Raw genomic sequence first — 115343 nt, 5'->3', positions numbered from 1 at the left:
ATCAGGCGGCGGTCGCCGCCGACGCGATGGGCGCGTGGGACTGGCGATACGCGACGGCGCTGCACTGCCGTTCCGTGCCGGGCCGGGGCTGGGTCCTCGACCCGGACGAACCCGGCATGCGCGTCTACGGCCCCGAGGTCCGGCAGCCCCAAATCCCTTCGCACGGACTGGCGTTGCTGTCCCGGCTCCCGGTCCACGAGTGGCGTGCCCTACGGCTCCCGGCGGCGCCCATCGGTATGCCGTTGCGGGTGGCCGGGCGGGCCGCTCCGGTGCTGGCCCGGGATCAGGCCCGGGCCGCCCTGGCCGCCGTGGTGGAAGGCCCGCACGGCCCGTTCACCGTCGTGGCCGTCCATCTCTCGTTCGTGCCGGGGTGGAACATCGGGCAACTGCGCACCGTCCGCCGCCGGATCGCCGATCTTCCCCAACCCCGGGTACTGATGGGCGACTTCAACCTCTTCGGCGCCCTTCCCCGGCTCATCCTGAACGCGACCGCGCCGCGTGGCTGGCGGAGTTCGGCGCGGCGGGCGACCTTTCCGTCACACCGGCCGCTCGTCCAGCTCGACCACATCATGACGACGGGGCTCGGCGCGGACGCCGTAGGGACAGCGCACGCGCCGAGGACGGCGATCTCGGATCACCGGCCGCTCGTGGTGGAACTGGCGCTCTGAGTCAGTTCCAGAGCGGGTAGGTCACGGTGTGCTGGAACTTGTCCGGCCTCGCGCCGGGGTACGTCAGGATGATCTCGGTGTACTGCCGCACCTGCGGGTGCCGCTTCCAGGTCTGCGGGGTGTCGAGCCGGACGGTGACCGGGAACGAGTGGAACTTGCCCACCGCGCAATAGGGCTTGCAGTCGTTCACCACGTTCACGCCCGTGGCCGTCGCGGAGTTGGCGTTCCAGTCCGTCCAACGTAGCGACGTGAGGCGGCTGTTGCCGTCGCCGCAGGCGAGCATGAAGTCCGTGGGGCGCACCTCGGGGTGCCAGAGGCAGTCGACCAGCACGGGGTCCTGGAGCTGGCGGTGGGCGGTCACCGGGACCGTGGTCGGGGCCGCCGACGAGGTGGCGACGGCCGGACCGAGCAGGGCCGCGGCACAGAGCGTGACGATTCCGACCATGGTGTGTTTGTACATGTCCGCTCCCGGCCGTCTGTTCGTCCTCGTCGCCCCGCGCCGGCGGTGGGCCCGCTGCCGGGGCACGGTCGTCGTGTCTCTGTCGACGCTACGACCGTGTCCCAGGATGCACCACTCGTACGGGTCCATGACGCGGTTGGCCGGGAGTGTCGCGGGGTGTGCGGTCAGGGCCGGGAAATGCCCGGCCCCGATCGGATCAGGCGGGCCGTACGGCGCCCCGGATGGCGGCGGCACCGGCGTGGAAGATCGACTCCTCGCGTATCGGCGTACCCGGGCTCGGCGCGTGGATCATCAGGCCGTTGCCGGTGTAGAGGCCGACGTGGTCGATGCTGTCGTAGAAGAAGATCAGGTCGCCCGCGCGGATGTCCGTGAGCGGGACGAGCGCGCCGGCGCCGGACTGTTCCTGGGAGGTGCGCGGGAGGAGGACGCCCGCGGCCTTCCAGGCGGCCTGGGTGAGGCTGGAGCAGTCGTACGCGTCCGGTCCCGCCGCGCCCCACAGGCAGGGCCTGCCGATCTGTGCGCGGGCGAAGGCGAGCGCGGTGCTGGTCTTGCTGAGCGTGGTGGGGTCCTGCAGTGCGGCGGGTACGGCCGCGGCGGGCGCCGGGCTGATGGTCGGGGCCGGGGGAAGAATGATCTCCGGGGCCATCGTCGGAGCCGTGGGCAGGGTGAACTCGGGAGCGGCGACCGGGGCCGCGGCGAAGGAGACCTCGGCGGCGGGTGGGGTCGGCTGCCACTCCTGCTGCGGCGGACGCCAGTCCGGTTCAGGCGTGGGGTACGAGGTGCGCTGCTCGGTCACCATGGGCATCTGGCCGGTGGCCCAGGCCTGTTGCTCGGGGACGACGGGCATCTGCCCCGTTTCCCAGGCCTGTTGCTGGGTCACGACCGGCATCTGGCCTGTGGCCCAGGCTTGTTGTTCGGGCACGATGGGCATCTGGCCCGTGGCCCAGCTCTGTTGTTCGGGCATGACGGGCAACTGCCCGGTCGACCACGTCTGCTGTTCGGGGACCATCGGCATCGCCCCGGTCGACCAAGTCGTCTCCGCTGTGGGCCAGTTGGTCTGCGCGGGCGGCCAGGTAGCACTCGCCGGGGCCTGTTCGGCGCGCGGAGCGGCGATGTACGGGAGCAGCTCCAGGTCCGCGGTGAGGGGGTCGAAGACCGGCGCCGGGGCAGCCGCGACGGCGAACTGCTGCGCCTCCATGACGGGCGCGGGCAGCACCTCGATGGACGGCACGGGCGGCAGGTCGAGGACGGTCGCCTGGGGCATCTGGGCCATCTGCTGCATTTGCGGTGCCTGCGCCGCGGCGATCTGAGGCATCTGGGGAGCTTGCGGCGCGGCGGGCGGCAGCGCGGCGACGGGTCCGGCCGTCAACTCGGCGACAGACGCCCTGAGTTGAGGGGCGGCCGGCTCCGGCATGCCGGTCCCCGCGGTCAGTTCGGCCACGGCGCGGCCGGGCTGCGCCTCAAGTGCTCGGGCGCCGCCCTCGGGCTCGGGGCGTCGCTCGGACCGCTCGGGCCGGGCTGCGGCCGGACGGGCGGGAGTCCTGCGGGGCGGCAGGGCCGCCGGTACGGTCGGGCCCAGTTGGGCGCGAGCGCGGTCGAACAACTGCCGGGTGACGGCGTCTTGAGCGGGGTCGGAAGGACGCGACGCGCTGGGGCGGGGCTCGACACGCTGGCGTGGAGCACCGGACATCTTGCGTGTGGCGTTGTAGTTTCCGGTGGCCGTCTCGGCCCTGTCGTAAAGGGAGTTGATCCGCCGCTGCACTTCGTCACGGCTGGGTCGGTCGTCCACGGTGGGGCCACTGCCTCCGGTGCGCGTACTTCGTTCTGCCGGCATGGCAGACGTGCTCCTTCCGTATCGCGCCTACCGGGTTAGCTGTCGGGTTCGGGCGGCCGATCACGGAAGGATTGCCCTACGACCCTTGCCCGGACGGGCGGTTGGGCCGATTCACCCCAAGTCGGTTGGGTCCCCGGTTCCGGCTGTCGCGAGCGACACACCGGATTCGGCGCAAACCGTGCGGCCCGGCGCTGATCGCCGGAGTAGGTCGTACGGTCTGAGCGCCAACTTAGCCAACGTGTGTGCCTCGTGTGAAGGTTGAAGCGCGATATGTCCGATACGTTTTTGTGACCTTTACCTCTCCCAAACGTGTCTCGGGCCGATGAGCCCGCCGGGCCGGGTGATCCATATGAGGTCGCTATGAATTTTTGGGACGGTTGAACACACCGGCATCCTGCTCCGTATTGGAACGGGGGATTTCCATGCCGGGACGATCCGGGCCGACCGATACGTGTAGGAGCAACTTCCTTGGCACGCAACACGCGCAGACGCCCCACGGGCGCACGACGCGCGACGATGGCAGCAGTCGCCCTGATGCTGGGCGGCGGAGGACTGGTGGCGGCGAACGTCTACGCGTCGGCGTCCGAAGGCGGTTGGGGCGGTGATTCCGCCCAACAAGGGTCTCCGGATGCGGCATCGGACGGCGCCACGATCGACTGCCCGGACATCGGCACCCAGTTGACGACGGTCCCCGACGAGGCGAAGACCGAGGTCGACACCCAACTCGCGCTTCTGGACCAGCAGATAACCGAGGCCTACCAGAAACTGAAGGACTCGACGGAGTCCATACGCCAGGACGCCTCCTTCGCCGACAACGCGATCATGAATCCGTTGAAGGAGAAGCGCGCCGCGACCATCGGACGGATCGGCGACGCCATCGCGCGTGTCGGGGACCGCCCGGAAGGCCTCGACGCACTCGCGGGCTGCACCCTGATCGCCCCCACGAACGGGGACCAGAACGGCGATCAGAGCGGCGACCAGGACAGCAGCGGCGACGACCAGGGCGGCCAGGACCAGCAGCAGGGCGACGGCCAGGACCAGCAGGGCAACCAGCAGTCCACCAACGGGCCCGTCGCCTCGGACTACGCGGACATCACCTCCGTACAGCCCAACGTGAACACCCCGCAGGACCAGGCCGACGCCTCCCGCGGCACGTTCGTCACCGCCTGCGGTGTCAACGAGAACGGCCTGTTCAACTCGGACAACGTGATCGTCGCGCCCGGAGTCACCAACGGCGCCCACCACTTCCACGACTACATCGGCAACCAGTCGAACAACGCCTTCGCGAGCGACGACGACCTGGCGAAGGCCGACACGAGTTGTGAGAACCCGGGCGACAAGTCCACTTACTACTGGCCCGTGTTGCGCCTGCAGAACGGCAAGCAGGAGCAGGACGCCGACAAGCCCGGCGGCGGTACCGAGGGCAACTCCGGTCAGATCGTCACCGCGAAGGCGGCCACGCTGACGTTCGTGGGCAACCCGAAGAGCAAGGTCGTCGCGATGCCGCGCCTCCTGCGCATCATCACCGGCGATGCCAAGGCCTTCGTGAACGGCCCGGCCAACGCCAACGCCTCCTGGAGCTGCACCGGGTTCGAGGACCGGCAGCTCAAGGACAAGTACCCGCTGTGCCCGGCGGGCAGCGACGTGGTGCGCACCTTCAAGTTCCAGAGCTGCTGGGACGGCCGCAACATCGACAGCGCCAACCACCGCACCCACGTGGCCTTCGAGGCCGCCGACGGCTCCTGCCCGGCGGGCTTCGAGGCCATTCCGCAGCTGGTGCAGCGGATCGTCTACGACGTGAACGCGCCGAGCCTCCAGGACGGCGGCAAGACGACCCCGCTGTTCGCGGTGGACTCCTTCCCCGAGCAGCAGCACAAGCCCGTCACGGACCACGGCGACTTCATCAACGTCTTCGACGAGGGCCTGATGAAGGACGTGGTCAACTGCATCAACGACGGCAAGAAGTGCGGCGCCGGCACGGACGACGACCCGGGTAACGGTGGCGGTTCGGGCGGCGGCTCGGGTTCGGGCGGCGGTTCGGGTGAGCCGGAGGCGTCCCCGACGGCCACCGACACCGCTACGGCGGCGCCCACGGCCACCGCGTCCGACGAACCCGCCGGGAACGGCGGCAACGAGGGGAACGGCGGCAACGCCGGGAATGGTGACAACGCCGGGAATGGTGACAACGCCGGGAATGGTGACAACGGCGGCAACGGTGACCAGCCCGGCGCGGATCCCGTGACGAGCGCCCCGGACACCGAGACCAACGCCCCCGAGCCCACCGACACCCAGACCACCGACCCCGGTGACCTGACGACCGCGGTCTCGGTCCCCAAGGCCGACACGAAGACCGAAGGGTCCAAGTCGACCGAGACGCAGGGGAGTTCGGACAACGGCTCCGGCGGCCAGGTCGGCAGCCCCACGGCGACACCGCCCGACTCGTCCTCGGGCGGGGAGAGCTACGCAGCCGTAGGCCCCAACCAGCCGCAGGCGCAGGGCGGACTGGCGGAGACCGGCGCGAATCTGTGGCCCGCCGTGGCCGGCGCGCTGCTTCTCGTCGCCGGATTCGTGGTGCTCTACCGAGGTAAGCGCAGTACACGCTGACCCAGCGCACCTCCGTGCACGTCTGTGACAACGACGGCCCGGCCGCCCCGACTTGGGGGTGGCCGGGCCGTCACACGTTCAACACGCGGGGCAGAAGGCCTCAGACAGCCGGTGCGGGATACGTCGGGTACTCGACCCCGGATACGTGCTGGACGACCCGGACGACCTGGCAGGAGTAGCCGAACTCGTTGTCGTACCAGAGGTAGAGGATCGCGTTGTCGCCGTCGACCTTGGTGGCGCCCGCGTCGATGATCGAGGCGTGGCGCGAGCCCATGAAGTCGCTCGACACCGCGTCGGGGGCGGTGGTGAAGTCGATCTGCCGTTTGAGCGGCGAGGTGAGCGAGACGTCGCGGAGGTAGTCCAGAACCTCGGCGCGGGTGGTCTCGCGGCCGAGCCGCAGGCTGAGGATCGCGATCGACACGTCCGGCACCGGGACGCGGATCGAGCTGCCCGTGATCGGCGCCTTGAGGTCCGGCAGCGCCTTGGCGACGGCGGAGGCGGCACCGGTCTCGGTGATCACCATGTTCAGCGGCGCAGAACGGCCGCGACGGTCGGCCTTGTGGTAATTGTCCAGCAGGTTCTGGTCGTTGGTGAACGAGTGGACCGTCTCCACATGGCCGCGCAGCACACCGTACTCGTCGGCCATCGCCTTCAGCGGCGGCACGATCGCGTTGGTGGTGCAGGACGCGCAGGACAGGATCTGCTCGTCCGGCTTGATGGTGTCGTGGTTGACGCCGTGCACGATGTTCGGGACGTCGCCCTTGCCGGGCGCGGTCAGCACGACCTTGTCGATCCCGGGCCGCAGATGCTGCGAAAGTCCTTCCCGGTCACGCCACTTGCCCGTGTTGTCGATGAGGATGGCGTCCTTGATGCCGTACGCCGTGTAGTCGACCTCGGACGGGTCGCCCGCGTAGATCACTTTGATCTCGTTGCCGTTGGCGATGATCGTGTTGCTGGCCTCGTCGACGGTGATCGTGCCCTGGAACTGGCCGTGGATCGAGTCGCGGCGCAGCAGCGAGGCCCGCTTCACGAGATCTTCTTCGGCCCGCCCCCCACTCCGCCGTACGACGATGGCGCGCAGCCGCAGACCGTTGCCCGAGCCGGCCTTCTCGATGAGCAGGCGGGCGACCAGGCGCCCGATGCGGCCGAAGCCGTAGAGGACGACGTCGCGGCCCTCGCGGCTCTCGATCTTGTTGGCGCCGGTGGCACCGGCGACGGCCTCGGCGGTGAACTCCTCGACGGACAGGCCGCGTTCGTCGATGCGGTGGGTCGCGGCGAGCATGCCGATGTCGATCTGCGAGGGGCCCAGGTCGAGCGTGGTGAGCGTCCGCAGGTAGGGCAGGGTCTCGACGACGGAGAGCTCCTCGCCGGCGATCTGGCGGGCGAACCGGTGGGTCTTGAGGATGCTGACCACCGACTTGTTGACCAGGGAGCGGCTGTGCAGCAGGACCGTGACGTCCCGCTCGCGGTGCAGCTTCCCGATCATCGGGATCATCGACTCCGCGATCTCCTCGCGGGTCTTCCAGTTGGTGAACGAGTCCTCGTTGACAGGCACAGATTTCTCTTTCGAGCTAGGCGGCGCTCATATGCTAACCCGCTGTTCATCTGCTCGTTCAGCAGGGGTGCCGCCCGGCCCGTGGCAGGCCCGGAACGCCGAGAGGGCCCTGCCGACGCGCGTCGGCAGGGCCCTCTCGGCTGTACTGGTGTCGCTTCTACACGGTTTCCGACACGTCCTGGGCCGCGCCGCTGCCCAGCAGGGCCGACGCGTTCTCCAGCGGAGTCAGGACGTGCACGGGCACGGCCTCGGGCAGTCCGTGGCAGGTGAAGCCGAGCCGGGTCATGGCCCGGATGACCTCGCCGCTGTTGAAGTCGCGGGGGTCCTGCCGGGTGATGACCTGCCCCACCTGCTTGACGGGGTAGCGGCGCCGCCCGATGGTCACGGACTCACCCGTGACCAGCTCGGGCTTGATGCCCTTCATCGTCTCCAGGACACCCATCTTGGTGAGGTCGAAGGGATACCGGGCGATGACACAGCGCATGTTGCCTCACAGGGAGAAGGGAGGATCGGGGGCCGAACGGGCGCCCGAAGGCGCCGAGTTGGTCCTCAGGCCGCGGGGCCGAAGGACGACCGTCGCTGCCCCCGGCTGCTGCCGCCGGCACTGCCGCCGCTGCCGCCACGCCGAGCCGCACCACCGGTGGACCGGCCCTCGCCGGCCCCGGCCGGACGCCCACGACGGCCCCGGGACGACGACGAGGACGGGCTACGGCGGGTGCGCTCGCGCTCCACGACCGGGGCCTGGATGACGACCGGGACGCCGGACGGGGCCTGGGCGCCCGTGATCCGGGTCAGCTCCTCCTCGCCGGAGCGCACCGCGGTGACCTCCGGGGTGACGCCGGCCGCGGTCATCAGCCGGGTGAAGTCACGGCGCTGGTCGGGGGTGACCAGCGTGACGACGCTGCCGGACTCGCCCGCACGGGCCGTACGGCCGCCGCGGTGCAGATAGTCCTTGGGGTCGGTGGGCGGGTCGACGTTGACGACCAGGTCGAGGTTGTCGACGTGGATGCCGCGCGCCGCGACGTTGGTCGCCACCAGCGCCGTCACATGCCCGTCCTTGAACTGGGCGAGCGTGCGGGTGCGCTGCGGCTGGGACTTGCCGCCGTGCAGACCGGCCGCGCGGACGCCGTTGTTCAGCAGGTGCTTCACCAGCCGGTCCACCGCGTGCTTGGTGTCCAGGAACATGATGACCCGGCCCTCGCGCGCCGCGATCTCGGTGGTCGCGCGCTGCTTGTCCGTGCCGTGCACGTGCAGGACGTGGTGCTCCATCGTCGTGACCGCGCCCGCGGAGGGGTCGACGGAGTGGACGACGGGGTCGGTCAGGTAGCGGCGGACCAGGAGGTCCACGTTGCGGTCCAGGGTGGCCGAGAACAGCATGCGCTGGCCGCCCGTCTGCACCTGGTCGAGCAGCGCGGTGACCTGGGGCATGAAGCCCATGTCGGCCATCTGGTCGGCCTCGTCGAGGACCGTGATGGTCACGCTGTCCAGGCGGCAGTCGCCGCGCTCGATGAGGTCCTTGAGGCGTCCCGGAGTCGCGACCACGACCTCCGCACCGCCGCGCAGCGCACCGGCCTGGCGGCCGATCGACATACCGCCGACGACGGTGGTCATCCGCACGCTGACGGCGCGGGCGTACGGGGTGAGCGCGTCGGTGACCTGCTGGGCCAGCTCGCGGGTCGGGACGAGGACGAGAGCAAGGGGCGCTCGCGGTTCAGCGCGACGGCCCGCCGTACGGGCCAGCATCGCGAGGCCGAAGGCGAGGGTCTTGCCGGAGCCGGTGCGGCCGCGGCCGAGCACGTCACGGCCGGCGAGGGAGTTCGGGAGCGTCGTCGCCTGGATCGGGAACGGGACGGTGACGCCCTCGTGGCCGAGCGCGGCCAACAGCTTGGCCGGCATGTCGAGTTCGGCGAACGACTCCACGGCGGGAAGGCCGGGGGTCACCGTCTTCGGCAGGGCGAACTCGCCCTGCAGAGCGACCGGACGGCCACCGCCGCCGCCCTTGGAGCGGCGCGGCGCGCTGGAGCGGTTGCCGGACGGAGCCGCCGAGCGGTAGCCGCCGCCGCTCTTTCCGGATTCCGGATTTCCATTACGCTTTCGCGAGAAGCGGTCATTCGTACGTGCGCGGTTCAAAATGTGGAACCTTCCTTGATATGGCACGTATCAAGGAATTCCCGCGGTGAATGAACGGCGCAGAGAATCGCAAGAACGAGCCGGTGGCTTCGGCGGAATATCGCCGAAAGCATGGAAAATGCAGCGAGCTGGGGCCCGCACCCCAAGGTGCGGGCCCCAGCTGCGAAGTAAACGTCGTCGTTACGCAGGAACGATGTTCTCGGCCGTCGGGCCCTTCTGGCCCTGCGCGATGTCGAAGGTCACCTTCTGACCCTCCTGCAGCTCGCGGAAGCCCTGGGCGGCGATGTTCGAGTAGTGGGCGAAGACGTCAGCGCCGCCACCGTCCTGCTCGATGAAGCCGAAACCCTTTTCCGCGTTGAACCACTTCACGGTGCCACTGGCCATTTTGTTCTCCTTCGGGGCGGTCAGCGGAGCCCGCAGTGTGCGGACTCCGTGTCGCCGTGATGATCACCCCGCCGGAAAGAAACCGGACACACAAAAAAATGCTCCACCGTCCCGGAGGGCGGTGTGGGCATCTGAAGGGTTTGGCAACCACAACTGCAACTGAGATCAATAGTAGCACGGCGCGATCGGCCGTGTGCGGACGTTAATTTCATTTCTCATGTCGCCGACGTAGATATTGGGTTTCGTGCCGGACTACCCGAGCGCGTCGATCCAGTCACGGACGACTACAGCCGTCGTGACGGCGTCCTCCTCCAGCACGCTGAGATGAGTGCCGGCCGTGTCCGCCGTGTCCCGTACACCCGGCCAGGACGAACGCCATTCCCGCGGCATGCCCGCCAGGGGCTCGGAGGCGCGCACGAGCAAGGTGGGCACCTCGATGGGCTCGGGCTGCCAGCCCCGGAACATTCGGGTGTACGCGCCCAGCGACAGCAGCGTCAGATCGTCCACCATCGTGTCGAAGCTCTCGCCGACCAGTAGTGGAATCCGGGCGGGCAGTGACAGCAGCCACGGCTCGGCCTCGCGTTCCGGGGTGACGTGATACGAGTCGATCAGCACGAGCCCGGCGGGGGGAGCACCGAGGTCCGCCAGCCGGGCGGCGAGCGCATGGGCGGCCGTACCGCCCATGGAATGACCGACCAACACGTAACGCCGGTCACCGAGTTGATGCCGTACGGCCGTGGCGTGCGCCTCGATCAGCGACTCCAGGTCGCGCGCCACCGCGTCGCCGTGGTCGATGCCGGAGTGCCGTACCTCGAAGACGTCCCGCTCGCCCTCGAAGCAGGGGGCGAGCCCCGCGTACCAGGGCCGGCCCAGATTGCTGGCGAAGCCGGGAACACAGACGAGGGCGGGACCCCGGGTACCGGCGGCCAGCCGCAGCGGCGGCAGCGTGTGCCGGGCGGCTTCCTCGGGCCCGAAGGTGGGCGCGCCGATGGACGCGGTCACCAGGAGATGCATGGCCGATACGACGTCACCGGTCTCGCAGACCTTCCGGTACAGGGTCGGCAGCGACCGCCCGGCACCGCGCCCGTCGACCCGGACCGGCACCGGGGCGGTCGTGGCTGCGGGCTCGTCGGGCAGGGTGCCGCGCAGTTCGCCGTACAGGTGCTCGGCGAGCTGCTCCGTGTCCGGCCAGTCGTAGGCCACGGTGACCGCGAGGGGTGTCCCGGTGAGCAGGCTCAACCGGTTGCAGAGCATGACCCGCATCAAGGAGTCGAAGCCCAGTTCCGAGAAGTCCCGGTCGACCGCGTCGGCATCCGTGTGCCCGAGCACACCGGCGACCTCGGTCCGGATCAACGCCCGCAGCGCGGGCAGCCGTTCGGGCACGGGCAGTGGCGCGAGCCGGTCTCGCCAGGACCCATCGGCACCGTCCGTCGGGATGGTGGAAGAGGCCGACTGCCGGTTCGCGCGCAACAGCCCGCGCAGGGGCGGCGGTACGACGGTCCCGGCCGGGTTGGCCTTCGGTGAGCGGTCCAACGGCAGTGGTGCGAGGACCGGTTCACCGCCGCCGAGCGCCGCGTCGAAGAGCGCGAACGCCTGCTCGGGGGAGACCGCGCGCACCGGCCCGCCGTGCACCCGCCCGCTGCGCGCCGCCATACCCTCTTCGTCAGCCCATGCGCCCCAGACCAACGACAGTGCGGGCAGGCCCAGTTCGGCCCGATGGCGGGCGAGCGCGTCCAGGAAGGAGTTCGCCGCCGCGTAGTTGCCCTGACCTGGATTGCCCAACAGCCCGGCTGCCGACGAGAAGAGCACGAACCGCGCCAGTGGCAGATCCTTCGTCAACTCGTGCAACTGCCAAGCCGCGTCGACCTTCGGCCGCATCACCACCGCCAGTCGCTCAGGAGTCATCGACGCCAGCACACCGTCGTCCAGGACCCCGGCCGCGTGCACTACGGCGGTCAGGTCGGGCCCGAACGCCTTGACCGCGGCGGCGAGTTGGACCCGTTCGGCGATGTCGCAGGCCACCAACCCCACCTGTGCGCCCGCCCGCTGGAGATCGTCCCGCAACTCCAGCGCGCCCGGTGCCTGTTCACCACGCCGACTGAGGAGTGCGAGCCGTCGGACTCCGTGCCGGTCGACCAGGTGTCGGGCCAGCATCGCCCCCAGGGATCCGGTGCCGCCGGTGATGAGGACAGTGCCCCCACCGAGGGAACCGTTGGTCGCCGGACCGGGTGCGGTCGCCAGTCGCGGGACGCTCAACATGCCGTCCCTGACGGCGATTTGGGGTTCACCGGTGGCGAGGGCGGCGGACACCTGTCGTAGCGACTCGGGGCGGTCGTCGACGTCCACGAGGGTGAGGCGTCCGGGGTATTCGGACTGCGCGGTCCGCAGCAGGCCCCAGACCGTGGCGGCGGGGAGGTCGGGTGAGGCGTCGGCGGCACCGCGCGTGACCACGGCGAGCCGTCCGGAGCCGGCGAGATGTGTTTGCAGCAACTCCAGCGCCCGTACGGTGAGTTCGCGCGCCGCGGTGGCCGGGTCGGTGCTCGTGCCGCCGGGAGCGGACAAGGATGCCACGAACAATTCCGGCGTCTCCTCGGACCAGGACGACTCGTCGTCGGCGGAGGCGAGGAACGCGGCCAGACCCAGGTCGTCCGTCTCCGACATCGCTACGGCGGGTGCCTCACCGGCGGCCGGAACGCCCGTCCAGCGCAGTCGGTACAGCTCTCCGGCCGGGGTTGGACCCATCTCCGGTGCCGGTCGGGTCGTCATCGACTCCAGCCGGGCCACGGGGGTGCCCGTCGGGGTGGCGAGGTCGAGGGTGATCGAGTCCGGGCCGGTCGTCGTCATCCGGACGCGCAGGGCCGTCGCACCCGTGGCGTGCAGGGTCAACCCCCGCCAGGCGAACGGCAGTCGGGGCGCGCCGGTCGGGGGTTCGGCGAGCAGCCCCGGGTGCAGGGCGGCGTCGAGCAGTGCCGGGTGGAGCATGTGGCGCCGGGTGTCCGCGAGCGGCAGCGGGCCCACCTCGGCGAACAGTTCCTCGTCCCGCCGCCACAACGCCGTGACGCCTTGGAAAGCCGGGCCGTACGCCAGCCCGGCCTCGGCCACCCGCTCGTAGGCACCGGCGAGATCCACCCGCGTAGCACCCGCCGGTGGCCACGCCGCCAGGGAGACAGCGTCGTCCAGGACGCCGGGAACGGCCGGGCCGAGCCGACCGGTCGCATGCTGAGTCCAGGCGCCGAGCGCACCGGACTCCTCGGCCCGCGCGTACACGTCCGCGTTTCGGCGCCCGGAGCCGTCCGGCTCGCCCAGGACCACCTGGAGTTGGATGCCCGCTTCGTCGTCCTCGGGGAGGAACAGCGGGTTCAGCAGGGCGAGTTCCTCCAGTACGGCGAGACCGCACAGGTCGCCCGCGTGCAGCACGAGGTCGGCGAACGCGGCGCCGGGCACGAGGGTGTGGCCGCCCACGACGTGGTCGCGCAGCCACGGCTGGGCCGCGCCGGACAACCGGCCCGTGCACAGCAGGCGTTCGGTGCCCGGCACCGTGAGCGTCTGCGTCAGCAGCGGATGCCCGGAGCCGGCGGTCGCGTCGGTGCCGGTGTCGGGCAGCCAGTAGCGCTGCCGCTGGAAGGGGTAGGTCGGCAGGCCGTCGACCCGCCGGGCGCCGCTGTCCGCGTACACGCGGTGCCAGTCCAACTCCACGCCATGGACATGGAGTTGGCCGAGCGTGTCGAACAGTGTGTGTGGCTCCGATCCGCCCCGGCGGGCCGCCGTGGTGAAGAGGAGTTCCTTGCCGGTCCCGGCAAGGGTCGCCGCGGCCTGGGTGGTGAGGTGGGCGTCCGGGCCGAGCTCGGCGAACGCGGTCACCCGTCCGTCGTGCGCCAGCCAGTGCACGGCGTCCCCGAACCGCACGGCCTCACGGGCATGCCGTACCCAGTACGCGGCCGACCGCAGCTCGTCCCCGGTGGCCGGAAGTCCGGTCAGGCCGGAGATGACCGGGATGACGGGGGAGTGATACGTCAACTCCTCTGCGACACGCCCGAATTCGGCGAGCATCGGCTCCATGAGAGGGGAGTGGAAGGCGTGGCTGACCTGTAGCCGGACGGTACGACGGCCTCGTACGGCGAAACGCTCCGCGAGTGCGAGGACCGGCTTCTCGGCGCCGGAGACGACGACCGCACGGGGTCCGTTCACGGCCGCGATCGCGACCCCGTCGGTCAGCTCGGGGGTCACCTCGGCCTCCGTGGCGTCGAGCGCCACCATGGCACCGCCCTCCGGCAGCTCCCGCATCAACTTCCCGCGTGCCGCGACCAGTTCGACGGCGTCCGGCTCGGACAGCACGCCCGCGCAGTGGGCCGCCGCCAGCTCGCCGACCGAGTGTCCGGCCAGGAACTCCGGCCGTACGCCCCAGGATGCGAGCAACCGGAAGACGGACACCTCGAAGGTGAACAGCGCGGCCTGGGTGAAGTCCGTCCGGTTCAGCAGCGTGTTCGCGTCCGTGTCCCGGAGGACCGAGCGCAACGGACGTTCCAGGTGGGCGTCGAAGCGTGCGCACAAGGCGTCGAAGGTGGTCGCGAACTTCGGGAAGGTGTCGTACAACTTCCGGCCCATGTCCGTCCGTTGGGCTCCCTGGCCGGTGAAGAGCAGGGCCAGACGGGCGGAGGGGTCGGTGGTGTGTGGCGGGGTGGATGTCGTCAGGGCGTCGAGGGCGGTCAGTGCCGCCGTTCGGTCGGTGGTGGGGACGGTGGCTCGGTGGGGGAGTGCGGCTCGGGCGGTGGCGTGGGTGAACGCCAGGTCCGGCACGGCGAGTTCGGGGCGGGTGCGCAGGAAGGCGGCGGTGCGTGCGGCCTGTTCGCGCAGGGCGGTCGGGCTCGCGGCGGAGAGCAGCAGCGGGGGTGTCACCGGGCGGCGGCGGGGCGGTTCGTCGGGTGCGGTCGCCTCGGGCTCCTCCAGGATCACGTGTGCGTTGGTCCCGCCGATGCCGAACGCCGACACCGCCGCTCGTCGCGGGCGCCCGGGCTCGGGTCGCCATTCCTCGTCCTGGGACAGGAGCCTTACGGTGCCCGAGGACCAGTCCACGTGCGGTGACGGTTCGTCGGCGTGGAGGGTGCGGGGGAGTCGGTCGTGGTGCATCGCCAGTACGGTCTTGATGACGCCGCCGACACCGGCCGCGGCCTGGGTGTGCCCGAGGTTGGACTTCAACGAGCCCAGCCACAGCGGGCGTTGGGCGGTGCGGTCCTGACCGTAGGTGGCGAGCAGCGCCTGTGCCTCGATCGGGTCGCCGAGCGCGGTGCCCGTGCCGTGGGCCTCCACGGTGTCGATGTCGGCCGGTGACAGTCCCGCGTCGGCCAGCGCCGAGCGGATCACCCGTTGCTGGGCAGGGCCGTTGGGCGCGGTGAGCCCGTTGGACGCACCGTCGGAGTTGACGGCCGAGCCGCGCAGCACGGCCAGTACGGGATGGCCGTTGCGCCGTGCGTCGGAGAGCCGTTCCAGCAGGACCAGGCCGACACCCTCGCCCCAGGCGGTACCGTCGGCCGCCGCCGAGAAGGGCTTGCAGCGGCCGTCCGGAGCCAGCCCGCGCAGTCTGCTGAACGCGATGAACGGGCCGGGCGAGGCCATGACGGTGACCCCGCCGGCGAGGGCGAGCGAGCACTCCCCCTCGCGCAGGGACCGTACCGCCGAATGCATCGCGACCAGCGACGACGAGCACGCGGTGTCCACCGTCACGGCGGGCCCGCGCAGCCCCAGGGTGTAGGCGATGCGGCCGGAGGCCACGCTGCCCGCCGAACCGAGGGCGAGATGCGCCTCCAACTCGTGCCCGCCGCGGTGCAGTAGACGACTCGCGTAGGTGGCGTGCATGACGCCGACGAAGACGCCGGTGTCGCTGTCCCGCAGACCGGCGGGGTCCATGCCCGCCCGCTCCAGCAACTCCCAGCCGGTCTCCAGGAGCAGTCGCTGCTGGGGGTCGGTGGCGAGAGCCTCGCGGGGCGACATGCTGAAGAAGGCCGCGTCGAAGTCGGCGGCGTGGTCCAGGAATCCGCCCCGGCGGGTGACCGACTTGCCCAGGCGGTCGGGGTCCGGGTCGTAGAGGTCGGACACGTTCCAGCCGCGGTCGGCGGGGAAGTCGGAGGTCGCGTCGGTGCCGTCGGCGACCAACTGCCACAGGTCCTCGGGGGATTCGACTCCGCCCGGGTAGCGGCAGGACATGGCCACGATGGCGATCGGTTCCCCGGGTTCGGCGTTATAGCTGTCCTCGGTTGCACGCGCAGGATTGTCGCCGCGCAGCGCGTCGCGCACCACGGCTGCCACGGCGGCGGGCGTGGGGTGGTCGAACACCAGCGTCGCGGGCAGCGCGAGACCGGTCGCCGTGCCCAGCCGGTCGCGCAGCAGGACAGCGCCGAGCGAGGTCAACCCCTGTGCGTGGAACGGCACTTCGGAGCCCAACTCGCGCACGGGTACGTCGATAGTCCGGGACGTCACTTCGAGAACCAGGTCGAGTACGGCGTCGGACGCGGCCGTGAGTCGCTCGCGCAGCGCGGCCGCGGCGGTCGTACGTTCGGCGGCGAGGCGCTCCGGCAGCTGCTCGGCGAGCACGGCCCGGGCGATCTTGCCGGAGGCGGTACGGGGGAGGGACGCTGTCGGATAGATCTCGTCCGGCACCTTGAACCCGGACAGTCGTTCGCGGCAGGCGGCGAGTGCCCGCTCCGTGTCGATTCCGTCCGGGCCGGGCACGACGAACGCCACCGGTACCTCGCCCAGCACGTCGTGCCGTCTGCCGACCACGGCGGCGTCGGCGATGTCGGGGCGGGCCAGCAACACCCGCTCCACTTCGGCGGGGTTGATGTTCACACCGCCCCGGATGATCAACTCCTTGACCCGGCCGGTGACATGGAGTTGACCGTGCGCGTCGCGCCGACCGAGATCCCCGGTGCGGTACCAGCCGTCGGTGAACGCCTCGGCGGTCGCGCCCGGACGGTTGTGGTAGCCGGTCATCAGCCCGGGGCCGCGTACCCAGATCTCGCCCTCGTGCCCGTCGCCGGCCTCGGCACCGGTGGAGGGTTCGGTGATCCGGAGGTCCAGCACCAGCAGCGGAAAACCACGCGAAGGGTCGTCACGGGGGCCGTCGAGCCGCTCGATCGCGATCTTCCCGCAGGTCTCCGTGGAGCCGTATCCGTCCAACAGGGGTGCGGTGAGGGCCAGTTCGACCTCGGTGCGCAGCTCGGGGGAACAGGGTGCCCCGCCGCTTACACACACCCGCAGCGACGCAGGCACCGATCGCGCCGTCTCCCGAAGCGACTCCAGCAGGAGGCGGTAGGTGGCGGGTACCCCGCCCAGGATGGTGAACGGCTCGGCGGTGAGCGCCTCGGCGACGTTCGCGCCCGGTGCGAGGACGCGCGCGGTCGCACCGACCGAGAGGACGCCCAACAGGCACACGGAGTGACCGAGGGCATGGAACATCGGCAACGGCCAGAGCAGGCAGTCCTGTTGCTCCAGCCCGAACGCGGGAACGTAGGCCGCCGTCACCGACCACAGTCCCGAACGCTGCGTGGAGACAACGCCCTTGCTCTGCCCGGTGGTGCCCGAGGTGTAGTGGATCCAGGCCGGCTCGTCGAGATCGAGGTCATCACGGGGTGCCGTACCCGAATCCGTACCGGCAAGACTCTCGAAGGCGATCGCGCCCTCGGGCGGGTCGTCCTGCCCGACGACGATCACCCGTTGTACGGAAGCGAGTTGGGCGAGCGGTTCCTCGCTCACTACCGCCACGGCGCCGCTGTCGTCGAGGAAGTACGCCAACTCCTCTTCCGAAGCGGCGGGGTTGAGCAGCACGCCGATCGCTCCGGCGCGCAGCACCCCGAGCCAGGTCTCCACCAGCTCCACCCGGTTGCCCAGATGGATCGCGACCCGGTCCCCACGCCGTACGCCGAGCCGAACCAGATGCCCGGCCACTCGGCCGGTGCGCCGCTCCAACTCCCGGTAGGTGGCGCCGCGTCGGTCGTCCCGGTATGCGGTCTTCGCGCCGATCCGAGCCGCGTGCTCCCGCAAGATGTCCGGCAGTGTACGCACCGACTCGCCCCCGTAAATTCCCATTCCCACCCTTTCATTCCCCTGTCGCGGGCGGTCACCGTACGACAGTCGCCGTCAGACGGCTGCATAGGGCACGCTCTACGGCATGGTGATGTGCGAGTACTTCTCGGCCGCGAGTGAGGCTCGAAGGCATCCTCAGCGGCTGCACCTACGACGAAGCGCCCGCCCGCCCCCGGTCCGGGCAACTGCTCTCGGACCCCGAGGCCGAGGCAGCCTTCGTCATCAGCGTCTCCGACACACTCCGGGACGCACTCGCCACGGCGTCCGGTAAGCGGCTGGACCTGGCGGCAGGTCCGTTCGCGGTTGTCGAAGAACTGAGATTCACGCCCACCAAGACGGCGGAACTGCTCCATCGGTTGTCCGGCCCGGCCAGGAGAGCCGCAGCGGAGAACCGACGGCTGTACTGCTGGTGGGGCCCTGCAAGAACCACAACTCGGCAGTCAGGAGCGGCCATTGACCACCCCCGGCGACCCGTCGACACCCGAGCCACTCGGCCCGTCGTCCCTGGCCTGGCGGTACTTCAGCGACTGGCGGGGCATGCTGATCGGGCTCTGGGCCGGGTCGATGCAGAACATGCATCCCGCCCTCGGCGCCGGAGTGGAGGAACACTCACACTTCTTCGAGGAGCGCTGGGAACGCCTGCTCCGCTCGCTCTACCCGATCGCCGGAGTGATCTACGACGGCCCGGACGCGGCCCGTACCGCCCGCGAGGTGCGCGACTATCACGTCGGTATCAAGGGAGTTGACGGCCAGGGGCGGCGCTATCACGCCCTCGATCCGGACACCTTCTTCTGGGCGCACGCGACCTTCGTCATGGTCCCGGTGCTGGTGTGCCAGTACTTCGGTCGGCCGCTGACGGAGGAACAGAAGAAGCGGTTCTACGCCGAGAGCCTTCAGTGGTACCGGCTCTACGGGGTCAGCGACCGGCCCGCTCCCGCCAACTGGGGAGCATTCACCGCGTACTTCGAGCGGATGTGCGCCGACGTTCTGGAAGACAACCGGGCGGCGCGCGCCGTGCTCGACATCCGCCGGATAGGGAAGCCGCCTTTTATGAAGTGGCTGCCGGAGGTGGTGTGGCGGGTGATACGGGGTCCGCTGACCCGGCCCTTCGTCTGGATCACCGTCGGGATGCATCCGCCCGCGGTGCGCGCCAAGTTGGGCTACCGCTGGTCGCGCCGGAGCGCGGTCGGGTTGTGGCTGGTGGGCCGTACCGTCGCGCTCGGCTGGCACCTCGTACCGTTCGAGAGGCGCTACCACCCACGGGCCAGGGCCGCTTGGCGGCGGGCGCGCGGTCTCGCCGTAGGACCGGTCGAGACGCCGCGGCGGAATCTGCCGCCGGTGGAGCGCAGGGGTGACGGCAAGCACTACGCGCCCGATGTGTAGCCGTCGACGAGTGGTTGTGCTCGCGGCGGGGCTCAGCCCAGGACGTCGGGTTCTTCCTCCACCACGAGGTCGGCCAGGAGGTTGAAGTTGTGGCGGGCCATGTTGGCGTTGCTGAACTGCCGGTGGGCCAGGGTGACTTCCTCCTCGGTCATGACGCGGGGCTTGCCCGCGGCGTCGGCGAGGAGCTGCATCTGGCAGGCGCGGTCCATGGTGATGAACCACCACGCGGCCTCCTCGACGGACCGCCCGACCGTCAGCAGGCCGTGGTGACGGAGAATGGCGGCCCGTCGCTCGCCGAGCCGGACGGCGATCCGCTCGCCCTCCGTCCGCTCCAGCACCAGGCCCTTGTACTCGTCGAACAGCACGTGGTCGTCGTAGAAGGCGCAGGACTCCTGCACGATCGGGTCCAGGAGCTTGTCCAGTGACGCGAAGGCCCGGCCGTGGATGGTGTGGGCGTGCGCCACCGCCACGACGTCCGGGCGGGCCTGGTGGATGGAGGAGTGGATCCAGAAGGCGGCCTTGTTGGTCCGGCGCTCGCCCTCGATGACCCGGCCCTCCTCGTCGATGAGGAGCAGGTCGCTGACCCGGATCTTGGAGAAGTGCACCGCGTACGGGTTGACCCAGAACCTGTCGGGGAACTCGGGGTCCCGCGCGGTGATGTGTCCGGCGATGCCCTCGTCGAAGCCGTAGCGGGCGAAGACCCGGAACGCCGCCGCCAACTGCCGCTTGCGGTGGGCGCGTTCGGCCTCGATGGTCTCGCGGCTCTCCGCCAGACGAGGAATGTCCAGTTCCTCGGTGTTCTCGAAGTCGATGTCGTTGCTGCCGGTGGTGATGGACATCGGGACGTCCTTTCCGATGCATGGTGAATTTCTTTCAGGCTGCAACCATCTCCCGTCTGCTGTCAACCTCAGAGGCAAGAAAAGTTGCCCATGAGGCACAAATCTTCCGCCTGCTCAGTCCCCCCTGCGCCATGCGCCCAGCACCATGAGGGTCTTCGTGCCGATCACCGCGCCCGTACGTCGGAGCCGGTCGATGACGTCTCTCAGGTGCTGCACGTTGGTCACCCGGACGCGGACCAGGGCGTCGGGGTCGCCCGCGACGGTGAAGACCTCCAGGGCCTCCGGGACGCTGGTGGCGGCCATCGTGATCGCCTCGACCTTGACGTCACCGGCGAACCGCAGCTCGACGAAGGCCTCGAAACCGGAGCCCAGCTTGCCGTGGTCGAGGGTGACCGTGTAGCCGGCGATGACTCCGACCCGCTCCAGCCGGTCGACCCGGCGTTTGACCGCCGACGGGGAGAGGCTGACGCGATCCGCGATCTCCGTCATGGTCCGGCGGCCGTCCTCGACCAGCAGTTCCAGAATCGCGCGGTCGACGCTGTCGATGAGTGCCGTGTCGGTCATGTGGTCCTCCTCGGGTGCACGTTTTTTGCGGGTGAGTCTGATCTGGCTCGACTTTTTTGCATCACGTGCAAGATACCCGCAACTTAATTGCCACCGCCTGTGTCCCGCCGGTCCACTGACAACGCCTGCAACTGGTCGGCGACCGCCGTTCGAGGGCGTGAGGAAGGGACCCAGCGGTGAAGGTTGAGCGCGAACTACCGCCCGGCGAGGCCCGTGAGCTCTTGGAGCTGACGGTCGAGATCGCGGACAAGGAACTCGCCCCGCGTGCGACCCAGTTCGAGGAGGAGGGCCGCTTTCCTCGTGAGGTGTTCGGCCTCCTCGGCGAAGCGGGGCTCCTGACCCTTCCGTTCGGCGAGGACGTCGGGGGAGGGGGCCAGCCCTACGCCGTCTACCTGCAGGTACTCGAAGAGCTTGCCGCCCGGTGGGCCGCTGTCGCCGTCGGTGTCAGCGTCCACACCCTGTCCTGTCACCCCGTCTCGGTCTTCGGCTCCGCGGCGCAGCGGCAGGCGCTGCTGCCGTGGCAGCTGAGCGGCGCCGCACTCGGCGCCTACTGCCTGTCGGAGGAGCACGCGGGCTCCGACCCGAGTGCCATCCGGGCCGGCGCGGCACGTGACGGCGAGGCGTGGGTGGCCCGGGGCGCCAAGGCCTGGGTCACGCACGGCGGTGAGGCCGACTTCTACACCGCGTTTCTGCGCACGTCCGAGGATCCGCGCAACGGCATCTCCTGCTTCCACGTGGACGCCCGGTCGCCAGGCCTGAGCGCGGGTGCTCCGGAGCGCAAGATGGGGCTGCGGAGTTCGACCACCGCGGTGATGCACTTCGACGACGTGCGGGTCCCGGGCGACCGGCTGATCGGCGAGCCCGGCCAGGGCCTGAAGATCGCGCTGTCCGCACTCGACGCAGGCCGCCTCGGCATCGCCGCGGTCGCCGTCGGGATCGCGCAGGCGGCGCTCAACCACGCGGTCGACTACGCCCGCGAGCGCCGGACATTCGGCCGCCGCATCATCGAGCACCAGGGCGTCGGATTCCTGCTCGCCGACATGGCCGCGCGCACCGAAGCCGCCCGCGCCACCTACCTGGTCGCCGCCCGGCGCAAGGACGCAGGCCAGGCATTCGGCCGACAGGCCAGCATGGCCAAACTCATCGCGACGGACACGGCCATGGCCGTGACGACCGATGCCGTCCAGGTCCTCGGCGGCGCCGGATACGTCCGTGAGCACCCGGTGGAGCGCTATATGCGCGAGGCGAAGATCACCCAGATCTTCGAGGGCACCAACCAGATCCAGCGCATGGTCATCAGCCGCCACCTCGCCGACTCCTGAACTCGGCCTCGTTTCCCACGACTTGCGCATTCCTTACGACTTGCACGTTCCGACGACTTGAAGGAAGGCGGGCACCATGACATCTCGTGATGCTGTTGCCGTCATAGCGGGAGGCGGCTCCGGACTGGGGCGGGCGACCGCGCACCGGCTGCACCGACAGGGCCGTACCGTCGTGCTGTTGGACCTCCCGAACAGCCAAGGGGAGGCCGCGGCCGCCGCGTTGGGGGAGCGCGCGCATTTCGTCGCGGCGGATGTGACCGATGCGGACCAGGTCCGTCAGGCCTTCGCCCACGCGGCAGGTCAGGGGCCGGTGCGCGCGGCGGTCAACTGCGCCGGAATCGCGACACCCGGCCGCATCCTGGGCAAGCGGGGAGTGCTGCCGGCCGAGGACTTCCGACGGGTGATCGAGATCAATCTGCTCGGCACCTTCCATGTGCTCGCCGCCGCTGCCGCCGTCATGGCCGAGAACACGCCGGACAACGGTGATCGGGGCGTCATCGTCTGCACCGCGTCCATCGCCGCCTACGACGGGCAGATCGGCCAGGCCGCCTACGCGGCGAGCAAGGGCGGGGTGGTCTCGCTGACCCTGTCCGCGGCCCGGGACCTCGCCGACTCGGCGATCCGTGTCGTCACGATCGCGCCGGGGCTGTTCGACACCCCGCTCCTCTCGGGCCTGCCGGAGAAGGCACGGACCCAACTGGGCGCGGCCGTACCGCATCCGTCCCGGCTCGGCTCACCGGACGAGTACGCCGGCCTGGTCACCCACATCCTCGACAACCCGATGCTCAACGGCGAGGTCATCCGCCTCGACGGTGCCCTGCGTATGGCCCCGCGCTGAATCCCCGTACCGACAAGGCCTGTTGACCCGCGCTCCCCGTCGAGAGCGTCGCCCGGAAAGAGAACACGCATGGCAAACGCCGTACAAGACCCGCTGTCGGAAGCGTCCTTGGCCGATCCGCCCATCCAACTGCTCGATCCGTCGGGGAAGTTGAGCACGGATGCCCGGCTGCCCCTGGACCTGGCGACCGTGGACCTCCCCGCCCTCTACCGCGACATGGCGCTCGTCCGCCGACTGGACACAGAGGCCATTGCCCTGCAACGGCAAGGGGAGTTGGGCCTGTGGCCGTCGCTTCGCGGCCAGGAGGCGGCACAGGTCGGAGCGGCATACGCGCTCTACGACCGGGACATGGTCTTTCCCACCTACCGCGAGCACGGCGTGGCCTGGTGCCGCGGCCTCGACCCGGTGTCGCTCCTCGGACTCTTCCGGGGCACCACGCTGGGCGGTTGGGACCCCTACGCCCATCACTTCAACCTGTACACGCTGGTCATCGGAGCGCAGACCCTGCACGCCGTGGGCTACGGCATGGGTCTGTACCGGGACGGCAGCACCGGCTCCGGCGACCCGGATCGCGACACGGCCGTGCTGGCGTTCCTCGGCGACGGCGCGCTGAGCGAGGGCGAGACGAACGAGGCGTTCATCTGGGCCGCCGCCCAGAACCTGCCGGTGGTCTTCTTCTGCCAGAACAACCAGTGGGCCATCTCCGCGCCCTACAGCGTGCAGAGCCGGATCCCCGCGGCCCAGCGAGCCGCCGGCTACGGCTTCCCGGGCATCCGCGTCGACGGCAACGACGTACTGGCCTGCCTCGCCGCCACCCGCCAGGCGCTGGACCAGGCGCGATCGGGCGGTGGCCCGACGTTGATCGAGGCGGTCACCTACCGTGTCAACGCCCATACGACGGCCGACGACGCGACGCGTTACCGGGCCGCCGAGGAGACCGAGGACTGGACCGCCCGGGACCCGCTGGAGCGGCTGCGCGCGCATCTTGAGACGACGGGCGCCGTGACCGACGAGTACTTCACCGACCTCGAACAGCGCGAGCGGGACCTGGCCGAACGGCTGCGCGCGGGCTGCCGCGGGCTGGCCGACCCCGACGCGTCCTCTCCCTTCGAGCACACCTACGCGCAGATGCCCGCCGATCTGCGCCAACAGCTGCGCGAGCACCTGGAGTTCGTCTCCACCGGGCCGCAGGACGGAGAGCAGAAATGACCGTCTCCATGGTCAAGGCCCTCAACGACGGCCTGCGCAAAGCCCTGACCGACGATCCCCAAGTCCTGCTCATGGGCGAGGACATCGGCCGCCTCGGCGGTGTGTTCCGGGTGACGGACGGACTGCGGAAGGACTTCGGCGAACTGCGGGTCGTCGACACCCCGTTGGGCGAGGCCGGCATCGTCGGAGCGGCGATCGGACTCGCGATGCGCGGCTACCGGCCCGTCTGCGAGATCCAGTTCGACGGCTTCGTCTACCCGGCCGTGAACCAGATCATCACGCAGCTCGCCAAACTCCGACACCGCTCGGCGGGCCGCATCTCCCTGCCCGTCGTGATCCGTATCCCCTACGGCGGTGGCATCGGCTCGATCGAGCACCACTCGGAGTCGCCGGAGACGTACTTCGCCCACACGGCCGGGCTGAAGGTGGTCACCTGCGCCACCCCGAACGACGCCTTCCACATGATCCAACAGGCCGTTGCCGAGGACGACCCCGTGGTGTTCCTCGAACCCAAACGGCACTACTGGACCAAGGGAGAAGTGGCCCCGGCCACCGAAGTCCCCCTGGAACAGGCCGTCATCCGCCGCGCCGGAACGGACGTGACCCTGATCGCCTACGGCCCGACCGTGCCGGTCGCCCTGGAGGCGGCCGACATCGCGGCGGAGGAGGGGCGCAGCGTGGAGGTCGTGGATCTGCGGAGCCTGTCTCCGTGGGACGTCACGACGGTCCGCGCGTCCGTGCACCGCACCGGGCGGGCCGTCGTCGCCCATGAGGCCGCCTTCTCCCACGGGTTCGGCGCGGAGGTCGCCGCACGGTTGCAGGACGAGGAGTTCCACTTCCTCGAAGCGCCCGTCGTACGGGTGACGGGATACGACACCCCGTACCCGCCGAGCCGGCTGGAGTCGGACTGGCTTCCCGGTGTCGACCGCATCCTCAACGCCATTGACCGCAGCCTGAGTTACTAGGAGGGGCGCCGTCGTGACGAGCCCACAGCAGTTCTTGCTCCCCGACGTCGGCGAGGGTCTGACGGAGGCGGAGATCCTCGCCTGGTCGGTCCGGCCCGGTGACGTCGTCGAGGTCAACCAGATCATCGTCGAGGTGGAGACGGCCAAGGCGGCCGTCGAACTTCCCTCGCCCTACGCCGGTGTGGTCAGCGCCCTCCACGCGGAGGTGGGCGACCTGCTCCCGGTCGGCAAGCCGCTCATCACGATCGACACCGGCGTACCGGGAGAGGCGGCGGGCGGAGAACCGGACGGCGGGGCAGTGCAGGAGCCGGATTCGGAACAGGCCGCACTGCTGGTGGGCTACGGTCCGCAGGGCACCGGCGCCGGTCGTCGCAGAAGGCGTCCCGCGCACCACGCGCAGTCGCAACGCGCCGACAGCGTTGAGGTCAACGTCCCGGAGCCTGCCGCAGCTCGGCCGGCGGCCAAACCGCCGGTCCGTAAACTCGCGAAGGATCTCGGGGTCGACCTCACGACCGTCGCCCCCACCGGTCCCGGGAACACCATCACCCGCGAGGACGTCCACGAGGCCGCCCGAGGCGCGACTCCGCAGGCTGCTCCCGCCCCGTCCCCTCACGCCTGGCAGACCGCCCGGGCCTCCGAAACGCGTATACCGATCCGCGGAGTTCGCAAGCACACGGCGGCCGCCATGGTCGCCTCCGCCTTCACCGCACCGCACGTCACCGAGTTCATCACCGTCGACGTCACCGCGACCATGCGACTTCGTGAACTGGTCGCCGGGCGCCGGGAGTTCCGCGATCTGCGGGTGACCCCGCTGCTGTTCTTCGCCCGGGCCTTCATGATCGCGCTGGCCAAAACCCCTGAGGCGAATAGTAGTTGGGACGAGGCGGCGCAGGAGATCGTCCTGAAGCACTACGTCAACCTCGGCGTCGCGGCGGCGACGGACCGGGGGCTGGTCGTGCCGAACATCAAGGGCGCGGAGCGGATGTCCCTGCTCGAACTGACCCAGGCGCTGGCGGACCTCACCGCGACCGCCCGAGCCGGCCGCACCTCACCTCAGGACATGACCGGCGGCACCGTCACGCTGACCAACGTCGGGGTGTTCGGAGTGGACACAGGTACGCCGATCCTCAACCCGGGAGAGGCCGCCATCCTCGCCGTCGGCGCCGTCCGCCGCATGCCCTGGGTCGTCCGGGACGACGACGGCAACGAACGCATCGAGCCGCGCTGGGGCACCCAACTGGCACTCTCCTTCGACCATCGGCTCATGGACGGCCGACAGGGCTCCGAGCTGCTGGCCAATACCGCGCAGATCCTGCAGGAACCGGGGCTGGCGATGCTGTGACGACTGCCGTGCCGGTCCGCCTGTTGGCCTAAGAGGCAACTTATTTTGCCCATGAGGTTGACTTGGGTGGGGCCGGACCGTGACTCTGTGAGAAGACCGAGGGGTTCTGGAATCTCATGAGGAGCGGGCCATGGCTACGTTCGTACTCGTACACGGTTCATGGGGCGGTGGCTGGGCCTGGGACCGGCTGCGCCCCCTGTTGGAGAGCGCCGGCCACACGGTTCTCACACCCACGTTGACCGGCCTCGCCGAGCGGCACGAGCTCTCCTCGCCGGACGTCGGGCTGGGCGTCCACGCGCGGGAAGTCGCCGAACTCCTGGAATCCGAAGGGGTGGAGGACGCGATCCTGGTCGGGCACAGCTACGGCGGGATGGTGATCACCGGAGTGGCAGCGCTCGCCCCCGATCGTGTCGGGCAGGTGGTGTACGCGGACGCCTTCGCCCCCGTCACCGGGGAGTCGGCGTTCACGATGCTGCCATGGCTGGAGAAGGCGTTCGCCGAGTCGCCCGGGCCCGCCGAGTGGGAGGTGGCGGCACTCGACCCCGGGCTGCTCGGGGCGGACGACGCGGGGGCGGCGTGGCTCGCGAGCAGGATGACACCAATGCCGCGCCTCACCCACGAGGAGCCGCTCGGTCCCGGCAGTGAGGAGGCTCTGGCGGGCAAGGCGGTCACCTACATCTACTGTGCCGATCAGGCCCTCTTCACCGATATCGCGGCTTCGGCGGAGAAACGCGGGTTCCGGGTCGTCGCGCTGAGGGACGTCACCCATGTCGGCCTGCTGACGAGCCCGCACGTCCTTGAGCGGGAACTGCTGAACCTCGTATAGGGGAGCCCGTTTGATGTGCCTCACAGGCCCGGTCTATTGCCTCAGAGGCATGTTATGGTGCGGGAATGTCGATCGAGGACACTGATCTGTGGGTTGCCCAACGCCTCAAGGACATGAGGGGCGAGCGCGGCATCACCCTGACGACACTGGCCGAACAGACCGGCATTTCCTCGGCGCATCTCTCGCGCCTGGAGAAGGGCGTACGCAAGCCGTCCATCGGCAGCCTGTTGCAGATCGCCCGCGTGTACGGCGTATCCATCAGTGAGTTGGTCCAGGAACCCGATCAGGACGACTTCCATCTGGTGCGCGCCGACGCGGCGATGACACGTGACGGGCAGGACGGCCGCTACACCGTACTGAGCGGGTCTCGGGAAACCATGTCCGTCGTCCGGGTCGAATTGGCGGCCGGAAAGAACACCAAGACGGCGCGGCACGTCGGCGAAGAATGGCTGCATGTGCTGTCCGGGGCGATCACTCTCGATATCTCGGGTGTATCGCTTGAGCTCGACACCGGGGATTCGGTGCATTTCGATTCGTCGAAGGAGCACCGTCTCACCAACAAGGACGATGTCGTCGCGACCGTCCTGATCGCATCAACAGCGGCAACTGTTCCGATGCGGCACCCCATTCCGGCGTCATCACGTCGCAACTCGGCGGACTCGCGCTGAGCATTGCGTGAACGCGCAGGGTGCGCATCGGTGATTCCAGGAAAATGAGGGAAGGCTCCCGATGTCGTCATCCGTCGCACTGAATCCTGCCGAACTCCCGCCCCTTACCGGCGTGATCTCCCACGGCCTGGCAATTCCCGACCTCGGACTCGTTTACACGTCCGGGCAGGTCGCGTGGGACGCCAAGGGGGAACTCGTCGGTCGAGACGACCTGGCGGCGCAATTCACCAAGGCCTACGAGAACGTCGACATCGTGCTGGCCGCCGGAGGTTCGAGCCGTAGCAAAATCATCAAGGAGACGATCCACCTTGTCGGGTACAACACCGACAACGCGGAGCAGTTGATCGGGCTCATCGCCGGCTGCCGGGGACCGGGGCAGACGCCGCCCGCGAGTACGTGTGTGGGGGTGGAGACGCTCTTCGCCGAGGGCTATCTGGTCGAGATCGAGGTGGTCGCGACCTTGTGAGCCCCAGCTTCCACCGGTGAGCAGTGGCCCCGGTAGCATTGATCGGTGACCAAGACGCCAGGCGCCGCCACGACCAAGGTCGGCATCACACTCGACCGTGTGGTCGAGGCCGCATTCGTCGTCCTGCAACGGGACGGCATCGCCAAACTCTCCGCTCGCGCGGTGGCAGCCGAACTCAACGTTCGGATGAACACGGTCATGTGGCACATCCGGACCAAGGATCGGCTGCTCGGTCTGATGGCGGAATCCATCATGGGCGAGGTCGACCTGGAGAATCTGCCCGGAGACTGGCGCGAGCAAGTGGCCGAACTGTTGCGGCGGTTGAGGCGAGCGATGCTCGGACACCGGGACGGCGCCCTGCTCGTCGCCGGGACCTTTCCCGTCGAACCGAACACGTTGGCCTTTTCCGAGCGGGTGGTGACAGTCCTCTTCGAAGGCTGCCCCACCCGCAAATCGGCCGCGTGGACGTCCTGGAGCCTTTTCTATTTCACGCTCGGGCTTGTTCAGGAAGAACAGGCGACACCTGCCGAGCTCCACGATCGGCTGCGGGAATCGGTGGACGAGCGGTGTTTCCCCGGCCTCCATTCAGTGCTGGAGGACTACGTCTCGATCGACTACAGCGAGCGCTTCGACTTCGGAATCGAGCAGATCCTCCAGTCGGCCCCGACCACCAAACCGCGACCTCACGCTGCGAGTTGAGGGTGGGTCGGGGTGCAATGGGGTGTCTACGCTGAGAGGTCGTCGCCGTCGGTCTGTTCCACCAGCCGGGTCTCCTCGGCGGCCAGGCGCTCCGCGGGCGGGAGCCGGGTGGATCGGGCGGGCAGGAACCAGGCGAGGGCGGCTGCGAGGGCACAGAAGCCGGCGGAGATCCACAGCACCAGGGTGTAACCACCCACCGTGGGTTGGCCGTTGTCGCCGATGTGAGCGGCCAGGACGGTGGCGGCGAGTGCGCTGCCCAGGGAGAAGCCGGTGAAGCGGACCACCTGGTAGAAGCCCAGGGCGCTGCCGGTCTCCCGGGCGGGGATCGCTTGCACGATCACACCGGGAATCGCGGCGAAGGTGGTGCCCAGTCCCACTCCCAGGACACCTGTCATGACGAAGGCCTGCCACAGGGCGCCGTGGAAGACGGCGAAGAATCCGCAGCCCAGTGCGGATATGAGGCAGCCCAGCGCCAGCACTGCCCGGATCCCTGTGCGGGACACCAGGGTGGGCAGGGCGCGGGAGCTGGTCAGCATGAAGAAGGACAGGGGGATGAGGACGAGGCCGGCCACGACGGCCGATGCGGAGAACCCGAATCCGCCCGAGCGCGGGGACTGTACGAACTCCGTCACCCCCGAAAGCATCATGTACATCGCGACGCCGAGCACCAGGGCGCAGGCATTGGCGGAGAGCACGGAGGGATGGCGCAGCAGGCGCAGCTGCACCAGCGGGTTCTCGGTGCGCAGCTGCTGCACGACCCACACCGTGAAGAGCACTGCCCCGGCGGCCAGTAGGCCGATGATCGTCGGTGAACCCCAGCCCCACTGTGTTCCCTCCGCCACTGCGACCAGTGTGGTGACCAGCGCCGGCGCGAGCAGCACGGCGCCGACCCGGTCGAGCCGGTCAGGGTCGCCGCGTCCCGCGCTCGGCGGTACGACTGCGGCGACACAGATCAATGCCAGGCCCGACACGATCGTGCCGAACCAGTACGCGCCCGCCAGTCCCCATGCCCCGGCGAGCACCCCGCTGATCGGGTATCCGGCACCGAGGCCGGCCCCCGCCGATACCGACAACAGGGCGATCATCGGCGCGACCTTGGCCTGGGGCAGTTCGTCCCGGGCGGTGGCCATCGCCAACGGCGCCAGCCCGAGCCCGACGCCTTGCAGTCCGCGGCCGACGAGCAACATGCCCAGGCCGCCTGCCAGCGCGGCCGCGGCACCGCCCGCCGTGACCACCGCCAGGCCGCCGAGCAGCGTCACGCGCCGCCGCGGGCCGTCGCCGAGCCGGCCCAGGACCGGGGAACTCACCGCGCCGACCAGCAGCGCCACGGTCAGCGACCACTGCGCCGTGCTCAGGGACTCATGAAACTCGCGGGCAACCGTGGGGATCAGCGGAGCACCGAACGAGCTGATGATGCTGGAGACCAGCGTGGCCAGCACCAGCACCGGCCCGATCAGCGCGCTGCGATGCCTCTCGGCCATCACCGTGCCCCCTCGGTCCGCCGCATGCCGGTCAGTCGCTCAACAACCCCGCCCGCGCCGGTCGGTGTCACGAGGCCGGCGTAGCGCGCGATGTCGACTGCGGCGTCGTCCGGCTGCCCGATGATCCGCATGATCCGCAGGGTCGGCAGGCGACCTGTGCCCATGAGAGCCCCCAGGAAGATGCGTGCGATTTGCACGCAACAACATACGCTCGATGCGTGCGTTTCGCACGTATTATTGGTGGATGGCGAACACGGGCTTGGCGCGGGACCTGGAGCAAGCACTGGGACAGTTGCTGCTGCGGCGCAACCGGAGCGCGCTCTACGACGCGATCCTCGACTCGGCACCGGCGGGTGTCGACCGTCAGACCTACCCGGTGCTCAGTGGCCTGGCCCGGCTCGGACCGCAGTCGGCGGCGCGGCTGGCCGACGAGGTCGGTATCGACCGATCCGGCGCAAGCCGCTATGCCGACCGACTCGAAGCCGCGGGCCTGCTCGAGCGCAGTCCCGACCCCCGCGACCGCCGGGCCACCCTGCTCAACTTGACCCCCGAGGGCCGCGCGGCAGTCACCGTGCTCCGCAACGCCTTGACCCGGCACCTCGCGGACCGGATCGCGGACTGGCCCGAGGAGCAGGCGCAAGCGTTGATCGACGGTATCCGCCTGCTCATCGACCTGCCCCCGGACTGACTCCTTGTTCCCGGCGGACGGGTCGGCGGGTCATGGGCGGGACACCTCAACGAGATCGTGTGACGAGCTCATACCGCTTTCCGCACTCTGATCGAGACTGTGCCGTCGCGCCTCAGGAACCGAACGCGGCCTTTGACACCTCGTCCCAGTTCCGCCACTCGTCGAGCCGCGCCTCGTACTCCTTGGTGATCCTTTCCAGCGGGCCGTCACCGAAGAAGATCCGCAGGGGCGGCTGCTGCGCGTCGACCACGGTGAGAATCGCCGCCCGCGTCGCGCTCGGGTCGCCGCGCCGGGAGGAGATGCCCGACATGGCGGCACGGAAGTCGTCGTAGGCCGGAAGGCGTTCGGTCTGCACCGCGGAGGGCCCCGCCCATTCGGTGGCGTACCCGGCCGGCTCGACCAGGGTGACCTTGATGCCGAAGCCCTTCACCTCGGCGGCGAGGCTCGCGGTGAAGCCTTCCAGGGCGAACTTGGAGGCGTGGTAGATGCCGAGTCCGGGCAGCGAGGTGAGGCCGGCGATGGACGACACCTGGATGATGTGGCCGGAGCCGCGGGCGCGGAGGTGGGGGAGCACCGCCTGGGTGACCCAGAGCGCGCCGAACACATTGATCTCGATCTGGTCGCGGGCCTGCTGCTCGGACACCTCCTCGACCATGCCGAACAGGCCGTAGCCCGCGTTGTTGATGACGACGTCAAGCTCGCCGAACGTGTCGATCGCCTGCTGCACGGCCTCGAACGCGGCCGTGCGGTCGGCGACGTCGACGCGCAGCGGCAGCACCGCGTCGCCGTACTTCTCGACCAGGTCGTCGAAGGCGGCCGCGGAACGGCTGGTCGCCGCGACCCGGTCGCCCCGTTCGAGCGCGGCTTCCGCCCACTCCCGGCCGAATCCCTTCGAGGCTCCGGTGATGAACCACGTCTTCGCCATGATGTTCCTCCTGGGCATATGTTCTTGTTCAGTGACCAACATGACCAGTTAACTTGGTCAGTGACCAAGATGTCAACCCGGAATGAATCCCTTGTGCGGTGACCAAGCGGTGCGGTACGGTCCTGGTCGGCGACCAAGGTGAATTTTGTGCGAAAGGATCATTCCCGGAAATGGACGTGAATGTGCGCTATCGGGATTTTTTCCACGGCATGTACGCGTGGATATCCGGCCTGTCCGGCGCCGAGAATCACGGCACCCTCGACGAGATTCACCGATTCTGGGCAGCTGACGCACGCATCGTCACCTGCGGTCAGGTCAAGGCGTCCGGCATCGAGGAGCTGCGGAAGCACTTCGGGATCTATCCCCAGCAATACGAAGAGGTGGAGATCCGGGAGCCGTTCCACACCTACCTGGAGTCGGGAGACGAAGTCGTCATCGAGTACGACATCCTGATCCGCGGGCGACAGCACGAAGGTGCCGCGGACGAGGGAGACGCCCAGCGGCAGGAATTCCGTGTGATCGCGATCTTCTCCGTCACCGACGGCAGGATCTCGGAAATGCGTCAGGTGACCGCCGTCAAGGCGGGGGACGCCTGACCCGTATGCAAAAGTGCCCTGATCCGTTCCCCCGTTCCCCCGTTGCACGGGAGACACGGATCAGGGCATTGGTTCAACGCACCGGACCGGTGCGCCGGTTCAGGACTTCACGGGCTTGCCGCGGCCCCAGGCCCAGGCCAGGCGGTCGGCGCCGGACTGGTTGGTGGTGACCAGCCAGGGGCGGGCCGCGTCGCCGATGAGCTTCTGGATCGAGTACGTGTCGTCGGTGCGCAGACCGGGCCAGTAGACGGAGCCCATGCCGAGTTCACGGAAGACGTCGGTGTCGGCCTGGATGAAGTTGACCGAGTTGTCGGCGGGCGTCGGCACGTTGTAGTTCAGGCCCGTGGTCATCGGGGCGCCGAACTCGTCGGCCACGGTGCGGTTCGCGCAGTCGCCGAGGCGCACCTTGAGGTCGCTCACCCACTGGTCGTAGGTCGCGTAGTCCTTCCAGAAGCCGTAGTGGTGCAGGGAGAGGTACGTGCCCTTCAGACGCGGGTCGGCGCAGACCGTGGTGACGTGGTCGTTGTAGCCGGCGCCGCTGACGAAGACGCGGTTGCGCGGCACCTTGGAGTAGGTGTCCAGCCACTTGGCGGCGAGGTCGGCCCACTCGGCGTCGGTGTAGCCGTGCGGCTCGTTCATCGGCTCGAAGTAGACGCGCTGGTTGTGCTGGTACGCCTTGACCACGGTGTTCCACATGGGCCAGTACGTGGCGGGGTCGTCGATGAAGCCGTCCTTGTTGGCGCCCGTCCCCTCCCAGTACGAGACGATGACCTTGAACCCCTGCGCCGTCGCCGCGTCGATCACCCCGCGGTAGGACTTCCAGTAACTGCCGTTCACCGTGTACGGGTTGATGGGCAGCCGCACCGTGTTGGCACCGAGGTTGGCGCGGAACGCCGCGATCACCCGGGTCGCCTTGGCGTACGTCTGGGCGTAGTTGTCGGAGAGCGACAGGCCGGACAGGACGACCGGGTCGTCGGCGTAATTGTCGCGCGGGTCCGCCCAGTTGACGCCCTTGAACTGGGACGTGTTCGGGCTCGGCGCGGCGGAGGCGGGGCTGCCGGCCAGCGTGGTGCCGGTGACCGCGGCGATCGCGACGGCCACGAAGGTGGCCCGCAGACGGGTTCTGGCGGGGATGGTGCGCATCGACTTGCCCTTTCAGGAATGGCGACTCCGCGCATGGCGAGGCCTGCGCGCGGCTGAGCGGCCGTCGGAACGGATACCGGGCGGGTCGGATGACGTCGGCTCGTCGTCCCAAGTCCCGGTGGGCTCGGTGGTGTTGGGGGAGTACGGGCACGGTGGGCCCTGCTCGCCGGGAGCCTCCAGTTCTCCCTCCTCCACCGGCCGAGACGCGGTGTTTACGTAAACATCCTGCGGCGGAATCGCAGGCCGAATCCCTTGGCCGAGCTGGTCCGTCGATATGTTTACGCAAACATGGCGGCGCCGGAATCGTGGCATCCGGCACCGCCATCGTCAAGGTTTCCCGCACGTAACGTCGCCTGCGTCATGCGACGGGTCTACGGCTTGATGCCCACCCCGGTCCACAGGCTGACCTCGGCGTCCGTGGGCGGCTCCGTCGTGGCGGCGTCCTCGGCGGCGGCATCGGGGCGCCAGCGATGGCCGACGGCGATGCCGGGGTCGAGCAGTTCGAGCCCGGTGAAGAAGCGGGAGACGTCCTTCTGGGAGCGGAACTGCACCGGTGTCCCGGCATTGTTGTAGATCGAGGTCACCTTCTCCCAGGTGGTGGGGTCGAAGTCGGGCGTGCAGTGACTCACGGCCAGGGCGCTGCCCGAAGGGAGAACCGACAGCAGGCGGGCCACGAGCCCGTACGGGTCCTGGGCGTCGGTGACGAAGTGCAGGAGCGCGTTGAGGGACAGTGCGACCGGCTTGTCGAGATCGAGTATCTCGGCCAGTTGGGGCGCGTTGAGCAGCGTCTCGGGGTCGTTGACGTCCGCCTGGACGTACGTGGTGCGGCCCTGCTGGGTGCTGCGCATCAGACGCTCGGCGTACTTGAGGACCAGGGGGTCGTTGTCGGCGTAGACCACCCGGGCCTCGGGCACCACGGACTGGGCGACCTGGTGCAGGTTCGGCTCGGTGGGGATGCCGGTGCCGATGTCGAGCCACTGGCGGATGCCGTGCTCCCGTGCGAGGACACGGGTGGCCCGGTGCATGAACGCGCGGTTCTCGCGGGCGCAGACGAAGATCGCGGGGTAGGCCGCCGCGACCGTCTCCGCTGCCTGCTTGTCGACCTCGAAGTGGTCCTTGCCGCCCAGGTAGTAGTCGTACATGCGGGCGGAGTGCGGCCTGCTGGTGTCGATGTCCCGCGCGGCGTGGGCGTTGGTCATGCTCTCCCTCTCAAGTGGTGTGCATCGGCGTCTCGGGCAGGTCGCAGCCGGGCCGGCTCCAATTCCCCACGCCCTTGGTCTGGTTCAGCCGGCCATCAGATGGTCGGCCAGGCCCCGCTTGACTCCCGCGACGAACGCGGCCATCTCCTGGGGCGTGTAGATCAAAGCGGGTCCGGCGGGATCGGTCGACTGGCGCAACGCGATGCGCCCGTCGGCCAGTTGCTTGGTCTCCACGCACTGACCTCCGTTGGGACCGCTCCAGGGGCATTCCCAGCCCTGCTCGCCGAGGTTCGACGCGGGCATCCCGTTGTAGACCTTGCCGTCCGTGGTGGTCATGAGTACTCCTTGCGCATGCGGTTCAAGAGCGCCTTGCTGTCCGCGGACGAGGTCAGCAGCGACATCCTGTTGTGCGCCTCCAAATGGGCCACGACATCGGACCGTTGGTCCAGATACATGGAGGCGGAGAGGATCTCGCTGTAGACGACGTCGGGCAGCTCCGGTTCCAGGAACCGGAAATAGGTGAAGGGTGCGCACGCCCCGACGTGGGCACCCGCCGAGAACGGGACGATGTCGACACTGACGTGGTCCAGTTCCGAAACCTCGAGGAGCCGGTCTATCTGGTCCCGCATCACCGCGGGCCCGCCCACCACCCGGTGGAGCACGGCTTCTTCCAGCACCGCCCACAGCGTGGGCGAGTCCGGCCTCTCCAGCAGACTCTGGCGGCGCAGACGTAACTGCACCCGCCGTTCAAGGTCCTCGTCGTTGTCGTTCGGGAAGCCGCCGCTCAGCACGCCTCGCGCGTAGTCGTACGTCTGCAGGAGTCCCGTGACGTAGTGCGGCTCATAGGTACGGAGGGTCTTGGCGCCGGTCTCCAGGCTCACGTAGGCGGTGAACCAGCCCGGCAGCACATCGCGGTAGGCGTGCCACCAGCCGGGCTCGTTGGCGCGGTCGGCCAGGGCGACGAACTCCTCTATCTCCTGGCGTTCGGCGCCGTAGGTCTCCAGCAGCTTCTCGACGTAGAGCGGTTTGAGGCCGACCTCGGCCTTCTCCAGACGGCGGATGGTCAGGGAGGTCACCCGCAGGGCCCTGGCGGCGTTCTCCAGGGACACGCCCGCACCCTGTCGCCGCTCCTGCAGCCGCCGGCCGAGGATCATGCGGAGAACAGTGGGGGCACCGGCGCCGGTGCCCGAACGAGCTTCGCTCACGCCCAACCTCCTGAGGGACTGTCACCGGCATTAGTCTGACAGCGACTTGCTGATGTCGCCAGACGGAAACCGACGTTCTGAAATTATCAGGGAGTCGGTTGCAGCTTGAACTGAGCTATGGGCATAGTTACTTGTGTGAGCTACCTCGGCCTCCCGCTGGAACACCCCAACTCCGGCAGGCCGGTTGCTGATGCTGTGCGTCTCCCGCCTGCGCCCGCCCCCGATGGAAGGCGAACCACCGTGTCCCCCCACACGACTCCCTCCCCGCAGCTTTTAGACGTCGCGAGCCCGGACCTGGCGCACTGGCTGGAACTCCCGGCGCACCGCTCCGGCGTCCGGACCGCCCGGCACTCCATGGGTGCGCAACTGGCCAAGTGGGGCCTGCCCGAGGAGGTGCGTGACGACGCGGTGCTGCTCATCTCCGAGTTGGCCACCAACGGGGTGTGCCACACGCCGAGCGCCCGGCTCCTGTGCGGTGTCGGGCTCGTCACCGACCGTAGTCTGCGCGTCGAGGTCCACGATCACGACTACACGGGCAGTGATCTCTCCCGCTGCGAGCCGTGCGTCGACGACGAGAGCGGACGCGGACTGTTCATCGTGCAGGCCATCGCGGACACGTGGGGCGTCGACAGATCGGCGCTCACCGGCGGAAAGGCCGTGTGGGCCACACTGACCACCGGCTACTGACGCCGCACACGCGGAGGGGGGCGAGGGCGCCCGCGGCCTGTTCAGGTGGTCGCGGGCGTCAACTCGGCCAGCAGCAAGGTGCGATCGTCCGCGCCGTGCGTGGCGGAGGGGGCGCGCAGCAACCGCGCGCACAGCGAGGGGAAGCCCTCCGGTCCGTCGGCCGGCGTGGGTTCGGCGGCGGCCGTGTCGAGGGCCCTGGCCAGCGAGGCGATCTCCTGGTCGATGTCGGCGTGCCGCGACTCGACCAACCCGTCGCTGTACAACAGGAGCAGTGCCGGTTCGTCGATGGTCAGCACCGTGGCCTCGTAGTTGCCCGTGCCGAGCCCCAGCGGCAGTCCCGCGCTGGCGAGCGTGACCGGTGCGGCCACTCCGTCCGGGCCGCGCAGCAGCGGCGGCGGGTGGCCCGCGCCGACCAGGGTGCAGGTGTGCGCCCGGGCGTCCCACTCGGCGTAGATGCAGGTCGCGAACGACGCGCCCGGGGTGTCGTACGCCAACTCGTCGAGTCTGCGCATGAGTTCGGCCGGTTCCATGTCGAGCCGGGCCAGGGTGCGCACGGCCGTACGCAACTGGATCATGGCCACGGCGGACTCGGGGCCGTGCCCCATCGCGTCGCCGACCACCAGGCCGACCCGGCCGCCGGGACGGGGCAGGACGTCGAACCAGTCGCCGCCGATGATGTTGCCCTGGCCGGCCGGGAGATAACCGTGCGCGATGCGGCAGCCGTGGAACGCCTGGGCCGGGTCCGGGAGCAGGCTGTTGCGGATGGCCAGCGCGGTGCGGCGCTCGCGTTCGTAGCGGCGCGCGTTGTCCAGGGCGACGCTCGCCCGGGCCGCCAGCGACTCCACGGCCACGGCCTCGCCGGGCAGGAACGGGTCCCGGTCCGGGCCGCGCGTGCAGGCGACGAACCCGACGGTGGCGCCCCGCAGTTGGAGCGGGACCACGAGGAAGGACGCCGTCCCCAGCAGGTCGTCTACGAGCTGCGCGTCCCCGCCCGCGGAGGCCAGCAGCCGCTCGGAGGTGTGCTTGTCCACTCCGTCGAGGACCTGCGAATGACCGCTGGCGAGGGCGCGCGCGTACGGGGTCTCGCGCGGGAAGACGACCACCTCACCGACCGGCAGTACTCCGTCCCAGCTCTCGGGCGCCTCCGTGCCCACCCGCACCGCCAGCCGACGCGCCTCGATCTGCGGCGGATCCACGGCCGGATACGCGTTCTCCTCCAGCACCCACCGCTCCAGCAGATACACCGACGCCGCGTCGCAGAAACCGGGCGTCAGCGCGTGCACGACATGGCTGCCGGTCAGCCGCAGGTCGAGCTCCGAGCCGATCACGTCCGCGGCGGGAGCGAAGACCTGCCTGCGGCGTGGGGGCCCGGCAGAGGGTGCGTCACCGATGTGACTGCGCGGTTCGTTCCGCAGGGTCGTGCCTTTCCGGGTGGGGACCGGCCGCGTGGCGTGGGGGGACAAGCGGTCTGCCGTGCTTTCCTCGGCAACTATATGATGACGCGTCAAGGAACCTGGGGCGAAAGGGAGTTGTGGTGCCGGAGAGCGCAGGTCTGCCGCAGGGGATCGATCCGCACAAGGCGAGTGTCGCCCGCATGTACGACGCGATGCTGGGCGGTGAACACAATTTCGCCATAGACCGCGAGGCGTTGGCCGCGTTCACCGCGATCGACCCCCAGGTCCGCACCCTGGCCCGCGCCAACCGCGACTTCCTCGGCCGTGCCGTGCGCTTCCTAGTGGCCTCCGGCATACGGCAGTTCATCGACCTCGGCTCGGGCATCCCCACCCAGGGCAACGTCCACGAGGTCGCGCAGGCCGCCAGCCCCGGAGCCCGCGTGGTCTACGTGGACAACGACCCGGTGGCCGTCGCGCACAGCACCTCCCTGCTCGCCGACAACCCGGACGCGGACGTCGTCGACGGCGACATCCGCAGACCGGCCGACGTACTGTCCTCCCCGCAGGTACGGAAGTTGATCGACTTCGAGCGGCCCGTCGCCGTCCTGATGATCACGATCCTGCACTTCGTCACACCTGCCGAGAACCCGGCCGGCATCGTCGCCGCCTTCCGCGACGAACTGCCCGACGGCAGCTGGCTGGCCATGAGTCACGCCACGAACGAGGATCGCCCGGACACCGCGGCGGCCGTGGGCAAGTTGTACAGCGCCAGGGCCACTTCGCCGGTCACCGCACGTTCCTACGACGAGATCCTCGGCCTGTTCGACGGCTTCGACCTCGTCGCGCCCGGCCTGACCTACGTCCCCCTGTGGCGCCCGGACCCGGCGGACGAGATCCCCGAAAACCCGTCGGAGTACTGGGTGTACGCGGGCGTCGGCGCCAAGAACGCGTAGACCGCGGGTACTTCGTGGGGTACTTCGATACGTAAAGCGAGGTGCGCGCCCCGGATTTGGCCGGATGAGGGGGAGTGAGTCGCGAGAACCGGGGCAGGGGGCTCTTGTCGACAGTTCCTTCGGACGAATGGGGTGGGCGTTATGGCAGCCGTGACGGCAGCGGAGGCACCGGCCACGGCAGGACGGCGGACCACGGTCGGGGAGGCGCTCCCGATGATCGCCGAGCCGTCGAAGGTGAGCCCGAAGGACGCGCGTGAGCTGTCGCGCCAGTTCTTCGACCGGCTGACCTCGCTCGAGGAGGGCACCCACGAGTTCCAGTACGTGCGCAACACCCTGATCGAGATGAACCTCTCCCTCGTGCGCTACGCGGCCGCGCGCTTCCGCAGCCGCAGCAACAACGAGATGGAGGACATCGTCCAGGTCGGCACGATCGGACTCATCAAGGCGATCGACCGGTTCGAGCTCTCCCGTCAGGTGGAGTTCACCTCGTTCGCCGTCCCCTACATCGTCGGCGAGATCAAGCGCTTCTTCCGCGACACCAGTTGGGCCGTCCACGTGCCGCGCCGCCTTCAGGAGGCCCGCGTCGAGCTGGCCAAGGCGACCGAGGAACTGCGGTCCCGCCTCGGTCGTACGCCGACCACGCGTGAGCTGTCCGAGCTGATGTGCCTGACCGAGGAAGAGGTCATCGAGGCCCGCAAGGCGTCCAACGGCTACACCTCCTCCTCGCTCGACGCCGCGCTCAGCTCCGACGCGGGCGCCGAGGGCGAGACCGTGCTCGCCGACGTCATCGGTTCGGACGACCCGGGGCTCGAACTGGTCGACGACCTCAGCTCGTTGGCCCCGCTGATCGCCGAACTCGACGAGCGTGAGCGGAAGATCATCCACATGCGCTATGTCGAGGAGCGCACCCAGGCCGAGATCGGCGAGGAACTCGGCATCTCCCAGATGCATGTGTCCCGGCTCATCAGCCGGATGCTCCGCCGCCTTCGCGCGGGGCTGCTCGATCCCGCGGTCGCCTGACGGGCGATCCGGCCCAACAATCCGGGCTGTTGGGTGATTTCACCCTCCACGGATGTCCGTTCTGCGGCACTCTCGTACTGTGGCCGGGCCGGCACCTCAGGTGCCCGCCCGGCCGTCGCGGGGTTGCCGGAAGGGGGAGTTGTGGCGTGGCGGAGTGAGGAGTTCGGGGAGTCCCACGAGGGCATCGTGGGGGCGGTCCTCGCCGACGGCAGTGAGCCGAAGTCCGTGTATATCGATGTGGGCAGCGGCAGTTCCATGTTCGAGACCCGTGAGTGGTGGGCCTACAACGGCTGGCTGGGCCGGCCCAAGGCAGCCGGCTGGCGGGCCTCCTGCGCGTGCGGCTGGCGCGGGGACAGTCATCCCATCGACTGGGACCAGGTCGAGGACCACGACCTGGACGACCTGGACACCTCCGACGCGTACGACGAGTGGTGGGAACACATCCACGCCGTCGAACGCCGGACGGTCCCGTTGCCGGAGGAACTCTCCGAGCTGATGGAGCAGTTGGAGGAACGCCTCGACGCGCTCGCGGACACGGCGCCGGTGGCCGCGCTGAAGGCGGTGGCCATGCTGGAGCGCATGGCCGCGCGGGTCGGCAAGGAGGCGGCGTACGGGGCACAGGCCGACGATGTGCCGGGGGAGGCGCTCGGCACGGCGCTCGGGCTGAGCGTGGACAACGCCCAGTCCCGGCTCGACCGGTACCTTCGCGCCTACTACTGAACCTCCGCGTCTACTACTGACCACGGCGGGAGATCGACCGGTGCCCGTGGCGCCGCGCCGCCACGGGGCCGAGGGTGCGTGCCAGACTGGGCGTACCGCTCGCCCCCGCTCCGTAGCTCCCGCACTTCACCGAGGTTGTCCGTGACCAAGCCCCCGGCCCGTGTCCCCCAGCGCAGCAACGCGCGCTCCAACCGGGAACGCATCCTGGCCACGGCCCGCCGGGAGCTCGGCCGGAACCCGGACATCACCCTGGAAGAACTGGCGCGCGCCTCCGGCGTCGTACGGCGCACCCTGTTCGGGCACTTCCCCGGCCGGGAGGCGCTCCTGGAGGCGCTGGCCGAGGAAGCGTCACAGGCCATGCGGGACGCGCTGCCCGCCGACCCGGCACCGTCCGATGCCGGGGCCGAGCCGGCCGAGCGGTCGTACGCGCGCTTCGTGCTGTCGATGTGGACCGTGGGGGACCGCTACCGGCTCCTCCTGGCGCTGGCCCGCCGTGACCTGGGCCAGGAGCGCGTCACCGAGATCCTGGCACCGGCCCGCCGCGCGGCCACCACGATCCTGGACCGCGGACAGCGCGACGGCGTCTTCCACACCCAACTGCCGCCGGCTGTGCTGAGCGCGGGCCTGGAAGCCATGTCGATCGCCCTGCTCGAAGAGGTCAACTCCGGGGAACTGGAGGACGACGGGACCCGTGCGACGGTCGCCTCGCTCATCGCGGCCGGGGTGCCGGAGAAGCAGGCGCGGGTCGTGGTGGACGAGGTCGCCGCGGAAGACTGAGCGTCAGACGTTCCCGTACGACGAGTCGCCCCGCACCGAGTCGTCGCGCTGGGCACTGTCGGACCGGAAGGTGACCGACTCGCCCGACAGACGGGCGATCAGCCCGCTCTGTGTCGCGGTGACGGACCGCAGACGCAGACCCTGAGGGATGTTCCGGAGCTGGATCGGCCGCTCGAAGAGCGTGCCGAGCGCCACTCGTCCCACCTCGGGCAGGAGACCACCGGTGACCTGGAAGTCCCTGAAGGCGATGCGGTTGCCGGACAGCACCGAGACGGTCGTCGCCACGGTGATGGCGTCGCCGGTGGGTAGCAGGACCCGCGCGCGGACCTGGTCGGGACGGGTGCCCCGGGAGATCGCCGGCCCCAGGGCGGCGGACAGGTCCGGGTAGGACAGCACAGCGGTCGCCGTCGCGGAGCGGGCCAGTGCCTCCGTGTCGTCGTCGGACTTCCTCAACTCCTTGAGCCGGAGGGAGAGTTCGCTCACCGGCAGTGGGCCGGTGGCATCGCTCGCCGGTATGTCGTGCGCGGTGATGTCCACGTGCCGCAGGGTGCCGGAGGCCAGCTGCGTCAGCACGGGGAAGCCCCGGACGTGGACCTCCGGCGCCGAGGGAGTGCGCATGCCCTCCTGGAACGCCTCGGCCGTACGGGACTCCACCCGCGCCGCCGCGAAGCGGTCGACGGCGACGGGCACGAGGAGCAGCGCGAGCAGTGCGCCGACGGCGATCACGACCGGCCGCCGGTTCCGCCGGGGCGGGCGCGCGTCACCGGGTTCGTACGCGGTGGACGTGGCGTCGGCGTGGTCGTACGGATGCATGGGTCTCCTTCAACGGGACGGTCGCAGGCGGTGGACCGTGGTGGTCGCGAGGTCGGGGCCGACGCCGGCGGTGATCAGGGCCGCGGTGGCGGCGGCCGTGCCGTCGTCGGTCCAACGGCCGGAGCCCACGCTGTCGAGCAGCGCCAGCACGTGTGCCTCCAGGGCTCTGCTGAGCGGGCCCGGTGGGACGACGGTGTGGAAGACGCCCTGCCGCTGGCCGGCGGCGAGGATCCCGGCGACCGTGTCACGGGCCGGGCCGAGCAGTGCGTCGACCCGGTCGGGGCCCAGGTCGCAGTGGGCGAGGACGATGAGGGTCCGGTAGCGGTCGCCGATCGGCCAGAGCGTGAGGACGAAGTGGGCCAGGGCGGTCACGGGATCCGGCGTCGGAGTGCGGGCGACGGTGGCGCTCGCCCGCCGTACCGCCTCCCCGGCGTCCGCCGCGAGGCCGTGGACGAGCGCGGCCCGTCCGGCGAAGTGCCCGTAGAGGGTGCGTCGCGCCAGGCCCGCGGCCTCCGCGATGTCACCGAGGCTGCTGTCGCGGTCGCGGCGCAGTTCCCGCCGGGCCGCTTCCAGGATGCGGGCGCGGGTGACGTGCGCCTTGGCGCTGCTGCGGTCGGTCACGTCGACACCTCCTGGAGGGGCTGGCCTGTCCCGGCATAGTTGCACATCGATGAGCAATAAAATAACCTGCACATCAGTGAGCAATTAATATCGTCCAGGAGTCTCCGATGCCGCTCTTCGCCACCACACCCGTCGCCAAGATGACCGGGCCGTACGCACGGCGCTGGTCCGCCCTGATCGTGCTCTGTCTGAGCCTGCTGATCGTGGTCATGGCGAACACCTCGCTGATCGTGGCCGCCCCCGACATGACCACGGACCTGGGCCTGAGCAGCAGCGATCTGCAGTGGGTCGTCGACGGCTACACCGTCCCGTACGCCGCGCTGATGCTCGTGCTGGGCGCGATCGGCGACAAGTACAGCCGTCGTGGCGCGCTCGTCACCGGCCTGGTGATCTTCGCCGGCGGATCGGTGATGGGGAGCCTGGTCCACGAGACCGGACTGGTCATCGCGGCCCGCGCGATCATGGGTGTGGGCGCGGCGGTGGTCATGCCGGCCACGCTGTCGCTGCTGGTCGCGATCTTCCCGAAGCGCGAGCGGGCGCGGGCCATCACCGCCTGGACCGCGACCTCGGGCCTCGCCATCGCCGTCGGCCCGCTGGTCGCGGGCTGGCTGCTGGAGGACCACGCCTGGGGCTCCACGTTCCTGATCAACGTGCCCATCGCCGTCGCCGCGGTCGTCGGCGCCCTGGTCCTCGTACCGCCCTCCAAGGCGGACGCGATGGGCCGCATCGACTACGTGGGCGGTCTGCTCTCGATCGTCTCGGTCGGCAGCCTGGTCTACGCGATCATCGAGGGCCCGCACTTCGGCTGGGGCGCGGGTCCGGTCACCGCGGCGGTCGTCGCCGCCCTCGGCCTGCCCGCCTTCGTGGCCTGGGAGTTGCGCCACCCGCACCCCATGCTCGACGTCCGCAGGTTCACGCAGCGCTCGTTCAGCGGCTCGATGATGGCGGTCCTGTTCTTCTTCTTCGGCACCTACGGCGCGATCTACTACGCCACCCAGTTCCTCCAGTTCGTCCTCGGCTACAGCGCGCTGGAGACCGGCGTACGACTGCTGCCGCTGGCCGCTGCCGTGTCCCTCGGCGCCGCGGTCACCGGGCGGCTGACCCCCAAGCTGGGCATGAAGCCGATGGTGGTGACCGGCATGGCGATCGGCACCGCGGGCGTCTTCCTGCTCACGCTCGTCGACAAGACGTCCGGCTACGGCGACTTCCTGCCGATGCTGCTGCTGCTGGGCTTCGCGATCGGGCTGAGCGTCTCCCCGGCCACGGACACGATCATGGGCTCGTTCCCGGAGAACGAGCTGGGCGTCGGCGGCGGCGCCAACGACACCGCGCTGGAACTGGGCGGCTCCCTCGGCATCGCCATCCTCGGCTCGCTGCTGGGCACCACCTACAAGGACAAGCTGACCGACCTGGTCGGCGGCCACCTCCCCGCCGCCGCGCTGGACACCGCCAAGGACTCGGTGGGTGGTGGCCTCGCGGTGGCTCAGGAGATCGCGAAGACCCCCTCCGCCGGGCCGCAGCAGGCGCAGGCCCTGGTCGACGCCGTGCACGAGGCGTTCGCCCACGGTGTCGCGCAGACCAGCCTCGTCGGCGGGATCATCATGGCCGCCGGCACACTGATCGTCCTCGCGGTCCTGCCCGGCCGCCGCGCCGGCGCCGAGCCCGAACCGCAGGCGACGGAGCCGAGCCACGACCAGGAGCACGCCGACTCCGCCTGAACGTGTCGTAGGCGCGGGTCCGGCAGGGCATCGACATCCGGGGGCACCCGCAGGTCGGTCGGACCATCGTGGATAAACTGGAACAGTTCCGCCTCGGCGCCCGTTCCCTCGCCCGCTCGGAGAACACCGTCCCCGCTCTGAGCGGTGCCGGAATCGCCGGCGGCGGTAGCTCACTTCACGAAATCGACGGTCCTGCCTGTGCACGCTCCGGACACCACCGCCACCGAACCCGAACCGGCCGACACGGCCCCGCATCGCACCCGACGCTGGCTGCGCCCGGTGGTGATCGCGGTCCTGCTCGCGCTGTTCACCACCGAACTGGTGCTGGGCTGGCCGTCGTTGGCCGCCGCGCTGTCACAGCTGCGCGCACCCCGGCTGAACTGGTTCGCCGTCGCGCTCGTCGCCGAAGTGGCCGCCATGGGCTGCTACGCGCGCATGCAACGCCGGCTGCTGCGCTCGGCCGGGGTGATCGTGCCGATCCAACGGCACGTCGCCCTCGCCTACGCCGCCCACTCGCTGAGCGTGACCCTGCCCGGCGGCCCGGCCTTCTCCACCCACTTCAACTACCAGCAGATGCGCCGCTTCGGGGCCACGCCCGCCGTCGCCTCCTGGTGCATCGCGCTGTCGGGGCTGCTCTCCGCGGCGGCCCTGGCCGTCGTCACCGCGATCTCCGCGATCGCCTCCGACGGCAGCCTGCAGTGGCACAGCCTCGTCACCCTCGGCCTGGCCGTGCTGCTCCTCACGGTCGGCATCCGGCGCATCACCCGCCACCCCGAGAAGGTCGAACCGGCCACCCGCGCCGCGCTGGCCCGGGTCAACCGGCTGCGGCACCTGCCCGAGACCCAGGGCCTCGACCGCATCCGGGGCTTCGTCGAGCAACTCCGCACCGCCAGACTCGAACCCCGGCACGCCGTCGCCGCCGCCGTCTTCGCCGTCCTCAACTGGCTGCTCGACGCGGGCTGTCTGTGGCTGTGCTTCCACGCCATCAGCGACACGGAGATCAGCAACGCCCAGTTGCTGCTCGCCTTCTGCGCGGGCATGGCCGCCGGGACCCTCACGATCATCCCGGGCGGCCTGGGCCTCATCGACAGCGCGCTGATCCTCGGGCTGGTCACGGGCGGCGTCGCGACCAGCACCGCGATCGCCACGGTGGTGCTCTACCGGATCATCAGCTTCGGGTTCATCATCGGCGTCGGTTGGATAACGTGGCTGGTCATCCGCCGCCACAATCGCCGAGAGGCGGCCGTCTAAAGGTTGTCCCGTAAAGTGATCTTCGAGTTGGTGCGGGCGGGATTAGCTGTTCGTTGCCTGTCCGTCAAGGATGAGGTTGTGTAGACGGGCGATGCCGAGCCTGGCGAGGTGGACGCCGTCGCCTTTGAGGCGGCAGTCGCGCAAGATCTTCCAGCCCTTCATTCGGGCGAAGGTGTGCTCGACGCGGGCGCGAACTCGCTTGTGGGAGCGGTTGTGCTCCTCCTTCCAGGCTGGCAGGTCGCTTCCCTTTTCGCGTCGGTGTGGGATGACCAGGCCGGTCCCCTGGTAGCCGCCGTCGGCGATCGTCATAGTGGTACCGACGGCGGCCTTGGCTCCGGACTCCTCCCACCCGCGGGAGTCGTGCCGATTACCGGGCAAGGGTCGGCCGACCACGACGACCAGGCGGGTGTCGGCGTCGATGACGACCTGGTGGGCCGTGGAGTAGCGATAGTTCTTGGACTGCGCGGCGAGCGTGCGGTCGCGGGTCGGCACCAAGGTTCCGTCCACGATGAGCACAGTGTCCTTACGGAAACGCCTTCGCTGCCGGAGCGCCAGGATCGGACCGAGGTGGTCGATGATCCGGTCTGCGGCCGACTTGGAAATCCCGAACAACGCAGCCAGCTGTCGCATCGTCAAGTTCGTGCGCCAGTATGCCGTGACCAGCAGAACTCGGTCCTCCAGCGGCAGACTCCAGGGACGCCCGCGCTGTTGATCCGCAGCCTGCTCGCGTCGTATCTCGGCTACCAACTTGGCGAAGCAGCGCGGGGTCAGCCCCGTGAAGGGCTCTATCCAGGACGGCACCGACGCCGTAATCACACCAGCCACGCCGTGATGGTTACATCTCCCAACAGCCGTCACGGGGGAAGCCATAGAGTGAGGCCCCGTGCGAAGCCTGGACTGTCTGCCGAAAGCCCATCTCCATCTTCATCTCGAAGGCGCGATGCGTCCTGCCACGCTCGCGGAGCTGGCGGGCGAGCGTGACGAACGGCCGCCGCATTTTGGCGGCTTCACCTCGTTTGAGCACTTCAACGCCTTGCATGGCGCCGCTGCCCGGCTGGTGCGTGAGGGCCCGCGCCGGAACCTCCTGCGGCTGGTACGCGAGGTGGTCGAGGATGCTGCCGCGGACGGAGCGGTATGGATCGAGCCGCACTTCAACCCCCTGACCTACGAGGACGATCCGGACGCCGCGCTCGACCTGCTGGACGAGGTGATTGACCAGGGCCGCCGCACGGGCGTCCGGCTGGGCGTGGGCTTCGGCATTCTGGTGTTCGCCCGGCGCAACGCGGACCCGTCACATGCAGTCGAGACCGCCCGCCTCGCGGCCAGACGATCAGGTGACGGGGTGGTTTCCTTCGGCCTGGCCGGAGACGAGACCCGCCAGACCGCTGAGTCGTTCGCCGAGGCGTTCGCCATCGCCCGCGATGCCGGGCTGATTCCCGCCCCTCATGCAGGGGAACTTGCCGGCCCGGCCAGCGTGCGCGCCGCACTCGACGTACTCGGCGCCCGACGGATCGCCCACGGCGTACGGGCAATCGAAGACCCGGCTCTTCTAGCCCGCCTGGCTGCGGAAGGCGTAGTCCTCGACGTCTGCCCCACCTCCAACGTCGCCCTCGGGGTCGTTGCGTCCCTGTCTGCGCACCCCCTGCCGCTACTGCTGCAAGCAGGCGTCCGGTGCACCCTCAACGCCGACGACCCTCTGCTGTTCGGTCTGGGTGTGCTGCAGGAGTACGAAACAGCCCGCACGGCGTTATCCCTCACCGACCCCCAACTCGCCGCCGTGGCCCGTACCTCGCTCGAAGCTTCCGGCGCCCCGCGCGCCATCGTGGAAGACGCGGTCACCCGCATCGGCGCATGGCTGGACATCCCCGGGCCAGGCAACTGCACCCCCAACCCAGCAGGCATGTCGACCGCCGCACCATAAGGCACCTTCTGAAACGACCAGCCAGAGATTGCGGGACAACCTTTAGCCGAGAAGCGACCGTCTAGCCGAGAGGCGACCGTCCGGCGGATCTTCCGGCCCTCTGCTCTCAGGCCCGTGCGCCGCCGTCCACCCGCAGGACCGTGCCGGTCACGAAGGAGGCGCGGTCGCTGAGCAGCCAGGCCGCCGCTTGGGCGATCTCGTCGGGGTCGGCCATGCGCCCCAGCGGAGTGTGCGTGATGCGGTCCAGGAGACCGGGCGAGTCCGCTTCCCAGGTCCGGATCATCTCGGTCAGCGTGCCGCCGGGGGCGATGGCATTGACGCGGATGCCCTCCGGGCCGTACGTGACGGCGGCCGACTCGGTGAGGCTGTTGACCGCGCGCTTCATCGCGCCGTAGGCGGGCAGTTCGGGGTTGCCCATCAGGCTGCCGACGGAGGAGTTGTTGACGATGGCGCCGGTTCCCGCAGTGGCCCGGATCGCGGCGACCTGGGCGACCATGGCGAGCCAGACGCCCTTGAGGTTCACGTCGTAGACGTGGTCGAAGTCGCGCTCCGGCAACTCGTCCATCGGGCCCGGACGTTGGATCGTCGCGCCGTTGTTGAAGGCCACGTCGAGCCTGCCGTATAGGTCCACGATCCGGTCGACGGCCGCGCGCACGCTGGTCGCGTCGGCCAGGTCGCACACCACGTAGTCCGCGGTGCCGCCCGCCTCCCGGATCTCCTCGGTGACTGTCTTCAGTTGGGCCTCCGTCCGGGCCGCGAGCAGTACGCGGGCGCCTTCGCGGGCGAACAGTCGCGCTGCTGCGGCGCCGATTCCGCGCCCGGCGCCGGTGATGAACGCGACCTTGCCGGTCAGCAGGCCGAGGGAAGAGGAAGTGGTTGTGTTGTCCATGGCAGCGAGCCTGCGCCGGTGCGTGCAGCTGATCCAGGCACCGGCAGTACCTGGCTGGAGTGGCCGACTCCCGTCCACACTGGAGGAGTGGATCGACGAGAACTGGCCGACTTCCTGCGCAGCAGACGCGAGCGGATCACCCCCGCCGACGTGGGGCTGCCCACGGGACCGCGGCGCCGTACCCCGGGGCTGCGCCGTGAGGAGGCGGCCCAGCTGGCGTTCATCTCGACCGAGTACTACACCCGGCTTGAGCAGGCCCGCGGCCCGCATCCCTCGCGCGAGGTACTGGCCGGGCTCGCCCGCGCCCTGCGTCTGACGGACGCCGAGCGCGACCACCTCCACCACCTGGCGGGCGTACCGCCGGGCCCGCCGCCCGGTCCCTCGCGCGAGGTGCGGCAGAGCATCCTCGATCTGTTGCACCGGCTGCCGCAGGCCGCCGCGATCGTGGTCTCCGCGATGCATGAAGTGATCGCCTGGAACGACCTGGCCGCCGCCCTCATGGAGGACTTCTCGGCCGTGCCGCGCCGCGACCGCAACCTGGTGCGCCGGGTCTTCCTCGGGCCGCACCCGGAGGGACGACGGCTGTACGGGGTCTCGGACGCGGACGAGTTCGCGCGCCGCGCGGCCCAGGACCTGCGCGCCACCGCCGCCCGCTACCCCGACGACCCGGAACTGACCCAGCTGGTGGCCGAACTCCTCGCCGGGAGCGAGGAGTTCACCGGGCTGTGGGACTCCCACGACGTGGCCACCGCGCCCACCTTCCGCAAGACCTTCCAGCATCCGTCGGTCGGCCCGGTCACCGTCAACTGCGACGTGCTCGACCTCAGCGACCGGGACCAGCGGGTCGTGATCTACACGGCCACTCCCGGTTCACCGTCCGAGGGAGCCCTGCGGCTGCTGTCGGTCATCGGCACGCAGCGCATGGACACGACCCCCTGACCGGCCGGCCTGGATCAAGTCGTGCTCTCCGCACGCGCGACGAGGTCCAGCGCGATGTCGGTGATCATGTCCTCCTGCCCGCCGACCATCGCCCGCCGCCCGGCCTCGACCAGGATGCTGCGCGTGTCGAGGCCGTAGCGGGCCGCCGCGGTCTCGGCGTGGCGCAGGAAGCTGGAGTACACGCCCGCGTAGCCGAGGCTGAGGGTCTCGCGGTCCACCCGTACCTCGCGGTCCTGGAGCGGTCGTACGAGATCGTCGGCGGCGTCCATGAGGGGGAACAGGTCGCAGCCGTGCTTCCAGCCCATCAGGTCGGCGACCGCGACGAACGCCTCCAGCGGACAGTTGCCCGCACCGGCGCCCTGGCCCGCGAGAGAGGCGTCGACGCGGATCGCGCCGCCCTCGACCGCGACGACCGTGTTGGCCACGCCCAGCGCGAGGTTGTGGTGGGCGTGGATGCCCAACTCGGTCTCCGGGGCGAGGACTTCGCGGTACGCGCGGAAGCGGTCCCGAACCCCGTCCATCGTCAACCGGCCGCCGGAGTCGGTGACATAGACGCAGTGGGCGCCGTAGGACTCCATCAGCTTGGCCTGGCGGGCGAGTTCGATGGGCTCGGCCATGTGGGACATCATCAGGAACCCGGCCACGTCCATACCCAACTCCCGCGCGGCGGCGATGTGTTGGGCGGATATGTCGGCCTCGGTGCAGTGCGTGGCGACCCGGACCGAGCGGATGCCCAGGGCGTGGGCCTGCTTGAGGTCGTGGACGGTCCCGATGCCGGGCAGCAACAGGGTTGTGGGGACGGCCTGTTGTACGACGTCGGTGACGGCCTCGATCCACTCCCAGTCGGTGTGGGCGCCGACGCCGTAGTTGATGCTGGAGCCAGACAGTCCGTCGCCGTGGGCGATCTCGATGGCTCCCACTCCGGCCGCATCCAGAGCGCCGGCGATCGCGCGGGCCTGGTCGACGGTGTAGCGGTGCCGTACGGCGTGCATGCCGTCCCGGAGGGTGACGTCCTGGACGTAGAGGGACGGGGTCACTTGGCTGCCTCCTCGTGGGTGCGGGCGGCCATGCGTTCCGCGGTGCGCAGAGCGGCCGAGGTCATGATGTCGAGGTTTCCGGCGTAGGCGGGGAGGTAGTGGGCGGCGCCCTCGACCTCCAGGAACACCGACACCTTCAGCAGTTCGCCCGCGCCCGGCGCGAGGGTGCGCAGCGGGTCGTCGGCGGCCACCTTGTCGTACTGGACCTGCTGCTTGAGCCGGTAGCCGGGCACGTACGCCTGGACGCGGCCGACCATCTCCTCGACGGACGCGGTGACGGCCTCGGTGGCGCAGTCGGAGACCAGGCAGTGCACGGTGTCCCGCATGATCAGCGGGGGTTCCGCCGGGTTGAGGACGATGATCGCCTTGCCGCGTGCGGCGCCGCCGACCACCTCGATGGCCTGGGAGGTGGTCTCGGTGAACTCGTCGATGTTCGCGCGGGTGCCGGGGCCCGCCGAGCGCGAGGCGATGGACGCGACGATCTCGCCGTAGTGGACCGGGGAGACCGCGCCCACGGCGGCGACGATCGGGATGGTGGCCTGGCCGCCGCAGGTGACCATGTTGACGTTCGGGGCGTCGAGGTGGGCGTCGCCGTTGACCGGCGGGACGACGTACGGGCCGAGGGCGGCCGGGGTGAGGTCGACGAGGGTGCGGCCCAGGGGCCGTAGGACTTCTTCGTGATGGCGGTGGGCGCCGGCCGAGGTCGCGTCGAAGACGATGCCGACGTCGGCGAACTCGTCCAGGGCGACCAGTCCTTCGACGCCCTCGTGGGTCGTGGCGACCTTGAGGCGGCGGGCGCGGGCCAGGCCGTCGGAGTCCGGGTCGATGCCGGCCAGCGCGGCGATCTCCAGGGTCTCCGAGAGGCGCAGGACCTTGATCAGGAGGTCGGTGCCTATGTTGCCGGAGCCGATGATGGCGACCTTCGTGGTCACTTTCCGTCCCCTTCCGAAGCTTCGGTGCCTTGCTCGGCGAAGCGGACCCGTACCGAGCCCAGGTCCGAGATGTGCGCCTCGAAGGCGTCTCCGGGAACGGCCGGGGTCATTGGGCCCAGGGCGCCGGTGAGGACGAGGTCGCCCGCGCGGAGCGGGTCGCCCCGCTGGGCGAGGGCCGAGGCCAGCCAGACCGCCGCGGTGAGGGGGCTGCCGAGGCAGTCGGCGCCGGTGCCCTCGGAGACGGTCTCGCCACCGCGGGTCATGGTCATCGTGACCGTGCGCAGGTCCACGGCGGTCAGCGGTACGGGCGTGGCGCCCAGGACGTACAGACCGCAGGAGGCGTTGTCCGCGACGGTGTCGACGAGGGAGATGTCCCAGTTCCGCACCCGGCTGTCGACGATCTCCAGCGCGGGCAGCGCGAAGTCCACCGCGCGCAGCACGTCCACGATCGTGCACTCGCCCTCCGGCAGGTCCCGGCCGAGGACCAGCGCGACCTCCGCTTCCACCTTCGGCTGGAGCAGTCGGCCCACGGGCACCTCGCCGCCGTCCGGCACCGCCATGTCCGCGAAGAGCGCGCCGAAGTCCGGCTGGTCCACGCCGAGTTGACGCTGTACGGCAGGGGAGGTCAGGCCGATCTTGCGGCCGACGATGCGGCGGCCGCCGTCCACACCGCGCCGGACGTTCAGCTGCTGCACGGCGTAGGCGGTCTCCAGACCGCCACCGTCGAGCAGGTCACGCACCGGCGGACAGACGACCCCGGTACGGGTGGCCTCCGCCAGCAGGTCGGCGGCCTTGACCACGGCCGGTGACACGGCGTCCGCGCGGACGCCGTCGGACTTGGTGGGCACGGGTTACCTCCGGGGAGAGCGGTGCGGGTACACCCTCGGTATAGACAGCATCCCCGTAAAGGGACAATGTTTGTTCCGTGACACGGAACAACGCGAGCGGCAGCATGCTGGAGAAGGCCGCGCTCATCCTCGACTGCTTCAGTCCGAGCGGCGGACCGTACCGCCTGTCGGAACTTTCGGAGCGCACCGGACTGCCCAAGCCGACGGTCCACCGGCTGGCCGCCGACCTCGTCCGGCTGGGCTGGCTGGAGCGCTCGGGCCCGCGCTATCTGCTCGGCGCGAAGCTGTTCGAGCTGGGCTCGCTGGTGCCGCACCGGCGCGATCTGCGCGAGACGGCGCTGCCCTTCCTCCAGGACCTGTTCGAGGCCACCCGCGAGACCATCCACCTCGGCATCCGCGAGGGCATGGAGGTGGTCTACCTCGAACGCATCCACGGCCACGAGGCGCTACGGCTGCCCTCCCGCATCGGCGGCAGCCTCCCGCTGACCTGCACGGCCGTGGGCAAGGCTCTACTGGCCTTCTCCGGCGCCGAGTTGACGGAAGAGGTGCTCTCCCACCCGCTGCCGAGTCTCACCCCGCACTCGATCACCGACCCGGACCGGCTGCGTATGGCCCTGGAGAAGATCCAGGTCTCCGGCCTCTCCTACGAGGAGCAGGAGGCCGCGTCGGAGGTGAGCTGCATCGCGGCCCCGGTGTTCGCCGGTGACACCGCGGTCGCCGCCCTCTCGGTCGCCGTGCCGCGCACCCGCTTCCGGCCCGCCCAACTCGCCCCGGCGGTACGGACGGCGGCGCTCGGACTGTCCCGCGTGCTGCGCGGTCAAGGAGGCGCGCGGATCCCACTGTCCTCGCGGTGAACCCGACCGTACACTGACAAGTCACGGTAACGGGGGCGTTGTTGCGCGGGGGGAGAATCATGTCCGGGGATCAGTACGGCACTTATCAGGGGTTCGCGGTTCCACCCATGCCCTCGTCTCCGCCGCCGGCTCCGCCGGACCGGCTCAGATCCGTGGCGGTGGGTCTGCTCAACCTCAGTGGTCTCGGGCTCGGTTACGCGCTGACGCGCCGCTGGCTGCTGATGGCCGTGTGCTGGGTCGCGACCGTCGTCCTGCTGCTGGTGGCCCTGCCCGCCGACCCGGACGGCGTGTCCGGTGTCCTCGTCACCCTGTACGTCGTGTTCCTCGTACTCGCCGCCGTCCACGGCGCGTTGGTGGGCCTGCGCACCCGCCTGGCCTGGCCCTCGCCCACACCGGTCGCGGTCGTGCTGGGCCTGGTCCTGCTCGCCGTACCGGCCGGGGGAGTCGTCCTCTACGACAACGCCCGCGACGAGGCGACCCAGCAGATGCTCCTCGACCGGCTGGACAAGGCCGACCAACTCGTCGCGGAATCAGGGCAGTCGTCGTTCTCCCTGGGCGAGCCGCACTACCGCCAGGCGCTGAGCGTGTACGACGATCTCAGCAGCGCCCACTCCGGTTCGCGGGCGGCCGCCAAGGTGCCCGACCGGCTGAAGACCTTCTACACGACCGTCGCCGGCGCCTACGCGCAGAAGAACTACTGCAACGCGATACCCGAGCTGAAGTATCTGCGGACCGTCCCCGGCACGATCGGCAAGAAGCAGCTGGGCTCGCTGGCCACCTGGCCGGACGACCGGCTGGCCACCTCGCTGTACGAGTGCGGCTCCACGGGGCTTGCCGCCCAACGCGCGGACTGGTCGACGAGCTTCACTGATCTGCTGGCCACGTTCCCGGAGTCGTCCCAGGCGGGCCAGGTCGAACCGGCCGTCAAGTCGGCCGTCACCAAGGGGGTGCAGGGCGTGAGCGGCAGCCAACCGTGCACTGCCGTCGAGGAGTTGCAGAGTCTCTCGACCCAGATCGACGGCCTCCAGGGCGGAGCGGCGGGTGTGTCCGACGCGCTCAGTGCGGACGGCCAACGGGCGGACAGCCAGGCATCCGCCGGTGCCTACCAGTGCGGTGTCTTCCAGTACAAGGACGGCGACTTCGACTCGGCGCTCAGCACGATGAACGACTTCGTGAAGAACAACACGCACGACAAGAACCGGACCCGGGCCAAGAAGATCGCGATCGCCGCCGAGGTGGCGCAGACGGTCCCGGCCGCGGGCAAGAAGCTGCCGACGACCGCGTCCGGTGGCAGCATCTCCGTCACCGTCATGAACGACAGCCCGGACGACATCACGGTCCTGTACACCGGGCCGGTGACCGGGAGCTTCACGCTGAAGGGCTGCGGGAGCTGCACGTCGTACTCCCTCACCACCACGCTGCTGAAGGGGTTCAAGCCGTGCAGCTCCGGCAAGAGCTACCCGCAGAAGACGATCAGTCTGCCGACCGGTACGACGTACTTCGTGCACCGTCCCGACAGTTCCACCGCGACGCCGGCCTCGGACACGGCGAAGCTCAGGTCGGGCTACATCTACACGGAGTGCGCGTACAGCACGGGCGGCTTCGGCGTCAGCTGAGCCCACCCCTGGCTCACAGCAGCCTCGGCGCGTGGAACGCGCCGAGGCCGGTGGTCAGTTCGCGGTCCAGCCAGTAGCGGCGCGGTTCGGCGAGCATCACGGCGACGCTGACGCCGAGGAGACCGGGGATGCTCGCCAGTTCGTTGTCGACGAACAGCGCCAGGGCGGAGCGGTCGGCGACCAGGCCGGTGGCGAGTACGGACATGTCGCTGGCGACGTGCGCGGCGAGCCGTGTCTGGGGCAACCGGTCGATGCGGCGCATCACTTCGGGGGTCGCGCCCGGCGCCACCCGCAGCCGCAGGATGAACGCGGTCCGGAAGCCCAGCCACTCCGACACGATCTCCAGCCGCGGCTTGACCCACCCCTCGTCCAGGACCCGGCGGACCACGCGGTGCGCGGTGGAGGTGGCCAGGTCGGCGGTCCGGGCGATGCTCGCGGCGGACGCGCGGCCGTCCTGGAGCAGCTGCGCCACGACACCGCGCTCGGCCTCGCTGAGCGGCTTCGCCGGGGGAGTCGCGGTCGCCGTGCCCTCGGGGCGGGTGCCGGTGAGCTTCAGCAGCTCGGCGCGTTCCGTGCCGGTGAGGAACTGCGGGTCCCAGGTGATGCCCCGGCGCAGCGTGCTCAGCGCGGGCAGGGCGTTGACGCGCCGGACACCGGGGACGGAGAACATGCGGTCGATCGCCTCGCTGGTCGCCGCCTCGGACGGGGCGTGCACGACGGCGTAGAGCGGGTAGTCGCCCGAGATCTGCGCCAGCAGCTGGAGATGGGGCAGGTCACGGAGCCGGTGCAGGACCGCGAGCGGACTCTCGCCGGTGATGTCCAGGAAGACGTGGACGGGCATCGCCGTGGAGTGGACGCCCCAGTCGGCCTGCCCGATCACGCGCACCATGCGTGCCTCGTGCAAGCGGTCGTAACGGCGTTTGAGCGTGCTGGCGTCGGCGGCCAGGATCTCGCCGATGTCGTCCCAGGTGGCCCGGGGTGCCAGATGCAGCGCGCCGATGAGGCGCCGGTCGAGCTCGTCGAGGAGAGGACGGGTCATGGGCCTCACTCTAAGGTGCTGTTTAATCCCACTGTTACTTCCAAGATATAGAGAATCTCTCATCAGGATGCCATTGTTCGCAGGAACATCCCCCCATCGCGCCAAGAGGTACCGATGAGTGTCACCTCCGCTCAACCTCAACCCCCGTCCACCGAGCCCCAGTCGAGAGTCCTGCGGACCGCCTTCCGCGGCCTGACGGCGATCGAGAAGGTCGGCAACAAACTCCCCAACCCCTTCTGGCTGTTCTGGATCCTCGCCGGGATCGTCGCCGTCCTCAGCGCCGTCCTGGCGGCGACCGGCCTCAGCGCCGTGCACCCCGGCACGCACGAGACCATCAAGGTGCAGAACCTGCTCAGCAAGGACGGCCTCACCATGGCCGTGGAGGGCGCCGTCGACAACTACGCCGCCTTCCCGCCGCTGGCCACCATCCTCACCGTGATGTTCGGCATCGCCGTGGCCGAGAAGAGCGGACTGTTCTCCGCCCTGCTGCGCCGCATGGTCGCGCGCGTGCCCGGCAAGTACCTCACCTTCGCCCTCTCGATGACGGCCATGGTCAGTCATGTCGCCGGAGACGCCGCCTACGTCACCCTCATCCCGCTCGGCGCACTGGTCTTCCGCGCGGCGGGCCGCAGCCCGGTCCTCGGCTGCGTCGTCGCCTACGTCTCGATCGCCGCCGGGTACGACGCCTCACCGTCGCTCACCACCACGGACGTCCTGCTCTCCGGGATCTCCACGGCCGCCGCCCACACCATCGACGCGCACTACGTCGTCACCCCGGTCGCCAACTACTTCTTCAGCCTCGGCTCGTCGGTCGTGGTGGCGCTGGTGATCACCCTCGTCGTCGACAAGGTCCTCGCCCGCCGCTCCGACCTGGAACCCGACGAGCCCCTCGCCGCGCCCGACGCCGGAGAACTCGCGGAGATCGAGGTCACCGAGCGGCAGCAGCGCGCCCTGCGCGTCACCGGACTGGTCGCCGTCGGCTTCCTCGCGCTCCTCGCGGCGGCCATGATCCCCGCGTCCTCACCCCTGCGCGGCGAGGGCGGCGGCATCGTCGACTCCCCGCTGATCGGCGGCATGGCACTCGTCCTCGGCGTGTTCTTCGCCGTGCTCGGCACCGTCTACGGCCGACTGTCCGGCACCTTCACCGCCGCCCGCGACAGCATCGGCGCGATGGTCGACGGCACCCGCTCGATGGCGCCGATCCTCGTGCTGTTCTTCGCGATCGCCCAGTTCCTCGCCTACTTCAAGTGGACGAACATCGGCAACATCCTCGCCGTCAAGGGCGCCGAGACACTGCGCGACCTGCATCTGCACGGCTGGACCGTGCTCGTCGGCATCGCCGTGCTGATCACCTTCATGAACCTCGTCATCACCAGCGGCTCCGCCCTGTGGGCACTGGCCGCGCCGGTCCTCGTCCCCATGCTGATGCTCATCGGCATCGAGCCCGAGACCACCCAGGCCGTCTACCGCGTCGCCGACTCCGTCACCAACTGCATCACCCCGATGAGCCCCTACTTCGTCATGGCCCTGGGCTTCATCCAGCAGTACCGCAAGTCCGCCGGCATCGGCACCCTGGCCTCCTTCACGATCCCGATCGCCGCCGTCGTGTGGGTCGTCTGGGTCGCGTTCTTCGTGGCCTGGTACCTGCTGGACATCCCCTTCGGCGTCAGCTGAACCCGTCGACCGAACCCGTCGACCGACCCGCCCTGACCCGATCCGACTCGAGCCGCAGTTCCGCAACAGAAGGCAGATCATGACCGCTTCACCCGCAGCCGCCACCCTCACCGCCCGCGCCCACGACGTCTCGCCGCAGATCGTCGAGGACATCCTGACCCTCGTCCGCCACGAGACCGGGAGCTACGACCTTCCCGGCCTCGCGAGCGGCCTGGATCTGCTGCGCGAGCTGACCGTCCAGCGGCTCGGCCGACCCGACCACGAGCAGCGCCGTCCCGGCGGCGAGTGCGGCGACACCCTCACCCTGACCTACACCGGCACCGGCGCCGGGCATGTCGCCCTCATCGGGCACTACGACACCGTATGGCCGATCGGGACCCTCGCCGGATGGGCGCAGCCGGAAGCGGCGGACGACGGGCGGGAGAAGCTCGGCGGACCCGGCATCTTCGACATGAAGACCGGTCTGGCGCAGGGCATTTGGGCACTGAAGCTGGCCCGGGAGAGCGGGGCGCCCCTGCCCACCGTCACGTTCCTCTTCAATGGCGACGAGGAGATCGGCTCCCTGTCCTCGCGGCCGGTGATCGAGGAGGTCGCGCAGCAGGTCGACGTCACGCTGGTCCTTGAGCCGAGTGCCCACGGCGCGGTGAAGACCGCCCGCAAGGGCACCGGGATCTTCCACGTCACGGCCACCGGTGTCGCCTCGCACGCCGGGCTCGCGCCGCAGGACGGGGCGAGTGCGATCACCGCGCTGTCCGAGTTCGTGGTGGCCGCCGCTGCCGTGGCCGCCCCCGAGCGGGGCACCACCATCAACACCGGGCTCATCAAGGGCGGTTCGGCCATCAACGTCGTCGCCGGGCAGGCCACCGCCGGGGTCGACATCCGGGTGAGCAGCGCCGCCGAACAGGACCGGGTGGACGAGGAGTTGGACGCCATCAAGGTCAGCGACCCGCGCGTCCGCATCGAGATCGACCACGCCTGGAACCGGCCCCCGATGACCCTCAACGCCGCCTCCGCCCCGCTGCTCGACCTCGCCCGGGAAGTCGCCCGCGAGCAGGGCCGCGACGCCCTGCGCGATACCGCCGTCGGCGGCGCCAGCGACGCCAACTTCGTCGCCGCGCTCGGTCTGCCGGTGCTGTGCGGCATGGGGGCGGTCGGCGACGGGGCGCATGCCCAGGGCGAGTTCATCTACGTCGATACGGTGCCTGCGCAGACGGCGCTGGTCGCGGGGCTGTTGGGGCGGCTGGCGGAGCCGTTGCGGGGCTGAGCTGTCGGGGTCGGTCGGTGGCGGGCAACCGCGACCGGCCGGAACATCCGCAGGCGTCCAGGGTGGGGCGCGTCATCCGATCGCCCCCTCACCGGGGACAATCGCTGCCATGACGGACGGTAGGGACGACTCCAGCAGCCGCTTGGCCAGGATCGAGCGGCTGCTGGAGGACAGCGGGCGCGATGTGGTGCCCGCGTGGCGCCGGGTGACGCGCGGCGAGACACGGTGGGCGGTGTCCGCCGTGATCCTGGTGGCGTTCGCCCTGCAGATGACGCTGCCGCACCGGCTCGCCTTCCAGCCGTACTGGCTGCTCCCGGCCCTCGAACTCGCGCTGATGGTCGGCCTGTTCGTCGCCAATCCCCGGCGGATCGAGCCCGGCACGCGGTGGCTGCGCTGGCCGAGTCTGGTTCTGACGGGTGTGATCAGCCTGGCCAACAGCTGGTCGGCGGCCCGGCTGGTGGTGGGCCTGGTCAGGGGCACCGAGGGGCTGGACGCCGGGCCGCTGCTGCTGACCGGAGGTGCCATCTGGCTGACGAACGTCATCGTGTTCGCCCTCTGGTACTGGGAGTGGGACCGCGGCGGGCCGATGGCACGGGTCATGGGGCACCACCAGTACGCAGACTTCCTCTTCGTCCAGATGCAGAGCCCGGAGACCGCGCCGCCGGACTGGGAACCGGTGTTCCTGGACTACCTGTACCTGTCCTTCACCAACTCCACCGCCTTCAGCCCGACCGACGTGATGCCGCTCTCCCGCTGGGCCAAGATGCTGATGATGGGCCAGTCCTCGGTCTCCGTGTCGATCGTCGTCCTGGTCGTCGCGCGGGCGGTCAACATCCTTCGCTAGCAAGCGAGTTGAACTGCCGAACAGCTGTCGAGACTGTCCAGTCCGTGAGTACGGGCGTTCCGCTTGCCGCAGCGGACAGCGACGCCAAGTACGCCTTTCTCAAGGCCTGCTTGACGTCGCAGCCCATGTCCTACTGATCCCGCCGGATCAGCAGGAGCCCTCGTCCTGCCAGGGGCCCCACTGGGAGGCACCGGGCACCTCGTTCTGGGTCCACCACTTGGCCACCCAGTTGTGGTTGCCGTACGACACCTCGTTGCCCTGCGTGTAGACGGCCGTGGAACTCCACGCCGTCTTGCACGTGCCGGGGGTGGGCGTCGGAGTCGGGGTCGGCGTGGGTGTCGAGGTCGGCGGGGTCACGCCCGCGAACTGCACCGAGTACTTGGCGAAGTCCCACGCGTTCTGCGCCACGCTGGAGCAAGTCCCGGACGTCGTACCGCCGTTGTCGACCGGACTGCACTGGCGGTCGCGGTTGAGGGACCAGAACGTGAAGCGGTCCATGTTGTGGCTGGTGGCGTAGTTCAGGACGGTCTGGAAGTCCGCCTGGGTGAAGTACTCGCCGGTGTCGCTGCGGCCGTTCATCCCCGAGAAGCCCTCGTGGGCGTACGCGGTCGCCTGGTCCCAGCCGAACGTGGACTGGAGAATGGAGTTGAAGTTGGTGAGCGCGCTGGTCTGGGAGGCCGCGCCGTTGAAGCCGCCGTCGAACGGCATGATGGAGAAGTTGTTCGGCGTGAAGCCCTGCGACTTCGCCTCCAGCAGCATCTGCTTGCCGAACCAGCCCGTGCCGTCCGCCGTGCCGGCCGTGGTGACGGAGACGTACAGACCCGAGTTGTTCTGCTGGAGGATCTTGGCCGCGCCGATCTCGTTGTGGATGGCCGCGGTGTTCTCGTACTCCGGCTCCTCCAGGTCGAAGTCGATCGCGTGCAGGCCGTACTTGGTGATCACCTGCTGGTATGCCGCCGCCGTCGAGGCCGGGTCGGAGCAGGCCTGGCCGAGCTTGGTGCCGCCGTAGCCGCCGATGGAGACGGAGACGTCGCCACCCTTGGCGCGGATCGTGTTGATCACCGACTGGACGGCGGTGTCCGAGGAGACCGGTGAGGTGCCGCCCCAGGTGGGGGAGCAGCCGCCGCCGTTGGGGGCGAGGACGAAGGCGAGCTGGAAGGCCTTGAGGCCGGTGGCGTCCATGATGGCGCCCGCGTCCGGCGGGTTGTTGTCCGTCGGCATCAGGTAGGGGGCAGCGGCGTACCAGCGGTTGCTCAGCGCGGTGGTCGCGCCCTGGGCGTTGCCCGCGAACAGTGCGGTCGTGCCCGCGGCGGCGAGCGCCACGGTGGCTGCCGCGCCCAGACATGCACGAAGACGTGTCACGTTGTGCCTCCGGTCGGAGTGGGGGAGGCGCCCAGCTTCTGGCGCTGTCGCGGCCACGTCAACAGATTGGACTGGACCAAATTGCTCTTTGGACTAGACCATACGATTTCTTTACCCTCGGCCCGGTGGACCGCGTCACGCGACACGTTTGCGACTAGTGTCCCGGCTCACATGGCGTTACAGGGGCGGCGCCGACACCATGGTGCACGTCATCGGCAGGCTGAAGGGATCGGGAATGTTCCGCAAGGTGCTGGTCGCCAACCGTGGAGAGATCGCGATCAGGGCGTTCCGCGCCGGCTATGAGCTGGGCGCGCGAACGGTCGCGGTCTTCCCCCACGAGGACCGCAATTCGCTGCACCGGCTCAAGGCCGACGAGGCCTACGAGATCGGTGAGCCCGGGCACCCGGTCCGCGCCTATCTCTCGGTCGAGGAGATCGTCCGCGCGGCCCGGCGGGCGGGAGCGGACGCGGTCTATCCGGGTTACGGGTTCCTCTCCGAGAACCCCGAACTCGCCCGCGCCTGCGAGGAGGCGGGCATCACCTTCGTCGGTCCCAGCGCCCACATCCTGGAGATGACCGGCAACAAGGCCACGGCGATCGCCGCCGCCCGCGCGGCCGGCGTACCGGTGCTCGGCTCCTCGGCGCCCTCCACCGACGTCGACGAACTGGTCCGCGCCGCCGAGGAGATCGGCTTCCCGGTGTTCGTGAAGGCGGTAGCCGGCGGTGGGGGACGCGGTATGCGCCGCGTCGAGGACCCGGCCACCCTGCGCGAGTCCATCGAGGCGGCGGCCCGCGAGGCCATGTCCGCGTTCGGCGACGCCACGGTGTTCCTGGAGAAGGCCGTCGTCGACCCCCGTCACATCGAGGTGCAGATCCTCGCCGACGGCGAGGGCAACGTCATCCACCTCTTCGAGCGCGACTGTTCGCTGCAGCGCCGGCACCAGAAGGTCGTCGAGCTGGCCCCCGCGCCCAACCTCGACCCCGCCCTGCGGGACCGGATCTGCGCCGACGCCGTGCGCTTCGCCCGCGAGATCGGGTACCGCAACGCGGGCACCGTCGAGTTCCTCCTCGACCCGGCCGGCAACCACGTCTTCATCGAGATGAACCCACGCATCCAGGTCGAGCACACGGTCACCGAGGAGGTCACCGACGTCGACCTCGTCCAGGCACAGCTGCGGATCGCCTCCGGGGAGACCCTCGCCGACCTCGGCCTCTCGCAGGAGACGGTCACCCTGCACGGCGCCGCCCTCCAGTGCCGTATCACCACCGAGGACCCCGCCAACGGCTTCCGTCCGGACACCGGCCGGATCAGCGCCTACCGCTCGCCCGGCGGTTCCGGCATCCGCCTCGACGGCGGAACCACCCACGCCGGTACGGAGATCAGCGCGCACTTCGACTCCATGCTGGTCAAACTCACCTGCCGGGGACGGGACTTCACCACCGCCGTCAATCGTGCGCGGCGGGCTGTCGCCGAGTTCCGCATCCGCGGTGTGGCCACCAACATCCCGTTCCTCCAGGCGGTGTTGGACGACCCGGACTTCCAGGCCGGGCGGATCACCACGTCGTTCATCGAGCAGCGCCCGCAGTTGCTGACGGCCCGTCAATCGGCCGACCGCGGCACCAAGTTGCTCACCTACCTGGCCGATGTCACGGTCAACAAGCCGCACGGCGAACGCCCCGAACTGATCGACCCCACCACCAAGCTGCCGCCGGTCCCGAGCGCCGAACCCCCGGCCGGTTCACGGCAGTTGCTCGCCGAACTCGGCCCCGAGGGCTTCGCCCGCCACCTGCGCGAATCACCCACGATCGGCGTCACCGACACCACCTTCCGCGACGCCCACCAGTCGCTCCTCGCCACCCGAGTCCGCACCAAGGACCTCCTCGCGGTCGCCCCGGTCGTGGCCCACACCGTGCCCCAACTCCTCTCCCTGGAATGCTGGGGCGGCGCCACCTACGACGTCGCGCTCCGCTTCCTCGCCGAGGACCCCTGGGACCGGCTCGCCGCCCTGCGCGAGGCCGTCCCCAACATCTGCCTCCAGATGCTGCTGCGCGGACGCAACACCGTGGGCTACACGCCCTATCCGACCCAGGTCACCGACGCCTTCGTCCAGGAGGCCGCCGCCACCGGCATCGACATCTTCCGCATCTTCGACGCGCTGAACGACGTGGGCCAGATGCGCCCGGCCATCGACGCCGTACGCGCCACGGGAACGTCGATCGCAGAGGTCGCCCTCTGTTACACCTCGGACCTGTCCGACCCCAACGAGCGCCTCTACACGCTCGATTACTACCTCCGCCTCGCCGAGCAGATCGTAGAAGCGGGCGCACATGTCCTGGCCGTCAAGGACATGGCGGGCCTGCTCCGCGCTCCCGCCGCCGCGACGCTCGTATCGGCGCTGCGCCGCGAGTTCGGCCTGCCGGTCCACCTGCACACCCACGACACGGCGGGCGGTCAGCTCGCCACCTACCTGGCCGCGATCCAGGCGGGTGCGGACGCCGTGGACGGCGCGGTGGCCCCCATGGCGGGGACGACCTCGCAGCCGTCCCTCTCCGCGATCGTCGCCGCGACCGACTACTCCGACCGCCCCACCGGCCTCGACCTCCAGGCCATCGGCGACCTGGAACCGTACTGGGAGAGCGTCCGCAAGACCTACGCCCCCTTCGAGGCGGGCCTCGCCTCGCCCACCGGCCGCGTCTACCACCACGAGATCCCCGGCGGCCAGCTCTCCAACCTGCGCACCCAGGCCATCGCGCTCGGCCTCGGTGACCGCTTCGAGGACATCGAGGCGATGTACGCCGCCGCCGACCGCATCCTCGGCCACCTGGTGAAGGTGACCCCGTCGTCGAAGGTCGTGGGCGACCTCGCCCTGCACCTGGTCGGCGCCGGAGTGAGCCCCGCCGACTTCGAGGCGTCCCCCGACCGGTACGACATCCCGGACTCCGTGATCGGCTTCCTGCGCGGCGAATTGGGCACCCCGCCCGGTGGCTGGCCCGAGCCGTTCCGCACCAAGGCGCTCCAGGGCCGCGCCGCCCCCAAGCCCGTCCAGGACCTGAGCCCCGAGGACCGCACGGCCCTCGACAAGGACCGCCGCGCCACCCTCAACCGCCTGCTGTTCCCCGGCCCGACCCGCGAGTTCGAGAACCACCGCCAGACCTACGGCGACACCAGCGTCCTGGACAGCAAGGACTTCTTCTACGGCATCCGGCCCGGCAAGGAGTACACGGTCGACCTCGAACCCGGCGTCCGGCTCCTCATCGAGTTGGAGGCGGTCGGCGAGGCCGACGAACGCGGGATGCGCACCGTGATGTCCGCTCTGAACGGACAGATCCGCCCGGTCCAGGTGCGGGACACGGCAGCCGCCTCCGACGTCCCCGTCACCGAGAAGGCCGACCGCACCAACCAGGGTCATGTCGCGGCGCCGTTCGCGGGTGTGGTCACCCTCGCGGTCGAGGAGGGCGACGAGGTGCAGGCCGGAGTCACCGTCGCCACGATCGAGGCGATGAAGATGGAGGCGGCGATCACCGCGCCCAAGTCCGGCCGGGTCGCCCGCCTCGCCATCAACCGCATCCAGCAGGTCGAGGGCGGCGACCTGCTCGTCGAACTGCGGTAGGCGTTACGGGCGTTACGGCGGCGGGCGGCTCGACCCGGTGACGGGAGTCGAGGCAGGCGGCTCGACCCGGTGACCGGAGTGTTGAGGTGGACGGTACGGCGGCAGGCCGCTCGAACCGGTGACCGGATCGGTCCGGTCCCGGACCCGATGCGGCCTGTCGCCGGACCGCCCGCACGGCGCAGTCTTGGGACATGACCCGAGCACTGATCGTCATCGACGTCCAGGAATCCTTCCGCGCCCGCCCGCTGTGGGAGACCATCTCCGACCCGAAGATCGCCGAACAGGCCAACCGCCTGGTCCAGCTCGCCCGCCGGGCCGGTGACCTCGTGGTGTGGGTGCTGCACTCCGAACCCGGCAGCGGCGACGTCTTCGACCCGGCCCTCGGCCACGTCCGGCTCATCGACGGCCTGGAGCGCGCGGACGGCGAACCGCTCCTCCACAAGACCTCGCACAACGCCTTCACCACCACCAACCTGCAACAACTCCTCACCGAACACGGCGTCCGCGAGCTCACCGTCTGCGGCATCCGCACCGAGCAGTGCGTCGAGACCACCACCCGGGTCGCGAGCGACTTCGGCTACCAGGTCACCTTCGTCACCGACGCGACCGCCACGAACCCCATCCCGCACCGTGACGCCCCGGCCGACCGGACCGTCGCCGAACTCCTCGCCGACCCCCGCACCCTCCCCGCCGACGAGATCATCCGGCGTACCGAGTACGCCCTCGCCGGCCGCTTCGCCACCATCGCGACGGTCGACGAACTGGAAGCCGCCGCCGCACATCAGGCATGATGACCGGATCGTGAGCAGCCACGTCGTCTTCTTCCTGGTCCCCGGAGTCCACCTGCTGGACCTGGCCGGACCCGCACAGGTCTTCTCCACAGCGGCCGACTTCGGGCACCCGTACACGCTCTCCTACGTCGCCGAGCAGCCCCGGGTCACCAGTGCCCAGGGGCTGTCGCTGGCGGCTGAGCTCGACTGGCCCGAGCTCGGTCCCGAGGATCTGATCGTGGTGCCCGGCTGGCGTGCGCTCCGGCTCGCTCACGGGCCCGCCATCGGTGCTACGGCCTTGCAGGTATTCCGCGACCACCACGTCCGCGGAGGGACAGTGGCCAGTGTCTGTGCCGGTGCCGACGCACTCGGTCGGGCCGGGCTGCTCGACGGCCGTCACTGCACCACCCACCACGACGTCCAGGACGAACTCGCCCTGCGCCACCCGAAGGCGACGGTCGTCCGCGACGTCCTGTTCACCACCGACGACCGGGTCATCACCTCGGCCGGCATCGCCAGCGGCATCGACCTCGCCCTGCACATCGTCGCGACCCGGCACGGGCCCGCCGTAGCCGCGCAGATCGCCCGGGACATGGTCGTGTACGCCCGGCGCAACGGCCACGAACCGCAGACCAGCGCGATGCTCCGGCACCGGTCCCACCTGGACGACACGGTGCACCGCGCCCAGGACCTCATCGACACACGCTTCGACGAGGCGCTCCCGCTGCCGGCCCTCGCCTCGGCGGTCGGCGTCAGCGAGCGCACCCTGACCCGCCTCTTCAGCCGGGCCACCGGCCTCACCCCGCTGCGCTACCAGCAGACCCTCCGCCTCGAACGCGCCGAGCACCTCATCAGCCACGGCACCACGATCGACGCCGCCGCCCGCACGGTCGGATTCGAGGACGCGCGGATGCTGCGCCGACTGCGTGCGCGCACCTCGTAGTGGGGAGGCGACGGGGCGGGCACGCGGGTCGGGCCCATGACCGACGCGGAGGAGCCGTTCATCGACATCGTGTGGTGGGTCAACCAGGAAGTGCTGCACCACGGAGCGGAGATCGCCATGCTGCGTGACCTGTACCGCGAGCGTGGTTGACCGTCACGACGTTCACGGTTCACATGATCGACCGTAGGTCGCCAACACCCCACAATGCGTGCTGTCCCAAGGCGAGTTGGGTCAGGCGCGGAACGGACGGACAGGAACCCCCTCCGTCCCGGTCTCGACGACGAACACCGAACCGGACAGCGGGGAGTTGGTCAACTCCTCGGCGGACAGGCCGTGTCGGGCGGAGGTGATGAACAGGTGGCCGTCCGCACCGAAGGCACAACTCGTCGGCTGGAGCACGGGCACCGGTACGAGTCCGATGACCCGCCCTGTCGGGTCGTAGCGTCGGACTTCGCGTCCCCCGTGCATGGCCACCCAGAAGCACCCCTCCACGTCGACGGCGAGACCATCGGGGACGCCGACTCCCTCGGTCTTGGTCAGTACCTCCAGGCGGCCGAGTTCTCCCGGTTCGGCGTGGAAGTCCGCGCGGTACAGGAGGTTGGCGTAGCTGTCGGCGAGGTACATGACGGTGTCCTCGGCGTTCCAGCCCAAGCCGTTCGGGAGCACGAGGCCTTCCGCGACCACGACGCTCGGGCCGTCGCCGTCCCACCGGTGCAGTCGGCCCTGGCCCGGCGCGAACTCCATGTCGTTGCTGCCGGCCCAGAACCTCCCCTGTGAGTCCACCTTGCCGTCGTTCATACGCAGGCTGGGCTCGGGCAGCACCGGGTCGACCAGCGTCAGCCCGCCGCCGGTGACGTACCCGAACCCGTCCGCCACCGCGACGGCGAAACCGTCCTGCACGGCACGGGGCGCGACCGCTCCGACCATCGTGCCGACGTCCGTGACGGTCTGCCGACCGGCGGTCAGGTCGTCCTCGAACACCTTGCAGCCGTAGATGTCGACCCAGAGGAGATGCCCGGTGCGGGGATCGAACACCGGCCCCTCACCCACGTCCGAGGTGTCATTGCGTACTGCCACATCGAGATTCGCGTACGTGCGGACTCCGGCCATCGCGACTCCATTCGTTTTCCCTCAACCTCGCCCCGGTCGCCCGTGACCGTCAACGCCGATCGGCGAATGTCGGGCATTCGTTCCGCGAATGGATCCGAGCCGCGTCACTCCGGTGGAACAGCGGTTGTGCCTTCAGGCCGTGGCGCTTTCACCACCGCTCGGATGAACGCCCGCGCGGCGGCGCCCAGCGGTCGTTCCGAGTGCCACCAGATTCCTACGTCCCGATATCGGTTGAGTTGGTGAATGGGGCGCATTTCCATTCCTTCGCGCAGAATCATCACCGCGCCCAGATAGTTGATGATGCCGATTCCGTGTCCGGCACGCACCATCGCACCGAGCGTGGTCGGCTGATGGGACACGATTCCGTACGGCGAGACCAGGTTCTTGATGCTCAACTCGACCTCGGCCTCGTAACCGACAATGGTGTTGGCGAGCGGATCGCCGATGGTGATCACGCGCTCGTCCGCGAAGTCCGCCAACTCGACCTGGCTCTTGTCGAGGAGGGGATGGCCGGTCGGCGCGAGCATGACGAAGGGCTCCCGCCACAAGGGACGCATGGTGAAGCCATGGTCATGGGGCTCGGGCCGGACCGGGCGCAGGGCCACCGAGACCCGGCGCTCGGACAGCGCCGCCTCGATGAAACCCGAGTCCCCGTCCAGGACCGCCACCCGGATCCGTGGATATTCGTCCTGCAATGCCGTGATGACCGACGGGAGGAATTCGGAACTCCCGCTGGCGAAGCTCGCCACCGTCACGGTTCCCGTGATGTTGCCCAGGTCGGTCTGGCGCGCGGTGACCAATTCGTCGGCCGCGGCCAGAACAGATCGTGCCCGGGTCAGCAGCGCGCGCCCGTCGTCGGTGAGGGTGAGCGGGCGGATACGGCGTTCGATGAGCAGACAGCCGAGTTCGCGTTCCAGATTCGCGATGTGCGCCGAAACCCGCGGTTGCGACAAATGCAACTTTTCGGCAGCCCTGGTGAAACCGCCGGTATCCACGACCTCGACCCAGGTACGCAACCAGGCCAGTTCGAGCGTCATTTACCGGACCTCCGCTCCTCGCCGTCGAACCACCGCCGGCGGGAAATTCCCGGTGACGGCATGTCATCTGCGCGGCAGATCAACTGCATTCGTATTTCGCTGTTGACGAGTTCCGGTGGCCATGGCCGACTGGAACAATGACCGAGCAGACTTCTTTCGGCACCGCCCGCGGGCTGCTGTCCGCGCACGGAGCGGACCTTCTTCGCGGCGACGACGGTGCCGTGATCACCTCCGTGGAGACCTACGGCCTCGCCGTGCCCCTGAAGCGGCCCATCGCCGACTCCACGGCGGCCATGGCGCACTGGACGGTGCCCGTGGTCGAGATCCGCACCGCCGACGGCCGCGTCGGCACGGGCATCTCCGGTGTGCACTGTGCCCCGGAGCTCCTCTCCGACGTGATCCTCTCCTACTACGCCGACGCCCTGCTCGACACCTCCTCGGAGGACATCCTGGGCACCTGGAAACGCCTGTACTGGCTGCCCACGCACTGGATCGGCCGCGCCGGTGTCGTCCACATGGCCCTTGCGATGGTCGACATCGCCCTGTGGGACCTCGCCGCGCAGCGGGCCGGCATGCCCCTGTGGCGGCTGCTCGGCGGCACGCAGGAGAGCGTCGAGGCGTACAACACCGACGGCGGCTGGCTCAACCTCACCGACTCCGAACTGGTCCGGGATCTCACCTCGCTGGTCGACCACGGCTGGTCCCGGGTGAAGATCAAGGTGGGCCGGTCCGACTGGCGCGAGGACGCCCGGCGCGTACGCGCGGTGCGGCGGGCGCTCGGCGACGACGTGACCCTGATGTGCGACGCCAACCAGCGCTGGGATCTGTCGACGGCGAACCAGATCATGCCGGTCCTGGAGGAAGCGGCGATGGACTGGGTGGAGGAGCCCTTCCACGCCGACGACCTCCAGGCCCACGCCCGCCTCCAGTCGTCGACACGGCTGGACGTGGCAGCCGGCGAAAGCATCTACTCCTACCACCAGTTCGCCTCCTTCATGGCCGCCGACGCCATCCGCGTCGTCCAGGCCGACGTCACCCGGGTCGGCGGCGTCACCGAGTTCCTGCAGATCGCCGCGCACGCGGCGGCACGGGGCCTGCGGTTCGCACCGCACGCCGGCGACATGATGCAGGTGCACCAGCACCTGGTGGGCACCGTCCTGTCGGAGGTGCCGCCCCTCGTCGAGTTCATCCCCTGGACCCAGGAAGCCTTCGTCGAGCGCAGCGTCGTACGGGAGGGACTCATGGAACGTCCGCACGGACCCGGCGCGTCGACCGCGATCGACCCGGCCGCGCGGATGCGATGGCAACTCCCCGGAGTGGGATCGGCCAAGACCCTCTGAGACCCCGGACCACCCACCGACGGAAGGAACGAGATGACCGAGTCGCCCCAGGGGCACACCGACGATCGCGTGGCCGTCGTCACCGGCGCGGGCCAGGGAATCGGGCGCGCCATTGCCGTGGCCCTCGCGGCCCGTGGCGTACGGGTCGTCGTCACCGACCGCAACACCGAGACCGGCACCGCCGTCGCCAAGGAGGTGGGCGGCGACTTCCTGTCCCTGGACGTGTCCGACCCCCGGGCCGTGGCGGGCGTGGCGGGCGAGGTCGTACGCCGCTTCGACCGCGTCGACGTCCTGGTCAACAACGCGGGCATCGCCCACGAGGACGACGCCCTCGACGTGACGGACGAGGTCTGGCACCGCGTCCTCGACGTCGACCTGACCGGCACCTTCGTGGCCTGCCGCGAGTTCGGCCGGCACTTCGTGCGCCGAGGGTCCGGTTCGATCGTGAACATCTCCTCCATCGCCGCCTTCATCGGCTCCAACCCCGAGTACCACGTCGCCTACGACGTCGCGAAAGCCGGGGTCTCCCAGCTGGCGCGGTCGCTCGCGGTCGAATGGGCGCGGTACGGGGTCCGGGTCAACGCCGTCGCGCCGGGCCGGACCCGCACTCCCATCCTCGACACCGTCGGGATGGACGATCCGCGACGGATGATGCAGTGGATCGACCAGATCCCGCTGGGCCGTCTGCTGGAGGCCGAGGAGATCGCGGCCGCCGTCGCGTTCGTGGCCCTCGACGCGACGGCGATGACCGGCCAGACCCTCCTCGTCGACGGCGGCCAGATCGCCCAGTGACGCGGTCACCGGCGCTTGCCCTCAGCCGACACCGAGGGCGAGCGTCTCTCCCTCGGCGAGCTGGACTTCGAGGAGCTCGGCGCCGTAACGCAGTCGTACGTCCGCAGCCCGTGCCGCCCGGATCGATGCGACGGCCAACCGCCCTTCGCGCCAACGGATATCCACGGTGAGACCGCCCCGGGCACGCAGTCCGCGCACGCTCCCGTCCGGCCAGTCGGCGGGCAGCGCGGGCAGCAGATCTACGTCCCGACCGTCGGACTGGAGCAGCATCTCGGCGATCCCCGCCGTACCGCCGGAGTTGCCGTCGAAGGAGTAGATGTTCTGCGCGGCGCCCGCCACCCCGCCCGCGGAGAACGTCATCAGGTTCGCCTCGCTCGCGTCCGCGATCAGGCTGGTGAGGTGCCTGAGGGCCGCGTCGCCGTTGAGGAGACGGGCGTAGTAGACGGTGAAGTTGGCCTCGACCCACTCGGTCTGCTCCCAGCCCGGGGCCTGTTGCCGTCGCTCGATGGTGACTTCGGCGGCGCGTGCGAGGTCCGGTGTCGTGCGGGGCGTGATCTGGCGCTCGGGGAACAGCGCGCTGAGATGGGAGGTGTGCCGATGGCTCGGCTCGGCCTCCTCGTAGTCGTGCAGCCACTCCTGCACTTGGCCGTCCCGCCCGATCCGCAACGGCGGCAGCCGGCGGCGCGCGGCGGCGATCCTGTTCCTCAAGTCGGCGTCGACACCGAGCAGTTCGGCACTCTCCGCGCAGATCCGCAGCACGGCCTCCATGAACACCCGGTCCGCGGTGGCCCCCATGGACACCGAGCACCGGCTGCCGTCGGGCGCGAGATACCAGTTCTCCGGCGACTCCGACGGCCCGGTCAGCAGCAAGCCGTGCTCCGGCTCCTCGACCGCGTAGCCGAGGAGGAACTCGGCGGCCCCGCGCAGGATCGGATACGCGCGCTCCCGGAGAAATGTCTCGTCGCGGCCGTACTCGAAGTGCTCCCACAACTGGAGCGCGAGCCAGGCCCCGCCGGTCACGTTCATGCCCCAGCCGATACCGGAACCGGGTGCCGTGTACCCCCACGCGTTGGTCACCGTGTGCGCGACCCAGCCCGGCGCGCCGTACAACTCCTCGGCTGTCGCCCGGCCTTGGTCCGCAAGCTTCTCCAACAGCCCGAACAGCGGCTCGTGGCACTCGGCCAGATTGGTCGACTCGGCCGCCCAGTAGTTCTGTTGGGTGTTGATGTCCAGATGGAAGTCGTTCGTCCAGGGCGCGCTGCTGGCCAGGCCGTCGTTCCACAGACCCTGCAAGGCAAGGGGCAGAGGGGAGTCGGACCGGGAGCCCGCCATCGTCAGGTAGCGGCCGAACTGGAAGTAGAGCGCTATGAGTTCGGCGTCGGCCTTCCCCGAGGCGAGCCGCTCGCGGCGGGCATCGGTGGGCAGAGCGGTGAGTTCGGGTGGCGCCGAACCGAGGTCGAGGGAGACCCGTCGCATCAGCGCCCGATGGTCCGCGATGTGTGCCGCCCGGACCGACGCGTAACCGGCCTCCAGGCCTGCGGACAGCAGCGATTCCGTGCGCGCCCGTGGGTCGGCTCCTGCCCAGTCGGTTCCTACGACGATGTGGACGAGCGCGTTGTTGGCGCCTTCCAGGCGAAGCGTGTCTCCCGCGTGGTGCACGGTGCCGCCCTCGGCTTCGAGGTGGGCGCGGATCTCCAGCGCGACACCCTGCTGTCCGCTGCTGTGCAGGCTCTCGTACGCGTGACCGGCGAAGATGACAGACGAGTCAGCGGCTGTCGTGGTCCCGGGGAGTACGCCGTCCCCGATCGAGAGGGCGAAGGTGAGCGATCCGGGCCGGTCCGCGGTCAGGCGGATCGCGATCAGGTCATGGGGGTTGGTCGCGAACACCTCGCGGGTGAAGCGGACTTCGTCCTGTACGTACGTGACCGTGACGAGGCCCGTGTCCAGGTCGAGGGTCCGCCGGTAGTCCTGGGCCGGAGCCCTGCCAGGGAAGGCCAGTTGCACTTCGGGCAGGGGCAGGTTGGTCCCGAACGAGCTTGCTCTGCCCGGGAGATGCTCGGTCGCGAGCCGCTGTGCCTCGGCGTGCTCTCCGGCGAAGAGGAGTTCGCGGATGCGGGGGACCTGCTGACGGGCGGTCGGGTTCAGGTCTGTTGCGGAGGGGCCGCCCGACCATGCGGTCGACTCGGAGAGTTGGACGCGTTCCCGGTCGGTGCCGCCGTAGACCATGCCGCCCAGACGGCCGTTGCCGATGGGGAGGGCCTCGAACCAGCGGGTGGCGGGGCGGTCGTAGCGGAGTGTTCCGGGTGGGACACGGATATCAGGGAAGTTCTGATCGGTGAAAGCTTTCAGCATGGCGTGTGCTTTCGGGACGGTGTGAAAGAGGGCAACTCGCTCTGGGCGTCGGCTACTTGGCGGGAGCGAAGACGTGCTGCGCGGCTACGGCGGCGCCTCCGCGGGCCCACTCCTCGAAGGGGAGGGGCCTGACGACGAGGTCGCAGTCGGCCGCGGCGCCGAAGGCACGGGCCGCGAAGGTGGTGCGGATCTGGTCCTCGTAGAGGTCGTAAGTGGCCACGCCCTCACCGGAGATGATGATGCGTTCCGGTCCGATGAGGTTGGCCACGGACGCCAGCGCCAGGCCCAGGGCGTGGCCCGCCCGGGCGAAGACCGCGCGGACGTCGGCGTTGCCGGCGTGGGCGAGGCGGACCGCGCCGTCCATCGTGAGCGTCGGGTCGCCCGTCGCCCGGCGGGCCTGTTCCGTGATCGCCTGGGTGGAGGCGACGGCCTCGACGCAACCGGTGTTGCCGCAGGTGCACACCCGGTCGGTGCCGCCCACGGGCAGGTGGCCGACCTCCCCCGAGACGCCGTGGGCACCGGAGACGACCCGGCCGCCGATGGAGATGCCGCAGCCGATGCCCGCGCCGACGGTGACCAGGGCGAAGGACGACAGCCCGACCCCGACGCCGAACCACTGCTCCGCGACGGTCAGGGCGCGGACGTCGTTCTCGATGACGGTCGGCAAGTCCGTTGCCTTCTGGACGAGTTGAGCGAGGGGTACGCGGCGCCAGTTCAAGAAGGGGGAGTACTGGACGGTCCCGGTGTGGCCGTCGACGTCCCCGGAGATCGTGACGCCGATGCCGTGGAGCGCTCCCGGTGCGTGCGGTGCCGCCTCCGCGTTCAACTGGTCGACGAGCCGGGCGACGGCCAGGACGACCGTGCCGACGTCACGCGAACCGAGCACGGCCCGCGCGGTGGCCAGGGGGCGTGCGGTCAAGTCCGTGAGCGCACCGATGAGTTCGTCACCGGTGATCTTCACACCCACGAAGCGGGCACGCTCGCCACGTACCGTCATGAGCGTGGCCGGCCGGCCCTGGGTGCGCTCGGTCGAGCGGCCCAGCTCACTGATCCAGCCGTCGGTCAGCAGGGGAGTGGCGACCTTCGTGACCGCACCCGGTGAGAGGCCGGTACGGCGCCCGATCTCGGCACGTGTGAGCGGGCCGTGGGCGAGAAGGGTCTGGAAGAGCAGAGCGGCCGCGGGTGGCTGATCGGCGAGCGTCATGCGGCGACCATACATTTCCATTGGAAAAGAAGAAAGAAGACGGATCGCGTCGCCCGGCGTCCGCCCTCCGCGCTCATCGCCCGAACTTCTGTACTCATCTCCCGAATCCAGCTTCATTCCTTCCACGAATGTCGATGATTCGCGCTGCGCAATATGTTGACGTTGGAAGAAAAGCCTGACTACATTCGCGGCACCTCAGGACAGGTGGATGGGACGTCCACCGACGCAGGTGGCGGCCGGTTTCCTCCTCGACCGGCCGCCCAAGTCATCGCGGGCCGCGCTCTCCAACAGGCGTTGCCCTACGGCCACGTGGGCGGATTCGGACGCCCACTCACCCATTCCCCATGCGGCTGACCGTGCAAGGGGCACCTTCCGGTCCTCCCCAGGGCCGCGCCGTGCCTTTTCGCGCCGAGATGGAGTAAACACATGGCTCGTCCAGCAGGACCAGCGTCCTTTGTGCGGCACAGACTCCGCGCGGGCGGTGTGCGCCTCCGGCAGCTCCCCGTCGTGGCCGCCACCGCTCTCGTGGTGTCCCTCGCGGCACCGGCCGCCGCGTCGGCGACGGACGCCTCCCCGACGCCGACGAGCGCGGGTCAGCAGCAGGCCCTCCTGGCCGCCAAGCCGTACATGGGCTGGAGCAGTTGGAGCCTGGAGGCCACCAGCTATCCCGGCTACGGCGGGGTGAACTGGCTCACCGAGGCACACATCAAACAGCAGGCCGACGTGGTCGCCTCGAAGCTCAAGTCCCATGGCTACGAGTACATCAACGTGGACGCCGGGTGGGTGAACGGCTTCGACCAGTACGCCCGGCCGAAGCCCAACGCCAGCACCTTCCCGCACGGCATGAAGTCCCTGGGCGACTACCTCCACCACAAGGGCCTCAAGTTCGGGCTGTACCTGGCAGTCGGCCTCGACCCCGCCGCGTACGGCGACGGGACGACCGCGATCCACAACGCCCCCGGCTGCACCACCTCGGACATCGTCTATCCCGACCTGCGCAAGACCAACGGGTGGAACTCCGCGTACAAGATGGACTTCGCCAACCCCTGCGCGCAGAAGTACGTCGACTCCCTCGCCGACCAACTCGCGGGCTGGGGCGTGGACTTCCTCAAGGTCGACGGGGTGGGACCGGGCTCGGGGCAGGGTGACACGGACCACGACAACACCTCGGACGTGAAGGCCTGGCACACCGCGCTCCAACAGACCGGCCGGCCCGCCCAGTTGACGCTGTCCTGGTCCCTGAGTCACACGCAGGCCGAGACCTGGAAGGCCAACTCCAACGGCTGGCGGATCGACACGGACGTCGAGTGCTACTGCGACACGCTCGTGACCTGGAACAACTCCCTGAAGGTGCGCTGGAACGACGTCGTGCAGTGGATCGACGACGCCGGACCCGGGCACTGGAACAACCTCGACTCCCTGAACGTCGGAGTCGGCGCCATGGACGGTCTCACCGAGGCCGAACGGCAGAGCTACACGACCCTGTGGGCCATCGAGTCGGCGCCCCTGTACTCGGGTGACGACCTCACCGAACTCGACGCGTACGGGCTGAAGTTGCTCACCAACGACGAGGTCATCGCCGTGGACCAGGCAGGTCATCCGGCACGTCCCGTCAGCCAGACCACGAGCCAGCAGACCTGGTACGCCCGTAATCCCGACGGCAGTTACACCGTCGCGCTGTTCAACCTGGGTTCCGAGGCCGCCGATGTGACCGCGGACTTCGCCGACCTGGGCATCAGCGGAACGGCGTCGGTCCGTGACCTGTGGCAGCACAAGAACCTCGGCCGGGTTTCCGGGCACCTGACGGAGAACCTGCCGCCGCACGGCTCGCGGCTCTTCACCTTCACGCCGAACCGGCAGAGCGCCGACCCCGGTACTCCGCTGGGCGTTCGGGGCACCGCCGCCACCCCCACGAGCGTCTCGCTGGCCTGGGACAAGGTGAACACCGGCGCCTCACCCGTCACCCGCTACACCGTGTACGCCGACGGCCGGCCGCTGACCACGAGTACCGGCACCGCAGCCACCGTCCAGGGACTGAGTGCCGCGAACGCCCACGCCTTCACGGTCGTCGCCCGCGACGCCAATGGCCGAACGTCCGCTCCGAGCAAGGCGGTTCGGGTCACCACGCCCGCGCCCGGCGGACCCACCGCCTACGAGGCCGAGGCGGCGGGCAACACCCTCACCGGCAACGCCACCGTCGCGGGCTGCGACGGCTGTTCCGGCGGACAGAAGGTCGGCAACCTCGGCGGCGGGGAAGTAGCCGTCAACCACGTCAGCGCGCCGAAGGACGGCACGTATCTGCTGACGCTGGACTACGTGGACGGCGACTCAAGTCGCGTCATCGACCTGTCCGTTGGCGACACCACGCTCCAGATCCCGGTGCCCGGCACCAACGACAACAACTGGGGTGCCCCGCAGTCGCTCACCGTCCCGGTGCCGCTGAAGGCCGGGGACAACACCCTCCGCTTCGGCAACGCCACCGACAACGCGCCCGACATCGACAAGATCACCGTCTGAACCACGCCCGACGCTCCACCAGTTGGACACGCAACACACGAAGGAGGGTGCTGTGGTGGTCACATCACAGGGCAACCACGCAACGCCGGTGAAACCGCGGCCCGGTGAACCGGGCGCGGTGGCCACCACGGCCACCTCACCGGGCAAGGGCCCGACCAGGAAAACACGGCGACCCGCCGCCACCAGGTCGGCGGCGGCACGACGCCGGGACCTGCCCGTCGCCCTGCTGCTCATCCTGCCCGCCGTGGTCGGCTTCGCGACCTTCTACGCCTATCCGACCCTGCGCGGCATCTACCTCAGCTTCACCGACTTCCACGTCCTGACCCCGCCGCAGTGGGTGGGCCTCGCCAACTTCCGAGAGCTGTTCGGGGACGACGTCTTCTGGCACTCGCTCCTCGTCACCGTCTACTTCGTCCTGCTGTCCGTCGGCTTCGGCACGGCGATCTCCCTCGTGACCGCGGTCGTGCTGCACCGGGTGACCCGGTCGTCGGTCCTGCGCGGCGTGATCCTGCTGCCGTTCCTGATCTCCAACGTCATCGCCGCCCTGGTGTGGCAGTGGATGCTCGACCCGACCCTCGGCATCGTCAACATCGCCCTCAAGCACCTGACCGGCCACTCCATCCTGTTCTTCGGGAGCGGGGGATGGGCGATCCCCTCCCTCGCCGCGATCAGCGTCTGGAAGTGGATGGGCTACTACGCCCTGCTGATCTTCGCCGGCCTGCAGACCATCCCCTCGACGATCTACGAGGCGGGCCGGGTCGACGGCGCGAGCGAGGCGCAGATGTTCCGCCGGCTCACGGTGCCCCTGCTGCGGCCGATCCTCGTCATGGTCGTCGTCCTGACGGTGATCAACTCCTTCCAGGTGTTCGACATCGTGCAGGTCACCACCGAGGGCGGCCCGGCCAACGCCTCGAACGTGCTGCAGATGTACATCTACCGCAAGGCCTTCCGGCAGTTCGACTTCGGCTACGCCGCCACCATGTCGCTCGCCCTCTTCGCCCTGCTCATCGCGGTCACCTTCACCCAGCTGCGGCTCGCCCGCGCCAACGAATCCGACCTGAACTGAAGGAGGCCGCCCCCATGGCTGTCACCATCGCACCCGGCCCGGCGGCCGTCCCGCGCCGCCCGACCCGCAACGACACCCGCAGGTTCTCGCCCGGCAGGGCCGTCGCCTGGACCTACCTCGGCATCATCGTCCTCGTCACGCTCTTCCCGTTCTACTGGATCCTGCGCACCGCGCTGTCGAACAACTACCAGCTGGCGACCAACCCGTCCTCACCGCTCCCGGTGGGCTTCACCTGGGGCGCCTTCGAGCGGGTCCTGGGCCTCGCCTCCACCGCGCAGGCCCAGGCCCAGGGCGGCTCCGGCGCCACCCTCGACATCGCGCTCTACCTGCGCAACTCCCTGATCTACGCGTCCGTGCAGACGGCCCTGGTCGTGCTGATCTCGGCAGCCGCCGCCTACGCGTTCTCCCGGCTGCACTGGCGCGGCCGCGACCTGGTGTTCAACATCCTGATCAGCGCCCTGATGGTGCCCAGCGTCTTCACGCTGCTGCCCAACTTCGTCCTCGTGAAGGACCTCGGGCTCACCGACACCTTCGCCGGACTCATCCTCCCCGGCGGCCTCTTCCAGGCCTTCACCCTGTTCTTCCTACGACAGTTCATGCTCGGCCTGAGCAGCGAGGTCGAGGAAGCCGCCATCATCGACGGCGCAGGACCGCTGCGGATCTTCTTCCGGATCATCCTGCCGATGACGTCCGCGCCGATCGCCACCGTGTCGTTGCTGATGTTCGTCAACGCCTGGAACGACTACTTCTGGCCGCTGCTGATCGCCAACGACCAGGGCGTCCAACCCCTCACCCTCGCCCTCGGCGTCTTCAAACAGTCCTCGCCCCAAGCCGCCCCCGACTGGGCGGGGTTGATGGCCGCCGCCCTCATCGCGGCGCTGCCGATGCTGCTGCTCTTCATCGCCTTCGGCAAACGCATCGTCAACTCCATCGGCTTCTCCGGCCTCAAGTGACCGGTGAAAGCCTCCTCGGCCTCAAGTGACCAGTGAAAGAAGGAACCATGAGAGTTCGCAAGGCCGTGGCCATGGGAGCCGCGCTCACCCTGACGGCCCTCGTGTCCGCCTGCTCCTCCGGTTCGAGCAGCTCCTCCGGCTCCTCGACCCTGAACTGGTGGACCTGGGACGACAAGCAGGCGGCCGCCTACAAGGTCTGCGCCACGGACTTCGAGAAGGCCAACCCCGGCGTCAACGTGAAGATCACCCAGTACAACGTCGTGGACTACTTCACCAAACTCACCGCCGGCTTCGTGGCGGGCAAGGCCCCCGACGCGTTCCAGAACAGCGTCCAGTTCTTCCCGGAGTACGCCGACCAGCACCAACTGCTCCCGCTGGACGACTACATCAAGAAGGACAAGTTCGACCTGTCGCGGTTCTCCGTCGGAGTCGACTCGTGGAAGTACACCGACGGCCACCAGTACGGCCTGCCCCTGGACTGGGCGGCCACCGGCCTCTACTACAACACCGGCATGCTCACCAAAGCCGGCTACACCGCCAAGGACGTCCAGAGCCTGAACTGGAACCCCGACAACGGCGGCACGATCGGCAAGATGATCGCCCATCTGACCGTCGACACCAAGGGCCGACGCGGTGACGAGCCGGGCTTCGACAAGGCGAACATCAAGACCTACGGCTTCGGCCAGCTGGCCGCCAAGGACTTCCTGGGCCAGTCCACGTGGAGTTCCTTCGTCTCCACGACGGGCTGGCGGCTCGGCAACAAGGCCAACTGGCCCACCCAGTTGAACTACAACGATCCGCGCCTGGTGAAGACCATGGACTGGATCCGCACGCTGGTGGCGAAGGGCTACGCACCCAAGATCGGTACGTTCACCAACACCGTGTCCGACGTCGACCTGCTCTCCTCGGGCAAGGTCGCGATGGAGACGGGCGGATCGTGGACGGCGTCCACCTTCGCCAAGATCCCCGACATCAAGGTCGGCATCGCTCCCACGGTCCTCGGAGCCGACAACAAGACCCGTGCCGTCTTCAGCAACTCCAACGGCAACACCATCTGGGCGGGCACCAAGAACCCCGACCTGGCCTGGAAATGGGTCTCCTACATGGGCTCCGAGGCCTGCCAGACCAAGGCGTCGGCGACCGGCACCTTCTTCCCGTCCATCCCCGCCTCGATGGACGCCTCCGCCAAGGTCCTCAAGGCACAGGGCGTCGACCTCACGGTCTTCACCGACATGCTCAAGAACAAGGAGCTCTACCCCTCGCCGGACTTCCGCAACGGCGCGGCCCTCCAGGACGCGATCGAGCCGCTGATCGAGGGCTACTTCGCCGGGCAGAAGAGCGACAGCGTCTTCGCCGACATGCAGTCCAAGACCAAGAGCATCCTCACCCAGAAGTAACCGCCGCCCCCTTGGCGCCGCGCGGCCGGACGCGTCCCCTACGGCGCGTCCCGCCGCCCTCCCCGAAAAGAGACTGCATGCCCACAACCCCCTCCCGCATCGTCAGCCTGCGCGCGGCCGGCACCTGCCTCGCCGTGGAACTCACCGAACCGGTGCCCCGAGTCCTGCACTGGGGAGCCGACCTGGGCGAACTCACCCCCGACGACCTGACCGCCCTGAGCCTGACCGCCGAACCCGCGCTCCTCAACAACGCCCCCGACATCGCGCGCCGCTTCACCGTCTGGCCCACCGAGGCCGACGGCTGGTCCGGCACCCCGGCCCACCACGGCCACCAGGCAGGCACCGCCACCGCACCCCGCCCCACCTTCACCAGGGCCACCCACCACACGAACCCCGACGGCGGCGGCGAACTCGAACTGCACCTCACCGACACCGCATCCGCACTGGACATCACCCTCAGCTACATCCTGGACCCCCACGGCATCCTCACCGCCGACGCCGTCATATCCCGCGCGGACAGCGCCGATTCGACGCCCTACGACCTCGCCGGCGCCCTGACCCTGCTGCCGCTCCCGCGCCGGGCCGCCGAGATCCTGGACTTCACCGGAAAGTGGAGCCGGGAACGCTCCCCGCAACGCCACCCGCTGCACCACGGCGCCCACGTCCGCGACGTACGACGCGGAAAACCCGGTGTCGACTCGCCGCACCTCCTGACGGTGGGCGTACCCGGCTTCGGATTCCGCACCGGGGAGGTGTGGGCCGTCCATGTGGCATGGAGCGGCGACCAGCGTTACTTGGTCGAGCAACTCCCGGAAGGAGCAGGCGTCCACGCCTCCGCGCTCGGCGCCGGCGAACTCCTGCGCGCGGGCGAGATCCGCCTGGCACCCGGCGACATCTACCGCACCCCGCGCTGCCACTTCGCCTGGTCGCCGAACGGCCTGGACGGCATCGCCGACCGCTTCCACCACCACCTGCGCGCACGCCCCCAACACCCGCGCGGCCCACGGCCCTTGGTGGTCAACAGCTGGGAAGGGGTCTACTTCGACCACGACCTCGGCCGACTGCGAGCCCTGGCCGAGCGGGCCGCCGCGGTGGGGGTCGAACGGTTCGTGCTCGACGACGGCTGGTTCAGCGGCCGCCGCGCCGACACCGCGGGGCTCGGCGACTGGCTCGCCGACCCGACCGTCTGGCCCGACGGACTCAGCCCGCTCGCCGACCATGTCCGGGCCCTGGGCATGGACTTCGGCCTCTGGGTGGAGCCGGAGATGGTCAACCTCGACTCCCACTTGGCCCGCACCCACCCCGACTGGATCCTCGGTCCCGCCGCAGGCCTCGGCCCGACCGCCCGCCATCAGTACGTCCTGGACCTCTCCCGCCCCGAGGTCTTCGACCACCTGCTGAAGTCACTGGACGCGCTCGTCGGAACCTACGACATCGCCTACCTCAAGTGGGACCACAACCGCGAACTCCACGAAGCCGTACACGCGTTGGGCGACCGACCCGCCGGCCACGCCCAAGTCGAGGCGCTGTACCGGCTGTTGGATTCGGTCAAGCAACGGCACCCCGGACTGGAGATCGAGAGCTGCGCGAGCGGCGGCGGCCGGATCGACCTGGGCATACTCGACCGCACCGACCGGGTGTGGCCCTCGGACTGCAACGACCCCGTGGAACGCCAGTCGATCCAGAGCTGGACCGTCCAGCTCCTCCCACCCGAACTCGTCGGCACCCACGTGGGCGCCGCGCGCAGCCATACCACCGGACGCGTCACCTCCGACGCGTTCCGCCTGATCACCGCCCTCTTCGGCCACGCGGGCATCGAGCAGGATCTCGCCGAGTGTGCGGAGGAGGAGCTGACCAGGCTGACCGCCTGGAGCGCCCTCTACCGCGAACTGCGCCCGCTCCTCCACACCGGTCGCCCGGTGCGCGCGGACCTGGACAGCGAAGCCCTCGTCCTGCACGGAGTCGTGGCCCAGGACGGCTCAAGGGCGCTGTACTCCTGGGCGAGAGTGGCCACTTCGCCTGAGGGTCAGTCCGGCCGGACGCGGCTTCCCGGTCTGAGCGCCGACGCCCGCTACCAACTCCGGGTGCGTACCGAACTCGGACTGCCCGCCTTCCACCAGATCGCGTCTCCCGCATGGTTGACGGCCGCGCAGGAGGACTGGCTGACCCTGCCCGGCTCGGTACTGGCCACCGCGGGCCTGCCCATGCCCACCCTCAACCCCGAGCAGGCACTCCTCATCGAGGTCCGTCGCCAGGACTGAAGTCGCTCAGCACAACCGCGAGTTGGAGTTCCCGGCGACCACGACCGACACGGGAAGCCGCCGCACCCCGCGCATCAGCAGACCAGGCGCCCACTCCAAGTCGGCCGCGTCCACGGCCAGTTCCAGACTCTCGACGCGCTCCAGCATCGCGGTGATCGCGACCGTGGCCTCCATCCTCGCCAACGGCGCCCCCAGGCAGTGGTGGACGCCGTGTCCGAAGGCGACATGACCGGCCGACCGCCCGAGGCGGAAGGAGTCCGGCTCCTCGAAACGGGCCGGGTCGCGGTCGGCCGCGGCGAGGGACACCAGCAGCATGTCGCCCCGCCGTACCGGAACTTCACCCACCCGCATGTCCTCGGTGGCGAAGCGCTCGGTCGCCGTGAGCACCGGCCCGTCCAGACGGAGGAACTCCTCCACCGCCGCGGGCACCAGGGAGGGATCTGCTCGCAACACCTCGAAGAGGTACGGCTGTTGGGCGAGTCCGAGGAGTACGGCACCGATGAGGTCGGCGGTCGTCTCGTACCCGGCGATCAGGAGGAGGAAGGCCATGCCGACCAATTCCGGGTCGGTGAGCCGGTCCTCGACGGTGTCGTCGGCCAGCGCGCTGAGCAGATCCTGACCGGGGTCGGCCCGCTTGGCCGCGATCAGCTCCGCCAGATACCCGCTCATCCAGACGTACGCCTCCTCCCGATCGCTCCCGGCGACCGGGGACACGATCTGCTCCGAGGCCCAGCGGAACCTGTCCCAGTCGTCCAGTGGCACGCCGAGCAGTTCGCAGATCACGGCGATGGGGACGCGGGCGGCGAAACCGTCGATCAACTCCGGTGTCTCCTGGGCCAGTACGGCGTCCGCGAACCGGCCCGCCATCTCCTGGGTGCGGGGCCGCAAGGCCTCGATCTGCTGCGGGGTGAAGGCGCGTGTCACCAGTCTGCGGAGGCGGGTGTGGTCGGGTGGGTCCACGGTCAGCATGTAGTCGATCCCGATCTCGTCCCGGACGCCGCTCATCAGCCAGCCCGGCTCCAGCCCGGCGCGTTCGCTCCGCTTGGACACGCGGGGATCGGTGAGCACGTGGCGTGCCGCGTCGTAGCCCGTGATCAACAACTGCGGTGGCGCACCGTCCGGTTCGCAACGATGGGCGGCTCCGGAGTCCGTCAACTGCCGTAGCAGCGCGTGCGGATCCGCCTGGAACGCGGCACCTTCCAACTCCGCCCGCAGCGGGCCGCCCTTGTCGTCCGGAGTGCTTGTGGTCATCGCGGTCTCCCACCCGAATTTATTGCTTTCGTCGGCAAGCATTGCGTTGAGGGGAAGGTGTGTCAAGGCGCATTGGGGTCGGGCGGGGGAGGGGTAACTGCCGTCGAAATCCGGCTGGTTGGCGGAAGCCTCGGCCGCATGGCAGGGACGCGACTGGCGCTGGAACTGTCTGCAGCGGCCGTACGTATCACCGGAGTTGAGGAGAGCCACGTCATGGTGGTGATCCAGGACAGCCCGGCCCGGTTCGCCGTGGAAGGCGGTCAAGTTCTGCCCGAACCGGGGGAGGAGAAGGAGTGGCCGGCGCGCCGGGGCCAAGGCTGAGCGGCGTAGGCCCGAGCCGCGAAGGTCCTGAGTCCGACGCCCGACTGCCCTCCCCCTACGCGTCCTTGAACCGCGCGGTGACCGCGGCCACGCGCTTGCCCTGGTACACGGCGGCGGCCCGGGCCGTGTCGTCGACGGGGATCGCTCCCTGGCCGTTGACATGGCTGGTGCCGTACGGGTTGCCGTCGGCGAACTTGACCGGGTCGGTGTAGCCCGGGGTGACGATGATGCCGCCGAAGTGGTGGACGGAGTTGTAGAGGGCGAGCAGCGTGGACTCCTGGCCGCCGTGTGCGGTGGCGGTGGCCGTGAAGCCGCTGTAGATCTTGTCGGCCAGCTTGCCCTGCGCCCACAGCCCGCCGAGCGTGTCGATGAACTGCTTCAGCTGGCTGGCGATGTTGCCGAACCGGGTCGGGCTGCCGAAGATCACGGCGTCGGCCCACTCGATGTCGGCGCCGGTCGCCACCGGGATGTCCTTGGTGGCCGCGGCATGCGCCGACCAGGCGTCGTTGGCGGCGATGGCCTCCTCGGGGGCGAGCTCGGAAACGCGCAGGAGCCGTACCTCCGCACCCTCCTTGCGGGCACCCTCGGCCACGGACTCCGCCAGCTCGTGCACGGTACCGGTCGACGAGTAGTAGATGACTGCGATCTTGGGGGACATGAGGAGTTCCTCTCGCGGTGCTGGCGCTACGGATGCTTGCGTTGGCAAGTATCTTCACTCGCCTGAAAATGCTTTGTCAAGCAAGTAATTGCTATGCTTGGTGGCGAAGCCGGCCGGGGAGCTGGAGGTGGTGGCCGAGGGTGACGGGGCGACCTCCGTGTACGGAGATGAAGTCACATGACCCAAGCCGAGACGGGGCTCCTTGGCGAAACATGGTGCCGTTCCGGATCGACCTTCTGTTGAGGAGGCACCCCCCATGCTCCAGGGCTACACCTACCCGCTGTCGCCGCGCGGAGAGGCGAACCTCGCCTCCGCTCCGCCGTGGCACTACGCCGGCGACATCGTCGGCGTGGAGTTCTGGACGGACCCGGCCGCCACCGAGGCGACACTTCCCGAGGGGCTGACCCCGGACCCGGACTCCGACGGGCGCGCGGTGGCGCTCTTCGTGGACTGGCAGTTCTCCGCCGGGCACGACGAGTACCTCGACCCGGTGCGCAGCCAGTACCGCGAGTTCATGGTGCTGGTGGACGCCCACTGGCAGGACGAGCCCGTGTCGTGGTGCCCGTACATCTACGTCGACAACGACCTTGCCCTGGCCCGGGGTTGGGTGCAGGGCTTCCCGAAGAAGCTGGGCGCGGTCCACCAGACCCGTGTCTTCGCGGCACCCGGCAGCGCGTCGCCGACCCTCGCGCCGGGCGGCCGGTTCGGTGCCTCGCTGTCGGCGGCCGGGCACACCCTCGCCGAGGCCACGGTCACGCTCCAGCAGCCGGCGCCCGACCCGGCCGCCCTGTTCGCACGCCCCACCGTCAACCTCCGGCACTTCCCGAGCCTGGCCGCCGGTGAGTACGACAAGCCCGCCGTGCACGAGCTGGTGATGGCCGAGTTCGACGACCGGCGACTCGCCGACGTGTGGACCGGCACCGGCGACCTCAGCCTGTTCGCGGCCCGCGGCGAGGAACTGGCGGACCTGGCTCCCGTGCGCACCGGCGCCGGTTTCCGCGCCTCCATGTCCTACAGCGTGACCGACGTACGCCGGCTGGACGCGTAGCCGGAGGGACGGTGACTGTTGGATGCCATGTCCTGAGGGTCATCCATCCTTGAGGCTCCTTGCTTGAGCACGCTAATCTGCACGGATGACCGCCGCCGAGGATCCCCTGACCGCACAGGAAGAGCGTTTGTGGCGTGCCCTGATGCGGGTCATCGTCGCGCTGCCCCGTTCGCTGGACGACGACCTGCTGCGGGCGACGGGACTGACGCTCACCGAGTACGTCGTCCTGATGAGCCTGTCCGAGGCCGAGAACCACGAACTCCGGATGGCGGACCTCGCGGCGGCGACGGCCCTGTCGGCGAGCCGTATCACCCGTGTCGTGGACGCGCTGCAGAGCCGTGGCCAGGTCGTGAAACGGCGCTACGAGGGAGACGCCCGCGGGAATGTCGCGACCCTCACCCCGGAAGGGCTGAAGCGGCTCCAGGCGGCCTATCCGATACACCTCGCGAGCGCCCGCAAGCGCGTCATGGACCACCTCGACGGCCGGTCCCTGGCGGCCATGGTGCGGCAGTTCGAGACGGTGGTCGAGAAGTTCGACTGAGCTCCGGAACGGTCACCGCGCAGACGGAAGGTCCCGGACACACTCCTCGTGTCCGGGACCTTCCGCGTGACGCGGCGCCGGAGGCTCAGGCGCGGACCGGTTCGTGTTGGCTCGCCGCGTGACGGCGGCGCCGCTCCTCGAACGAGGCGAAGATCGCGGAGACGCCGTAGACGAGGCTGAACAGGCCGAAGACGGTGGCGAGGGAGACCGCGCCGATGTCCGGGCGGACGAACAGGGAGAACGCGAACACGAGCGACACCGCGCCGGTCAGGAAGTACAGGGTGCGCTCGCCCGCCGTCTCGTCGCGCTGGAAGGCCAGGGCTATCTCCATGGCGCCGGTGGTCAGAGCCCACGCGGCGATCCAGATCGTGAGCGCGAGCGCCGTGATGCCGGGCCACGCCAGCGCGACCACGCCTCCCGCCAAGGAGAGCCCGGCGAGCAGCAGCCAGCCGATGACCGGCCCCACCCGGTCGCCCGCGAAGGCGCGGGCGCTGTCCGTCGCCGCGGTCATGAACGCGTAGACGGCGAAGAGGATGACGAAGGCATTGATGGTGATGCCGGGCCAGGCGACGGAGACCGCGCCGAGGGCGACGGCCAGCAGACCGCGCCAGAGGAGCACGTTGGGTGAAGTGAACATGGTCACCTTCCACATACGAGGGTCTCGCCTCGTTCTTCGCCCGAGGCCGGGGTTCGCCAGGAAGGCTAGAGTCGCGCCTCCCGGCCGCGATCTGTCATACGACTGCATCCGCTACTTCCTTACTCCCTTGCCGTCGTCGCAGAAACCCGTACGGTCGTCCGACCGATGCGCGGGGCGAGTTGAGGCGCGAGCATCGGTGCCTCCTGCCTTTCGGCCTGTCGACAAGGAGCCGACGTGATCAGTGGGAGCGACGGCCGTGACAGCCCGCCGACCTCTGCTCCGGTGATCGACGATCCGCCGCGACGGACCGTCCGGCGCGCGGTCGATCTGTGGCGCCTGCTGGTGTCCCTGGCCGTACTGCTCGTGGCGGTGCTCCTGGCCGTCGCCACCCGCGACTTCGTCCGCGCGGCCCAGCAGGGACTCCTCACCACGGCGACCGCACTGCCCCCGGCCCTGCGGGACGCCCTCGTGGGAACGGTCCAGGCCGTCGCCCTCCTCGCCCCGGTCGTCGCCCTGGTGGTGTGGTGCGTACGACGGCGGGCCGAGCCGGTTCTACGGGTCCTGCCCGCGGCGGCGCTGGGTGCGCTGGGCGCGTGGGCGCTCACACATCTGGCGTTGGTGCGGGGGAGGCCCGACGCGTGGCCGGGGGTGCTGGACGGGCGGGACGGCCTGGTGCGGGCGGGCTGGCCGTCGGCCGTGTACCTGGCGGCCTGCGCGGCGGCGGTCGTCGCTGCCGGGCCATGGCTGGGGGCGCGCCCGCGGCGAGCGCTGTGGTTCCTGGCCGTCGGCTGCGGCGCCCTGAGTGTCGCGACCGCGGCGATCGTGCCGCTGGACGCCGTCGCCGCGCTCGCGGTGGGCGGCGCGGCCGGGTCGGCCGTACTGCTGCTGGCCGGAGCCCCCACAGACCGCCCGCCGATACAGGCGGTCGCCGACGCCCTCGCCGACTCCGGGATCGCGGTCGCCAGGCTCAGTGAACTGCCGCCGGACGAACAGCACTTGGGGGAGGGGACGGTCTACCGCGCCGTGACCACCGCCGGTTCACGGCTTGCGGTGCGGGTGCTCGCCTCCGAGGATCACAACCGTGACCTCTTCCACCGGCTCGCCCGGCGGACGCTGCTGCGCCATCCGGCCGACGCCACCGCCCAGTTGCCCCTCGGTGCCGCCGAGCACGAGCTGCTGATGCTCGTCTTCGCGGCCCGTACCGGCGCCCGGGTGGACGAGCCGGTGATGGCGTGCCCGGTGGCCGGGGCGGCGCGCTGGTGGCGACGGTCGAGCGGGATTCCCGTGCTCTATCTGCTTTGCAGGACGAGGAGTTGACCGATCAGCTCCTCGCCGGGGTGTGGACCTCCGTGGCCCGGCTCCAGGAACACCGGTTGGGGCATGGGGAGTTGCGCCCCGAGCACATCCGTGTCGAACCGGGCGGTGAGAGCCGGCTCTCCGCGTTCGCGCGCGGCCGGCTGAACGCGCCGCCCGACATCCTCGGCGCCGACCTCGCCGAACTGCTCGCCACGACCGCCGTACGGATCGGCCCCGGGCGTGCCGCCGCGTGCGCACTGGCCGGGCTGGGTCCGGAACTGCTCGCCACCGCACTGCCGTACCTCCAGCCGCTCGCCCTGATGGGACCCGCACGGCAGGCGGTCGCCCGCTACGACCAGGCCCGCGCACGGGCGGCCGGGGAGAAGGGCGGACGGCGCACGCTGCGTGCCGGTGGCCGGCCCGGTCTGTTGCGCGATCTCGCCGCCGAGGTCTCAACTGCCACCGGTGCTACGACAGTTCCCCTCGCGCAGCTGGCGCGGTTCACGTGGAGGAGCGCCCTGGGACTGGCGGGCGCGTTCCTCGTACTCCACCTGGTGCTCCCGCAGTTGGCCAACGCACCGGCGGCCGTCGACGCGCTGCGGGACGCGAACTGGTGGTGGGTGCTCGCGGTGCTGCCCATCACCTTCCTCTCGCAGGCGTTCTCGACCTGTCTGCAACTGGGCACCATCCCGGACCGGTTGCCGTTCGGGCCCACCTACCAGGTGCAGTTCGCCAGTTCGTTCCTCAACCGGATCACCCCGAGCAATGTGGGCGGCATGGCGCTCAACCTGCGCTATCTGCAGAAGACGGGGATCGAGACCGGGGCCGCCACCGCCTCCGTCGGGCTGCAGAGCCTGGCCGGTGCGCTCTCCAACACCGTTGTCGCCGCCGTGTTCTTCGGCTGGGCGGGACGAGGGCACGCCGGAGTTCATCCGGATCTGTCCGCCGGGCGGTATGCGCTGTGGGCCGTCGCCCTGGTGCTCGCCGCCGGGGGGTCTGCTCGGCTTCACCCCGCCCGGCCGCCGCTTCCTGCACGACAAGGTATGGCCGTTCCTGCGCGCGGCCGGATCAGCCGTCGCCGGGCTCGCCACCGAACCGGCCAAGGCCGTCGTGGGTGTCGTCGGCGCGCTCGGCCTGCCTCTCAGCCAGGTCGTCGGCCTGGCCATGAGCCTGCACGCGCTGGGCGGCGGTCTGCCCTTCGTCCAGGTCGGCGCCGCGTACATGGCGGCCCGGCTGATCGCCAACGCGGCTCCGGTACCTGGCGGGTTGGGAGCGCTGGAGGCGGGGCTCGTCGCCGGTCTGAGCACGCTCGGTGTGGCGGCGGGGGTGGCCACCTCGGCGGTGCTCGTCTACCGGCTGCTGACGTTCTGGCTGAACGTCCCGCTGGGGGCGCTGGCCCTGAACGTCGTGCAGCGGCGAGGCTACGTGTGACGAGCCGGCGTACAGAGGATGTGACGAGTCGGCGTACCGGGGAGCCGTACGCTGGATGGACCTGCCGGAGCCGCCCTGCAGTTCCGGGCGCGGTCACATGACCCAAGCCCGGCGGCGGGGGTTCTCCTACGATTCCGCTGGTGAAGACGTGGAGTGTCCTGGAAGTCTGGGGAGACGCGTGTACGAAGCCGGGCTCCTCGGCCGCGACCAGCAGGTGAGGGTGCTGCGCGATCTGCTGGGCGGGCTGCCCGCCGCCGGTGGCGCGATGGCGCTGCGGGGCGGTCCGGGCGTCGGCAAGTCCGCGTTGTTGCGGGCGGTGGCGGAGCGCGCCCAGGCGGCGGGATGGCGACTGCTGGAGGCGGCCGGGGCCTCTGACGACACCCCCTTCAGCGGTCTGCGCGCGTTGCTGTCGCCGGTGCTCGGCACGGCGGGGTCGTTGCCGGTGGAGCAGGGAGACATCCTGCGGTCGGCGTTCGACGGCGGTTCCGGACCGCCGCCGGAGACCCTGCGGGTGGCCCTGGCCGCGTTCAGCCTGCTCACGGCGGCAGCGGCCGAGCGGCCCGTGGTGCTGATCGCCGATGACGCGCAGCGGCTCGACGGGCCCACCCGGGAGGTGCTGGCGTTCATGGCCCGCAGGGTGAACGACAACCCGATCGTCGTCCTCGCGGCCTTCCGCGACGGACGCCCTCTGCCGGGCGTTCCCGTGCTGGACGTGCCGGTCCTGGACCAGCCCTCGGCGCGACGGCTACTGGCCCGGAACGCGGCCACGCTGCCTCCCGCCGCCCGCGAACGCATCCTCGGCGAGGCGCTCGGCAACCCACTCGCACTGGTCGAACTCCCCACGGCATGGCGCCCGTTGAGGCCGCCGGGATCGTGGACCCCCCTACCGGTGAACGCCACACTGGCTTCGGCATTCGCGGCCGGGCTCGGCGAACTGCCGGACCGGACACGGGACGCCCTCCTGGTCGCGGCCGTCGACCAGGTCGGAGACCTCTCGGAGATCCTGGCGGCCACCTCCGTCCTCGCCGGGCGCGCGATCGCGGTGGAGGTCCTCGACGACGCGGTCACGGCCTCGCTCCTACGGCTCGACAGGACGACCCTGCGTTTCCGCCATCCCGTGGTGCGGTTCACGGTGTTGGGGGCGGAGACGCAGACCCGCCGACAGGCCGCCGACGCGGCCTTGGCGCAGGTGTTGACCGACGACCCGGGCCTGCGCACCTGGCATCGCGCCCAGTCCGTCAACGGCCCCGACGACGAACTCGCGGACGAACTGGCCGACGCCCACGCCTCGTTGCTCCGACGGCACGGAGTCGTCGCGGCCATCCGGGCCCTTGAGCGCTCGGCGCAGCTCACCACGGACTCGGTCACCCGAGGGCACCGGTTGCTGGCCGCAGCCGAGCACGCGCACGGCCTCGGCCGGATCCGCCTGACCCATGCGCTGATCGAGGCGGCGGAACATCAGCAACTCGGCGCTGCCGACCGGGCGAAGACCCGGTGGTTGCGGGAGACCTCGGACGCGGAGCCGCAACCGGGTCCCGCACGGGCACAACTCTCGTCAGATATAGGAGAGTTGGCCGAGTGTGACCCCGAACAGGCCCTCGACCTGTTGCTGGGCGCGGCACTTCACGTACACCGCACCGCCGCGGACCCTGCCGCGCGGGCCGGGGTCATCGAGGCCGCCGAGCGGCTCACCCTCACCAACGACCCACGCCACCTCGCGGCCCTGGCACTCACCGAACCCGTACGCCACGGCCGGGCGGTGGCCGATCGCCTGCCGTCGCACGGGACGGTCTGGTACCTCCCCGGCGCCGATGCCGACGGACTACGGCTGTTCGGTACGGCCGCGCACGAGATCGGCGATCCGGTCCGCGCGGTCGACCTGCTGGGCCGGGCGGCGCCAATCCTCCGCGAGCAGGGCCGACTTGGCCTGCTGGTGGAGACCCTCCTCCTCGAAGCCGCCGACCTGCTGCTGCTCGGGGTCTGGTCGCGTGCCACGCAACTCACCGAAGAAGCACGCCTGATCGTCGCCGAGACCCGACAGCCGGCCATGGTCGCCGCACTCGCCGGCACGGACGCGATCACCGCCGCACTGCGCGGACAGGCCGTACGGGCACAGGAGTTGGCCGACACGGTGGCGGCCTGGCAACGCCCCGAACTCGCGCCGACGCTACGGCTGGCGCGAGGTGTGGCCCGTGTGGGGGAGGGGCGGTACACCGAGGCGTACGAAGACTTGCGGCCCCTTCTCGACCGCCCGCCCGGAGACCTGCGACGGCAGGGCTTCGCCGCGGTGATGCCGTTCGTCGTGGCGGCGGATCGCGGCGGCGACCGGCAGGAAGCCGCGCGTATCCTCGCGGCCGTGGAGGAAACCGCACGGGTGACTCCGGCCCCGCTGCTGCACGTCCAACTGCCGTACGCACGGGCCGTATTGGCTCCGGATGCGGCGGCCGAGGAGCTGTACCTGGCCGCGCTGGACCAGGACCTGTCCCGCTGGCCGCTGGTCAAGGCGCGGACGGAGCACGCGTACGGGCAGTGGCTGCGACGTCACCGGCAGGCCGCGCGGTCCCGGGCGCTGCTGCTCTCGGCGCGGACCGCCTTCGACCTTGTCGGCGCCTCCGACTGGGCGGGCCACAGCGCGGCGCAGGGAGCCGATCACCCGCTTCCGTCCATCGCCGAACTCCTGTCGCCCCAGGAGATGTTGATCGCGCGGCTGGCCGCAGAGGGGCTCTCCAACCGAGAGATCGGGGAACGGCTCTACCTCTCCCACCGCACGGTCGCCGCCCATCTGTACCGAGCCTTCCCGAAGCTCGGAATCACCTCGCGCAGCGAACTGACCCCGCTGCTGAAGCCGCCGGGTGAGGACGGTTCGGCGGTCGGGTGACACGGGCCCGGAGCCGTTCCGAAGCCAATCCGGGGTTATTTACGCCTCCGCCTGGGCGCACGGGCCGGCCGCTGAAGCGCGCTGCGTTCTCCCTCCGACAGGCCGCCCCACACGCCGTAGGACTCAGGGCCGTTCATCGCGATGCGGGCGCAGATCTCGATCACCGGGCAACTCCCGCAGACGGCCCGGGCCTTCTTCTCCCGCGCCCGTTTCGCCTTGCCGCGCTCGCCGGCCGGGGAGAAGAAGACGGAACTGTCCATGCCCCGGCAGCGGGCGTGCTGCTGCCAGTCCCAGTAGGCGACGAAGGGGCGGTGGCGAGGGATCATGACGCTTCCTCCCGGTGACGGGTCGATCCGGTGCGGATCATCGTCGTCGCCGGGCCTGCGTCACGGCTTCAGTCGATTGACCGATGGGCGGTCGGTATCGGCTCGGAGTCGTTCATCTTCGCCCGGTTCTGCGCCAGGAGTGTCCGTACGTCCTGCTCTACCTGCTCGGCGCTGATCCCGAGGACGTGGCCCATGTGGGCCGACCACACCTCGGAGCGGATATTGGTCTCGAAGTCCAGATCGGCGCGGACCTTCTCGCGGATCGCCTGGCGGTTCTGGCTCACCATCACGAAGGTCGACAGGAAGATCGCCTCAAGGCTGACGATCATCGTGAGGAGTCCGAAGGGGTAGGGGTCCCAGACCGCGGACGTGCCGAACAGCCCCTCGTTGAAGGTGATCCAGACCGCGAACCACAACGCGTGGAGATACACGAACCGCATGGTCCCGGCGAAGGTGGTGATCGCGTCCGCGATCCGGTCCTGGGTTCCCCGCATGCGCGCGAGCACGGCCTGCTCGTTCGGCAGTCGTATGTCCAACCCATTGGTTCCAGGGGGCACGGGCACTCCTTGATCCGCTGCTCACGACAGACGTCCGTCAGCGTAGGGACGGGCCGGGCGCCTTCCTTGGGTCAACTGACTGCGGGCGAGGCCGCATTGCGCGTCCGTACGCCGTCCATTGCGTCGATTGACCCAAGCGGGCCGGGGCGGCGCGCCGGAAGAGTGACGGGCAGTTGAGGCGTGTACCTCGGTACCTCGCGTCATCGAGCAGGACGTATCCGTCAAGGAAGGGATCACCATGTCGGACCCGACGCCGCAGAAGAACGCCACCGCGGACGGCCCCGCCGGCCGCCTCGCCGAGCTGTCCCAGAAGGCCCAGGATGCCCAGCGCACCGTGGCCGCGAGTGTCGCGGAGGACCGGCAGAAGCTGTCCGCCGCGGTGGCCGACGCTAAGGACAAGGCCGAACAGGGCGCGCAGCGGCTGCAGTTGAGCGGTCAGCGGGCCAGGGCGAACGTCACCGGAAGCTGGAACCAGGTACAGACCTCCTGGCAGGACCATGTGGGCGCGGTCCGCACGAAACTGGAGGACCGCAAGGCCGAGCGCGACGCGAAGCGTCTTGGCCACGCCGCCGACGACGCCGAGGACTACGCCTCCGACGCCATCGAGTTCGCGATCGCGGCCGTGGAGGAGGCGGAGTACGCCACGCTGGACGCGGTGCTGGCGCGGGTCGAGGCGGACGAAGCGGCCGAGGCCGCGCAGTAGCCGTCGACTTCTGACGCGCCCGCGGGTGCGGCGGCCGGCCGGCCGGTCGGCAGGGGCAGGGGCAGCGGGTCGTGGGTCGTGGGACACCACCCACGGCCTGCTGCTTTCGGCGGGTAGGTACGGCGCGATGTCGCCCCCCCCGGTCCATCGCCGCGCGACGGTTCCGACGCGACGACGCGGCGGGGCCGTGTGGGTGGTCACTGCCGTCGGCTCCGAATGCTGTGAGCGGGAACATCGACCACTGTCACTGGATCAGCGACGATCTTGTTGTGGAGGGAAGAGCACGCGCATTCCCTCGCGCCGACTGGATATATTTCTTTAGGCAAGCAACTTGACGGAGGGAAGTCGGTGACCTCACGGCCTGGAGCGGACCTGGTCGGTCGCGCGGCCGAGTTGCGGCTGCTGGACGCGCTGTCGGCCGGGCGCGATGAGGGTTGCCGCCCCGGCCTGCTGCTGCGCGGTGGCCCGGGGACCGGGAAGACCGCGCTGCTCGACGCCGCCGCGGCACGGGCCGTGGACGCCGGGACGCGGGTACTGCGGTCGTCCGCCGTGGAGTTCGAGGCCGGGATGACCTACTCGGCGCTGCACCAGCTCCTCTATCCGCTGCGCCGGTACGCCGAGCGGCTCGCCGGGCACCATCGTGACGTCGTCGACCGGATCTTCGGGCTCGCGCCGGGACCGCCGCCGGACCCGCCGGCCGCCGGGACCGCCGTACTCGCCCTGTTCGGTGAAGTCGCCGTAGACGGGCCGTTGTTGATGGTTGCCGACGATGTGCCGTGGATCGACCGGGCCAGTGCGACCGCGCTGGGTTTCGTCGTCCGCAGGATCGGCGACCATCCGATCGTCTTCGTGGCCGCCGCGCGGACCGGCGCGGAGAGCTTCTGCGACCAACTCGACCTGCCTGTACGGGAGATCGGGCCGTTGGTCGAGTCTGCGGCGGTCGTGTTACTGGACGGCCGGTGGCCCGGGTTGGGGCCGTCGGTACGGCGGCGGATGCTGGCCGAGGCCGCGGGAAACCCGCTCGCGCTACGGGAGTTGCCGAGGGAGTTGAGCGCCCGGCAGCGCGCGGGCCACCTTCGACTCCCCGCGCTCCTGCCCCTGTCCGGGCGCTTGGAGGAGGCCTTCACCACCGCCGTCGAAGGACTGCCCGCGCCGACCCGGACGGCACTCCTCATGGCTGCGCTGGACACCGAGATCGGCCCGGACGTGATCCGGAGGGCCGTGCCGAATTTCGAGGGCTCCGATGTCCTGGCCCCCGCGTGCGAAGCCGATCTGCTCCATGTCGACGCGGCTCCGGGGCGCATCTCCTTTCGCCATCGGCTCACCCGCGCCGCGATCGTGCACCTGGCGTCCCCCGGCGAACGCCGTCGCGCCCACCGCTACCTGGCCGCGGCCCTGAGCGACGTACCCGAGCGCCGGACATGGCACCTGGCCGAAGCCGCGACCGGACCGGACGAGACGCTGGCCCGGGCGCTGGACGAAGCGGCCCTGCCCGCCTGGCGGCACGGCGTGGCGCCGGACGAGCCGGCCGCCCCCGACCGGCGGCGCGGCACCGTGTCCGCCGCCGTGGCCGCACTCGTGCGGGCCGGTGAACTCAGCCCACACCCCGGCGACCGCTCCCGCCGACTGACCGAGGCCGCCCACCTCGCCACCTTCACCGGCCAACTCGACGACGTACCAAGGCTGTTGACGGATGCCGGACACGCCGCCGCGCCACCGACCGGACTCGCCTTCGCCGTCACCGCCCACCTCCTCACCCACGACGAGGGCGATCTCGATGCCGCCCACCGCCTCCTGACCCGGGCACTCGACGACAACGCCGCCACCGCCACGGACGACGACCGCTACCACTACGCCATCCTGTACGCGCTGCTGCTCGTCAGCCTCCACACCCTCCGCCCCGAGCCCTGGCAGCTCCTCAAGACCACGCTGGACCGGTTCGAACCGACCGCGATGACAGCGATCAGACTCTGCTACGAGGCGTACGCCGACCCCACCACCGCCTCCGACGCGTTGCGCAAGGGCCTCGCCGACGCCTTCGCGGCACTGCCCGCCGACCCGGCCCCCTGGGAACTGATCCCCCTGGCCTTCGCGGCGGTCGCGATGGACGCCCTGTCGGACCACCGGTACCTGATCTCCCGCATGATCGAACGGGAGCGGGACGGCGGTGCGGTCGCCATGGTCGTCCCCGCGCTGATGCTGCTCTGCCACGACTCCTACGTCCACGGCCGGTGGGACGAGGGCGAGAGGCTGGCTCAGGAGGCGGTGGACCTGGCGGAGATCCACGGCTACCGCTTGTGGGAGCGGCAGATCCGGGCGCTGCTGGCATCGGGCGCGGCACTGCGCGGCGACGCGGACCTCGCCCGGACCCGCAGCGAGGAGACCACGAACTGGGCCGCGCCCCGCGGGATCGAGGTCACGGAGGCCTACGCCCGCGCGGCCCGCCACCTCGCGGCCATGGGCCAGGGCGACTACGAGGAGGCCCACGTCCAGGTCGGCCGGATCGACGCGTCCGGTGCACGGAGCGTCGGCGTCCCGGGCCGGTGGCTGGTCCTGAACCTGGTCGAGGCGGCGGTCCGCACCGGCCGTACGGACGAGGCCCGCGAGGAACTCGCCGCCGCGCGGACGGCGGGCATCCACCGGATCTCCTCGCGCACCGCGCTGATCTGCGCCGGAGCCGAGGCCGTGGCCGCCGACGAGGACGACGCCGGGCCCCTGTTCGAAGCGGCCCTCGCCCTGCCCCACGCCGCCCGGTGGCCGTGGGAACACGCGCGCATCCAGCTCGCCTACGGACAGTGGCTGCGCCGCACCCGCGACCATCACGCCCGCCGCTGTCTGAGCTCCGCCCTCGAAACCTTCGACCGGATCGGCGCGCAGGCCATGGCGCAGCGGGCCCGCAACGAACTGCGCGCCACGGGCGTCGTCACCCCCAGCGGGCCGGCCGCACCGGCCGCCGCGTTGACCGTGCAGGAACGGCAGATCGCCGAGCTGGCTGCCGTGGGCCTCACCAACCGGCAGATCGGCGAGCGGCTGTTCCTCTCCCACCGCACGGTCGGTTCCCATCTGCACCGGCTGTACCCCAAGCTCGGCATCACCTCACGCGCCGCGCTCCGCGCCGCCCTGGAGGCGAGGACACCCGGAGTCACGGTGCGGGCCGGAGGTCCGGCGGTACCGTAGAAGAAGCCCCTCTGATCCATAGAACAAGCCCCTGTGATCCATAGAACAAGCCCCTGTGATCCGTAGAACAAGCCCCTGTGATCGGTGAGCCGGAGAAAAGACATTGGTCGACAAGGAGATCAGAGCCCTGGCGACCGTGCTGCTGGAACGCGTCGGGGAGCTGGCGAAGGAGATGGCGGCGCGGATCCGCTCCGGCGCGCGGGAGTACCACTACGACGCGGTGCCCGACGAGGACCTGGAGGAGGCCTGCCGCACCCACGTCGGCAACGCGCTCCAGGCACTCACCGGACAGGTACCGCTGGACACCGCGGCGGCGGCCGACATCGGCCGCCGCCGCGCCCGGCAGAACGTGCCGCTGCCGACCGTGATGACCGCCTACCGCGTCGGCGTGAAGTACTTCTGGGAGTCCGTGGTCGCCGAGGCCACCACAACCGCCCTGGTGGGCAACGACGTTCTGGTCGCGGCGGCCACCGCCATGTGGGAGATCCAGGACGGCATCACCGAAGGCATGGTCTCCGGATACCACGACGAGGTGGCCCGACGGCTCCTCGCCGGCGACCAGGAACGTTCCGCGCTGGTGGAAGCCCTCCTGGAGGGCAGGAGCATGGACGCCGACGCCGTGTGGTCCGCGGCGGAGGTGCTGCGCGTGCCGCGCGAGGGCCCGTTCACCGTGGTCGCCGCCGAGGTACCGGGGATCGGCCGACAGGCCCTGCCGGACATCACGGACCTCCTGACCCGGCGCGGCATCCGCTCCGCCTGGCGACTGCGCCCCGACCTCCAACTCGGCATCGTCCACCTGCGCACCCCGCGCGATCTGCCCGACCTGGTCGAGGTGTTGGGACAGCGCGCGGAGCGACGCGTCGGGGTGAGCCCCTCCTACGACGACCTGAACCGCACCGGCGACGCCCTGCGCTTCGCCAAGGTCGCCATGCGCGGCGGCGACGCCGAGAGCAGCGCCGTGACCGTCTTCGACGACTCACCGCTCGCCGTCGCGACAGCCGGCGCACCCGACGTCATGGCCCGCGTCGCCGCCAAGGTCCTCGGCCCCGTCGAGGCCCTGCCCGCCGACGAACGTGCCCTGCTGCTCGACACGTTGGACGTCTGGTTCGACTGCGGCGGCTCCGCCGAGGAGGCCGCCAAGCAGCTCTACGTCCACCCCAACACCGTACGCACCCGCCTGCGCCGCATCGCCGAACGCACCGGCCGCTCACTGACCGACCCGCGCGGCATCACCGAACTCGCCCTCGCCCTGCGCGCGGTACGGCAGACTCCGAGGCCCTCGACCTCGGAGTCGACCGACGACACACGGAAGTCCTAGGCGGCGGTACCGCCCGCGTAGTCGCTCTTGAACGTCGTCTCGATGGTCGTGGCGACGGACTGGGCCACTCCCGTGCCGGTGAGGATGATGCCCAACTCCCGGTTGTTCGAGAGGGAGTTGCTGCTGATGTTCATCGAACCCGCCTCCACCTCCTGGGTGGACAGGCCGTAGTCGGCGACCATGGCCTTGGCGTGGATGTAGAAGCCGTCGGGGTCGGAGTAGCCGACGACCGTGCCACCGGCCGCCTTGATCGCGGAGACCTCGCTGGAGTAGTCGGACGGGGTCTCCAGCACCACCCGCACGGTCACGCCCGCCTTCGCTCTGGCGACGATGGCGTTGACCACCGTGCTGTCGCTGAACTCCAGTTCCTCGACGTCGAGCGTCGTGGTGGCCGCGTTGATCACGGTGAGCAGACGGCTGCGGGAGTCGGTGGGGGACCAGAGCAGATGGTCGCCGTCGGTCGGGGTGACCGAGGTGCCGGCGTAGTCCGCGTTGAACACCTTCTCGATCGCGGCGACATCACGCGTGTCGTCGGTGAAGACGCCGTAGTCGCGGCCGGTCGAGTAGTACTGCGAGGTCAGATTGCCGGTCAGGACAAGCGACTTGGTGGCGTCCACGGTGATCGTCTTCTGGTGGGTGTAGACGAAGCTGGACGGCGACCACACCACGCCCACGCCCGCGTTCGTCAGCGCCGTGTACGCCGAACTGTTGGCGGACTGGTGCGCGCGGTCCAGGACCACCCGCACGGTGACGCCCTTGTTCTCCAGTGCGATCAGGTCGTTGACGGCGGTCGTGTCCTCCAGCTCGTACATCGTCATGTCGAGCGAGGAGGTGGCCGAGTTGATGAAGTCGTAGATGGTCGGTTGCGTGGTGCCGGCCTGGGAGAAGGCGAAGGCGGTGTAGGTCGCGGCGTTGGCGGGGACTGCCGTGACGAAGAGGGTGGCGCCGGCTGCCAGCGCGACACCCGCGCGGCCGAGGAACGTCCTCAACATGCGTGACTCCTAGTCGAGTTGATGCCCACGTGGGGGGTGGCGGGCAGGTGCATGACACCACGCGCGTAGAACGGGGTGGAAGGGGAGCAAGGTGAACTCACCATTACCGGCCGCGCGTTCGGGTGGACAAAGGGGACTCCGTGCAGGTGGGGGCCGGTTCATGGGGTCCCCGCGAGTTAGCAAAAACTTCGTAGCCGACGAATCCCGGGTCAACTGCGGCGCACCAAGGGGCGCGGGGCTGTGTCTATTTGCGGCTCCGCCGCGTGGGCGCGACCAGCCACGATGGCGAGTCACTGGCAAGACGGCATATCGGGGCACTTCGCGCGGAGCGCTTAAGCTGCGCCCCGACACCCGCACCAACCACAGGAGCGCCCGTGCCCAACCCCCCGTACCCCGACGCCCACCACCCGGACGAGAAACCCGCCCCCCACCCCCTGCTCACCCCCGTCCTCGCCCTCCTGGGCCACTGGCACGGCCAAGGCGAGGGCGAATACCCCACGCTGGACGGCGACTTCGCCTACGCCCAGGACGTCACCTTCAGCCACGACGGCCGCCCCTTCCTGCACTACGAGGCCCGAGCCTGGATCCTCGACGCCGAAGGCACACCACTGCGCCCCGCGGCCCGCGAGAGCGGCTGGTGGCGCCTGCAACCCGAAGGCCGGATCGAGGCACTGATCACCCAGCCCACCGGCATCGCCGAGATCCTCGTCGGAACCGCCACCGGCGACACGGTCGACCTCGCCACCCACGAGATCGCCCTCGCCCCCACCGCAAAGAAGGTCACCGCCACCCGCCGCCGCTACACCCTCACCGACGCCGCCACACTCACCTTCGCCCACGACCTGGAAGCCGTAGGACAACCGCTGCAACACCACCTCGCGGCGCAGCTCCACCGCACCGGCTGAAATGAACTGATCAGCAAGCCTGTTCACAGCGTTGCTTTCCGAATATCCGATCGTTGATCTCCCATGCAGTGAGCGGTGCCCGAGCGGCATGGAGGCGTGGATCGACAGTGGTGCCCGGCGGCCTCCCGTGGGCAGGCGAACGGAGAGCCCTGTGCGCATGAGTGACCTTCAGCGGTGCGAGATCCGACCCGGACGACTCGTCGAGTGGACGCTGCACCCGACGGCCGTAGGAGCGGCGCGGGCCCTTCCGGACGATGCGCGGCCACCGGCGTACGTGCAGGAGTCCCACATCCGTACGGCGCGCTCGGTGCGCGAGGACGGGCTGTTCGTGCCGACCTGGCTCGGTACCGCCTTCGACATGCCGGGCCGGATCGAACTCGACGTGCTCCAGGGCGCGTTGCGTTCCTGGATGCTCCGGCACGAGACGCTGCGCAGCGGCTTCAGGTGGGCCGGTGACGAGATGCGCCGCTTCACCCTGGACGCCGACGCCGTGGCCCTGCACCGCGAGGACGTGGGGGAGTTCACGGACGCGGTGACGCTGACCCGGTACCTGCAGGACCGTTTCGATGTGACGGCGGACGCGCTCACCTGGCCGAACTTCCTTTTCGCGGCGGTCGTCCGGGACGACGGCACGAGCGTCTACCTGGCGTTCGACCACAGCAACGTCGACGCCTACTCGCTGCATCGCATCGCGGGCGAGGTCCACGAGCTGTACGAGGCCGGCCTCGCCGGGAAGGCCGTCGAGTCGGCGCCCGTCGCCAGTTACATCGATTTCTGCGCGGGCGAGCGCACGGACGCCGACCAGATCGACGACACGCACACCGTCGTCTCCCGCTGGCGCGAGTTCATCGCCCGCTGCGACGGCAAACTGCCGAACTTCCCCGTCGACCTCGGCCTCGACCCCGAAGGACCGCTGCCCACGCAGAAGTTCCTCCAGGAGATGCTCGTCGACGAGACGGACGCGGCGGCCTTCGAGGCGTACTGCCGCCCCTATGGCGGAAGCCTCGTCGGCATCCTCGCGGCCGTAGCCCTCGCCGCCCGCGAGATCAGCGGCCTCGACGTGTACCGCACCGTTGTCCCCTTCCACACCCGCGCCAAGTCCCGCTGGGCCGACTCGGTCGGCTGGTACGTGGGCGGCGCCCCGATCGAGATCCCCGTGCAGCACGCCACGGACTTCGACCACGCCCTGCGCATGGTCCGCGCCACCCTCCGCGAGAACCGCCCGCTGGCCCGCATGCCCATCGCCCGCGTCCTGCGCCTGCTGGGCGCCGACTTCCGGCCCACGTCCCCCGACCTGTACTCGATCGTCTCCTACGTCGACTCGCGCGCCCTGCCCGGTTCGGAGCGCTGGCAGGAACTCAAGGCGTACGGACTGATCCGGGTGTCGTACGGCGACCAGGTGTGCGCGTGGGTGACCCGGGTCCACGAGGGCCTTCAGTTCGCCTGCCGCATCCCGGACAACGTCATCGCGGACAAGAACATGCGGCTGTGCATGGAGCTGGTCCGGGAGCGGCTCGTCGAGGTCGCCCGGCAGGCGTCGGCCGTGCGTCTCTAGCTCCTCCCTGTACGGCTGTCAGGCCCTCCCCGTACGACCGGCGAGGCCGAATCGGACAGTGGGGCACGTGTACCGACCTGCGCACGCGTGCCCCATGTCCGAACAAACATGGTGCAGCACCGTTGACCGACCGGACGGACGGGATCTACGTTCTTCGCAAGGCGAAAGCGCTTGCCATACCCCCCCGCCGTTCATCCAGCACGGCCCGATGGGTCGCGCTCTCGTGCCATGTCATCCGTCCGTTCCCCCCCACGCTCTGCCGGACCGGGCAACAACTCCTGACCTCAGACAACGATGTCCACGCCCCACTCAGGAGGCATCGCCATGACGCCACCCAGTTTCCGGAGACGAGCTGTCCTCGGCGCCGCCGCGGGCGCCCTGGTCGCCCCCCTCCTCGCCGGCTGTTCCGACGGCGACGGAGCGAGCACGGCGGCGGGCGGGAAAGTGACACTCACCTTCGCCTGGTGGGGCAACGACGACCGCGCGCAACGCACCAACGCCGCCGTGGCCCTCTTCGAGAAGCGCCACCCGAACATCACGGTGCGCACCTCCTTCGCCGGCTACCCGGCGTATGTGCAGAAGCTCGCCACCCAGGCCGCCGGCGGAGACCTGCCCGACGTGGCCCAGCTCGACTACCGGCAGATATCCCAGTACGCGGGCAGCGGCACCCTCCTCGACCTCGGCCCCTACGTCAAGAACGGCACGCTCCAGACGGCCGACTTCGACAAGTCCCTGACCCGCACGGGTGTTTACGACGGCAAGCAGTACGCCCTCCCGATGGGCAAGGGCACGACCGGCATCGTCTACGACGCCACGGTCTTCAAGAAGGCCGGAGTCGCCACGCCCCAGCCGGGCTGGACCTGGGACGACTGGGCGGAAGCGGGCAAGAAGATCAGCGCGCTCGGCATGAAAGGCCCCAACGGTCATACCTACACCGGTCTTTCCGACCTCGGCGTGAACGAGGACGCCTTCGAGACCTGGCTGCGCAGCAGGGGCAAGGAGTTGTACGCCTCCGAGCACCGACTCGGCTTCACCACCGACGACTTGACCGACTTCTGGACGTTCACCGACAGGCTGCGCCGCGCGGGCGTCGTCTCGCAGGCCCGGGACACCGCCCAGATCGGCGGCGCCGTCGAGGACACTCCGATGGGACGCGGCATCGCGGCGACCGACTTCAACTGGGACGCCCCCTTTCTCGGCTACCCGCCCCTGCTCGGCGACCAGGTCCACTTCGCGCCGGTCCCCACGACCGACGGCAAGGTGGGCCAGTACTTCAAGCCGACCATGCTCATCGGCGCGGGCGCCGGGACCCAACACCCCAAGGAGGCGGCCGAGTTGATTGACTTCCTGCTCAACGACGCCGCCGCCGGCAAGATCCTCGGCGTCACCCGCTCCACACCCCCCAACGAGAAGATCGCCGAGTCGATAGGCAAGACCCTCACCGGCCCGGAGAAGGAGGTCTACGACTACGGCCGCACGATCGCCGCCCACGGCACGGGCGCGCCACCGATGGCACCACCCCGGGGCGATGTCGTCCTCCAGGTCTCCTTCCAACGTGACTACCAGCGCGTCTCCTACGGCATGGAGAGCCCGCGAGGCGCCGCCGAGGAGTATGTCGCCGAGGCGAAGCGGGAGCTGCGATGACCACCACGGCAACCCCACCGCCCCGCACCGCACGAGCCACCGCGACCCCACCGGAACAGCGCAAGCGCGGTCAACGCGGCGGCCCCGCCTACATCTTCCTCACGCCATGGATCCTCGGAGTCGTCCTCCTGACGCTCGCCCCCATGGCCGTGTCCCTGTATCTGTCGTTCACCGACTACAACCTCTTCGACCCGCCCAAGTGGGTCGGACTCCGCAACTACAGCGACATGTTCACCGCGGACCCGAGGTACTGGCGCTCGGTCGGCACCACCCTCCTGTACGTCGTGGTCGCCGTCCCCCTCAAACTCGCCATCGCGCTCGGCGTCGCGTTGCTGCTCAGCAACACCCGCAAGGCCAAAGGCTTTTACCGCTCGGCCTTCTACGCCCCGTCGCTGCTCGGCGCGAGCATGGCGGTCGCGCTGGTGTGGCGGGCCCTCTACAACGACGGCGGCACCGTCGACGAACTCCTGTCCTCCATCGGCATCCACACCGGCGGCTGGGTCTCCGACCCGCACCTCGCGGTGTTCGTCGTCGCACTGCTCTCCGCCTGGCAGTTCGGCGCCCCGATGGTCATCTTCCTCGCCGGGTTGCAGCAGATCCCGGCCGACCTGTACGAGGCCGCGGCGCTCGACGGCGCGGGACGGTGGCGGCGGTTCGTGTCCGTGACGCTGCCCATGCTGTCCCCGGTGGTCTTCTTCAACCTCGTCCTGGAGACCATCCAGTCCTTCCAGGTGTTCACCCCCGCCTTCGCGATCAGCGGCGGCAACGGTGGACCGGCCGACTCGACCGAGTTCTACACGCTCTACCTCTACGAACGAGGCTTCACCGCCTCGCACATGGGCTACGCCTCCGCCATGGCCTGGGTCCTGCTCCTGGCCATCGGCGCGGTCACGCTCGTCCTCTTCAGGACCTCGCGCTCCTGGGTCTTCTACGCCAACGAGGGGGCCTGATGGCCACGACCGTGCCCGACGTGAAGAGTGCCGCAGGCCTCAAGAACAGCTCCGGTCTCAAGAACAACTCCGGCCGCACGCGCACCGCGGCGATCGCGAAACACCTCGGCCTGGTGGCCGTACTCCTCGTCCTGCTCTACCCGTTGGTCTGGCTGTTCGCCACCTCACTCAAGCCGGCGAACGAGGTCCTCACCAGCCTCAAGCTGCTGCCCAGCCACATCGAGTGGTCGAACTACACCACCGCCCTCGACGGAATCAGCGGCGTCTCGATCTCCCGCCTTCTCCTCAACTCCCTGCTGATCAGCGTCGGTTCGGTCATCGGCAACGTCGTGTCCTGCTCCCTCGCCGCCTACGCCTTCGCGCGGCTGCGCTTCCGGATGCGGGGCCCGATGTTCGGCTTCATGATCGCCACGATGATGCTGCCGCACCACGCCGTGCTGATCCCGCAGTACATCATCTTCAACAAACTCGGCATGGTGGACACCTATTGGCCGCTGATCCTGCCCAAGTTCCTTGCCACGGAGGCGTTCTTCGTCTTCCTCATCGTCCAGTTCATGCGCGGCCTGCCGCGTGAGTTGGACGAGGCCGCCCGCATCGACGGCTGCGGACCGTTCCGTATCTTCTGGTCGGTCGTCCTCCCGCTGACCCGCCCGGCGCTGATCACCACCGCGATCTTCACCTTCATCTGGAGCTGGAACGACTTCTTCACCCAGCTGATCTACCTCTTCGACCCGGAGAAGTTCACGATCACCCTGGCCCTGCGCAACTTCGTCGACCAGTCCAGCACCTCCGCCTACGGCCCGATGTTCGCGATGTCGGTGATCTCGATCGTGCCCATCGTGCTGTTCTTCTTCGCCTTCCAGCGCTACCTGGTGGAGGGCATGGCGACCTCCGGACTGAAGGGCTGAGCCGATGAGTTCCCTCGCACCCCAACGCCGGGAACCCGGCGAGCTGTTCGGCCCCCGCTTCACCCTCTTCGCCGACATGCTCGCCGTCGGCGTGGCGGCGGCGGTCGCCTCCCTCCCCCTGATCACGGTTCCTACGGCGTTCGCCGCGGCCTGCGCCCTCCTTCGACGGTCGATCCGCGAGGACCGGCCGGTGAGTATGGGGGAGTACGTCGCCGAGTTCCGCGCGCACGGTCTTCGTCGTTCCGTGCTGGCGGGCGTGACGGTCTTCGCCGCCGTGACCTTGGTCGTCCTCGACCTCGCCCTCGCGAGGGCGGGCCTCCCGGGCGCCCGTCCGATGTCATGGGCACTGACCGCTCTCGCGGCCACGGGACTCGTCCTCACCCTGCGCGCCGCCGCCGATCCGGAGGTGGCGCGCGGCTGGCATCCGGCCCTGAACCGGGCCGCCAGCCGCTCCGCCACCGACCCGACGGGCTGCGCCCTGATCGCGGCGGCGGTCGGACTGTGCGTCGCCTTCCTTTGGATGCTGCCCCTGCTCGCCCTGCTGCTTCCCGGGCCACTGGCCTTTGCGATCACGGCAGTTGAACTGCGCGGAGAGCCCCCGTCCGACACGGAATCGGCAGGTGAGGACCTGTCCGGTCAGCCCCGGGCCACCGCGATGGACCCCGCGAGCCGCTCTCCCGCCTCGTAGACCATGTACGGGACACCACCATCCGTGCCGAAGGAAGGTGACGCGGAGCGGCCGTTCTCCGGGGCCGTACTGCGAGAGTTGTAGAAGACGCCGAGGTGGTTGCGCTTGCTGAAGTCGTTGCCGACCTCGGTGATCATGAGGTCGCCGCCGCTCTCCTTGTCCTTGTTGTAGACAACGTAGGTGCTGTTGTTCCGGTAAAGAAGGTGCGGGCCGCCGATGTTGACGGCGCCGACGTCGGTGTGCCGGACCAGAGGCTGCTGGTCGTAGGTCCAGGTGCGGCCGTCGGCGGACCAACCCCAGTGGATGTCACGGTGGTTGGTGGTGTTGTTCAGCATGAAGACCATCACGTAACGGGCGCCGCGTGCGGGCAGGTCCTGACGGAAGACCCGGGCGTACGACGTCTCCGTGGTGCCCGCCGGGAGCATGGACGCCGACAGGACGACCTTGTCGTAAGTGAAGTGGATGCCGTCGGCCGAGCGAGCGAGGCGGGTCGTGGTGTTCTCGCCGTGGAAGTACAGCCAGAACTCCTTGGCGTCCGCGTTCCACAGCACGTGCGGGGACGAGACATGGCTGACGGAATAGTACGGCGACCACTTGTTGGAGACGATCGGGTTCGACGGGTACTCCGTGAACGGCCCTTCCAGCGAGTTGCCGTAGGCCAGGCAGATCCCGCCGGGCGCGTCGTGCGGCGCGTAGTACAGGTAGTAGCGGCCGAGGGGGTTGGCCAGCTTGTCGTAGACGCCTCTGATGGTGGGGAAGATGATCTCGCCGGTGGGGTTGTACTTCAGCTGAGACGGCGTCAGAAGCGTGCGGACGTAGGCGTAGTCGGGGAATCCACCGGGCGCCGCGGCTGCCGACTGGGCGCCCAGGGACGTCCCGACGGCGAGGGCGGCTCCGGTGGCGGCGGTGGCGCGCAGGAAGAGACGCCGGTCGAGGTGCTGCTCGTGCATGGCGGGCTCCAATTCCGGAAGGTGTACGGCTCAGAGGTAGGTGGCGGCGGTGACGCACAGGCCGCCGAGGGCGACCGCCCAGACGTACGGCAGGGTGCGCACCATGACCTGTTGGGGAGTGACGCCCGCGTACTGGGCGCTCCACACGGTCTGAGTGCTGGTGGGGTCGGCGACGCCGAAGACCTGGTTGTACGAGGTGGCCATACCGAGGACGGCGACGGCGGGGTAGATGCCGGTGGCGATGAGGACGCCGGCGATGCCCGCGCCCAGCCCGAACACGTTGAGGGGGCCTCGGTAGAGGCACAGCGGGACGAGGAGCGTGAAGACGAGGACGAACGCCACGGGGTTGTGCGGACTCACCGCCTTGATGAGCGGTTCGAGTGCGTCCACCGTGCCGGGCAGTTTGACGGCCGCCAGCAGGATGCCGATGGCGATGAACAGGGCGATCGGCGGGGCGGCCACCTCGAAGCCGCCGTACAGGGTGCGCAGCAGCCGCTTGTTCATCGCGCCGGGCCGGGTCGTGGTGACCAGCGCGTACAGGACGCCCGCCAACAGCGAGGGGATGATGGCGAGTTCGAAACCCAGGGCGAGGACGAGCGGGACGGCGGGGGCGAGCAGCGCGTACCAGGGCGCGTCGCCCAGCTCCTCGCGTCGTGAACGGGGCTTCGTGTCAACGGACTTGAGCGACCAGGCGTGCTCGGTGCCACGTCGGCGCGTTTCTACGAGGACGAACGCGAGGGCGGCGGCCAGGGCGAACGGGAAGAGCTTCTCCATGAAGCCGCGCACGGTCGGGATCGGGAGCTCCAGCGCGGTGGAGAAGAACTGCCACAGCGGCAGCTCGAAGGGGATGCCCACGGCGATGCCCATCAGCACCGTGCCCGCCGCGGTCACCTTGGGCACGCCGACGGCGATCATCGCGGGGATGCCGATGATGCCCGCGAGCATCGCGGCGGGCGCCGAGCCGGTCACCGTACCGACGAGTGCGGACACGGCGAGGACACCGAGGGCCACCACGGTCGGACGGTCACCGCCGAACTCGACGATCTTGCGGACGAGGGTGCCCGCGATGCCGGTCTCGTCGAGGAGCTTGCCCAGCCAGGACCCCAGAATGATCGCGATCATGGTGGCGGCCAGGGTCGGCGCGCCCTCCTGGAGAACGGTGTCCAGCACACTGTTCTTGCCGGTGAACGGTGCCCCGGCGAGGAAGGCGATGACGACGGCGAGCAGCACCAGCGCGAAGGCGGTGGGCAGTCTGCGGGCGAGCATCAGGGCGACACCGGCCGCCATGACGAGAAGGATGACGACACCCATGGGTCACTTCTCTCTTCCGGGCCGGGGGAGTACCGCACGCAGTGCGGCGGTGAGGAGCAGGGGGCTGCGGCCGAGTCCGCAGACGGTTCGGGCGTAGGCGTGCGCGGCGACCTCTTCCGCACCGGCGACATGACCGGCCACGCGGTGGCGTCCGAGGCGCAGCACGGTGTGCCCGAGCGCCTGCTTGAGCGCGGCCTTCTCGGGTCCGTGGTGGAGGCGGGCGTGCACGGCCTCGTGGGCGAGCGCGGCCGCGCGCACCGACCCCGGCGGGTACCAGGCACGCCAGCCACGGGCATCGACCAACTCCTCGGCGAGAGCGAGCGTGTCGGTGTACAACTCGACCGTCGGGGGCCGTGACGTGTAGCGGGCGAGCAGCATCGACTCCAGGCCGCCGTCCCGCTCGACCACGCGCGCGGCGGAGGGGACGGGGGCGAGTCGAGCCCCGAACTCGTCGGCCCTGCACGCCCATTGGCGCAGCAGGCCAAGATCCCGGCCCTCGTGAGTGGGCGTGGCCGCCAGCAGCCGGACGCCCCATTCCGTGTCGTCCACGGATGCGAGATCTGCCAGCTCCTGCTCCCGGATGGTGGGTTCAGTGGCCGTCATGACCGCACCTCCAGCACCGCGACCACCGGCTCGTCGGCCGCGCGGGTCCGCAACTCGCTGTGGGCCAGCGCGAGTAGGGGCTGAGGATCGAGGACGCCGGACAGGTCGGCGATGCGGGAGCCGAGCAGCAGCCGCAGGGCGGGAGCGCGTACCCCGCCGTCGCCGTACGAGGTGGCCTCGCCCACCAGCCGGGCGAGCACCTCCGGGGCGCCTGCCACGGTGGTGGTCTCCACGCGGGCGTCGGCGGAGTGATGGCGTACGACGCCGTCGACGTCGACGATCCGAATGGGGTGCCGGGCCGGCCGCAGGCGGCGGCGCGTCTCGGTGCCGTAGACGGTGTGGGCGGCGGTGCCCGCAAGGACGTGGACCGCCGCGGGGTCGGTCTTGAGACTGGCCGCCGCGGCGTGGAGCCGCTCGGCGTCGTCGGCGCGGTGGGAGCGGTCCTGGGTGCGCAGTTCGGTGGCGCCGGTCGCGACCGCGCGCACGGTGCTGGTCTGCGGATCCACGGTGACCTCGACCTCGACGCCTTCGGCGGCGGCGCCCTGCGCGACGACCGCCCGCTCCGCCTCGGCCCGGACAGCGAGGATCTGCTCCTGCGTGGCGCCGGGCACGATCCGCTCGACCTGTTCCCGTACAAGCGCGAGGGCGACGCCGATGGGGCTGATGACCTCGTTGTTGCGGGCGATCCGCCCATCCATCCCGCTGGTGTGGGCCAGATACGGGGTGACGGATGCGGCACCGCCGCCCCCGCCGACGAGAACCGCCGTGTCCTTGTCGAGGCGGTAGTCGCGCATCATGGCGTCCACCACCGTCTTCACCTGGGCGACGCCCGCGTCGAGGATCCGCGTCGCCGCCGTCGCGACGTCGGTGCCGAGATACGCGGCCAGCGGCGCGATCGCGGCACGCGCGCTCTCGGGATCACAGTGGGCGAAGTCGCCCTCGGGGACGCGGCCGAGGGCATTGGCGGCGCAGGTCATGGTGACGGCGAACCGCCCGCCCGCCGTATCGATCACGGCGTAGTCGGCGGGGTCACCGTCCATCGGCCGGACGGTGTCCACCTTCGCGTCGCGCAGCTGGTCGGTGGAGGCGAAGCAGGCGTACGGCAGCCCCGCGATGTGCGCGCTGCGCGGCCCCACGCCCGTCACCCGACCGCCGCCGATCCGCACCATGGAGCCCCCGCCGACGCCGACCGTGCGCACATCGAGCGCGTTCAGATACGAGGTCTTGCCGAGGATGGTGGCGTGCCGGACGGCGACCTTGCCGCGGCGCACGACGCTGATATCGGTCGACGTGCCTCCGGTCTCCAGGAACACGCCTTCGCTCACCCGCTCCTGCATCAGGGCGCCCGCGACTCCGGCGGCCGGTCCCGACAGGACCGTCAGGAGCGGTCGGCGGCGCATCTCGTCGAGCGCCATCACACCGCCGTCGCAGCGCATCACCATCAGCGGCGCGGTCACACCCGCCTTGGTGATGGAGGCGTCGACGAGGTCGGCGGTGGCCAGCATGCGGGGCAGGATCGCCGCGTTGACCACGGCGGTACGGGTGCGCTTGTGCAGCCCGTACAGCGAGGTGATCTCGTGCGCGGCGGTCATCGGCAGCCCGTACGGCCGTGCCGCGTCCAGGACCGCCTGCTCGCCCTCGGGGCGGTCGACGCTGAACGGCTGGCTGGCGACGAGGACTTGGGCACCTTCGCCCTTCAACTCTTCGACTGCGCGCCGGACGGCTGCCGTGTCCTGGGGGTCGGGGACATGGGCGTAGGCCAACGGAAGCCTTTTGCCGGGGGTGAGTTCGACGTTGGCGAACGAAGCGAGGCGGCGGGTGAGCACCGCTCCGGGGCCGGTCCCGATGCCGATCAAGCCGACGGTCGCCACGTCGCCCTCCAGGAGGGCGTTGGTGGCCTGGGTCGTGCCGTGCGCCAGGAAGGTGACGTCGGCGGGGGAGCGGCCGGTCTGCTCCAGGAGCCGATCGAGCGCGACGACGATGCCGTGCGCGACGCCGTCCTCGTGATGGTGGGTGGTGGGGACCTTGACCTGCCCCAGGAGTTCGAGGGTCGTGGCGTCCACGGCCACGGCGTCGGTGAAGGTTCCGCCCACGTCGATGCCGACGCGGATGCGGGGTGTGTTCATATCCGTGCACCTCCTTGTGCTGGATCGGTTCGCGCGGGCGGTCACCGGGCGGGGCGGTAGGAGCGCCTCGCCCGAACTCCCCTCCACGCGGGGGTAGTTCAGTAGCCGCGTACGTCCGGCCAGTGGCGTTGCACTCCGTCGCGGTCGAGCAGCCGCGCGAACTCCTCGAACCGCTTGCCCTCGGCCTGCACCTGGTGCGGCTCGACGTCTTCGGCGACACAGTGCGCGGCCAGGGCACCGGCGACCTCGCCGACGTTCCACTCCACGGGGTGGAGCCGGTAACAGCCGTTGGTGATGTGCGTGGTGCCGATGTTCTTGCCGGCCGGCAGCAGATTGCGCACCCGGCGCGGAACGAGCGCGCCGAGCGGGATCTCGAACGGCACGGACCCGATGTCGATGTATCCGTCGCCGCCGGTCGAGGGATGCAGGTCGATGCGGTAGCTGCCGACACCGACGGAGTCCCGGTGCCGGATGCCGCCGTACGGGCCGACCAGGTCGATCGCCACGTCCTGCTCGGTGACCATGGTGACCGCCTTGATACGGCGGGACTCGCGGACGTACGCCGCCTTGGCCAGACCGTCCGCCGTGCCGGTCACGTCCGGGCGGATCCGCAGGCCCGGGAAGCCGGTGCCGCCGTCCCCGCGTGGTGCCTCGGTCTGGAGCCAGTACAGCAGCGACAGCGACAACTGCCGTGCCTCGCGCAGTGCTTCGGCCTTCTGGCCGATGTACGGCTTCAGCCAGTAGTCGTTGAGCGGCCAGTTGACGAGCGTGATGTCGGAGTCGAAGGCGCCCGGCACGTGCATCTTGCGGGCGAGGATGCGACGGAAACCCCACAGCTCCTTGTCGCCGGCATCGGCACTCTGATCGGCCGAGACGCCGAGCGGATCGAGATCCGGATTCGGTACGAGGGTCCGCGGCACCGGCTCCAGCGTGCGCGGGTCGGGCGCCTCGAAACCGAGCAACGGGCCCGGCCAGAACGAGGGTTGGTAGGTGCGCCAGAAGCCGTAGTCCTGCGGGCGGTCGATCGTGTGGTCCTCGCCCTCGTGGTGGGAGAGCGCGAAACAGACCGTGATGCCCTGCTGGTTGAGAGGTTGAGCCTGGTCCGGGGCGTGCGGCTCGTCGAACTCGGCGCGCGCCTCGGCCCCGTTGGCGTGCTCGAGGCCCGCGAGATGGAGGAGTTCGCCCGTCTCGGTGGCGTCCAGGACGTAACGCGCGGTGAGGGTGCGACGCGTCCCGTCGCGCAGGTCCTCCAGCGTGACCGACCGCACGACATCGTTGTCCGACTCGGCGGAGACCGGCCGGTGCTCGGTGAGTACGGTCAGTCGTCCCGCCGTGCGGTGGGGCGCGAGCATCCCCTCCAGGACGGCGAGGGCGACCCTCGGCTCGTGGCAGAGCTTGCTGACGCGGCCCGCTCCAGGGTTGAGGTCGGTGAGCGCCAAGGCCTCGGCCCGTAGCGGGTACCAGTGGCGGTAGTACCGCCGGATCTCCTCGCGCAGCCGCCGGTACGAGGCGGTCGTGCCGAACCGCTCGACCCACGGATGCTCGTCCGGCGGTACGGCCTGGCTGGTGAGTTGGCCGCCGATCCAGTCCGTCTCCTCGGTGAGCACCACGCTGCGCCCTGCCCGGCAGGCGGCGAGTGCGGCGGCGACGCCACCGAGACCGCCGCCCACGACGAGGATGTCGGCTTTGGGTATCACGCTTCTCCTTTGATCGGGGAGGGGAGTCCGGACCGTGTTCAGGCACGGGCACGCGGCGGTCCGGCCGTCAGACCCGGTCGGAAGACACAGCTGACGAGCGGCTCTCGCGCCTCCTCGCCCGCGACGAGCGCGGCCAGCAGACGTACCGCCGCGGCGCCCAACTGCGGCCGGGGGATGTCGAATCCGGTCGGCTCGGGCTCACCCGCCAGATCGGCGGGCGGGTTGCCGAGCAGCGCGAGCGACACCTCCCCGGGACAGTCCAGACCGGTCTCGCCCACGGCGGAGAGCAGCCCCCGCCAGGCCGCCCCGGTGTCGGTCTCCTCCGCGACGAAGGCCGTCACGCCCTCGCCGACCCAGGCGCGCAGCCGTTCGGGCGTGAGGTCCCGCTGCGGATCCGCGGACCGGAAGACGGCCGTGGGCCCGGAGGCAAGGCCCGCCGCCTCCAGCCCTTCCAGGAAGCCGCGTTGACGGTCCGCCGACGCGGGCGCGTCGTCGTCCTCACGGACGAGCACGATCCGCCGATGCCCCAACCCGGCCAGATTGCTTATGACTTCACGCGTGGCCTCGACATAGTCCGCGCCCACCCACGCCAGGCCCTCCAACTCCTCGCGGCGGCCGAGGTGTACGACGGGGAAGCCGTCCTCGACCAGCCGCTTGAGCTCCGCCCGGGGGGTGTGCCGACCGAGGAAGAGACATCCGTCGGCGAGCCGGACCCGGCTCAGGGCGTCGGGACCCGCGGCCCCCGCGCCGCCGCTGCTCGACCCCGTGAACAGCACCAGGTCGTACCCGAGCGCCGCCGCCTCGCACTCCACACCGACCAGGAACGGGTAGTACGAGTGCTGTACCTCGGTCGGGAACGTGGCGGTGAAACTGAAGACGCCGAGGAGGTTGTTGCGGGCAGCGGCCAGGCGCCGGGCGGCCGGGTCCGGGACGTAGCCGAGGCTGCGGGCCGCCTCCAGGACCCGCAGGCGGGTCTCCTCGGAGATGACCCGTCCCTTGGCATCGGGCTTCGGGGAGAGCACCAGCGACACGGTCGCCTGCGACACCCCCGCCAGCCGAGCCACCTCGGCCTGCCGGGGCCGTGAGGTACGCCCGGCGGGAGCGGGCGTACGTCCGGGCCGCTTCCTGTGTTCCTCCACAGCGGTCTCTCTCCTCCAGGGCAGGGTCCTGCGCGATCGGTGACGCTCGTTAATGCGTATTACGTAATGCGCATTAACGAGAGACTGTGCGCTCCTCCACCCCATGGGTCAAGCCTTGCGACAGAAGTTTCCGTGCGGTCGGTTCGGCGTGGCGAGATCCCGTCGGACCCTGTCACCGATCCCTCTGGTTGCCTCCCACACCTCGCTTCTACCGTCGGGGACAGGCCGGTGATCACCGGCAGCTCCTACGACGGAAGACGCCACATGCACGTCCAGATCGTTCTGTTCGACGGCTTCGACCCGCTTGATGTCGTCGCTCCCTATGAGGTCCTCTACGCAGGCGGCACCGCCTCCGACGGCGCCGTCACCGTGGAACTGGTCTCGGCCGAAGGGCCCCGGGACGTCGTCAGCGGTACCGGCGGCCTGATGTTGCGGGCCACCGGCACGCTCGACCCCGCCCGCTCCGGCCTCGTTCTCGTGCCGGGGGCCTCCGGCCGGGTCGGGGAGCCGGGCGAGGTGCCCGACACCGACGGCGAGAGCGCGTCGGCGTGGCAGCAGGACGAGTTCATCCCCGTCCTCCTCGGACGCACCCTGACCACCGAACTGCCCGGGCTGCTGAAGGCCGCCATGGACAATCCGCGGATCACCATGGCCGCGGTGTGTGGCGGCTCGCTGGTCCTCGCCATGGCCGGACTCATCGAGGGACGCAACGCCACCACCCACCACTTGGGCCTCGACATGCTCGAAGCCACCGGCGTCCACGCCGTCCACGCCCGTGTCGTCGACGACGGCGACCTGGTCACCGGCGCCGGCGTCACCTCCGGCCTCGACCTGGGCCTGTATCTGCTGGAGCGCGAGATCGGTCCGCGGGTCGCGCATGCCGTGGAGGAACTGTTCGCACACGAACGCCGCGGCACCACCTGGCGCGCACACGGCCAGGCCCCCGCTGCCCTGTAACACCCGATCGGCATCTCCCGACCGACCCCACCACAAGGAAGAGCCACTCATGACCGTCGAAGGCGTCTGGGACCTGACCATCGCCACACTCGTCGGCCGCATCAAGCCCGTCGTCGAACTGATCCGGAATGGCGGCGAGTTCACCGGAGTCGCGCACGGCGCGGGCGAGGAAGTGCCCC

General features: G+C 69.9%; 96 protein-coding genes, 2 pseudogenes and 1 riboswitch (1 of these 99 running past the window's edge). Of the genes and pseudogenes, 56 read left to right on the top strand and 42 right to left on the bottom strand.

What is annotated here, in order from left to right:
* On the top strand, window positions 1-668 hold the 3' portion of the coding sequence (locus tag SPR02S_RS10270) for an endonuclease/exonuclease/phosphatase family protein (protein WP_019056867.1). Its footprint begins 241 nt before the window's first position; 668 of the gene's 909 nt are visible here — the last part of the coding sequence; the start codon falls outside the window, past its left edge; the stop codon is at window positions 666-668.
* 1 nt (window position 669) lies between these two features.
* On the opposite strand, the gene SPR02S_RS10265 is transcribed toward SPR02S_RS10270, so the two are convergent.
* Together SPR02S_RS10265 and SPR02S_RS10260 are read right to left on the bottom strand one after the other, a co-directional pair.
* Window positions 670-1128, bottom strand: coding sequence for a hypothetical protein (locus SPR02S_RS10265; protein ID WP_019056866.1), 459 nt, complete (start codon window positions 1126-1128; stop codon window positions 670-672).
* A 196-nt stretch (window positions 1129-1324) separates the two neighbouring features.
* Window positions 1325-2962 (bottom strand): C40 family peptidase, encoded by a 1638-nt coding sequence (locus SPR02S_RS10260; RefSeq protein WP_019056865.1) that lies wholly within the window; start codon window positions 2960-2962, stop codon window positions 1325-1327.
* Window positions 2963-2970: 8 nt separating this feature from the next.
* Window positions 2971-3144, bottom strand: a riboswitch (cyclic di-AMP (ydaO/yuaA leader).
* Between the two features lie 334 nt (window positions 3145-3478).
* Between SPR02S_RS10260 and SPR02S_RS10255 the strand changes: the two genes are divergently transcribed.
* Window positions 3479-5566 carry a DUF1996 domain-containing protein gene (locus SPR02S_RS10255; RefSeq protein WP_019056864.1) on the top strand — a complete coding sequence of 696 codons (2088 nt, stop codon included), beginning with the start codon at window positions 3479-3481 and terminating at the stop codon, window positions 5564-5566.
* A gap of 100 nt (window positions 5567-5666) precedes the next feature.
* Here SPR02S_RS10255 and SPR02S_RS10250 read toward each other — a convergent pair whose 3' ends face one another.
* The 5 genes from SPR02S_RS10250 to SPR02S_RS10230 form a co-directional block, all read right to left on the bottom strand.
* Window positions 5667-7121, bottom strand: a complete 1455-nt coding sequence (locus tag SPR02S_RS10250) for a glyceraldehyde-3-phosphate dehydrogenase (protein WP_019056863.1) — start codon at window positions 7119-7121, stop codon at window positions 5667-5669.
* A gap of 157 nt (window positions 7122-7278) precedes the next feature.
* Window positions 7279-7605, bottom strand: a complete 327-nt coding sequence (locus SPR02S_RS10245) for an SCO5918 family protein (RefSeq protein ID WP_019056862.1) — start codon at window positions 7603-7605, stop codon at window positions 7279-7281.
* Window positions 7606-7670: 65 nt separating this feature from the next.
* Entirely contained in the window at window positions 7671-9251 is a 1581-nt protein-coding gene (locus SPR02S_RS10240) for a DEAD/DEAH box helicase (RefSeq protein ID WP_019056861.1), read from the bottom strand.
* Window positions 9252-9431: 180 nt separating this feature from the next.
* On the bottom strand, window positions 9432-9635 hold the full coding sequence (locus SPR02S_RS10235; protein WP_019056860.1) for a cold-shock protein: 204 nt from the start codon (window positions 9633-9635) through the stop codon (window positions 9432-9434).
* A 252-nt stretch (window positions 9636-9887) separates the two neighbouring features.
* Entirely contained in the window at window positions 9888-17717 is a 7830-nt protein-coding gene (locus SPR02S_RS10230) for an alpha/beta fold hydrolase (protein WP_026150395.1), read from the bottom strand.
* A gap of 450 nt (window positions 17718-18167) precedes the next feature.
* Between SPR02S_RS10230 and SPR02S_RS10225 the strand changes: the two genes are divergently transcribed.
* Entirely contained in the window at window positions 18168-19097 is a 930-nt protein-coding gene (locus tag SPR02S_RS10225; protein ID WP_019056859.1) for an oxygenase MpaB family protein, read from the top strand.
* A gap of 32 nt (window positions 19098-19129) precedes the next feature.
* On the opposite strand, the gene SPR02S_RS10220 is transcribed toward SPR02S_RS10225, so the two are convergent.
* Both SPR02S_RS10220 and SPR02S_RS10215 read right to left on the bottom strand, forming a co-directional pair.
* A complete protein-coding gene (locus SPR02S_RS10220; RefSeq protein ID WP_019056858.1) occupies window positions 19130-19936 on the bottom strand; it encodes a class II aldolase/adducin family protein in 807 nt (268 codons plus the stop codon).
* 114 nt (window positions 19937-20050) lie between these two features.
* A complete protein-coding gene (locus SPR02S_RS10215; RefSeq protein ID WP_019056857.1) occupies window positions 20051-20500 on the bottom strand; it encodes an Lrp/AsnC family transcriptional regulator in 450 nt (149 codons plus the stop codon).
* Between the two features lie 176 nt (window positions 20501-20676).
* On the opposite strand from SPR02S_RS10215, the gene SPR02S_RS10210 reads away from it, so the two are divergent.
* The 9 genes from SPR02S_RS10210 (at window position 20677) to SPR02S_RS10170 (ending at window position 28835) form a co-directional block, all read left to right on the top strand.
* A complete protein-coding gene (locus tag SPR02S_RS10210; RefSeq protein ID WP_019056856.1) occupies window positions 20677-21822 on the top strand; it encodes an acyl-CoA dehydrogenase family protein in 1146 nt (381 codons plus the stop codon).
* A gap of 76 nt (window positions 21823-21898) precedes the next feature.
* On the top strand, window positions 21899-22660 hold the full coding sequence (locus SPR02S_RS10205; protein WP_026150393.1) for an SDR family NAD(P)-dependent oxidoreductase: 762 nt from the start codon (window positions 21899-21901) through the stop codon (window positions 22658-22660).
* Between the two features lie 69 nt (window positions 22661-22729).
* The gene (locus SPR02S_RS10200) at window positions 22730-23869 is read left to right on the top strand and encodes a thiamine pyrophosphate-dependent dehydrogenase E1 component subunit alpha (protein WP_019056854.1); all 1140 of its coding nucleotides are present in this window, start codon (window positions 22730-22732) and stop codon (window positions 23867-23869) included.
* Complete coding sequence (locus tag SPR02S_RS10195; RefSeq protein ID WP_019056853.1) at window positions 23866-24834, top strand: alpha-ketoacid dehydrogenase subunit beta; 969 nt, start codon at window positions 23866-23868, stop codon at window positions 24832-24834. Before SPR02S_RS10200 ends, SPR02S_RS10195 begins: the two co-directional genes overlap by 4 nt.
* 13 nt (window positions 24835-24847) lie before the next feature.
* Window positions 24848-26176, top strand: a complete 1329-nt coding sequence (locus SPR02S_RS10190; protein ID WP_019056852.1) for a dihydrolipoamide acetyltransferase family protein — start codon at window positions 24848-24850, stop codon at window positions 26174-26176.
* A 130-nt stretch (window positions 26177-26306) separates the two neighbouring features.
* Window positions 26307-27002, top strand: coding sequence for an alpha/beta hydrolase (locus tag SPR02S_RS10185; RefSeq protein WP_019056851.1), 696 nt, complete (start codon window positions 26307-26309; stop codon window positions 27000-27002).
* Between the two features lie 65 nt (window positions 27003-27067).
* The gene (locus SPR02S_RS10180) at window positions 27068-27670 is read left to right on the top strand and encodes a helix-turn-helix domain-containing protein (RefSeq protein WP_019056850.1); all 603 of its coding nucleotides are present in this window, start codon (window positions 27068-27070) and stop codon (window positions 27668-27670) included.
* Between the two features lie 61 nt (window positions 27671-27731).
* Entirely contained in the window at window positions 27732-28136 is a 405-nt protein-coding gene (locus SPR02S_RS10175; protein WP_019056849.1) for a RidA family protein, read from the top strand.
* 45 nt (window positions 28137-28181) lie between these two features.
* Entirely contained in the window at window positions 28182-28835 is a 654-nt protein-coding gene (locus tag SPR02S_RS10170) for a TetR/AcrR family transcriptional regulator C-terminal domain-containing protein (RefSeq protein ID WP_019056848.1), read from the top strand.
* A 26-nt stretch (window positions 28836-28861) separates the two neighbouring features.
* Here SPR02S_RS10170 and SPR02S_RS10165 read toward each other — a convergent pair whose 3' ends face one another.
* Both SPR02S_RS10165 and SPR02S_RS10160 read right to left on the bottom strand, forming a co-directional pair.
* The gene (locus SPR02S_RS10165; RefSeq protein WP_019056847.1) at window positions 28862-30316 is read right to left on the bottom strand and encodes an MFS transporter; all 1455 of its coding nucleotides are present in this window, start codon (window positions 30314-30316) and stop codon (window positions 28862-28864) included.
* Window positions 30316-30480 (bottom strand): hypothetical protein, encoded by a 165-nt coding sequence (locus SPR02S_RS10160; RefSeq protein ID WP_158697802.1) that lies wholly within the window; start codon window positions 30478-30480, stop codon window positions 30316-30318. The genes SPR02S_RS10165 and SPR02S_RS10160 overlap by 1 nt, the downstream gene beginning before the upstream one ends.
* 80 nt (window positions 30481-30560) lie before the next feature.
* On the opposite strand from SPR02S_RS10160, the gene SPR02S_RS10155 reads away from it, so the two are divergent.
* Window positions 30561-31004, top strand: coding sequence for a MarR family winged helix-turn-helix transcriptional regulator (locus tag SPR02S_RS10155; protein WP_019056845.1), 444 nt, complete (start codon window positions 30561-30563; stop codon window positions 31002-31004).
* A 112-nt stretch (window positions 31005-31116) separates the two neighbouring features.
* On the opposite strand, the gene SPR02S_RS10150 is transcribed toward SPR02S_RS10155, so the two are convergent.
* Window positions 31117-31929, bottom strand: a complete 813-nt coding sequence (locus tag SPR02S_RS10150; RefSeq protein WP_019056844.1) for an SDR family NAD(P)-dependent oxidoreductase — start codon at window positions 31927-31929, stop codon at window positions 31117-31119.
* Between the two features lie 170 nt (window positions 31930-32099).
* Here SPR02S_RS10150 and SPR02S_RS10145 point away from each other — a divergent pair, with 170 nt between their 5' ends.
* Window positions 32100-32525, top strand: coding sequence for a nuclear transport factor 2 family protein (locus SPR02S_RS10145; RefSeq protein ID WP_019056843.1), 426 nt, complete (start codon window positions 32100-32102; stop codon window positions 32523-32525).
* Between the two features lie 99 nt (window positions 32526-32624).
* Here SPR02S_RS10145 and SPR02S_RS10140 read toward each other — a convergent pair whose 3' ends face one another.
* From SPR02S_RS10140 to SPR02S_RS10125, 4 genes are all read right to left on the bottom strand, one after another.
* A complete protein-coding gene (locus tag SPR02S_RS10140) occupies window positions 32625-33668 on the bottom strand; it encodes a glycoside hydrolase family 5 protein (protein ID WP_019056842.1) in 1044 nt (347 codons plus the stop codon).
* Between the two features lie 371 nt (window positions 33669-34039).
* Complete coding sequence (locus SPR02S_RS10135) at window positions 34040-34867, bottom strand: SAM-dependent methyltransferase (protein WP_019056841.1); 828 nt, start codon at window positions 34865-34867, stop codon at window positions 34040-34042.
* A gap of 84 nt (window positions 34868-34951) precedes the next feature.
* Window positions 34952-35203, bottom strand: coding sequence for a DUF397 domain-containing protein (locus SPR02S_RS10130; protein ID WP_019056840.1), 252 nt, complete (start codon window positions 35201-35203; stop codon window positions 34952-34954).
* Window positions 35200-36072 (bottom strand): Sco1979 family transcriptional regulator, encoded by an 873-nt coding sequence (locus tag SPR02S_RS10125; RefSeq protein ID WP_019056839.1) that lies wholly within the window; start codon window positions 36070-36072, stop codon window positions 35200-35202. Before SPR02S_RS10125 ends, SPR02S_RS10130 begins: the two co-directional genes overlap by 4 nt.
* Window positions 36073-36312: 240 nt before the next feature.
* Between SPR02S_RS10125 and SPR02S_RS10120 the strand changes: the two genes are divergently transcribed.
* Window positions 36313-36759, top strand: coding sequence for an ATP-binding protein (locus SPR02S_RS10120; protein WP_019056838.1), 447 nt, complete (start codon window positions 36313-36315; stop codon window positions 36757-36759).
* Between the two features lie 41 nt (window positions 36760-36800).
* Here SPR02S_RS10120 and SPR02S_RS10115 read toward each other — a convergent pair whose 3' ends face one another.
* Window positions 36801-38087 carry a PP2C family protein-serine/threonine phosphatase gene (locus SPR02S_RS10115; RefSeq protein ID WP_245607537.1) on the bottom strand — a complete coding sequence of 429 codons (1287 nt, stop codon included), beginning with the start codon at window positions 38085-38087 and terminating at the stop codon, window positions 36801-36803.
* Window positions 38088-38293: 206 nt separating this feature from the next.
* Between SPR02S_RS10115 and SPR02S_RS10110 the strand changes: the two genes are divergently transcribed.
* From SPR02S_RS10110 to SPR02S_RS10095, 4 genes are all read left to right on the top strand, one after another.
* Window positions 38294-39106: an SAM-dependent methyltransferase gene (locus tag SPR02S_RS10110; protein WP_043258208.1), complete on the top strand. Its 813-nt coding sequence runs from the start codon at window positions 38294-38296 to the stop codon at window positions 39104-39106.
* Window positions 39107-39247: 141 nt separating this feature from the next.
* Window positions 39248-40126 carry a SigB/SigF/SigG family RNA polymerase sigma factor gene (locus SPR02S_RS10105; protein WP_019056835.1) on the top strand — a complete coding sequence of 293 codons (879 nt, stop codon included), beginning with the start codon at window positions 39248-39250 and terminating at the stop codon, window positions 40124-40126.
* A gap of 141 nt (window positions 40127-40267) precedes the next feature.
* The gene (locus tag SPR02S_RS10100; RefSeq protein ID WP_019056834.1) at window positions 40268-40846 is read left to right on the top strand and encodes a hypothetical protein; all 579 of its coding nucleotides are present in this window, start codon (window positions 40268-40270) and stop codon (window positions 40844-40846) included.
* Between the two features lie 141 nt (window positions 40847-40987).
* On the top strand, window positions 40988-41623 hold the full coding sequence (locus SPR02S_RS10095) for a TetR/AcrR family transcriptional regulator (protein WP_019056833.1): 636 nt from the start codon (window positions 40988-40990) through the stop codon (window positions 41621-41623).
* A 3-nt stretch (window positions 41624-41626) separates the two neighbouring features.
* Here SPR02S_RS10095 and SPR02S_RS10090 read toward each other — a convergent pair whose 3' ends face one another.
* Together SPR02S_RS10090 and SPR02S_RS10085 are read right to left on the bottom strand one after the other, a co-directional pair.
* Complete coding sequence (locus tag SPR02S_RS10090; protein ID WP_019056832.1) at window positions 41627-42436, bottom strand: LmeA family phospholipid-binding protein; 810 nt, start codon at window positions 42434-42436, stop codon at window positions 41627-41629.
* Window positions 42437-42445: 9 nt separating this feature from the next.
* Complete coding sequence (locus tag SPR02S_RS10085) at window positions 42446-43057, bottom strand: TetR/AcrR family transcriptional regulator (protein ID WP_019056831.1); 612 nt, start codon at window positions 43055-43057, stop codon at window positions 42446-42448.
* 107 nt (window positions 43058-43164) lie between these two features.
* Between SPR02S_RS10085 and SPR02S_RS10080 the strand changes: the two genes are divergently transcribed.
* The 3 genes and pseudogenes from SPR02S_RS10080 to SPR02S_RS10075 all read left to right on the top strand — a co-directional run bounded on the left by SPR02S_RS10080 (window position 43165) and on the right by SPR02S_RS10075 (window position 46026).
* A complete protein-coding gene (locus tag SPR02S_RS10080; protein WP_019056830.1) occupies window positions 43165-44775 on the top strand; it encodes an MFS transporter in 1611 nt (536 codons plus the stop codon).
* Between the two features lie 23 nt (window positions 44776-44798).
* Window positions 44799-44930, top strand: a pseudogene (locus SPR02S_RS64765) (VOC family protein); the annotation flags it as partial.
* 43 nt (window positions 44931-44973) lie between these two features.
* Window positions 44974-46026, top strand: a complete 1053-nt coding sequence (locus SPR02S_RS10075; protein ID WP_019056829.1) for a lysylphosphatidylglycerol synthase transmembrane domain-containing protein — start codon at window positions 44974-44976, stop codon at window positions 46024-46026.
* A gap of 42 nt (window positions 46027-46068) precedes the next feature.
* Here the strand turns inward: SPR02S_RS10075 and SPR02S_RS10070 are convergent, their stop codons facing one another.
* Window positions 46069-46851, bottom strand: coding sequence for an IS5/IS1182 family transposase (locus tag SPR02S_RS10070; RefSeq protein WP_026150387.1), 783 nt, complete (start codon window positions 46849-46851; stop codon window positions 46069-46071).
* A gap of 58 nt (window positions 46852-46909) precedes the next feature.
* Here SPR02S_RS10070 and add point away from each other — a divergent pair, with 58 nt between their 5' ends.
* Window positions 46910-47947, top strand: a complete 1038-nt coding sequence (gene add, locus SPR02S_RS10065) for an adenosine deaminase (RefSeq protein ID WP_026150386.1) — start codon at window positions 46910-46912, stop codon at window positions 47945-47947.
* Between the two features lie 106 nt (window positions 47948-48053).
* Here the strand turns inward: add and SPR02S_RS10060 are convergent, their stop codons facing one another.
* Window positions 48054-48836 (bottom strand): SDR family NAD(P)-dependent oxidoreductase, encoded by a 783-nt coding sequence (locus SPR02S_RS10060; RefSeq protein WP_019056825.1) that lies wholly within the window; start codon window positions 48834-48836, stop codon window positions 48054-48056.
* Window positions 48837-48923: 87 nt separating this feature from the next.
* On the opposite strand from SPR02S_RS10060, the gene SPR02S_RS10055 reads away from it, so the two are divergent.
* On the top strand, window positions 48924-49775 hold the full coding sequence (locus SPR02S_RS10055) for a helix-turn-helix transcriptional regulator (RefSeq protein ID WP_019056824.1): 852 nt from the start codon (window positions 48924-48926) through the stop codon (window positions 49773-49775).
* Window positions 49776-49789: 14 nt separating this feature from the next.
* Here SPR02S_RS10055 and dmpG read toward each other — a convergent pair whose 3' ends face one another.
* Genes dmpG through mhpD form a run of 3 tightly spaced genes read right to left on the bottom strand, consistent with a single transcriptional unit; the run spans window position 49790 to window position 52592 of the window.
* Window positions 49790-50812, bottom strand: coding sequence for a 4-hydroxy-2-oxovalerate aldolase (gene dmpG, locus SPR02S_RS10050; RefSeq protein ID WP_019056823.1), 1023 nt, complete (start codon window positions 50810-50812; stop codon window positions 49790-49792).
* A complete protein-coding gene (locus tag SPR02S_RS10045; protein ID WP_019056822.1) occupies window positions 50809-51744 on the bottom strand; it encodes an acetaldehyde dehydrogenase (acetylating) in 936 nt (311 codons plus the stop codon). The genes dmpG and SPR02S_RS10045 overlap by 4 nt, the downstream gene beginning before the upstream one ends.
* Window positions 51741-52592: a 2-keto-4-pentenoate hydratase gene (mhpD, locus tag SPR02S_RS10040; RefSeq protein WP_019056821.1), complete on the bottom strand. Its 852-nt coding sequence runs from the start codon at window positions 52590-52592 to the stop codon at window positions 51741-51743. The genes SPR02S_RS10045 and mhpD overlap by 4 nt, the downstream gene beginning before the upstream one ends.
* Before the next feature lie 104 nt (window positions 52593-52696).
* On the opposite strand from mhpD, the gene SPR02S_RS10035 reads away from it, so the two are divergent.
* Together SPR02S_RS10035 and SPR02S_RS10030 are read left to right on the top strand one after the other, a co-directional pair.
* Window positions 52697-53446, top strand: coding sequence for an IclR family transcriptional regulator (locus tag SPR02S_RS10035; protein WP_019056820.1), 750 nt, complete (start codon window positions 52697-52699; stop codon window positions 53444-53446).
* A gap of 107 nt (window positions 53447-53553) precedes the next feature.
* A complete protein-coding gene (locus SPR02S_RS10030; RefSeq protein ID WP_026150385.1) occupies window positions 53554-55062 on the top strand; it encodes a hypothetical protein in 1509 nt (502 codons plus the stop codon).
* Window positions 55063-55075: 13 nt separating this feature from the next.
* Here SPR02S_RS10030 and SPR02S_RS10025 read toward each other — a convergent pair whose 3' ends face one another.
* Window positions 55076-56101 carry an Lrp/AsnC family transcriptional regulator gene (locus tag SPR02S_RS10025; protein WP_019056818.1) on the bottom strand — a complete coding sequence of 342 codons (1026 nt, stop codon included), beginning with the start codon at window positions 56099-56101 and terminating at the stop codon, window positions 55076-55078.
* Between the two features lie 114 nt (window positions 56102-56215).
* On the opposite strand from SPR02S_RS10025, the gene SPR02S_RS10020 reads away from it, so the two are divergent.
* The 3 genes from SPR02S_RS10020 to SPR02S_RS10010 all read left to right on the top strand — a co-directional run bounded on the left by SPR02S_RS10020 (window position 56216) and on the right by SPR02S_RS10010 (window position 59883).
* Entirely contained in the window at window positions 56216-57775 is a 1560-nt protein-coding gene (locus SPR02S_RS10020; RefSeq protein WP_019056817.1) for an AbgT family transporter, read from the top strand.
* 79 nt (window positions 57776-57854) lie between these two features.
* Entirely contained in the window at window positions 57855-59039 is a 1185-nt protein-coding gene (locus SPR02S_RS10015) for a M20 family metallopeptidase (protein WP_019056816.1), read from the top strand.
* Between the two features lie 109 nt (window positions 59040-59148).
* Entirely contained in the window at window positions 59149-59883 is a 735-nt protein-coding gene (locus SPR02S_RS10010) for a hypothetical protein (protein ID WP_019056815.1), read from the top strand.
* A gap of 147 nt (window positions 59884-60030) precedes the next feature.
* Here the strand turns inward: SPR02S_RS10010 and SPR02S_RS10005 are convergent, their stop codons facing one another.
* Complete coding sequence (locus tag SPR02S_RS10005; protein ID WP_026150384.1) at window positions 60031-61245, bottom strand: chitinase; 1215 nt, start codon at window positions 61243-61245, stop codon at window positions 60031-60033.
* Window positions 61246-61480: 235 nt separating this feature from the next.
* On the opposite strand from SPR02S_RS10005, the gene SPR02S_RS10000 reads away from it, so the two are divergent.
* From SPR02S_RS10000 to SPR02S_RS62970, 4 genes and pseudogenes are all read left to right on the top strand, one after another.
* Window positions 61481-64855: a pyruvate carboxylase gene (locus SPR02S_RS10000; protein ID WP_019056813.1), complete on the top strand. Its 3375-nt coding sequence runs from the start codon at window positions 61481-61483 to the stop codon at window positions 64853-64855.
* A gap of 191 nt (window positions 64856-65046) precedes the next feature.
* On the top strand, window positions 65047-65646 hold the full coding sequence (locus SPR02S_RS09995; protein WP_019056812.1) for a cysteine hydrolase family protein: 600 nt from the start codon (window positions 65047-65049) through the stop codon (window positions 65644-65646).
* Window positions 65647-65656: 10 nt separating this feature from the next.
* The gene (locus SPR02S_RS09990) at window positions 65657-66568 is read left to right on the top strand and encodes a GlxA family transcriptional regulator (RefSeq protein WP_019056811.1); all 912 of its coding nucleotides are present in this window, start codon (window positions 65657-65659) and stop codon (window positions 66566-66568) included.
* Window positions 66569-66607: 39 nt separating this feature from the next.
* A pseudogene (locus tag SPR02S_RS62970) lies at window positions 66608-66718 on the top strand (DinB family protein); the annotation flags it as partial.
* Between the two features lie 81 nt (window positions 66719-66799).
* Here SPR02S_RS62970 and SPR02S_RS09980 read toward each other — a convergent pair.
* Complete coding sequence (locus SPR02S_RS09980) at window positions 66800-67678, bottom strand: SMP-30/gluconolactonase/LRE family protein (protein ID WP_019056809.1); 879 nt, start codon at window positions 67676-67678, stop codon at window positions 66800-66802.
* 104 nt (window positions 67679-67782) lie between these two features.
* The gene (locus SPR02S_RS09975; RefSeq protein ID WP_019056808.1) at window positions 67783-68715 is read right to left on the bottom strand and encodes a LysR family transcriptional regulator; all 933 of its coding nucleotides are present in this window, start codon (window positions 68713-68715) and stop codon (window positions 67783-67785) included.
* A gap of 137 nt (window positions 68716-68852) precedes the next feature.
* Between SPR02S_RS09975 and SPR02S_RS09970 the strand changes: the two genes are divergently transcribed.
* Together SPR02S_RS09970 and SPR02S_RS09965 are read left to right on the top strand one after the other, a co-directional pair.
* A complete protein-coding gene (locus SPR02S_RS09970) occupies window positions 68853-70055 on the top strand; it encodes a mandelate racemase/muconate lactonizing enzyme family protein (RefSeq protein WP_019056807.1) in 1203 nt (400 codons plus the stop codon).
* 33 nt (window positions 70056-70088) lie between these two features.
* Window positions 70089-70847 (top strand): SDR family NAD(P)-dependent oxidoreductase, encoded by a 759-nt coding sequence (locus SPR02S_RS09965; protein ID WP_019056806.1) that lies wholly within the window; start codon window positions 70089-70091, stop codon window positions 70845-70847.
* A 21-nt stretch (window positions 70848-70868) separates the two neighbouring features.
* On the opposite strand, the gene SPR02S_RS09960 is transcribed toward SPR02S_RS09965, so the two are convergent.
* Together SPR02S_RS09960 and SPR02S_RS09955 are read right to left on the bottom strand one after the other, a co-directional pair.
* The gene (locus SPR02S_RS09960; protein ID WP_019056805.1) at window positions 70869-73199 is read right to left on the bottom strand and encodes a glycoside hydrolase family 95 protein; all 2331 of its coding nucleotides are present in this window, start codon (window positions 73197-73199) and stop codon (window positions 70869-70871) included.
* A 52-nt stretch (window positions 73200-73251) separates the two neighbouring features.
* Window positions 73252-74403, bottom strand: coding sequence for an ROK family transcriptional regulator (locus tag SPR02S_RS09955; RefSeq protein ID WP_019056804.1), 1152 nt, complete (start codon window positions 74401-74403; stop codon window positions 73252-73254).
* Window positions 74404-74859: 456 nt separating this feature from the next.
* On the opposite strand from SPR02S_RS09955, the gene SPR02S_RS09950 reads away from it, so the two are divergent.
* From SPR02S_RS09950 to SPR02S_RS09930, 5 genes are all read left to right on the top strand, one after another.
* Window positions 74860-76920 (top strand): fibronectin type III domain-containing protein, encoded by a 2061-nt coding sequence (locus tag SPR02S_RS09950; RefSeq protein ID WP_019056803.1) that lies wholly within the window; start codon window positions 74860-74862, stop codon window positions 76918-76920.
* A 52-nt stretch (window positions 76921-76972) separates the two neighbouring features.
* Window positions 76973-77986, top strand: a complete 1014-nt coding sequence (locus SPR02S_RS09945) for a carbohydrate ABC transporter permease (RefSeq protein ID WP_019056802.1) — start codon at window positions 76973-76975, stop codon at window positions 77984-77986.
* A gap of 14 nt (window positions 77987-78000) precedes the next feature.
* A complete protein-coding gene (locus SPR02S_RS09940) occupies window positions 78001-78939 on the top strand; it encodes a carbohydrate ABC transporter permease (protein ID WP_019056801.1) in 939 nt (312 codons plus the stop codon).
* Window positions 78940-78986: 47 nt separating this feature from the next.
* Window positions 78987-80336: an ABC transporter substrate-binding protein gene (locus SPR02S_RS09935; protein ID WP_026150382.1), complete on the top strand. Its 1350-nt coding sequence runs from the start codon at window positions 78987-78989 to the stop codon at window positions 80334-80336.
* A 77-nt stretch (window positions 80337-80413) separates the two neighbouring features.
* The gene (locus tag SPR02S_RS09930; RefSeq protein ID WP_019056799.1) at window positions 80414-82597 is read left to right on the top strand and encodes an alpha-galactosidase; all 2184 of its coding nucleotides are present in this window, start codon (window positions 80414-80416) and stop codon (window positions 82595-82597) included.
* A gap of 6 nt (window positions 82598-82603) precedes the next feature.
* Here SPR02S_RS09930 and SPR02S_RS09925 read toward each other — a convergent pair whose 3' ends face one another.
* Window positions 82604-83848, bottom strand: a complete 1245-nt coding sequence (locus tag SPR02S_RS09925) for a cytochrome P450 family protein (RefSeq protein WP_019056798.1) — start codon at window positions 83846-83848, stop codon at window positions 82604-82606.
* Window positions 83849-83986: 138 nt separating this feature from the next.
* Here SPR02S_RS09925 and SPR02S_RS60055 point away from each other — a divergent pair, with 138 nt between their 5' ends.
* A complete protein-coding gene (locus tag SPR02S_RS60055) occupies window positions 83987-84169 on the top strand; it encodes a hypothetical protein (protein ID WP_174447532.1) in 183 nt (60 codons plus the stop codon).
* Between the two features lie 55 nt (window positions 84170-84224).
* Here SPR02S_RS60055 and wrbA read toward each other — a convergent pair whose 3' ends face one another.
* Window positions 84225-84827 carry an NAD(P)H:quinone oxidoreductase gene (gene wrbA / locus SPR02S_RS09915; protein ID WP_019056796.1) on the bottom strand — a complete coding sequence of 201 codons (603 nt, stop codon included), beginning with the start codon at window positions 84825-84827 and terminating at the stop codon, window positions 84225-84227.
* A 256-nt stretch (window positions 84828-85083) separates the two neighbouring features.
* Here wrbA and SPR02S_RS09910 point away from each other — a divergent pair, with 256 nt between their 5' ends.
* Complete coding sequence (locus tag SPR02S_RS09910; protein WP_019056795.1) at window positions 85084-85875, top strand: acetoacetate decarboxylase family protein; 792 nt, start codon at window positions 85084-85086, stop codon at window positions 85873-85875.
* A gap of 85 nt (window positions 85876-85960) precedes the next feature.
* Window positions 85961-86416, top strand: a complete 456-nt coding sequence (locus SPR02S_RS55485) for a MarR family winged helix-turn-helix transcriptional regulator (RefSeq protein WP_019056794.1) — start codon at window positions 85961-85963, stop codon at window positions 86414-86416.
* An 85-nt stretch (window positions 86417-86501) separates the two neighbouring features.
* On the opposite strand, the gene SPR02S_RS09900 is transcribed toward SPR02S_RS55485, so the two are convergent.
* The gene (locus SPR02S_RS09900) at window positions 86502-87053 is read right to left on the bottom strand and encodes an HdeD family acid-resistance protein (RefSeq protein ID WP_043258202.1); all 552 of its coding nucleotides are present in this window, start codon (window positions 87051-87053) and stop codon (window positions 86502-86504) included.
* 234 nt (window positions 87054-87287) lie between these two features.
* Between SPR02S_RS09900 and SPR02S_RS09895 the strand changes: the two genes are divergently transcribed.
* From SPR02S_RS09895 to SPR02S_RS09885, 3 genes are all read left to right on the top strand, one after another.
* On the top strand, window positions 87288-88370 hold the full coding sequence (locus SPR02S_RS09895; RefSeq protein ID WP_019056792.1) for a hypothetical protein: 1083 nt from the start codon (window positions 87288-87290) through the stop codon (window positions 88368-88370).
* Between the two features lie 933 nt (window positions 88371-89303).
* On the top strand, window positions 89304-89780 hold the full coding sequence (locus tag SPR02S_RS09890) for a lysylphosphatidylglycerol synthase transmembrane domain-containing protein (protein ID WP_019056791.1): 477 nt from the start codon (window positions 89304-89306) through the stop codon (window positions 89778-89780).
* A 178-nt stretch (window positions 89781-89958) separates the two neighbouring features.
* Entirely contained in the window at window positions 89959-92658 is a 2700-nt protein-coding gene (locus tag SPR02S_RS09885; RefSeq protein WP_019056790.1) for an AAA family ATPase, read from the top strand.
* 35 nt (window positions 92659-92693) lie between these two features.
* Here SPR02S_RS09885 and SPR02S_RS09880 read toward each other — a convergent pair whose 3' ends face one another.
* A complete protein-coding gene (locus tag SPR02S_RS09880) occupies window positions 92694-92984 on the bottom strand; it encodes a WhiB family transcriptional regulator (RefSeq protein WP_019056789.1) in 291 nt (96 codons plus the stop codon).
* A gap of 68 nt (window positions 92985-93052) precedes the next feature.
* On the bottom strand, window positions 93053-93520 hold the full coding sequence (locus tag SPR02S_RS09875) for a DUF1003 domain-containing protein (RefSeq protein ID WP_019056788.1): 468 nt from the start codon (window positions 93518-93520) through the stop codon (window positions 93053-93055).
* A 259-nt stretch (window positions 93521-93779) separates the two neighbouring features.
* Here SPR02S_RS09875 and SPR02S_RS09870 point away from each other — a divergent pair, with 259 nt between their 5' ends.
* From SPR02S_RS09870 to SPR02S_RS09860, 3 genes are all read left to right on the top strand, one after another.
* Window positions 93780-94244: a hypothetical protein gene (locus SPR02S_RS09870; RefSeq protein ID WP_019056787.1), complete on the top strand. Its 465-nt coding sequence runs from the start codon at window positions 93780-93782 to the stop codon at window positions 94242-94244.
* A 348-nt stretch (window positions 94245-94592) separates the two neighbouring features.
* Window positions 94593-97421, top strand: coding sequence for an AAA family ATPase (locus tag SPR02S_RS55480; protein ID WP_019056786.1), 2829 nt, complete (start codon window positions 94593-94595; stop codon window positions 97419-97421).
* 103 nt (window positions 97422-97524) lie between these two features.
* Complete coding sequence (locus tag SPR02S_RS09860; RefSeq protein WP_019056785.1) at window positions 97525-98739, top strand: PucR family transcriptional regulator; 1215 nt, start codon at window positions 97525-97527, stop codon at window positions 98737-98739.
* Here SPR02S_RS09860 and SPR02S_RS09855 read toward each other — a convergent pair.
* Entirely contained in the window at window positions 98736-99731 is a 996-nt protein-coding gene (locus SPR02S_RS09855) for a phospholipase D-like domain-containing protein (protein WP_019056784.1), read from the bottom strand. The genes SPR02S_RS09860 and SPR02S_RS09855 overlap by 4 nt on opposite strands.
* Before the next feature lie 374 nt (window positions 99732-100105).
* On the opposite strand from SPR02S_RS09855, the gene SPR02S_RS09850 reads away from it, so the two are divergent.
* The 6 genes from SPR02S_RS09850 (at window position 100106) to SPR02S_RS09825 (ending at window position 106381) form a co-directional block, all read left to right on the top strand.
* Entirely contained in the window at window positions 100106-100636 is a 531-nt protein-coding gene (locus tag SPR02S_RS09850; RefSeq protein ID WP_019056783.1) for a nitrobindin family protein, read from the top strand.
* 157 nt (window positions 100637-100793) lie between these two features.
* Entirely contained in the window at window positions 100794-102191 is a 1398-nt protein-coding gene (locus SPR02S_RS09845; protein WP_019056782.1) for a condensation domain-containing protein, read from the top strand.
* Window positions 102192-102515: 324 nt separating this feature from the next.
* Complete coding sequence (locus SPR02S_RS09840; protein WP_019056781.1) at window positions 102516-103835, top strand: ABC transporter substrate-binding protein; 1320 nt, start codon at window positions 102516-102518, stop codon at window positions 103833-103835.
* Window positions 103832-104785 (top strand): carbohydrate ABC transporter permease, encoded by a 954-nt coding sequence (locus tag SPR02S_RS09835; RefSeq protein WP_019056780.1) that lies wholly within the window; start codon window positions 103832-103834, stop codon window positions 104783-104785. The genes SPR02S_RS09840 and SPR02S_RS09835 overlap by 4 nt, the downstream gene beginning before the upstream one ends.
* The gene (locus SPR02S_RS09830; protein WP_019056779.1) at window positions 104785-105693 is read left to right on the top strand and encodes a carbohydrate ABC transporter permease; all 909 of its coding nucleotides are present in this window, start codon (window positions 104785-104787) and stop codon (window positions 105691-105693) included. The genes SPR02S_RS09835 and SPR02S_RS09830 overlap by 1 nt, the downstream gene beginning before the upstream one ends.
* A gap of 4 nt (window positions 105694-105697) precedes the next feature.
* Window positions 105698-106381 carry a DUF624 domain-containing protein gene (locus SPR02S_RS09825; RefSeq protein WP_019056778.1) on the top strand — a complete coding sequence of 228 codons (684 nt, stop codon included), beginning with the start codon at window positions 105698-105700 and terminating at the stop codon, window positions 106379-106381.
* Here the strand turns inward: SPR02S_RS09825 and SPR02S_RS09820 are convergent.
* The 6 genes from SPR02S_RS09820 to SPR02S_RS09795 all read right to left on the bottom strand — a co-directional run bounded on the left by SPR02S_RS09820 (window position 106330) and on the right by SPR02S_RS09795 (window position 114207).
* Window positions 106330-107331: a glycoside hydrolase family protein gene (locus SPR02S_RS09820; RefSeq protein ID WP_019056777.1), complete on the bottom strand. Its 1002-nt coding sequence runs from the start codon at window positions 107329-107331 to the stop codon at window positions 106330-106332. The two genes, SPR02S_RS09825 and SPR02S_RS09820, sit on opposite strands and share 52 nt — an antisense overlap.
* A 30-nt stretch (window positions 107332-107361) precedes the next feature.
* Window positions 107362-108642: a TRAP transporter large permease subunit gene (locus tag SPR02S_RS09815; RefSeq protein WP_019056776.1), complete on the bottom strand. Its 1281-nt coding sequence runs from the start codon at window positions 108640-108642 to the stop codon at window positions 107362-107364.
* 3 nt (window positions 108643-108645) lie between these two features.
* Complete coding sequence (locus SPR02S_RS09810; RefSeq protein ID WP_019056775.1) at window positions 108646-109245, bottom strand: hypothetical protein; 600 nt, start codon at window positions 109243-109245, stop codon at window positions 108646-108648.
* Window positions 109242-111371 carry a hydantoinase/oxoprolinase family protein gene (locus SPR02S_RS09805; RefSeq protein ID WP_019056774.1) on the bottom strand — a complete coding sequence of 710 codons (2130 nt, stop codon included), beginning with the start codon at window positions 111369-111371 and terminating at the stop codon, window positions 109242-109244. Before SPR02S_RS09805 ends, SPR02S_RS09810 begins: the two co-directional genes overlap by 4 nt.
* Before the next feature lie 98 nt (window positions 111372-111469).
* Complete coding sequence (locus tag SPR02S_RS09800; protein WP_019056773.1) at window positions 111470-113068, bottom strand: FAD-dependent oxidoreductase; 1599 nt, start codon at window positions 113066-113068, stop codon at window positions 111470-111472.
* A 38-nt stretch (window positions 113069-113106) separates the two neighbouring features.
* Window positions 113107-114207 carry a LacI family DNA-binding transcriptional regulator gene (locus tag SPR02S_RS09795; protein ID WP_026150380.1) on the bottom strand — a complete coding sequence of 367 codons (1101 nt, stop codon included), beginning with the start codon at window positions 114205-114207 and terminating at the stop codon, window positions 113107-113109.
* A gap of 264 nt (window positions 114208-114471) precedes the next feature.
* Between SPR02S_RS09795 and SPR02S_RS09790 the strand changes: the two genes are divergently transcribed.
* Window positions 114472-115164, top strand: coding sequence for a DJ-1/PfpI family protein (locus SPR02S_RS09790; RefSeq protein WP_019056771.1), 693 nt, complete (start codon window positions 114472-114474; stop codon window positions 115162-115164).
* Window positions 115165-115343 lie beyond the last annotated feature (179 nt).

Origin of the sequence: Streptomyces prunicolor NBRC 13075 (genome assembly GCF_000367365.1) — a bacterium.
GTDB classification, from domain to species: Bacteria; Actinomycetota; Actinomycetes; order Streptomycetales; family Streptomycetaceae; genus Streptomyces; species Streptomyces prunicolor.
Note: the sequence above shows the minus strand (reverse complement) of the source record. Positions and strands in the feature narration are given on the sequence as shown.

Coding starts and splice junctions, on each gene's coding strand:
- SPR02S_RS10235 (WP_019056860.1), bottom strand. CDS start 9,635: ATGGCCAGTGGCACCGTGAAGTGGTTCAACGCGGAAAAGGGTTTCGGC.
- SPR02S_RS10195 (WP_019056853.1), top strand. CDS start 23,866: ATGACCGTCTCCATGGTCAAGGCCCTCAACGACGGCCTGCGCAAAGCC.
- SPR02S_RS09960 (WP_019056805.1), bottom strand. CDS start 73,199: ATGCTGAAAGCTTTCACCGATCAGAACTTCCCTGATATCCGTGTCCCA.
- SPR02S_RS09910 (WP_019056795.1), top strand. CDS start 85,084: ATGCTCCAGGGCTACACCTACCCGCTGTCGCCGCGCGGAGAGGCGAAC.
- SPR02S_RS09970 (WP_019056807.1), top strand. CDS start 68,853: ATGACCGAGCAGACTTCTTTCGGCACCGCCCGCGGGCTGCTGTCCGCG.
- SPR02S_RS10220 (WP_019056858.1), bottom strand. CDS start 19,936: ATGTCCATCACCACCGGCAGCAACGACATCGACTTCGAGAACACCGAG.
- SPR02S_RS10215 (WP_019056857.1), bottom strand. CDS start 20,500: ATGACCGACACGGCACTCATCGACAGCGTCGACCGCGCGATTCTGGAA.
- SPR02S_RS10140 (WP_019056842.1), bottom strand. CDS start 33,668: ATGCGCACCATCCCCGCCAGAACCCGTCTGCGGGCCACCTTCGTGGCC.
- SPR02S_RS09830 (WP_019056779.1), top strand. CDS start 104,785: ATGGCCACGACCGTGCCCGACGTGAAGAGTGCCGCAGGCCTCAAGAAC.
- SPR02S_RS09815 (WP_019056776.1), bottom strand. CDS start 108,642: ATGGGTGTCGTCATCCTTCTCGTCATGGCGGCCGGTGTCGCCCTGATG.
- SPR02S_RS10230 (WP_026150395.1), bottom strand. CDS start 17,717: ATGGGAATTTACGGGGGCGAGTCGGTGCGTACACTGCCGGACATCTTG.
- SPR02S_RS10265 (WP_019056866.1), bottom strand. CDS start 1,128: ATGTACAAACACACCATGGTCGGAATCGTCACGCTCTGTGCCGCGGCC.
- SPR02S_RS10185 (WP_019056851.1), top strand. CDS start 26,307: ATGGCTACGTTCGTACTCGTACACGGTTCATGGGGCGGTGGCTGGGCC.
- SPR02S_RS09840 (WP_019056781.1), top strand. CDS start 102,516: ATGACGCCACCCAGTTTCCGGAGACGAGCTGTCCTCGGCGCCGCCGCG.
- wrbA (WP_019056796.1), bottom strand. CDS start 84,827: ATGTCCCCCAAGATCGCAGTCATCTACTACTCGTCGACCGGTACCGTG.
- SPR02S_RS10260 (WP_019056865.1), bottom strand. CDS start 2,962: ATGCCGGCAGAACGAAGTACGCGCACCGGAGGCAGTGGCCCCACCGTG.
- SPR02S_RS10035 (WP_019056820.1), top strand. CDS start 52,697: ATGCTGGAGAAGGCCGCGCTCATCCTCGACTGCTTCAGTCCGAGCGGC.
- SPR02S_RS60055 (WP_174447532.1), top strand. CDS start 83,987: ATGGCAGGGACGCGACTGGCGCTGGAACTGTCTGCAGCGGCCGTACGT.
- SPR02S_RS09980 (WP_019056809.1), bottom strand. CDS start 67,678: ATGGCCGGAGTCCGCACGTACGCGAATCTCGATGTGGCAGTACGCAAT.
- SPR02S_RS09880 (WP_019056789.1), bottom strand. CDS start 92,984: ATGATCCCTCGCCACCGCCCCTTCGTCGCCTACTGGGACTGGCAGCAG.
- SPR02S_RS09925 (WP_019056798.1), bottom strand. CDS start 83,848: ATGACCACAAGCACTCCGGACGACAAGGGCGGCCCGCTGCGGGCGGAG.
- SPR02S_RS10025 (WP_019056818.1), bottom strand. CDS start 56,101: ATGACCCGTCCTCTCCTCGACGAGCTCGACCGGCGCCTCATCGGCGCG.
- SPR02S_RS10105 (WP_019056835.1), top strand. CDS start 39,248: ATGGCAGCCGTGACGGCAGCGGAGGCACCGGCCACGGCAGGACGGCGG.
- SPR02S_RS09930 (WP_019056799.1), top strand. CDS start 80,414: ATGCCCACAACCCCCTCCCGCATCGTCAGCCTGCGCGCGGCCGGCACC.
- SPR02S_RS09855 (WP_019056784.1), bottom strand. CDS start 99,731: ATGTTGAGGACGTTCCTCGGCCGCGCGGGTGTCGCGCTGGCAGCCGGC.
- SPR02S_RS10155 (WP_019056845.1), top strand. CDS start 30,561: ATGGCGAACACGGGCTTGGCGCGGGACCTGGAGCAAGCACTGGGACAG.
- SPR02S_RS10205 (WP_026150393.1), top strand. CDS start 21,899: ATGACATCTCGTGATGCTGTTGCCGTCATAGCGGGAGGCGGCTCCGGA.
- SPR02S_RS09835 (WP_019056780.1), top strand. CDS start 103,832: ATGACCACCACGGCAACCCCACCGCCCCGCACCGCACGAGCCACCGCG.
- SPR02S_RS10060 (WP_019056825.1), bottom strand. CDS start 48,836: ATGGACAACACAACCACTTCCTCTTCCCTCGGCCTGCTGACCGGCAAG.
- SPR02S_RS10135 (WP_019056841.1), bottom strand. CDS start 34,867: ATGACCAACGCCCACGCCGCGCGGGACATCGACACCAGCAGGCCGCAC.
- SPR02S_RS10015 (WP_019056816.1), top strand. CDS start 57,855: ATGACCGCTTCACCCGCAGCCGCCACCCTCACCGCCCGCGCCCACGAC.
- SPR02S_RS09845 (WP_019056782.1), top strand. CDS start 100,794: ATGAGTGACCTTCAGCGGTGCGAGATCCGACCCGGACGACTCGTCGAG.
- SPR02S_RS10080 (WP_019056830.1), top strand. CDS start 43,165: ATGCCGCTCTTCGCCACCACACCCGTCGCCAAGATGACCGGGCCGTAC.
- SPR02S_RS09965 (WP_019056806.1), top strand. CDS start 70,089: ATGACCGAGTCGCCCCAGGGGCACACCGACGATCGCGTGGCCGTCGTC.
- SPR02S_RS09820 (WP_019056777.1), bottom strand. CDS start 107,331: ATGCACGAGCAGCACCTCGACCGGCGTCTCTTCCTGCGCGCCACCGCC.
- SPR02S_RS10180 (WP_019056850.1), top strand. CDS start 27,068: ATGTCGATCGAGGACACTGATCTGTGGGTTGCCCAACGCCTCAAGGAC.
- SPR02S_RS09805 (WP_019056774.1), bottom strand. CDS start 111,371: ATGAACACACCCCGCATCCGCGTCGGCATCGACGTGGGCGGAACCTTC.
- SPR02S_RS10175 (WP_019056849.1), top strand. CDS start 27,732: ATGTCGTCATCCGTCGCACTGAATCCTGCCGAACTCCCGCCCCTTACC.
- SPR02S_RS10200 (WP_019056854.1), top strand. CDS start 22,730: ATGGCAAACGCCGTACAAGACCCGCTGTCGGAAGCGTCCTTGGCCGAT.
- SPR02S_RS10150 (WP_019056844.1), bottom strand. CDS start 31,929: ATGGCGAAGACGTGGTTCATCACCGGAGCCTCGAAGGGATTCGGCCGG.
- SPR02S_RS10000 (WP_019056813.1), top strand. CDS start 61,481: ATGTTCCGCAAGGTGCTGGTCGCCAACCGTGGAGAGATCGCGATCAGG.
- SPR02S_RS10090 (WP_019056832.1), bottom strand. CDS start 42,436: ATGCATCCGTACGACCACGCCGACGCCACGTCCACCGCGTACGAACCC.
- SPR02S_RS10030 (WP_026150385.1), top strand. CDS start 53,554: ATGCCCTCGTCTCCGCCGCCGGCTCCGCCGGACCGGCTCAGATCCGTG.
- SPR02S_RS09825 (WP_019056778.1), top strand. CDS start 105,698: ATGAGTTCCCTCGCACCCCAACGCCGGGAACCCGGCGAGCTGTTCGGC.
- SPR02S_RS10010 (WP_019056815.1), top strand. CDS start 59,149: ATGACGGACGGTAGGGACGACTCCAGCAGCCGCTTGGCCAGGATCGAG.
- SPR02S_RS09995 (WP_019056812.1), top strand. CDS start 65,047: ATGACCCGAGCACTGATCGTCATCGACGTCCAGGAATCCTTCCGCGCC.
- SPR02S_RS09955 (WP_019056804.1), bottom strand. CDS start 74,403: ATGACGCTCGCCGATCAGCCACCCGCGGCCGCTCTGCTCTTCCAGACC.
- SPR02S_RS09870 (WP_019056787.1), top strand. CDS start 93,780: ATGTCGGACCCGACGCCGCAGAAGAACGCCACCGCGGACGGCCCCGCC.
- SPR02S_RS10020 (WP_019056817.1), top strand. CDS start 56,216: ATGAGTGTCACCTCCGCTCAACCTCAACCCCCGTCCACCGAGCCCCAG.
- SPR02S_RS10130 (WP_019056840.1), bottom strand. CDS start 35,203: ATGACCACCACGGACGGCAAGGTCTACAACGGGATGCCCGCGTCGAAC.
- SPR02S_RS09940 (WP_019056801.1), top strand. CDS start 78,001: ATGGCTGTCACCATCGCACCCGGCCCGGCGGCCGTCCCGCGCCGCCCG.
- SPR02S_RS10255 (WP_019056864.1), top strand. CDS start 3,479: ATGGCAGCAGTCGCCCTGATGCTGGGCGGCGGAGGACTGGTGGCGGCG.
- SPR02S_RS10245 (WP_019056862.1), bottom strand. CDS start 7,605: ATGCGCTGTGTCATCGCCCGGTATCCCTTCGACCTCACCAAGATGGGT.
- SPR02S_RS09890 (WP_019056791.1), top strand. CDS start 89,304: ATGCGCTGTGGGCCGTCGCCCTGGTGCTCGCCGCCGGGGGGTCTGCTC.
- SPR02S_RS09790 (WP_019056771.1), top strand. CDS start 114,472: ATGCACGTCCAGATCGTTCTGTTCGACGGCTTCGACCCGCTTGATGTC.
- SPR02S_RS09810 (WP_019056775.1), bottom strand. CDS start 109,245: ATGACGGCCACTGAACCCACCATCCGGGAGCAGGAGCTGGCAGATCTC.
- SPR02S_RS10160 (WP_158697802.1), bottom strand. CDS start 30,480: ATGGGCACAGGTCGCCTGCCGACCCTGCGGATCATGCGGATCATCGGG.
- SPR02S_RS09935 (WP_026150382.1), top strand. CDS start 78,987: ATGAGAGTTCGCAAGGCCGTGGCCATGGGAGCCGCGCTCACCCTGACG.
- SPR02S_RS09975 (WP_019056808.1), bottom strand. CDS start 68,715: ATGACGCTCGAACTGGCCTGGTTGCGTACCTGGGTCGAGGTCGTGGAT.
- SPR02S_RS10145 (WP_019056843.1), top strand. CDS start 32,100: ATGGACGTGAATGTGCGCTATCGGGATTTTTTCCACGGCATGTACGCG.
- SPR02S_RS09900 (WP_043258202.1), bottom strand. CDS start 87,053: ATGTTCACTTCACCCAACGTGCTCCTCTGGCGCGGTCTGCTGGCCGTC.
- SPR02S_RS55485 (WP_019056794.1), top strand. CDS start 85,961: ATGACCGCCGCCGAGGATCCCCTGACCGCACAGGAAGAGCGTTTGTGG.
- SPR02S_RS10165 (WP_019056847.1), bottom strand. CDS start 30,316: ATGGCCGAGAGGCATCGCAGCGCGCTGATCGGGCCGGTGCTGGTGCTG.